106 protein-coding genes and 1 tRNA gene (2 of these 107 cut by a window edge) are annotated in these 115,343 nt (G+C 71.6%); 26 read left to right on the forward strand and 81 right to left on the reverse strand.

From position 1 onward, the window contains the following. Positions 1-132, forward strand: partial view of an exonuclease domain-containing protein gene (locus tag J3P36_RS02120; protein WP_374100699.1) — the 3' portion only. Its footprint begins 819 nt before the window's first position; the window shows 132 of its 951 coding nt (coding positions 820-951); its start codon lies off the left edge, out of view; its stop codon occupies positions 130-132. A gap of 208 nt (positions 133-340) precedes the next feature. Here J3P36_RS02120 and J3P36_RS02125 read toward each other — a convergent pair whose 3' ends face one another. From J3P36_RS02125 to glgA, 3 genes are all read right to left on the reverse strand, one after another. Beyond that, positions 341-592, reverse strand: coding sequence for a type B 50S ribosomal protein L31 (locus J3P36_RS02125; RefSeq protein ID WP_210505613.1), 252 nt, complete (start codon positions 590-592; stop codon positions 341-343). 79 nt (positions 593-671) lie between these two features. Beyond that, positions 672-1,454 carry an ABC transporter ATP-binding protein gene (locus J3P36_RS02130; RefSeq protein ID WP_210505614.1) on the reverse strand — a complete coding sequence of 261 codons (783 nt, stop codon included), beginning with the start codon at positions 1,452-1,454 and terminating at the stop codon, positions 672-674. Between the two features lie 41 nt (positions 1,455-1,495). Further along, entirely contained in the window at positions 1,496-2,686 is a 1,191-nt protein-coding gene (gene glgA / locus J3P36_RS02135; RefSeq protein WP_210505615.1) for a glycogen synthase, read from the reverse strand. Positions 2,687-2,785: 99 nt separating this feature from the next. Here glgA and glgC point away from each other — a divergent pair, with 99 nt between their 5' ends. Both glgC and serB read left to right on the forward strand, forming a co-directional pair. Continuing rightward, entirely contained in the window at positions 2,786-4,027 is a 1,242-nt protein-coding gene (gene glgC, locus J3P36_RS02140; protein WP_210505616.1) for a glucose-1-phosphate adenylyltransferase, read from the forward strand. A gap of 23 nt (positions 4,028-4,050) precedes the next feature. After that, the gene (serB, locus tag J3P36_RS02145; protein ID WP_210505617.1) at positions 4,051-4,674 is read left to right on the forward strand and encodes a phosphoserine phosphatase SerB; all 624 of its coding nucleotides are present in this window, start codon (positions 4,051-4,053) and stop codon (positions 4,672-4,674) included. A gap of 14 nt (positions 4,675-4,688) precedes the next feature. Here the strand turns inward: serB and fabG are convergent, their stop codons facing one another. Further along, complete coding sequence (fabG, locus tag J3P36_RS02150) at positions 4,689-5,396, reverse strand: 3-oxoacyl-ACP reductase FabG (RefSeq protein WP_210505618.1); 708 nt, start codon at positions 5,394-5,396, stop codon at positions 4,689-4,691. A gap of 77 nt (positions 5,397-5,473) precedes the next feature. On the opposite strand from fabG, the gene J3P36_RS02155 reads away from it, so the two are divergent. Genes J3P36_RS02155 through J3P36_RS02165 form a run of 3 tightly spaced genes read left to right on the forward strand, consistent with a single transcriptional unit; the run spans position 5,474 to position 6,824 of the window. Beyond that, complete coding sequence (locus tag J3P36_RS02155) at positions 5,474-5,785, forward strand: DUF3099 domain-containing protein (protein WP_210505619.1); 312 nt, start codon at positions 5,474-5,476, stop codon at positions 5,783-5,785. Continuing rightward, a complete protein-coding gene (locus J3P36_RS02160; protein WP_210505620.1) occupies positions 5,782-5,988 on the forward strand; it encodes a hypothetical protein in 207 nt (68 codons plus the stop codon). The genes J3P36_RS02155 and J3P36_RS02160 overlap by 4 nt, the downstream gene beginning before the upstream one ends. Next, the gene (locus J3P36_RS02165) at positions 5,985-6,824 is read left to right on the forward strand and encodes an SURF1 family protein (RefSeq protein WP_210505621.1); all 840 of its coding nucleotides are present in this window, start codon (positions 5,985-5,987) and stop codon (positions 6,822-6,824) included. The genes J3P36_RS02160 and J3P36_RS02165 overlap by 4 nt, the downstream gene beginning before the upstream one ends. Positions 6,825-6,836: 12 nt before the next feature. Here J3P36_RS02165 and J3P36_RS02170 read toward each other — a convergent pair whose 3' ends face one another. After that, positions 6,837-8,435 (reverse strand): ABC-F family ATP-binding cassette domain-containing protein, encoded by a 1,599-nt coding sequence (locus J3P36_RS02170; protein WP_210505622.1) that lies wholly within the window; start codon positions 8,433-8,435, stop codon positions 6,837-6,839. Between the two features lie 109 nt (positions 8,436-8,544). Between J3P36_RS02170 and J3P36_RS02175 the strand changes: the two genes are divergently transcribed. Then, positions 8,545-9,132: a biotin transporter BioY gene (locus J3P36_RS02175; RefSeq protein WP_210505623.1), complete on the forward strand. Its 588-nt coding sequence runs from the start codon at positions 8,545-8,547 to the stop codon at positions 9,130-9,132. Between the two features lie 79 nt (positions 9,133-9,211). On the opposite strand, the gene J3P36_RS02180 is transcribed toward J3P36_RS02175, so the two are convergent. From J3P36_RS02180 to sufB, 6 genes are all read right to left on the reverse strand, one after another. Further along, positions 9,212-9,652, reverse strand: coding sequence for a DUF1761 domain-containing protein (locus J3P36_RS02180; protein ID WP_210505624.1), 441 nt, complete (start codon positions 9,650-9,652; stop codon positions 9,212-9,214). A gap of 118 nt (positions 9,653-9,770) precedes the next feature. Beyond that, the gene (locus J3P36_RS02185) at positions 9,771-10,103 is read right to left on the reverse strand and encodes a metal-sulfur cluster assembly factor (RefSeq protein WP_210505625.1); all 333 of its coding nucleotides are present in this window, start codon (positions 10,101-10,103) and stop codon (positions 9,771-9,773) included. Next, entirely contained in the window at positions 10,103-10,867 is a 765-nt protein-coding gene (gene sufC / locus J3P36_RS02190) for a Fe-S cluster assembly ATPase SufC (RefSeq protein ID WP_210505626.1), read from the reverse strand. Before sufC ends, J3P36_RS02185 begins: the two co-directional genes overlap by 1 nt. A 24-nt stretch (positions 10,868-10,891) precedes the next feature. Then, positions 10,892-11,221, reverse strand: a complete 330-nt coding sequence (locus J3P36_RS02195) for a non-heme iron oxygenase ferredoxin subunit (RefSeq protein WP_210505627.1) — start codon at positions 11,219-11,221, stop codon at positions 10,892-10,894. Further along, positions 11,218-12,360: a Fe-S cluster assembly protein SufD gene (gene sufD, locus J3P36_RS02200; RefSeq protein ID WP_210506552.1), complete on the reverse strand. Its 1,143-nt coding sequence runs from the start codon at positions 12,358-12,360 to the stop codon at positions 11,218-11,220. The genes J3P36_RS02195 and sufD overlap by 4 nt, the downstream gene beginning before the upstream one ends. Before the next feature lie 105 nt (positions 12,361-12,465). Next, on the reverse strand, positions 12,466-13,884 hold the full coding sequence (gene sufB / locus J3P36_RS02205) for a Fe-S cluster assembly protein SufB (protein WP_210505628.1): 1,419 nt from the start codon (positions 13,882-13,884) through the stop codon (positions 12,466-12,468). A gap of 291 nt (positions 13,885-14,175) precedes the next feature. Between sufB and J3P36_RS02210 the strand changes: the two genes are divergently transcribed. The 3 genes from J3P36_RS02210 to J3P36_RS02220 all read left to right on the forward strand — a co-directional run bounded on the left by J3P36_RS02210 (position 14,176) and on the right by J3P36_RS02220 (position 17,095). Continuing rightward, complete coding sequence (locus J3P36_RS02210; protein WP_210505629.1) at positions 14,176-15,087, forward strand: heme A synthase; 912 nt, start codon at positions 14,176-14,178, stop codon at positions 15,085-15,087. Between the two features lie 125 nt (positions 15,088-15,212). Continuing rightward, positions 15,213-16,205: an ATP-binding cassette domain-containing protein gene (locus J3P36_RS02215; RefSeq protein ID WP_210505630.1), complete on the forward strand. Its 993-nt coding sequence runs from the start codon at positions 15,213-15,215 to the stop codon at positions 16,203-16,205. Further along, the gene (locus J3P36_RS02220; RefSeq protein WP_307806918.1) at positions 16,202-17,095 is read left to right on the forward strand and encodes an ABC transporter permease; all 894 of its coding nucleotides are present in this window, start codon (positions 16,202-16,204) and stop codon (positions 17,093-17,095) included. Before J3P36_RS02215 ends, J3P36_RS02220 begins: the two co-directional genes overlap by 4 nt. 67 nt (positions 17,096-17,162) lie before the next feature. Here the strand turns inward: J3P36_RS02220 and J3P36_RS02225 are convergent, their stop codons facing one another. Further along, the gene (locus J3P36_RS02225) at positions 17,163-18,044 is read right to left on the reverse strand and encodes a heme o synthase (protein ID WP_210506554.1); all 882 of its coding nucleotides are present in this window, start codon (positions 18,042-18,044) and stop codon (positions 17,163-17,165) included. Between the two features lie 195 nt (positions 18,045-18,239). Here J3P36_RS02225 and tkt point away from each other — a divergent pair, with 195 nt between their 5' ends. The 6 genes from tkt to pgl are packed head-to-tail and all read left to right on the forward strand — an operon-like array spanning position 18,240 to position 26,445. After that, a complete protein-coding gene (gene tkt, locus J3P36_RS02230) occupies positions 18,240-20,333 on the forward strand; it encodes a transketolase (RefSeq protein WP_210505631.1) in 2,094 nt (697 codons plus the stop codon). A 35-nt stretch (positions 20,334-20,368) separates the two neighbouring features. Further along, positions 20,369-21,496, forward strand: a complete 1,128-nt coding sequence (gene tal / locus J3P36_RS02235) for a transaldolase (protein ID WP_210505632.1) — start codon at positions 20,369-20,371, stop codon at positions 21,494-21,496. After that, positions 21,493-23,106, forward strand: coding sequence for a glucose-6-phosphate isomerase (locus tag J3P36_RS02240; protein ID WP_210505633.1), 1,614 nt, complete (start codon positions 21,493-21,495; stop codon positions 23,104-23,106). Before tal ends, J3P36_RS02240 begins: the two co-directional genes overlap by 4 nt. A gap of 35 nt (positions 23,107-23,141) precedes the next feature. Further along, a complete protein-coding gene (gene zwf, locus J3P36_RS02245) occupies positions 23,142-24,680 on the forward strand; it encodes a glucose-6-phosphate dehydrogenase (protein ID WP_210505634.1) in 1,539 nt (512 codons plus the stop codon). Beyond that, positions 24,677-25,684: a glucose-6-phosphate dehydrogenase assembly protein OpcA gene (locus J3P36_RS02250; protein ID WP_210505635.1), complete on the forward strand. Its 1,008-nt coding sequence runs from the start codon at positions 24,677-24,679 to the stop codon at positions 25,682-25,684. Before zwf ends, J3P36_RS02250 begins: the two co-directional genes overlap by 4 nt. After that, a complete protein-coding gene (pgl, locus tag J3P36_RS02255; protein ID WP_210505636.1) occupies positions 25,681-26,445 on the forward strand; it encodes a 6-phosphogluconolactonase in 765 nt (254 codons plus the stop codon). The genes J3P36_RS02250 and pgl overlap by 4 nt, the downstream gene beginning before the upstream one ends. A gap of 167 nt (positions 26,446-26,612) precedes the next feature. Here pgl and J3P36_RS02260 read toward each other — a convergent pair whose 3' ends face one another. The 12 genes from J3P36_RS02260 to uvrA all read right to left on the reverse strand — a co-directional run bounded on the left by J3P36_RS02260 (position 26,613) and on the right by uvrA (position 41,902). Next, positions 26,613-27,662, reverse strand: a complete 1,050-nt coding sequence (locus J3P36_RS02260) for an IS110 family transposase (RefSeq protein ID WP_210505637.1) — start codon at positions 27,660-27,662, stop codon at positions 26,613-26,615. A 319-nt stretch (positions 27,663-27,981) separates the two neighbouring features. Next, entirely contained in the window at positions 27,982-28,350 is a 369-nt protein-coding gene (locus tag J3P36_RS02265; protein ID WP_210505638.1) for an RNA polymerase-binding protein RbpA, read from the reverse strand. Between the two features lie 29 nt (positions 28,351-28,379). Continuing rightward, positions 28,380-28,631: a preprotein translocase subunit SecG gene (secG, locus tag J3P36_RS02270; RefSeq protein WP_210505639.1), complete on the reverse strand. Its 252-nt coding sequence runs from the start codon at positions 28,629-28,631 to the stop codon at positions 28,380-28,382. Positions 28,632-28,757: 126 nt separating this feature from the next. Beyond that, on the reverse strand, positions 28,758-30,665 hold the full coding sequence (locus J3P36_RS16505; RefSeq protein ID WP_210505640.1) for a serine/threonine-protein kinase: 1,908 nt from the start codon (positions 30,663-30,665) through the stop codon (positions 28,758-28,760). A 270-nt stretch (positions 30,666-30,935) separates the two neighbouring features. Beyond that, complete coding sequence (gene tpiA, locus J3P36_RS02280; protein WP_210505641.1) at positions 30,936-31,730, reverse strand: triose-phosphate isomerase; 795 nt, start codon at positions 31,728-31,730, stop codon at positions 30,936-30,938. Beyond that, positions 31,718-32,923, reverse strand: coding sequence for a phosphoglycerate kinase (gene pgk / locus J3P36_RS02285; RefSeq protein ID WP_210505642.1), 1,206 nt, complete (start codon positions 32,921-32,923; stop codon positions 31,718-31,720). Before pgk ends, tpiA begins: the two co-directional genes overlap by 13 nt. Positions 32,924-32,934: 11 nt before the next feature. Continuing rightward, complete coding sequence (gap, locus tag J3P36_RS02290; RefSeq protein ID WP_210505643.1) at positions 32,935-33,936, reverse strand: type I glyceraldehyde-3-phosphate dehydrogenase; 1,002 nt, start codon at positions 33,934-33,936, stop codon at positions 32,935-32,937. 173 nt (positions 33,937-34,109) lie between these two features. Further along, complete coding sequence (locus tag J3P36_RS02295; protein ID WP_210505644.1) at positions 34,110-34,736, reverse strand: superoxide dismutase; 627 nt, start codon at positions 34,734-34,736, stop codon at positions 34,110-34,112. Between the two features lie 302 nt (positions 34,737-35,038). Further along, entirely contained in the window at positions 35,039-36,016 is a 978-nt protein-coding gene (whiA, locus tag J3P36_RS02300; RefSeq protein WP_210505645.1) for a DNA-binding protein WhiA, read from the reverse strand. A gap of 61 nt (positions 36,017-36,077) precedes the next feature. Then, positions 36,078-36,995 carry an RNase adapter RapZ gene (gene rapZ / locus J3P36_RS02305; protein WP_210505646.1) on the reverse strand — a complete coding sequence of 306 codons (918 nt, stop codon included), beginning with the start codon at positions 36,993-36,995 and terminating at the stop codon, positions 36,078-36,080. Between the two features lie 90 nt (positions 36,996-37,085). Continuing rightward, positions 37,086-39,008 carry an excinuclease ABC subunit UvrC gene (gene uvrC / locus J3P36_RS02310; protein WP_210505647.1) on the reverse strand — a complete coding sequence of 641 codons (1,923 nt, stop codon included), beginning with the start codon at positions 39,006-39,008 and terminating at the stop codon, positions 37,086-37,088. Between the two features lie 8 nt (positions 39,009-39,016). Beyond that, the gene (gene uvrA / locus J3P36_RS02315) at positions 39,017-41,902 is read right to left on the reverse strand and encodes an excinuclease ABC subunit UvrA (protein WP_210505648.1); all 2,886 of its coding nucleotides are present in this window, start codon (positions 41,900-41,902) and stop codon (positions 39,017-39,019) included. A gap of 182 nt (positions 41,903-42,084) precedes the next feature. Between uvrA and J3P36_RS02320 the strand changes: the two genes are divergently transcribed. From J3P36_RS02320 to J3P36_RS02335, 4 genes are all read left to right on the forward strand, one after another. After that, entirely contained in the window at positions 42,085-43,200 is a 1,116-nt protein-coding gene (locus tag J3P36_RS02320) for a hypothetical protein (RefSeq protein ID WP_210505649.1), read from the forward strand. A gap of 101 nt (positions 43,201-43,301) precedes the next feature. After that, positions 43,302-43,661 carry a GntR family transcriptional regulator gene (locus tag J3P36_RS02325; RefSeq protein WP_210505650.1) on the forward strand — a complete coding sequence of 120 codons (360 nt, stop codon included), beginning with the start codon at positions 43,302-43,304 and terminating at the stop codon, positions 43,659-43,661. Beyond that, on the forward strand, positions 43,658-44,560 hold the full coding sequence (locus J3P36_RS02330) for an ABC transporter ATP-binding protein (RefSeq protein ID WP_210505651.1): 903 nt from the start codon (positions 43,658-43,660) through the stop codon (positions 44,558-44,560). The genes J3P36_RS02325 and J3P36_RS02330 overlap by 4 nt, the downstream gene beginning before the upstream one ends. Further along, positions 44,557-45,285 (forward strand): hypothetical protein, encoded by a 729-nt coding sequence (locus J3P36_RS02335; protein WP_246854117.1) that lies wholly within the window; start codon positions 44,557-44,559, stop codon positions 45,283-45,285. The genes J3P36_RS02330 and J3P36_RS02335 overlap by 4 nt, the downstream gene beginning before the upstream one ends. A 93-nt stretch (positions 45,286-45,378) precedes the next feature. Here the strand turns inward: J3P36_RS02335 and uvrB are convergent, their stop codons facing one another. From uvrB to polA, 6 genes are all read right to left on the reverse strand, one after another. After that, positions 45,379-47,445, reverse strand: a complete 2,067-nt coding sequence (gene uvrB / locus J3P36_RS02340; protein WP_210505652.1) for an excinuclease ABC subunit UvrB — start codon at positions 47,443-47,445, stop codon at positions 45,379-45,381. Positions 47,446-47,572: 127 nt separating this feature from the next. Continuing rightward, positions 47,573-48,169 (reverse strand): dephospho-CoA kinase, encoded by a 597-nt coding sequence (gene coaE, locus J3P36_RS02345; protein WP_210505653.1) that lies wholly within the window; start codon positions 48,167-48,169, stop codon positions 47,573-47,575. A 114-nt stretch (positions 48,170-48,283) separates the two neighbouring features. Beyond that, complete coding sequence (gene rpsA / locus J3P36_RS02350) at positions 48,284-49,771, reverse strand: 30S ribosomal protein S1 (RefSeq protein ID WP_210505654.1); 1,488 nt, start codon at positions 49,769-49,771, stop codon at positions 48,284-48,286. Between the two features lie 252 nt (positions 49,772-50,023). Then, on the reverse strand, positions 50,024-51,688 hold the full coding sequence (locus J3P36_RS02355) for a DUF885 domain-containing protein (RefSeq protein WP_210505655.1): 1,665 nt from the start codon (positions 51,686-51,688) through the stop codon (positions 50,024-50,026). An 11-nt stretch (positions 51,689-51,699) separates the two neighbouring features. Next, on the reverse strand, positions 51,700-52,152 hold the full coding sequence (locus J3P36_RS02360; RefSeq protein ID WP_210505656.1) for a PTS sugar transporter subunit IIA: 453 nt from the start codon (positions 52,150-52,152) through the stop codon (positions 51,700-51,702). Positions 52,153-52,181: 29 nt separating this feature from the next. Next, positions 52,182-54,866, reverse strand: a complete 2,685-nt coding sequence (polA, locus tag J3P36_RS02365) for a DNA polymerase I (RefSeq protein ID WP_210505657.1) — start codon at positions 54,864-54,866, stop codon at positions 52,182-52,184. 52 nt (positions 54,867-54,918) lie between these two features. Between polA and J3P36_RS02370 the strand changes: the two genes are divergently transcribed. Further along, positions 54,919-55,350 (forward strand): hotdog fold thioesterase, encoded by a 432-nt coding sequence (locus J3P36_RS02370; RefSeq protein ID WP_210505658.1) that lies wholly within the window; start codon positions 54,919-54,921, stop codon positions 55,348-55,350. Between the two features lie 399 nt (positions 55,351-55,749). Here J3P36_RS02370 and J3P36_RS02375 read toward each other — a convergent pair whose 3' ends face one another. Continuing rightward, complete coding sequence (locus tag J3P36_RS02375; protein ID WP_210505659.1) at positions 55,750-56,355, reverse strand: ANTAR domain-containing response regulator; 606 nt, start codon at positions 56,353-56,355, stop codon at positions 55,750-55,752. 51 nt (positions 56,356-56,406) lie between these two features. On the opposite strand from J3P36_RS02375, the gene J3P36_RS02380 reads away from it, so the two are divergent. Further along, a tRNA-Leu gene (locus tag J3P36_RS02380) sits at positions 56,407-56,489 on the forward strand. A gap of 317 nt (positions 56,490-56,806) precedes the next feature. On the opposite strand, the gene J3P36_RS02385 is transcribed toward J3P36_RS02380, so the two are convergent. From J3P36_RS02385 to pyrR, 30 genes are all read right to left on the reverse strand, one after another. Beyond that, positions 56,807-57,556 (reverse strand): alpha/beta fold hydrolase, encoded by a 750-nt coding sequence (locus J3P36_RS02385; RefSeq protein WP_210505660.1) that lies wholly within the window; start codon positions 57,554-57,556, stop codon positions 56,807-56,809. 10 nt (positions 57,557-57,566) lie between these two features. Then, positions 57,567-59,009, reverse strand: a complete 1,443-nt coding sequence (gene pyk / locus J3P36_RS02390; protein ID WP_210505661.1) for a pyruvate kinase — start codon at positions 59,007-59,009, stop codon at positions 57,567-57,569. 31 nt (positions 59,010-59,040) lie between these two features. Continuing rightward, positions 59,041-60,498 (reverse strand): glutamate synthase subunit beta, encoded by a 1,458-nt coding sequence (locus tag J3P36_RS02395; RefSeq protein WP_210505662.1) that lies wholly within the window; start codon positions 60,496-60,498, stop codon positions 59,041-59,043. A gap of 50 nt (positions 60,499-60,548) precedes the next feature. Then, on the reverse strand, positions 60,549-65,135 hold the full coding sequence (gltB, locus tag J3P36_RS02400; protein ID WP_210505663.1) for a glutamate synthase large subunit: 4,587 nt from the start codon (positions 65,133-65,135) through the stop codon (positions 60,549-60,551). A 188-nt stretch (positions 65,136-65,323) separates the two neighbouring features. Beyond that, positions 65,324-66,316 carry a prolipoprotein diacylglyceryl transferase gene (gene lgt / locus J3P36_RS02405; protein WP_210506556.1) on the reverse strand — a complete coding sequence of 331 codons (993 nt, stop codon included), beginning with the start codon at positions 66,314-66,316 and terminating at the stop codon, positions 65,324-65,326. 11 nt (positions 66,317-66,327) lie between these two features. Beyond that, on the reverse strand, positions 66,328-67,161 hold the full coding sequence (trpA, locus tag J3P36_RS02410) for a tryptophan synthase subunit alpha (protein ID WP_210505664.1): 834 nt from the start codon (positions 67,159-67,161) through the stop codon (positions 66,328-66,330). Beyond that, entirely contained in the window at positions 67,158-68,396 is a 1,239-nt protein-coding gene (gene trpB, locus J3P36_RS02415) for a tryptophan synthase subunit beta (protein ID WP_210505665.1), read from the reverse strand. Before trpB ends, trpA begins: the two co-directional genes overlap by 4 nt. Next, positions 68,393-69,163 (reverse strand): indole-3-glycerol phosphate synthase TrpC, encoded by a 771-nt coding sequence (trpC, locus tag J3P36_RS02420; RefSeq protein WP_210506557.1) that lies wholly within the window; start codon positions 69,161-69,163, stop codon positions 68,393-68,395. Before trpC ends, trpB begins: the two co-directional genes overlap by 4 nt. A 12-nt stretch (positions 69,164-69,175) precedes the next feature. Further along, the gene (locus J3P36_RS02425; protein ID WP_210505666.1) at positions 69,176-69,427 is read right to left on the reverse strand and encodes an HGxxPAAW family protein; all 252 of its coding nucleotides are present in this window, start codon (positions 69,425-69,427) and stop codon (positions 69,176-69,178) included. Positions 69,428-69,432: 5 nt separating this feature from the next. Beyond that, on the reverse strand, positions 69,433-70,050 hold the full coding sequence (locus J3P36_RS02430; RefSeq protein ID WP_210505667.1) for a Trp biosynthesis-associated membrane protein: 618 nt from the start codon (positions 70,048-70,050) through the stop codon (positions 69,433-69,435). 41 nt (positions 70,051-70,091) lie between these two features. Then, entirely contained in the window at positions 70,092-71,624 is a 1,533-nt protein-coding gene (locus J3P36_RS02435) for an anthranilate synthase component I (protein ID WP_210505668.1), read from the reverse strand. Then, positions 71,621-71,998 (reverse strand): phosphoribosyl-AMP cyclohydrolase, encoded by a 378-nt coding sequence (hisI, locus tag J3P36_RS02440; RefSeq protein WP_210505669.1) that lies wholly within the window; start codon positions 71,996-71,998, stop codon positions 71,621-71,623. The genes J3P36_RS02435 and hisI overlap by 4 nt, the downstream gene beginning before the upstream one ends. Then, the gene (gene hisF, locus J3P36_RS02445) at positions 71,995-72,759 is read right to left on the reverse strand and encodes an imidazole glycerol phosphate synthase subunit HisF (protein WP_210505670.1); all 765 of its coding nucleotides are present in this window, start codon (positions 72,757-72,759) and stop codon (positions 71,995-71,997) included. Before hisF ends, hisI begins: the two co-directional genes overlap by 4 nt. Beyond that, the gene (gene hisG / locus J3P36_RS02450; protein ID WP_210505671.1) at positions 72,759-73,598 is read right to left on the reverse strand and encodes an ATP phosphoribosyltransferase; all 840 of its coding nucleotides are present in this window, start codon (positions 73,596-73,598) and stop codon (positions 72,759-72,761) included. Before hisG ends, hisF begins: the two co-directional genes overlap by 1 nt. A 47-nt stretch (positions 73,599-73,645) precedes the next feature. After that, positions 73,646-73,909, reverse strand: a complete 264-nt coding sequence (locus J3P36_RS02455; RefSeq protein ID WP_210505672.1) for a phosphoribosyl-ATP diphosphatase — start codon at positions 73,907-73,909, stop codon at positions 73,646-73,648. Positions 73,910-74,141: 232 nt separating this feature from the next. Continuing rightward, complete coding sequence (rpe, locus tag J3P36_RS02460) at positions 74,142-74,795, reverse strand: ribulose-phosphate 3-epimerase (protein ID WP_246854264.1); 654 nt, start codon at positions 74,793-74,795, stop codon at positions 74,142-74,144. 16 nt (positions 74,796-74,811) lie between these two features. Further along, positions 74,812-76,227, reverse strand: coding sequence for an RsmB/NOP family class I SAM-dependent RNA methyltransferase (locus J3P36_RS02465; protein WP_210505674.1), 1,416 nt, complete (start codon positions 76,225-76,227; stop codon positions 74,812-74,814). Continuing rightward, on the reverse strand, positions 76,224-77,156 hold the full coding sequence (fmt, locus tag J3P36_RS02470) for a methionyl-tRNA formyltransferase (protein ID WP_210505675.1): 933 nt from the start codon (positions 77,154-77,156) through the stop codon (positions 76,224-76,226). The genes J3P36_RS02465 and fmt overlap by 4 nt, the downstream gene beginning before the upstream one ends. Positions 77,157-77,229: 73 nt before the next feature. Continuing rightward, positions 77,230-79,041 carry a primosomal protein N' gene (locus J3P36_RS02475; protein WP_210505676.1) on the reverse strand — a complete coding sequence of 604 codons (1,812 nt, stop codon included), beginning with the start codon at positions 79,039-79,041 and terminating at the stop codon, positions 77,230-77,232. Between the two features lie 7 nt (positions 79,042-79,048). Further along, the gene (metK, locus tag J3P36_RS02480; RefSeq protein WP_210505677.1) at positions 79,049-80,254 is read right to left on the reverse strand and encodes a methionine adenosyltransferase; all 1,206 of its coding nucleotides are present in this window, start codon (positions 80,252-80,254) and stop codon (positions 79,049-79,051) included. Between the two features lie 87 nt (positions 80,255-80,341). Beyond that, positions 80,342-81,559 (reverse strand): bifunctional phosphopantothenoylcysteine decarboxylase/phosphopantothenate--cysteine ligase CoaBC, encoded by a 1,218-nt coding sequence (coaBC, locus tag J3P36_RS02485; protein ID WP_210505678.1) that lies wholly within the window; start codon positions 81,557-81,559, stop codon positions 80,342-80,344. 16 nt (positions 81,560-81,575) lie between these two features. Beyond that, complete coding sequence (gene rpoZ / locus J3P36_RS02490; protein WP_210481372.1) at positions 81,576-81,830, reverse strand: DNA-directed RNA polymerase subunit omega; 255 nt, start codon at positions 81,828-81,830, stop codon at positions 81,576-81,578. Positions 81,831-81,854: 24 nt separating this feature from the next. Then, positions 81,855-82,742, reverse strand: a complete 888-nt coding sequence (gene gmk / locus J3P36_RS02495; protein WP_307806919.1) for a guanylate kinase — start codon at positions 82,740-82,742, stop codon at positions 81,855-81,857. Then, on the reverse strand, positions 82,739-83,617 hold the full coding sequence (pyrF, locus tag J3P36_RS02500; RefSeq protein ID WP_210505679.1) for an orotidine-5'-phosphate decarboxylase: 879 nt from the start codon (positions 83,615-83,617) through the stop codon (positions 82,739-82,741). Before pyrF ends, gmk begins: the two co-directional genes overlap by 4 nt. Continuing rightward, a complete protein-coding gene (carB, locus tag J3P36_RS02505) occupies positions 83,614-86,943 on the reverse strand; it encodes a carbamoyl-phosphate synthase large subunit (protein ID WP_210505680.1) in 3,330 nt (1,109 codons plus the stop codon). Before carB ends, pyrF begins: the two co-directional genes overlap by 4 nt. Next, complete coding sequence (gene carA, locus J3P36_RS02510; protein ID WP_210506559.1) at positions 86,943-88,211, reverse strand: glutamine-hydrolyzing carbamoyl-phosphate synthase small subunit; 1,269 nt, start codon at positions 88,209-88,211, stop codon at positions 86,943-86,945. The genes carB and carA overlap by 1 nt, the downstream gene beginning before the upstream one ends. A 3-nt stretch (positions 88,212-88,214) precedes the next feature. Beyond that, positions 88,215-88,745, reverse strand: a complete 531-nt coding sequence (locus tag J3P36_RS02515; protein WP_210505681.1) for a hypothetical protein — start codon at positions 88,743-88,745, stop codon at positions 88,215-88,217. Then, a complete protein-coding gene (locus tag J3P36_RS02520) occupies positions 88,738-90,045 on the reverse strand; it encodes a dihydroorotase (protein ID WP_210505682.1) in 1,308 nt (435 codons plus the stop codon). The genes J3P36_RS02515 and J3P36_RS02520 overlap by 8 nt, the downstream gene beginning before the upstream one ends. Next, entirely contained in the window at positions 90,042-90,989 is a 948-nt protein-coding gene (locus J3P36_RS02525) for an aspartate carbamoyltransferase catalytic subunit (protein WP_210505683.1), read from the reverse strand. Before J3P36_RS02525 ends, J3P36_RS02520 begins: the two co-directional genes overlap by 4 nt. Further along, complete coding sequence (gene pyrR / locus J3P36_RS02530; RefSeq protein ID WP_210505684.1) at positions 90,986-91,546, reverse strand: bifunctional pyr operon transcriptional regulator/uracil phosphoribosyltransferase PyrR; 561 nt, start codon at positions 91,544-91,546, stop codon at positions 90,986-90,988. Before pyrR ends, J3P36_RS02525 begins: the two co-directional genes overlap by 4 nt. Positions 91,547-91,869: 323 nt before the next feature. Between pyrR and J3P36_RS02535 the strand changes: the two genes are divergently transcribed. After that, positions 91,870-92,403 carry a DUF417 family protein gene (locus tag J3P36_RS02535; protein ID WP_210505685.1) on the forward strand — a complete coding sequence of 178 codons (534 nt, stop codon included), beginning with the start codon at positions 91,870-91,872 and terminating at the stop codon, positions 92,401-92,403. Between the two features lie 71 nt (positions 92,404-92,474). Here J3P36_RS02535 and nusB read toward each other — a convergent pair whose 3' ends face one another. The 15 genes from nusB to J3P36_RS02610 form a co-directional block, all read right to left on the reverse strand. Further along, positions 92,475-92,900 carry a transcription antitermination factor NusB gene (gene nusB / locus J3P36_RS02540; RefSeq protein WP_210505686.1) on the reverse strand — a complete coding sequence of 142 codons (426 nt, stop codon included), beginning with the start codon at positions 92,898-92,900 and terminating at the stop codon, positions 92,475-92,477. A 1-nt stretch (position 92,901) separates the two neighbouring features. Next, on the reverse strand, positions 92,902-93,465 hold the full coding sequence (gene efp, locus J3P36_RS02545) for an elongation factor P (protein WP_210505687.1): 564 nt from the start codon (positions 93,463-93,465) through the stop codon (positions 92,902-92,904). A 95-nt stretch (positions 93,466-93,560) separates the two neighbouring features. Beyond that, complete coding sequence (locus J3P36_RS02550; RefSeq protein ID WP_210505688.1) at positions 93,561-94,367, reverse strand: class I SAM-dependent methyltransferase; 807 nt, start codon at positions 94,365-94,367, stop codon at positions 93,561-93,563. Between the two features lie 15 nt (positions 94,368-94,382). Further along, positions 94,383-94,832, reverse strand: a complete 450-nt coding sequence (gene aroQ, locus J3P36_RS02555) for a type II 3-dehydroquinate dehydratase (protein ID WP_210505689.1) — start codon at positions 94,830-94,832, stop codon at positions 94,383-94,385. Positions 94,833-94,912: 80 nt separating this feature from the next. Beyond that, complete coding sequence (aroB, locus tag J3P36_RS02560) at positions 94,913-95,989, reverse strand: 3-dehydroquinate synthase (RefSeq protein ID WP_210505690.1); 1,077 nt, start codon at positions 95,987-95,989, stop codon at positions 94,913-94,915. Further along, on the reverse strand, positions 95,986-96,504 hold the full coding sequence (locus J3P36_RS02565; RefSeq protein WP_210505691.1) for a shikimate kinase: 519 nt from the start codon (positions 96,502-96,504) through the stop codon (positions 95,986-95,988). The genes aroB and J3P36_RS02565 overlap by 4 nt, the downstream gene beginning before the upstream one ends. After that, a complete protein-coding gene (gene aroC / locus J3P36_RS02570; protein ID WP_210505692.1) occupies positions 96,494-97,705 on the reverse strand; it encodes a chorismate synthase in 1,212 nt (403 codons plus the stop codon). The genes J3P36_RS02565 and aroC overlap by 11 nt, the downstream gene beginning before the upstream one ends. A gap of 2 nt (positions 97,706-97,707) precedes the next feature. Continuing rightward, positions 97,708-98,520, reverse strand: coding sequence for a shikimate dehydrogenase (locus J3P36_RS02575; RefSeq protein ID WP_210505693.1), 813 nt, complete (start codon positions 98,518-98,520; stop codon positions 97,708-97,710). Continuing rightward, positions 98,513-99,832 carry an endolytic transglycosylase MltG gene (mltG, locus tag J3P36_RS02580; RefSeq protein ID WP_210505694.1) on the reverse strand — a complete coding sequence of 440 codons (1,320 nt, stop codon included), beginning with the start codon at positions 99,830-99,832 and terminating at the stop codon, positions 98,513-98,515. The genes J3P36_RS02575 and mltG overlap by 8 nt, the downstream gene beginning before the upstream one ends. A 10-nt stretch (positions 99,833-99,842) precedes the next feature. Continuing rightward, complete coding sequence (ruvX, locus tag J3P36_RS02585) at positions 99,843-100,304, reverse strand: Holliday junction resolvase RuvX (protein WP_210505695.1); 462 nt, start codon at positions 100,302-100,304, stop codon at positions 99,843-99,845. After that, positions 100,301-102,958 carry an alanine--tRNA ligase gene (alaS, locus tag J3P36_RS02590; protein WP_210505696.1) on the reverse strand — a complete coding sequence of 886 codons (2,658 nt, stop codon included), beginning with the start codon at positions 102,956-102,958 and terminating at the stop codon, positions 100,301-100,303. Before alaS ends, ruvX begins: the two co-directional genes overlap by 4 nt. A 52-nt stretch (positions 102,959-103,010) precedes the next feature. Next, the gene (locus J3P36_RS02595) at positions 103,011-103,229 is read right to left on the reverse strand and encodes a hypothetical protein (RefSeq protein WP_210505697.1); all 219 of its coding nucleotides are present in this window, start codon (positions 103,227-103,229) and stop codon (positions 103,011-103,013) included. Between the two features lie 38 nt (positions 103,230-103,267). Further along, positions 103,268-103,675: a DUF948 domain-containing protein gene (locus tag J3P36_RS02600; RefSeq protein WP_210505698.1), complete on the reverse strand. Its 408-nt coding sequence runs from the start codon at positions 103,673-103,675 to the stop codon at positions 103,268-103,270. A gap of 108 nt (positions 103,676-103,783) precedes the next feature. After that, complete coding sequence (rpsD, locus tag J3P36_RS02605; protein ID WP_210505699.1) at positions 103,784-104,413, reverse strand: 30S ribosomal protein S4; 630 nt, start codon at positions 104,411-104,413, stop codon at positions 103,784-103,786. A gap of 234 nt (positions 104,414-104,647) precedes the next feature. Further along, positions 104,648-106,111, reverse strand: coding sequence for a replication-associated recombination protein A (locus J3P36_RS02610; RefSeq protein WP_374100700.1), 1,464 nt, complete (start codon positions 106,109-106,111; stop codon positions 104,648-104,650). An 86-nt stretch (positions 106,112-106,197) separates the two neighbouring features. Between J3P36_RS02610 and J3P36_RS02615 the strand changes: the two genes are divergently transcribed. The 3 genes from J3P36_RS02615 to J3P36_RS02625 all read left to right on the forward strand — a co-directional run bounded on the left by J3P36_RS02615 (position 106,198) and on the right by J3P36_RS02625 (position 108,976). Continuing rightward, entirely contained in the window at positions 106,198-106,983 is a 786-nt protein-coding gene (locus J3P36_RS02615; RefSeq protein WP_307806920.1) for a peptidylprolyl isomerase, read from the forward strand. A gap of 144 nt (positions 106,984-107,127) precedes the next feature. Further along, positions 107,128-108,360, forward strand: coding sequence for a DUF349 domain-containing protein (locus J3P36_RS02620; RefSeq protein ID WP_210505701.1), 1,233 nt, complete (start codon positions 107,128-107,130; stop codon positions 108,358-108,360). Between the two features lie 85 nt (positions 108,361-108,445). Then, the gene (locus tag J3P36_RS02625; RefSeq protein WP_210505702.1) at positions 108,446-108,976 is read left to right on the forward strand and encodes a hypothetical protein; all 531 of its coding nucleotides are present in this window, start codon (positions 108,446-108,448) and stop codon (positions 108,974-108,976) included. 661 nt (positions 108,977-109,637) lie between these two features. Here the strand turns inward: J3P36_RS02625 and J3P36_RS02630 are convergent. From J3P36_RS02630 to yajC, 5 genes are all read right to left on the reverse strand, one after another. After that, positions 109,638-110,009, reverse strand: coding sequence for a hypothetical protein (locus J3P36_RS02630; RefSeq protein ID WP_210505703.1), 372 nt, complete (start codon positions 110,007-110,009; stop codon positions 109,638-109,640). A gap of 142 nt (positions 110,010-110,151) precedes the next feature. Then, complete coding sequence (locus J3P36_RS02635; protein ID WP_210505704.1) at positions 110,152-112,413, reverse strand: bifunctional (p)ppGpp synthetase/guanosine-3',5'-bis(diphosphate) 3'-pyrophosphohydrolase; 2,262 nt, start codon at positions 112,411-112,413, stop codon at positions 110,152-110,154. 79 nt (positions 112,414-112,492) lie between these two features. After that, positions 112,493-113,479: a protein translocase subunit SecF gene (gene secF / locus J3P36_RS02640; protein WP_210505705.1), complete on the reverse strand. Its 987-nt coding sequence runs from the start codon at positions 113,477-113,479 to the stop codon at positions 112,493-112,495. Beyond that, complete coding sequence (gene secD, locus J3P36_RS02645; RefSeq protein WP_210505706.1) at positions 113,479-115,263, reverse strand: protein translocase subunit SecD; 1,785 nt, start codon at positions 115,261-115,263, stop codon at positions 113,479-113,481. The genes secF and secD overlap by 1 nt, the downstream gene beginning before the upstream one ends. Before the next feature lie 73 nt (positions 115,264-115,336). Then, on the reverse strand, positions 115,337-115,343 hold the 3' end of the coding sequence (gene yajC / locus J3P36_RS02650; RefSeq protein ID WP_210505707.1) for a preprotein translocase subunit YajC. It continues 404 nt past the right edge of the window; only the last 7 of its 411 coding nucleotides appear in the window; the start codon falls outside the window, past its right edge — the gene reads right to left on this strand; its stop codon occupies positions 115,337-115,339.

Consider the following 115,343-nt stretch of genomic DNA (forward strand, 5'->3'; position numbering starts at 1 on the left):
GGCGTCGAGCCGGCCCGCCTGCACGCGATGCAGGCGGACTGGTGCCGCGAGCAGGCCGAGCGCTTCCAGGACTACATGCGCCGCACGAAGGACCCCGAGTTCACGGCGGACCCCAGCTGGCCCTGCCGCTAGGTCTCACGCACCTCGGCGATTGAGGAGCGCCCCGCAGGGGCGCGTCTCGAAATCCCGCGACGCGTCTCAGGACTCTGCCACAGCGGGAGCAGTCCCAGCGCACGTCGCGTGATTTCGAGACGGCCGCTGCGCGGCCTCCTCAATCACCGGAGTGGCCGGTTAACGACGAAGGGCGCCCCCGCAGGGGCGCCCTTCGGATCGGCAGGTGTTACTTGCCGAAGTTCTTGTAGCGCGAGTTGAACTTCTCGACGCGGCCGGCCGAGTCCATGATGCGCTGCTTGCCCGTGTAGAACGGGTGCGAGGCGGAGGAGATCTCGACGTCGATCACCGGGTAGGTGTTGCCGTCCTCCCACTCGATCGTCTTCGAGCTCGAGACGGTGGAGCGCGTGAGGAAGCTCTCGCCCGAGGCGAGGTCGCGGAACACGACGGTGGCGTAGTCGGGGTGGATGCCGGACTTCATGGCGAACGATCCTCTGGTCTGGATGGAGGGGAAAGGGAAAAGTCTGTGGCCGAAGGGCCGACAGACAAGGATAGCAGGCTCAGCCGGCCCGCGCGGCGAAACGGCCGTCCGTCTCGCTGACCTCGAGCGGGAGGCCGAAGGTCTCCGACAGCCGGTCCGACGTGAGCACCTCGCCGATCGGGCCGGCGGCGACCGCGCGCCCCTGCGACAGCAGGAGGGCGTGCGTGAAGCCGCGCGGGATCTCCTCGACGTGGTGCGTGACCATGACGATGCCGGGCGCGAACGGCGAGCTCGCGTAGCCGCCGAGCAGCTGCACGAGCTCCTCGCGCGCCCCGAGGTCGAGGCTCGCGGCCGGCTCATCGAGGAGCAGCAGCTCCGGGTCCGTCATCACGGCGCGCGCGATCTGGACGCGCTTCTGCTCGCCGTCGCTGAGCTCGCCGAAGCGGCGCCCCTCGAGGTGGCCGAGCTTCCACTCCCCCAGCACGCGCTGCGCGCGGCGGATGTCGAGGTCCTCGTACTGCTCGTTCCAGCGGCCGGTGACCGAGTATGCGGCGGTGAGCACCACGTCGAGCACCGTCTCCGACGCCGGGATGCGGCGCGCCATCGCCGTGGAGGCGAAGCCGATGCGGGGCCGCAGCTCGAACAGGTCCGTGCCGCCGATGCGCTGGTCGAGGACCGTCGCCGTGCCGCGGCTCGGGTGCATGAACGCGGCCGCGATCTGCAGGATTGTGGTCTTGCCCGCACCGTTCGGTCCGAGGACCACCCAGCGCTCGGCGCTGTCGACGGTCCAGTCCACGGAGTCCAGGATCGTGGTGCCCTCACGGGTCACCGACACGTCGGACAGCTGGAGCACCGTGGTCATAGGGAAACCCTATCCGCTCGCCCCGCCCCATCCCGGGAGCGTCAGGACCCGCGGATCACCCTCTCGTAGAGGGCCCGCGTGTCGGCCGCGATGCGGGCCCAGCTGAACTCCTCCTCGGCGCGTCGCCGCCCCGCCTCGCCGTACCGCCGCGCCGTCTCCGGGTCGCTCACGACCTCGGTGAGCGCGGCGGCCAGGTCGTCGACGAAGCGGTCCGGGTCGACCGGCGTGCCGGTGCCGTCCTGCACCTGCTCGATGGGCACGAGCCGTCCCGTGACGCCGTCCTGCACCACCTCGGGGATGCCGCCCGTGGCGGTGCCGACGACGGCCGCCCCGCATGCCATGGCCTCGAGGTTGACGATCCCGAGGGGCTCGTAGACGGAGGGGCACACGAACGTGGTGGCCGCGCCGAGGATGGTCGACAGCTCCCGCCGCGGCAGGAGCCGGTCGATCCAGACGACGCCCGTGCGCTCCTGCTGGAGCACCCGCACGGCGTCGCTCACCTCGGCCATGATCTCGGGCGTGTCGGGCGCGCCCGCGCACAGCACCAGCTGGACCTCGGGCGGCAGCTTCCGCGCCGCCCGCAGGAGGTACGGCAGGCCCTTCTGCCGGGTGATGCGGCCGACGAACACGACGGACGGACGGTCCGGGTCGACGCCGAGGGAGCGGAGCAGCTCGTCGTCCTCCACGGCGTTCCAGTCGGTCAGGTCGATGCCGTTGTAGATGACGGAGACGCGGCTGTCGTCGAGGGACGGGTACGAGCGGAGGATGTCCCGCTTCATGCCCTCGCTGACCGCGATCACGGCGTCGGCGGTCTCGAACGCCTCCCGCTCGATCCAGCTGGAGATGCGGTAGCCGCCGCCCAGCTGCTCGGCCTTCCACGGCCGCAGCGGCTCGAGGCTGTGCGCGGTGACGACGTGCGGGATGCCGTGCAGCATCGAGGCCAGCCGGCCGGCCGCGTTCGCGTACCAGGTGTGCGAGTGCACGAGGTCGGCGCCGCCGGCGTCCTGCGCGATCTGCAGGTCGACGCCGAGCGTCGCGAGGCTGGGGTTCGCGTTCGCGAGCTGCTGAGGCACCAGGTACGCGTGCGTGTCCGGCTCGTCGCGCGGCTTGCCGAAGCAGCGGACCACCACGTCGAGGTCGCCGCGCATCGCCCGGACGAGCTCCGCGACGTGGACTCCGGCGCCCCCGTAGATCTCCGGCGGATACTCCCTGGTCAGCAGATCGACGCGCATCCCCACACGCTAGTAGTGGTTGCGCCCTCCCCCGCAAGGGGTCGCTGATGAGGCGTCACATCCGTTCCCGGCCGGGGTCACCGCCGTTATGGTGAGTCCATGGCAGGCAAGAAGATCTTCGGCATCGTGCTGGCGGGCGGTGAGGGGAAGCGGCTGATGCCGCTGACCGCTGACCGCGCCAAGCCGGCGGTGCCCTTCGGAGGCACGTACCGGCTCATCGACTTCGCTCTGTCGAACCTGATCAATTCGGGGCTCACCCAGATCGTGGTGCTGACCCAGTACAAGTCGCACAGTCTCGACCGGCACGTGGCCGAGACCTGGCGCCTGTCGAGCCTGCTGAACTCCTACATCGCGTCCGTCCCCGCGCAGCAGCGGCTGGGCAAGCGCTGGTACACGGGCTCGGCGGACGCGATCCTGCAGAGCCTCAACCTCATCAACGACGAGAAGCCCGACATCGTCGTCGTGGTCGGCGCCGACCACGTCTACCGCATGGACTTCGAGCAGATGATCGACGCGCACATCGAGTCGGGCTGCGGCGTGACCGTGGCCGCGATCCGCCAGCCGTTGTCGCTCGCCGACCAGTTCGGCGTCATCCAGACGAACCAGCGCCGCCCCACCCGCATCACCAAGTTCCTCGAGAAGCCGAAGAACGCGCGCGGCCTCGCCGACTCCCCCGACGAGGTCCTCGCCTCGATGGGCAACTACATCTTCAACACCGACGCCCTCATCGAGGCGGTGCACGCGGACGCCGAGCTCGAGGGTTCGAACCACGACATGGGCGGCGACATCATCCCCGCCTTCGTGAAGCGGGGCGACGCCGCCGTCTACGACCTGAACCGCAACGTGGTGCCCGGGGCGACGGACCGCGACCGCTTCTACTGGCGCGACGTGGGGACCATCGAGTCCTTCTTCGAGGCGCACCAGGACCTGGTGGCGCCGGTGCCGGTCTTCAACCTCTACAACGAGGAGTGGCCGATCTACACGCAGCAGGTCAACTCCCCGCCCGCCAAGCTCGTCCGCGACGCGCACGGCAACTACGGCACGATGATCGACTCGATCGTCTCGCTCGGCTCCGTCATCTCCGGCGCCCGCGTCGAGCGCAGCGTGATCGGACCCTGGTCGACGATCGGCTCCGGCGCCGTGGTGACGGATGCGGTGCTCTTCGACCGGGCGCATGTGCACGCCAACGCGGTGGTCTCGCGGGCGATCCTCGACAAGAACGTCGTCGTCGAGGAGGGCGCCCGAGTGGGCGTCGACCCCGAGCGCGACCGTGCTCGCGGGTTCACCGTCACCGACACGGGCATCACCGTGGTGGGCAAGGGAGAGCGGGTATCGGCGTAGCAGAGGGGGCGGCGCGGCATCTCGTGGTGCTCGACGTCGACTCCACCCTCATCGAGGACGAGGTCATCGAGCTGCTCGCGGACGCCGCGGGCAGCCGGGATCTCGTCGCCGCCATCACCGAGCGCGCGATGCACGGCGAGCTCGACTTCGAGCAGAGCCTGCGGGAGCGCGTCGCGACCCTCGAGGGCCTGCCCGCCGACGTGGTCGAGGAGGTGCGCGCGCGGATCACCGTCACCCGCGGCGTGCCGGAGCTCATCGCCGCGGTGCACGAGGCGGGCGGCCGGATCGCCACGGTGTCGGGCGGGTTCCACGAGGTGCTGGACCCCCTCGCCGAGCAGCTCGGCCTCGACTACTGGCGCGCGAACCGGCTCGAGGTCGCCGACGGCAGGCTCACCGGCCGGGTCCACGGCGGCGTCATCGACGCGGCCGCGAAGGCGTCGACGCTCATCGAGTGGGCCGACGACTGCGGCGTCCCGCTCGAGCGCACCGTCGCCGTCGGCGACGGTGCCAACGACCTGCCGATGATGGCGGTGTGCGGCCTCTCGGTCGGCTTCGACGCGAAGCCGCCGGTGCGGGACGTGGCCGACATCCTCATCGACGTGCGCGACCTCAGCCAGCTGCTCCCGGTCCTCGGCCTCCGCAGCTGACTTCGCGGACGGGGCTAGTGCCCCATACCGAGGCCGCCGTCGACCGGCAGCACCGCGCCCGAGATGTAGGCGGCGTCGTCGGAGGAGACCCACGCGACCACCTTGGCGACCTCGTCGGCGGTCGCGAAGCGGCCCGCCGGGATCGCCTTCCTGTACTCGGCCTGCTGGGCCTCCGGCAGCGCCGCGGTCATCTCGGTCTCGATGAAGCCGGGAGCCACCACGTTGGCGGTGATGCCGCGGGCGCCGAGCTCCCGAGTCAGTGAGCGTGCCATGCCGACGAGGGCCGCCTTCGACGAGGAGTAGTTGACCTGTCCCGCGCCGCCGTAGAGGCCGACGACGCTCGAGATGAGCACGATCCGGCCGAAGCGCGCCTTGAGCATGCCCTTCGATGCGCGCTTGACCACGCGGAACGCCCCCGTGAGGTTCGTGTCGAGGACCTCGGTGAAGTCGTCCTCGGTCATCCGCAGCACGAGGGTGTCGCGGGTGATGCCGGCGTTCGCGACGACGACCTCGACCGGGCCGAGCTGCGCCTCCACCTCGGTGAAGGCGGCGTCGACGCTGGCCGAGTCGGTCACGTCCGCGGCGACCGTCAGCGCGCCCTCGGGCCCGCCGCTGCCGGAGCGGGAGGTCACGGCGACCCGGTCGCCCCGCCGTACGAACTCCTCGGCGATCGCGAACCCGATGCCGCGGTTCCCGCCCGTGATCAGAACCGTTCTCGCCACGCAAGCTCCTCGTTGTCTGGGACCATCCCAGCCTAGGCCTCGGGGTGCCTGCGACCGGCGTAGTCTGGCTGGAGCCGATGAGCAAGCGATCCGAAGCCCAGTCGATCACGACGCTGCCCCTGTCCCCTCAGGAGGAGCGCAAGTCGCGCATGGTCAAGTACTCGATCGCCATGGGCATCCGCACCCTCTGCGTCGTGTCGCTGCTGTTCGTGCAGGGCTGGTGGATCCTCGTCATGGTGGCCGCCGCGCTGGTGCTGCCGTATCTCGCGGTCGTGATCGCGAACACCCAGTCGCGCGGCGCCGTCCAGGCGATGGCCGAGCGGCCGTACGCCGCGCTCCCGCCCGCGCCCCGGCCCGGACCTCCGTCAGAACCCCCGCACATCTCGTGACCGCGCCGCTCGTGTGCTCGCGTGCGGGCTGCGACAGCGCCGCGACCTGCTCGGTGGAGTGGCGCAATCCGCGCATCCACGACGAGAGCCGGCGCAAGGTGTGGCTCGCCTGCGATGAGCACCGCGACTACCTCCGCGACTACCTGGCCGCGCGGGACTTCCCCGTCGAGGTCGTCGACTCGCTTCCCGAGGGCCGCTCGTGAGCCGCTGGCGCTTCGTGCTCTCGGCACGCTGGGCCCGCTATCTGGTGCTCGTGCTCCTGTTCGCCGCCGGCTGCGCGGGCCTCGCCTCGTGGCAGGTGGCCCGGCGCGACGCGAAGGTGGCGGAGATCACCCGCATCGAGCAGAACTACGATGCCGCCCCCATCCCTCTCGAGGAGGCGCTGCCGGAGCCCGGGTCGTTCACCGCGGACCGGGAATGGCAACGGGTGGAGCTCACCGGCGAGTACCGGACCGAGGACCAGCTGGTGGTCCGCAACCGGCCGCGCGGCGGCACGCCCGGCTTCGAGGTGCTGGTTCCCTTCGAGACCGACAGCGGCCGGGTCTTCCTCGTCGACCGCGGCTGGGTTCCGATCTCGGACGGCGGCGCTCCCGCGTCGATCCCCGACGCTCCGGAGGGGCCGGTGACCGTCATCGCACGCCTGAAGCCCGGCGAGGGGACGGTCGCGGGTGCGACTACGACCTCGTCGGGCGTGCTGGCGTCCATCCATCTCCCCGAGGTCGAGCGGGTGCTCGGCACTCCGGTCGAGCAGAGCGCCTATGGCCTGCTCGCCGGCGAGGACCCCGCCCCGGCCGAGCGGCCGGCGCCTGCCGCGCGTCCGGAGATCGACGAGGGACCGCACCTGTCCTATGCGGTGCAGTGGGTCGTGTTCGCCCTGCTCGGCTTCGGCGGCCTGGTCTTCGCCGGACGCCAGGAGTACCGCTACCGGAACGCCGACGACCCCGAGGAGCAGCGCAGGGCGGCGGACCGCGCCGCCAAGAGGGCGGTCCGGCGCACCGACGCCGATGAGGAGGACGCCCTCCTCGACTCGGTGCGCTGAGCCCGGCCGGCGCTACGCCAGCGTGATCAGGTCGGCGTAGTCCTTCGTCCAGAGGTCCTCGGTGCCGTCCGGCATGATGAGCACCCGCTCGGGGTTCAGCGCCTCGACCGCGCCCTCGTCGTGGCTCACGAGCACCACGGCGCCCTTGTAGCCCGCGAGAGCGCCGAGGATCTCCTCGCGGCTCGCCGGGTCGAGGTTGTTGGTGGGCTCGTCGAGCAGCAGCACGTTCGCTGAGGAGACCACGAGCATCGCGAGGGCGAGCCGGGTCTTCTCGCCGCCGGAGAGCACTCCTGCGGGCTTGCTGGTGTCGTCGCCGGTGAACAGGAACGAGCCGAGCACGCGACGTGCCTCGGTCTCGGTGATGTCCGGAGACGCCGCCGTCATGTTCTGCAGCACGCTGCGGTTCACGTCGAGCGTCTCGTGCTCCTGCGCGTAGTAGCCGATGCGGAGGCCGTGGCCGGCCTCGATGACGCCGGTGTCCGGCTGGTCGACCCCGGCGAGGATGCGCAGCAGGGTCGTCTTGCCCGCGCCGTTGAGGCCGAGCACGACGACCTTCGAGCCGCGGTCGATGGCGAGGTCGACGGCGGTGAAGATCTCCAGCGAGCCGTAGTTCTTCGACAGATCGTTCGCCATGAGCGGCGTGCGTCCGCAGGGCGCGGGGTCGGGGAAGCGCAGCTTCGCGACGCGGTCCTGGGCGCGCACCTCCTCGAGTCCGGAGAGCATCTTCTCGGCCCGCCGCACCATCTGGTGGGCGGCGGCGGCCTTCGACGCCTTCGCCCCGAACTTCGCGGCCTGCAGCTGGAGGACGCTCGCCTTCTTCTCGGCGTTGGCGCGCTCCTTCTTGCGCCGCTCCTGGTCCGCCTCCCGCTGGCGCAGGTACTGCTTCCAGCCCATGTTGTAGATGTCGATGACGGCCCGGTTGGCGTCGAGGTAGAAGACCCGGTTGACGGTCTCGCCGACGAGCTCGATGTCGTGGCTGATCACGATGACGCCGCCCGCGTACGACTTGAGGAAGTCGCGCAGCCAGACGACGGAGTCGGCGTCGAGGTGGTTGGTGGGCTCGTCGAGGATCATCGTGTCGGCGCCCGAGAAGAGGATGCGCGCGAGCTCGATTCGGCGGCGCTGACCGCCGGAGAGCGTCTTCAGCGGCTGGTCGAGGATGCGGTCGGGCAGGCTGAGGTTGCCGGCGATCGACGCCGCCTCCGCCTCGGCCGCGTAGCCGCCGAGCGCGAGGAACCGGTCGCTGAGGTTGCCGTACCGCTTCATGGCGGCCGCGGCGACCTTCTCGTCGGTGCTCGCCATCTCGAGGGTGGCCTTCTCCATGCCGAGCACGAGGGAGCCGAGCCCGCGGGCGTTGAGGATGCGCGTGCGGGCGAGCTCCTCCGGGTCCCCGGAGCGCGGGTCCTGCGGCAGGTAGCCGATCTCGCCGGTCCGCTCGATCCTGCCGCCGGTCGGCAGGGTCTCCCCCGCGAGCGTCTTCGTCAGGGTCGTCTTGCCGGCGCCGTTGCGGCCGACGAGCCCGATCTTGTCCCCGGCCCCCACCCGGAAGTCGACGTGCTCCATGAGCAGGCGTGCGCCGACCCTGATCTCGAGGTCATGCACGGCGAGCACAGCAAACGTCCTTTTCTTCGAGAGGGAGGGGGTAACAGAGCCGAAACACCGGCCCCCTAGTATAAATTCCGCCGACGGCCGACCGGCCGGGCAGACCTCCAGGAGAAACGTGTCCTCGATCTCGCTCGTCCGCCGCCCAGTCCTCGTCGATCGTGTCGTGCCGCGCAGCCTCGTGTCCGACGCCGCCGTCATCGCCGCGGGTGCCGCGCTGACCGCCGGCCTCGCGCAGGTCGCCGTTCCGCTGTGGCCGGTGCCGATCACCGGTCAGACTCTCGCGGTGCTCCTCGTCGGCGGCAGCCTCGGCGCCCTTCGTGGCACCCTCTCGATGGTGCTCTATGCCGCGGTCGGCATGCTCGGCCTGCCGGTGTTCAGCGACGGCGAGAGCGGCCTCGCGACGGTCCTCGGACCGACCGGCGGCTACATCCTCGGCTTCGTGCTCGCCGCCGCTCTCACGGGCTGGCTGGCCGAGCGCCGCTGGGATCGGAAGTTCCTCGGCGGCATGGTGAGCTACCTCGCCGGCTCCGCAGTCGTCTTCGCGGTCGGCCTCCCCTGGCTCGCCGCCTCCCTCGGCCTCGACCTGCAGCAGACCCTCACGGCCGGCCTGTACCCGTTCATCCTCGGCGGCGTGATCAAGGCCGCGATCGCGGCGGGCGTCATCCGCCTCGGCTGGTTCGCCGCCGACCGCAAGGCCCGCTGAGCGGTCTCCCCGCTCACCCTGACCTGCCCACTTCTGTCGCGACTCACAAGCGAGTTGCCGCAGAAGTGGGCAGTTCGCGTCAAGCGGGAACGCCCTGGGTGACGCCGAAGGCGCCGATGATGAGCGCCATCACGACGAGCGTGACGAGCTCGTAGCCCAGGTTGAGCAGGGTGAGCGCCCACGGCCGACGGTCGAACGCGTCGTGCGTGATGAAGCGCGCAGCGGTGAAGCCCGCGAACAGGATCAGCGCGGTGATCAGCGCGTTTACCAGGGAGCTGCCGCCGTAGTAGGCCTGGGAGAGCGACGCCGCGCCGGCGAGCACGAGTGCCGTGACGAAGCTCGCCACGATCGTCGCGATGTAGGCGGGAACCGGCGACTTCGCGATCTGCTCATCCGTGATGCCGGAGAGGCGCATCCACCGATCGCCCATGACGGGCCGGGAGTACCAGACGAAGCCGACGACCATGCTCGACAGCGTTGCGAGCAGGACGGCCCAGAGATTGATGGCGGGAACGGTCATGCCCCGACCCTAGCGACCGGGTTCGTCGCTGCCGGGGCGCAACGACCCGCGCCGTGCCCGCTTCCGCGGAAACTGGAGCGCGAGTCGCCGCAGAACCGGACAGGTCAGCGCGAAGAGCTCAGATGGCGAAGCCGATGGCGCGCATCATCTCGCGGCCGTCGTCCGAGATGCGCTCGGGGCCCCACGGCGGCATCCACACCCAGTTGATGCGGAACCGCTCGCAGTGCCCGTCGAGGGCCTGCGCGGTCTCCTCCTCGATCACGTCCGTCAGGGGGCAGCCCGCCGAGGTGAGCGTCATCGAGATGAGCAGCGCGTCGTTCTCGTCGTCCCAGTTGAGGTCGTAGATGAGGCCGAGGTCGACGACGTTGACGCCGAGCTCGGGGTCGACGACGTCCTTCAGCGCCTCGGTGATCTCGTCGAAGCGCTCCGGGCTGAGCGAGACGGTGGCCATCAGAGCACCACCGTGCCGGGCAGGAAGCGGTCGTAGCCCTCTTCCTCCAGGCGCTCGGCGAGCTCGGGCCCACCCTCCTCGGCGACACGGCCGTTCACGAAGACGTGCACGAAGTCCGGCTTGATGTAGCGGAGGATGCGCGTGTAGTGCGTGATGAGGAGGATCCCGAGGCCGGTGGCCTCCTTGGCGCGGTTCACGCCCTCGGAGACGATCTTCAGCGCGTCGACGTCGAGGCCGGAGTCGGTCTCGTCGAGCACGGCGAAGCGCGGCTTCAGGAGCTCGAGCTGGAGGATCTCGTTGCGCTTCTTCTCGCCGCCCGAGAAGCCCTCGTTGACGTTGCGCTCGGCGAACGACGAGTCCATGCGCAGCTTCGTCATCGACTCGCGCACCTCCTTCACCCAGCCGCGGATGGCCGGCGCCTCGCCGTCGATCGCGGTCTTCGCGGTGCGGAGGAAGTTCGAGTTGGTGACGCCAGGGATCTCGACCGGGTACTGCATGGCGAGGAAGAGGCCGGCGCGGGCGCGCTCGTCGACGCTCATGGCGAGGACGTCCTCGCCGTCGAGCGTGATCGAGCCGCCGTCGACCGAGTACTTCGGGTGACCGGCGATCGCGTAGGCGAGCGTGGACTTGCCGGAGCCGTTCGGGCCCATGATGGCGTGGATCTCGCCCTCGTTGACCGTCAGGTCGACGCCGCGCAGGATCTGCTTGCTGCCCTGCTCGGTCTCGACGCTGACCTCGAGGCCGGAAATCTGGAGAGTGGACATGGTGCTACCTCGTTCTGGCGACGCTCAGGCGTCGATGCGCTTGGGGGCGGGGTCGACGTACACGTCGTCGTCGACGACGGTCACGGCGAATACGGGCACCGGCTCGTAGGCCGGGAGGGTGAGGGGACGACCGGTGTTCAGCTCGAAGCGCGAGCCGTGAGCCCAGCACTCGAGCGTGTCGTCCTCGACGAAGCCCTCGGCGAGCGAGATGTCGCCGTGGGTGCACTTGTCGCCGAGGGCGTGGATCTCGCCGGCGCTGTCGCGGACGACGGCCACCGCGACGTCGCCGACCATCACCCGGAGGGCCTGGTCGACGCGCACGTCGGAGACGGAGCAGACGCGGACACCGCTCATCGGCGGCCTCCGGCGAGCTCGACCTCGATGGCGGCCGTGAGCCGCTCCTCGAGGGGCGCGTAGCCGATCTTCTGGATGATGTCGGTGAGGAAGCCGCGCACGACGAGGCGCCGCGCCTCCTCCTCGGGGATGCCGCGGGCGCGCAGGTAGAACAGCTGCTCGTCGTCGAAGCGGCCCGTGGCGCTGGCGTGGCCCGCGCCCTGGATGTCGCCCGTCTCGATCTCGAGGTTCGGGATCGAGTCGGCGCGGGTGCCGTCGGTGAGGACGAGGTTGCGGTTCTGCTCGTAGCTGTCGGTCGCGACGGCGTCGGGGCCGATGAGGACGTCACCGATCCACACGGTGCGCGCGCCCTCGCCCTGCAGCGCGCCCTTGTAGTTGACGCGTCCGCGGGTGTTCGCCGCCTGGTGGAACAGGAACACCTGCTGCTCGAGGTGCTGGCCGCCGTCCGCGAAGTACACGCCGAGCAGCTCGCCGTCGGCGCCGGTGCCCGCGAGGGTGACGGCCGGGTTGACCCGGACGACCTCGCCGCCGAGCGAGACGACGACGTGCTTGAGGGTCGCGTCGCGGCCGACCTTCGCGAAGTGGGTTGCGACGTAGCGCGCGTCGTCGTCGAAGTCCTGGACGGTGACGACCGTCAGCGACGCGCCGTCGCCGACGAGGATCTCCACGTTCTCGCTGAGGAGTGCGGAGCCCGCGTTGTCGAGCACGACCACGGCGTTGCTGAACGGCTTGGCCTCGATGAGGGTGTGCGCGGCGCGGGCGCCGGAACCGAACTGCGACCGGGTGAGCACGAGCTCGCGGTGCTCCTCGCCGCCGACGGTGACGGCGAGGGCGCCCTCGAACATCGTCCACGCGTTGGCGGAGGCCCGGTCCTCGGGGATGCCGGCGAGCCCGATCCGCGGGTCGGAGCGGGGCACCCAGGCCACGTCGATGTCCTCGACGGCCGGCGCCTCGAACTCGTAGCGGCTGCCGTCGAGGTGCCCGCTGATCAGCTCGGCGATGCGGTCGACCGGCGTCAGCTTCCAGGTCGCCTCGCGACCAGTCACCTCCGGGAAGTCGTGCACGTCCGTCGAGGTGAACCGCTCGTTGCGCGTCTGCACCGGCACGCTGCCGTGTCGGTTCGTCGCGTCGGAGATGATCGCCGGCCGCGTGCCGGTGCCCGTGACCTCGACGGCGGTCTCGCCGTCGGGGGTCGCCAGTCCGCGGGTGGTGGTGTCGTTCTCAGTCAAAGTGTTCTCCGGCACCTAGCCGACGCTGCCTTCCATGCCCATCTCGATGAGCTTGTTGAGCTCGAGTGCGTACTCCATCGGCAGCTCGCGCGCGATCGGCTCGATGAAGCCGCGGACGATCATGGCCATCGCCTCGTCCTCGGGCATGCCGCGCGACATGAGGTAGAAGAGCTGCTCCTCGCTGACCTTCGAGACAGTCGCCTCGTGGCCGAGCTGGACGTCGTCGACCCGGATGTCGATGGCGGGGTACGTGTCGGATCGCGAGATCGTGTCGACGAGCAGGGCGTCGCAGCGGACCGTGTTCGCGGAGTGGTGCGCGTTCGCGTCCACCCGGACCTCTCCGCGGTAGCCGGCGCGGCCGCCGCCGCGGGCGATCGACTTGGAGACGATCGACGACTGCGTGTACGGCGCCATGTGGATCATCTTCGCGCCGGCGTCCTGGTGCTGGCCGGGGCCCGCGAAGGCGACGGACAGGGTCTCGCCCTTGGCGCGCTCGCCCGCGAGGTAGATGGACGGGTACTTCATCGTCACCTTGGAGCCGATGTTGCCGTCGATCCACTCCATCGTCGCGCCCTCGTGGGCGATGGCCCTCTTGGTGACGAGGTTGTAGACGTTGTTCGACCAGTTCTGGATGGTCGTGTACCGGACGCGCGCGTTCTTCTTGACGATGATCTCGACGACCGCGGAGTGCAGCGAGTCGGACTTGTAGATCGGCGCCGTGCAGCCCTCGATGTAGTGCACGTAGCTGTCCTCGTCGGCGATGATCAGCGTCCGCTCGAACTGGCCCATGTTCTCGGTGTTGATCCGGAAGTAGGCCTGCAGCGGGATCTCGACGTGCACGCCCTTCGGGACGTAGACGAAGGAGCCGCCCGACCAGACGGCCGTGTTGAGTGCGGCGAACTTGTTGTCGCCCGAGGGGATGACGGTGCCGAAGTACTCCTGGAAGATCTCCGGGTGCTCCCGCAGCGCGGTGTCGGTGTCGAGGAAGAGCACGCCCTGCGCCTCGAGGTCCTCGCGGATCTGGTGGTAGACGACCTCGGACTCGTACTGGGCGGCGACACCGGCGACGAGGCGCTGGCGCTCCGCCTCCGGGATGCCGAGCTTCTCGTACGTGTTGCGGATGTCCTCGGGCAGGTCCTCCCAGCTCTGGGCCTGCTTCTCGGTGGACCGCACGAAGTACTTGATATTGTCGAAGTCGATCTCGGAGAGGTCGGCGCCCCACATCGGCATCGGCTTGCGCTCGAAGATCTGCAGAGCCTTCAGCCGGTTGCGGCGCATCCACTCCGGCTCGTTCTTGAGCGTCGAGATGTTCTCCACGACGGCCGGCGAGAGCCCGCGCTGAGCGGTGGCACCGGCGGTGTCGGTGTCGGCCCAGCCGAACTCGTACTGCCCCAGGCTCGCGAGTTCCGGTCGGTCGATCAAGACGTCGGACATGTGTACCTCTCTTCCGTCGGGGCCAACCGGACGGTGGCCCCCGGCATTCCCTCGCACAGCTTTCGCTCAGGCCGAGGAGACTCGCCCGATCCGGGCTCCGGAGCTCTCGCGCCTAGACTGAACACCACCTCGGGAGGACTCCCGATATCGACGCTGACGTGCCCGAGACGGCATGGGCGGTGTTCGTGACCCCAGCAATGCTACAGGGACGTTTTCCCGCGCGAAAGGCAGTCGGTGGCCCTAGACACCCGGACGGAAGCCCCCTCCCCCGCACGCCTCCGGGCGCGACTCATGCCGACGGGGATCACCTCGTGGACCCGGCTGCTCGCGTGGACGAACCTCGTGCTCCAGGGCGTCATCGTCGGCACGGGCGGCGCCGTGCGCCTGACCGGCTCCGGGCTCGGCTGCCCGACGTGGCCGCGCTGCACGGCGGAGTCGTTCGTCGCGACGCCGGAGATGGGCATCCACGGCGCCATCGAGTTCGGCAACCGGCTCCTCACCTTCGTGCTCGTCGGGGTGGCGGTGCTGCTCTTCCTCGCGGTCGTGCGCACCGCTCCCACCGGCCGTCGCCTCGTCGTGCCCGCCCTGCTGATCGGTCTCGGCATCCCGGCCCAGGGCGTCGTGGGCGGCATCACCGTGCTGACCCAGCTCAACCCCTACGTCGTCGGCCTGCACTTCGTCGTGTCGATCGGTCTCGTCGCTCTCGCCACCGTGCTCGTCTGGCGGGTCTATTTCCCGGTGGCCGACCGCGCCAACGTGGTGCCCGCATCGACCCGTGCCGCCGGCTGGGGTGTCGCGGCGCTCACCCTGATCACGATCGTGGTCGGGATCATCACGACCGGCTCCGGCCCGCACGCCGGCGACAGCGGCGCCGCGCGCAACGGACTCGACTCGGAGCTCCTGCAGCATGTGCACAGCTGGCCCGCCTACGCCCTGTTCGCGCTGACGCTGGTCATGCTCGGGCTGACACGCACCGCGCCGCGGATGCGCCGCTACGTCGTCCTGCTGCTCGCGACGGAGGTGCTGCAGATCGCGGTCGGCATCACCCAGGCCCGCACCGGCCTGCCGGCCGGGCTCGTCGCCGCGCACATGCTCCTCGCCTGCGTCGCCACAGGCCTTGCGACCGCCGTCGTGCTCGCCGCACGCCAGCCGGTGCGTGCGGCTCAGCTCTCCCCCACGGACACCGCCGCCTCCCTCCGCTGACAACCTCCGCTCCCGGTGCCTGAGGGACCACCGGGGTCGAGCGACGCGACACGCCCGAGCGCGGGAGGCGCCGACCCCGGTTTGGGTCGCGCTCCCACGGCTTCCCGCGAGTACCATCGCGGCCCATGGCGTTCGTCGAAGCGGCCGATCTCCACGTCACGTACCACCCGCGCAAGGCGCCGGAGGTGCGGGCGCTCGACGGCCTGAGCCTCGACGTGCCGGCGGGCACGGTGTTCGGGCTGCTCGGCCCGAACGGCGCGGGCAAGTCGACGACGGTGAAGGTCCTCACGACCCTGATCCGCGCCGACTCCGGCACCGCCCGCATCGACGGCATCGACGTGCGGGAGCATCCGGACGAGATCCGCCGGCGCATCGGGGTCTCCGGCCAGTACGCGGCCGTCGACGAGAACCTCAGCGCCATCGAGAACCTCGACATGGTCGGCCGGCTCTACCACCTGACCCGCGGCGACTCCCGGCGGCGAGCGGACGAGCTCGTCGAGCTGTTCGACCTCGGCGAGGCGAAGAACCGGCCGGTGAAGGGGTTCTCCGGCGGCATGCGCCGGCGCATCGACCTCGCGTGCGCGCTCGTGATCGCGCCCGCCGTGCTCTTCCTCGACGAGCCGACCACCGGCCTCGACCCGCGCAGCCGCCTCGGCATGTGGGAGGTGATCGAGCGCCTCGCCTCCACCGGCACGACGGTGCTGCTGACGACGCAGTACCTCGAGGAGGCGGACCGCCTCGCGGACGACATCGCGGTCATCGATCGGGGCAAGGTGATCGCGCGCGGCACCGCCGACGCGCTCAAGGCGCGGATCGGCGGCCGCCGGGTGCAGCTGACCCTCGTCTCGCCCGACGACCTCCCGGTCGCGCGGGCTGCGCTCGAGCGGGTGGGCACGGGGACGCCGGAGGTGTCGGCGGAGGGACGCGGCCTCAGCGTCACCGTCGCCGAGGGGGCCGCCGAGCTGTCGCGGGTCCTCGGCGAACTGGAGTCGGCCGGGGTCGCCCTCTACGACGCTGGCATGCAGCGGCCGACGCTCGACGACGTCTTCCTGCGGCTCACCGGACACATGGCCGCGGACGAGGACGGCCAGGAGACAGAGGGACGGAGGGCGTCGTGAGCGCCGAAGACACGATGCGGAGGCCCGGCGCGGCGGCGGTCGCCCCCCACCCGGTGATCGGGGCGGCGCCGGTCCCCCGCGAGCCGTCCCCGCTCGCCGCCTGGTTCTCGGACGGCTGGATCACGACGCGGCGCAACCTGATCAAGATCAAGCGCGTGCCGGACGTCCTCGTCTTCACCACGCTGCAGCCGATCATGTTCGTGCTGCTGTTCAGCTACGTCTACGCCGGCTCGATCGAGATCCCGGGCTCCGACTACAAGGAGTTCATCATGGCCGGGATCTTCGCCCAGACGGTCGTGTTCGGCGCCACGTGGTCCGGCTACGCGACCGCGCAGGACATCCGCGACGGCATCATCGACCGCTTCCGGACGCTGCCGATGCGGCCCTCCGCCGTGCTCGTCGGCCGGACCAACGGCGACCTCCTCATCAACTGCATCTCGATGGTGGTGATGATCGCCACCGGGCTGGTCGTCGGCTGGCGCGTGCGGTCGAGCCTGCTCGAGGGCGTCGCAGGTGTGCTGCTGCTGCTCGTGTTCGCCTATGCGCTGTCGTGGGTGTTCGTGTTCATCGGGCTCACCGTGCGCAGCCCCGAGGTGATCAACAACGTCTCGTTCATCGTCCTCTTCCCGATCACGTTCATCTCGAACGCGTTCGTGCCGAGCGAGAACCTGCCCACCCCGCTCCGGGTGTTCGCCGAGTGGAATCCGGTGTCCGCGCTGGTGCTCGCGGCGCGGCAGCTGTTCGGCAACATCCCGCCGCAGATGCAGGTCGGCGACACCTGGCCGCTGCAGAACCCCGTGCTGGCGGTGCTGATCGGCATCGTGGTGCTGCTCGCCGTCTTCGTGCCGCTCTCGGTGTGGCGATTCGGGCGGATCGGCAGCCGCGCCTGACGCGGGTCGCGCGGACGACGAGCGGCTGCAGACCGTCGCGAGTTGTCCGCCAGACCCGCGCGATCCCCTAGAAGGGAAGCAGCGGGTCGATCGCGACCGCGAGGAAGAGGAGCGTCAGGTAGGTGATCGAGGCGTGGAAGACGCGCATCGGGCGCGGCTCCTCCTCGCGGATCGCGAGCGCGTACAGGCGGTGCGTCTCGTAGACGAACCAGATGCCGGACGCGACCGCGGCGACCGTGTAGGTGATCCCCATCCCGGCGACGGGGATGAGCAGCAGCGAGCACGCGACCGTCGCCCACGCGTAGAGGATCGTCTGCAGGCCGACGGCCGCACGGGTGCGCACCACCGCGAGCATCGGCACTCCCACCGACTCGTAGTCGTCGCGGTACTTCATGGACAGCGGCCAGTAGTGCGGCGGCGTCCAGAGGAACACGACCGCGAACAGGATGAGCGGCGCCCAGTCGACACGCCCGGTGACCGCGGCCCAGCCGATCAGCACCGGGAAGCAGCCGGCGATGCCGCCCCAGATGATGTTCTGCTCGGTGCGGCGCTTCAGCCAGAGCGTGTAGACGAGCACGTAGAAGAGGATCGCCGCCACCGACAGGGCGGCCGCGAGCGGTGTGGTGAAGACGTAGAGCCACACCGTTGAGACGACGCCGAGGATCCAGGCGAACACGAGCGCCTCGCGCGGCGTCACCTCTCCGGTGACGAGCGGGCGGCGCTTCGTGCGGTGCATCACCGCGTCGATGTCGCGGTCGAAGTAGCAGTTGAAGACACCCGCCGATCCGGCGCTCAGCGCGCCGCCGAAGAGGGTCGCGAGCATCAGCCACGGGCTGGGGATGCCGTCGGCGGCGAGGATCATGACCGGGGCGGTCGTCACGAGCAGCAGCTCGATGACCCGCGGCTTCGTGAGCGCGAGGTAGGCCTTCGCCTTGGTGCCGAAAGGAATGCGACCGGGCCTCGGGCCCGCGCTCCGACCTTGCTCTACTGCTGTGCTCACCGCATCCGATTCTACGGTGCCGCGGCCGCATGACCCCGGACAGGGGCGGCGCTGTCAAGGCCGACCCCCCGGTGGAGGCGGTACCTATACTTGAACGGGCCTGAGACCGGGCCGTACAACTTCATGAAGAAGGGTCTTCACCCAGTGGCAGATTTCCAATGGGACCCCATTGACGACAAGGCAGTGGACACGGCGCGCATCCTCGCGGCTGACGCGGTGGAAGAGGCGGGCAATGGGCACCCGGGGACGGCCATGAGCCTCGCACCCGTCGCGCACCTGCTCTTCCAGAAGGTCATGCGCCGCGACCCGAGCGACAACGAGTGGCTGGGCCGCGACCGGTTCATCCTGTCCGCCGGGCACGCGTCGCTGTTCCAGTACGTGCAGTTCTACCTCGCCGGCTACGGCCTCGAGCTCGAGGACCTGCAGCACCTGCGCAAGTGGGGTTCGAAGACGCCCGGGCACCCGGAGTACGGCCACACCGACGGCATCGAGATCACCACCGGCCCGCTCGGCCAGGGCCTCGCCTCGGCCGTCGGCTTCGCCTACGCGTCGCGCTTCGAGCGCGGCCTGTTCGACCCGGATGCCGCTCCCGGCACCAGCCCCTTCGACCACTACGTGTACGTCGTCGCGGGCGACGGCGACCTGCAGGAGGGCATCACGAGCGAGGCCTCCTCGCTCGCCGGCCACCAGCAGCTCGGCAACCTCGTCGTCATCTACGACAGCAACCAGATCTCGATCGAGGACGACACCAACATCGCCTTCACCGAGGACGTGGCGCAGCGCTACGCGTCCTACGGCTGGCACGTCCAGACCGTCGACTGGAAGAAGACGGGCGAGTACGTCGAGGACGCCGCCGAGCTCTACCGCGCGATCGAGGCCGCGAAGGCCGAGACGGACAAGCCGTCGATCATCATCCTCAAGACGATCATCGGCTGGCCGAGCCCGAAGAAGCAGAACACCGGCAAGATCCACGGCTCCGCTCTGGGCGGCGACGAGCTCCGCGCGGTGAAGGAGGTCCTCGGCTTCGACCCCGAGAAGACCTTCGTCGTCGACGACGAGGTGCTCGCCCACACCCGCAAGGCTGTGGAGCGCGGCCAGGCCGAGCACGCCGAGTGGCGGAAGCAGTTCGACGCGTGGGCCGAGGCGAACCCCGAGCGCAAGGCGCTCCTCGACCGCCTGCTCTCCGGCGAGCTGCCCGAGGGGATCGAGGAGGCGCTGCCCGTCTTCCCGACCGACAAGGCCCTCTCCACGCGCGCCGCGTCCGGCAAGGTCATCAACGCGATCGCGCCGCTCATGCCCGAGTTCTGGGGCGGATCCGCCGACCTCGCCGAGTCGAACCTCACCACGATCACGGAGGGCGACTCGTTCGTGCCCGCCGAGTGGTCGACCCACGAGTGGACCGGCAACCCGTACGGCCGCGTGCTGCACTTCGGCATCCGCGAGCACGCGATGGGCGCCATCCTCAACGGCATCGTGCTGCACGGCAACACGCGCCCGTTCGGCGGCACGTTCCTCATCTTCAGCGACTACATGCGCCCGGCCGTCCGCCTGGCCGCGCTGATGAAGGCCCCGGCCATCTACGTGTGGACGCACGACTCCTTCGCCCTCGGCGAGGACGGCCCCACGCACCAGCCGATCGAGCAGCTCACCGCCCTCCGCGCCATCCCGGGCCTCGACGTCGTCCGTCCCGCGGACGCCAACGAGGTCGCGTGGGCGTGGAAGACGGTGCTCGAGCGCCGCAACGGGCCCGCGGGCCTCGCGCTCAGCCGCCAGAACCTGCCCGTCTTCGAGCGCGGCGAGGGCGACGCCGAGGGCGAGACCCTCGCGTCGGCCCGCAACGTCGCGCGCGGCGCGTACGTCCTCGCGGAGGCGCCGAACGGCACCCCCGACGTGATCTTCATCGCCACCGGCTCGGAGGTGCAGATCGCCCTCGCGGCCCGCGAGCAGCTGAAGGGCGAGGGCGTGAACGCCCGCGTCGTGTCGGCGCCGTGCCTCGAGTGGTTCGAGGAGCAGGACGAGGCCTACCGCGAGCAGGTCCTTCCGGCCGCCGTCAAGGCGCGCGTCTCGATCGAGGCGGGCATCGCCCTCGGCTGGCGCCCCTGGATCGGCGACGCCGGCCGCAGCGTGTCCATCGAGCACTTCGGCGCATCCGCCGACTACCAGGTGCTCTACGAGAAGTTCGGGTTCACCGCGGAGGCCGCTGTGGCCGCCGCAAAGGACTCCCTGGCCGCCCTCTGAGCGACCGCAACGCACACACGAAAGAGGGAATCGAGATGACCGACACGGCATCCTCCACCACCACCCCGACCGCCGCTCTCTCCGCGGCCGGCGTCAGCATCTGGCTCGACGACCTGTCCCGCGAGCTGCTCGACTCGGGCCGCCTGCAGGAGCTGATCGACACGCGCAACGTCGTCGGCGTGACGACGAACCCGACGATCTTCGCGTCGGCCCTTGCCAAGGGCGAGGCGTACGACGAGCAGGTCCGCGAGCTCGCCGCCGCCGGCACGGACGTCACGAGCGCGATCTTCGAGATCACCACCGCCGACGTGCAGCGCGCCTGCGACGTGTTCCGGCCGATCTACGACGCGACCGAGGGCTACGACGGCCGGGTGTCCATCGAGGTCACCCCGGGCGCCGCGCGCAACACCGAGGAGACCATCACCGAGGCCAAGGCGCTCTGGGCCAAGGTCGACCGCCCCAACGTGATGATCAAGATCCCCGCCACGAAGGAGGGGCTCCCTGCCATCACGGAGGCGATCGCGTCCGGGATCAGCGTCAACGTGACGCTCATCTTCAGCCTGCAGCGCTACGCCGAGGTCATCGCGGCCTACCTGACCGGTCTGGAGCGCGCCGCCGAGGCGGGCATCGACCTGTCGACCATCCACTCGGTCGCGTCGTTCTTCGTCTCCCGCGTGGACACCGAGATCGACAAGCGGCTCGACGCCATCGGCACCGACGAGGCGAAGGCGCTGAAGAGCCAGGCGGGCATCGCGAACGCGCGCCTCGCGTTCCAGCTCTTCGTCGAGGAGTTCGCCACGGAGCGCGCCCTCTCGCTGCAGGAGAAGGGCGCCAACCGTCAGCGCCCGCTGTGGGCCTCGACCGGCGTGAAGTCGCCGGAGCTGCCCGACACCCTCTACGTCGTCGAGCTCACCACCCACGGTGTGGTCAACACCATGCCGGGCAAGACGCTCGAGGCCACCTTCGACCACGGCGAGATCCAGGGCGACAAGGTCACCGGCGCCTACGCCGAGGCGAAGGGGACGATCGACGCGATCGGCTCGCTCGGGATCTCGATCGACGAGGTCACGCAGCAGCTCGAGGACGAGGGCGTCGACAAGTTCGTCGTCTCCTGGAACGAGCTCACCGAGACGGTCACGAAGGCGCTCGAGGGCGCCAAGTGAGCGTCCGGATCCTCGCCGGCGGAGCCGCGCGCGAGGCCGTCGACCGCGTCGTGCCGCAGCTCGTCGCGGACAAGGTCGCCTCGGGCATCACGGGTCAGGACCCCGACCTGTGGGGCGAGGCGGCCCAGTCCGAGGCCGCCAAGCGGCTCGGCTGGACCGAGGCCGTCGCGATCTCGCGGCCCCTCGTCGCCGAGATCGTCGCGCTCCGCGAGGAGCTGCGCGCCCGCGACGTCGACCACATCGTGCTCGGCGGCATGGGCGGCTCGTCCCTCGCGCCCGAGGTCATCACCCGGACCGCGGGCGTCGAGCTCACCGTGCTCGACTCCACCGATCCGGGCCAGGTGCTCTCGGCGCTGCAGGACCGCCTCGAGCGCACGGCCCTCGTCGTGTCCTCGAAGTCGGGCTCCACGGTCGAGACCGACAGCCAGCGCCGCGCCTACGAGAAGGCGTTCAGCGACGCCGGCATCGACCCGCGCGAGCGAATCATCGTCGTCACCGACCCGGGCTCCCCGCTCGACCAGTCGGCGCGCGAGGCCGGCTACCGCGTGTTCAACGCCGACCCGAACGTGGGCGGCCGCTTCTCGGCGCTCACCGCGTTCGGCCTCGTCCCCTCGGGGCTGGCGGGCGCCGACATCGCCGAGCTGCTCGACGAGGCCGAGTCCGAGCTCGTCTACCTCGCGGTCGACCAGGAGGACAACCCGGGGCTGATCCTCGGTGCGGCGATCGCGGGAGCGACGCCGCTCAAGGACAAGACGGGGATCGTCGCCGACGGCACCCACATCGTCGGCTTCGCCGACTGGGCCGAGCAGCTGGTCGCCGAGTCGACCGGCAAGGAGGGCACCGGGCTGCTGCCGGTCGTGCTCGACACGGACGCGCCGGAGCTCACCGACCGTCCGGAGGACCTGCAGGTCGTCCGGCTCGTCGACGAGGCCACCGTCAGCCGCCACTCCGAGGAGCTCGCGGCCGGCGAGGTCGTGATGAGCGGCACGCTCGGCGAGCTGATCCTCGTCTGGGAGTACGCCATCGCGGTCGCGGGCCGCCTGCTCGGCATCAACCCGTTCGACCAGCCGGACGTCGAGTCCGCGAAGGTGGCCGCGCGCGGCCTCCTCGACGCGCGTCCCGAGCCGACCGCGCCCGCCTTCACCGAGGGCGGCGTGGAGGTCCGCGGCACGGACGAGGTGCTCGCCGGTGTCACCGACCTGCGGGGTGCCGTAGAGGCGCTCCTCGCGCAGGTTGGCCCGACCGGCTACGTCTCCATCCAGGCGTACGTGGACCGGCTGGCGCTCCCCCGCCTCGCCGAGACGCGCGACCTCCTCGCGGCGCAGGCGCACCGTCCCGTCACCTTCGGGTGGGGTCCGCGGTTCCTGCACTCCACAGGGCAGTACCACAAGGGCGGCCCCGCCGTCGGCGTGTTCCTGCAGATCACCGCGGACGCGGCGACCGACGTGGAGATCCCCGGACGGCCGTTCACCTTCGGTCAACTCATCCAGGCCCAGGCCACCGGAGACGCCACCGTGCTCGCCGAGCACGGACGCCCGGTCCTGCGCCTCAACCTCACGTCCGACGCGGCAACGACGGCGCTGTTCGACGCACTCAACCCTCGAGCCTGACGGGCACTCCGCCCGTCCACGTCAAGGAGTCGTGCATGCCGGTCGCCATCACACCGGACTACAACCCTCTTCGCCTACCGTCCGACCGCCGTCTCAACCGCATCGCGGGGCCGAGCGGCCTGATCATCTTCGGGGTCACGGGTGACCTGTCCCGCAAGAAGCTCATGCCCGCCGTCTACGACCTCGCGAACCGCGGGCTGCTCCCGCCGGGCTTCGCGCTCGTCGGGTTCGCCCGTCGCGACTGGGAGGACCAGGACTTCGAGAAGATCGTCTACGACGCGGTCAAGCAGTACTCGCGCACGCCCTTCGACGAGGACGTGTGGAAGCAGCTGTCGCAGGGCATCCGGTTCGTGTCCGGCACCTTCGACGACGACGCGGCCTTCGACGAGCTGAAGCGCACGATCCACCAGCTCGACGCGGACCGGGGAACGATGGGCAACCACGCGTTCTACCTGTCGATCCCGCCGAAGGCCTTCCCGCAGGTCACGGAGCAGCTCCGCCGCTCCGGGCTCGCGGAGCCGAAGGACGGCGAGTGGCGCCGTGTCGTCATCGAGAAGCCGTTCGGCAGCGACCTCACGACGGCGCGCGAGCTGAACACGGTCGTCGAGTCGGTCTTCCCGGCCGACTCGGTCTTCCGGATCGACCACTACCTCGGCAAGGAGACGGTCCAGAACATCCTGGCGCTCCGGTTCGCGAACCAGCTCTACGAGCCCATCTGGAACGCGAACTACGTCGACCACGTGCAGATCACGATGGCCGAGGACATCGGCGTCGGCGGCCGTGCCGGATACTACGACGGCATCGGCGCGGCGCGGGACGTCATCCAGAACCACCTGCTCCAGCTGCTCGCCCTCACAGCGATGGAGGAGCCCGTCTCGTTCGACGCGCGCGACCTGCGCACGGAGAAGGAGAAGGTGCTCTCCGCGGTGCGCCTGCCGAAGGACCTGTCCCTGTCCACGGCGCGGGGTCAGTACTCCGGCGGCTGGCAGGGCGGTGAGAAGGTCGTCGGCTTCCTCGACGAGGAGGGGATGAACCCCCAGTCGGTCACGGAGACCTACGCGGCGATGCGCCTCGACATCGACACGCGCCGCTGGTCGGGCGTGCCGTTCTACCTCCGTGCCGGCAAGCGCCTCGGCCGCCGCGTCACCGAGATCGCCGTCGTGTTCAAGCGCGCCCCGCAGTACCTCTTCGCCGAGGCGCAGACCACGATGCTCGGTCAGAACGCGCTCGTCATCCGGGTGCAGCCCGACGAGGGCGTGACGATCCGGTCCGGCTCGAAGGTGCCGGGTGCCGGCATGCAGGTCCGCGACGTCACCATGGACTTCGGCTACGGCCACGCGTTCACGGAGGCGTCCCCGGAGGCGTACGAGCGCCTGATCCTCGACGTGCTGCTCGGTGAGCCCCCGCTCTTCCCGCGGCACCAGGAGGTCGAGCTGTCCTGGAAGATCCTCGACCCGGTCGAGGAGTTCTGGTCCACGCAGGGCCAGCCCGAGCAGTACTACCCGGGCACCTGGGGCCCCGCTTCGGCGGACGCCCTGATGGCCCGTGACGGCAGAAGCTGGAGAAGGCCGTGATCGTCGACCTGCCCAACACCACCACCGCCGGCGTCTCGAAGGCGCTCGTGAAGATCCGCGAGGAGGGCGGCGCAGTCGCGCTCGGCCGCGTCCTCACCCTCGTGATCGCCGCCGAGTCGGGGCGCGAGGAGGAGGCGATCGAGGCGGCGAACGACGCCTCCCGAGAGCACCCGATGCGCGTCATCGTCATCTCGCACGACGAGGACAGCCGGTCGGACACCGCGCCCCGGGTCGACGGGCAGATCCGGGTCGGCGGCGACGCCGGCGCGAGCGAGGTCGTCGTGCTGCGCGCGTTCGGTGAGGCCGCGAGCCATGAGGAGACCCTCGTCACCGGTCTGCTCCTCCCCGACGCGCCGGTCGTCGCCTGGTGGCCCGGCGTCGCCCCCGACGTGGTCTCCCAGTCCCCCATCGGCCGGATCGCGACCCGGCGGATCACCGACGCGTCGACGCAGCCGAACCCGCTCGGGTTCCTGAACCACCTGTCGAGCACCTACGCACCCGGCGACACCGACTTCGCGTGGACGCGCCTCACCCTGTGGCGCGCTCAGCTGGCCGCGGTGCTCGACCAGCCGCCGTACGAGCCGGTGATCGGCGTCGAGGTGCACGGTGCGGAGGACTCCCCCTCGACCGCGCTGCTCGCCGCCTGGCTCGGCCTGCAGCTCGAGGTCCCGGTCAGCCACGAGGTGTCGATCCGCGCCACCGGCTCGAGCGGCATCCACGCCGTCCGCCTGGTGCGCCGCTCGGGCATCATCGAGCTCGACCGCCCGGAGGGCAACATCGCGACCCTCGAGCAGCCCGGGAAGCCGACGCACGACGTGTCGCTCCCCCGCCGCAGCCTCCGCGACTGCCTCGCCGAGGAGCTGCGCCGGCTGGGCCCGGACGACCTCTACGGCGACGTGATTCGCCGCGGCCTGCCGCGCCTCCGCGGGCCCGTGCACGTGGATGCTGAGCCGATCGGGGCCGGTGCTAGTGTGGCGACACCCTCGAAAGGTGGCCAGAGTTGACCAACGAACGCCGAGTCATCGTCCACCCGGACACGGAGTCCCTCGTCGGATCCGTGGCCGCACGGTGCATCACGAAGCTCGTCGATCTCCTCGATGAGAACGACGAGGCGCACGTGGTGCTGACCGGCGGCGGCATGGGCGGCGAGACTCAGCGGGCCATCCGCGACTCCGCCGCGCGCGACACGGTCGACTGGACGCGCGTGCACTTCTGGTGGGGCGACGAGCGGTTCCTGCCCGCCGGCGATCCGGAGCGCAACGACGTGCAGGCCCGCGCGGCCCTCCTCGACGCGCTGCCGACACCGGCCTCGAACATCCACGCGTTCCCGGCGAGCGACGAGATCCCCGACATCGACGAGGCGGCCGCAGCGTACGCCGACCAGCTGATGCTCGCGGCGCCGGAGGGCGAGAGCGTCCCCCGCTTCGACATCACGTTCCTCGGCGTGGGCCCGGACGGGCACGTCGCGTCGCTCTTCCCCGACCGGGAGCGCGTGATGGACCGCGTCGTCGCCGCGGTGCGCAACGCGCCGAAGCCGCCGCCGGACCGGCTGACCCTCACGCTCCCGACGATCAACACATCGGACCGCATCTGGATGGTCCTGGCCGGCTCGGACAAGGCGTCCGCCCTCGGCCTGGCACTCGCGGGCGCGACCGCGAACGAGGTGCCCGCCGCCGGCGTCCAGGGCCGCAAGCGCACGGTGTTCTTCGTGGACAAGAAGGCCGCGGCCGACGTCCCCGAGTCCCTCATCGCCAGCTCCTACTGAGCGCGCGAAGGGCCCCCGACCACGCGGTCGGGGGCCCTTCGTCGTTCCCCGGCCCCGGTGGTTGAGGAGGCCGCGCAGCGGCCGTTTCGAAACCGCGCGACCTGCGTCGAGAACCCAGCGACGCTCGTGGCTGAGTCCGGAGACAAGGTTGCCTGATTTCGAAGCTCCTATTGCGTCAAGGCCTGGAGCACGGGGTGGATTTCGCGGACCAGGTGTCGTTTGAGGAGGCGGATGGCGTCTCGTTTGGTCTTGCCGCGGGCCATGGTGCGGGCGATGTAATCGACGGTTCTGGGGTCGCGGCGTAGTCGGCCGAGGGCGATGCGGTGGATGGCGGCGTTGCCGTCGCGGTTGCCGCCCCGGTCGCAGCGGAACCTGGAGCTGTTGCCCGAGGACACCGGAACCGGGGCGATGCCGAAGAGATGCGCCAGGGCTGCCTCGGTGGGGATTCGGCGGGTGTTCTGCCCGGCGGCGACCAGCAGGGCGGCGGCGGTGTCCGGGCCGATCGCGGGGATCGCCAGCAGGGTGGGTGCGGCCTGCTCGAGCAGCGCCTGCAGCTGCTGTTGGAGCTGGCGGGCCTGGTTCCGGCAGTCCAGCCAGCGGGCGGCATGCAGGGCGAGGACGCTGCCCAGCGCCGCGCTGACCGGGTCAGTGGTCGCGGGCCGGGACGATGCAAGGGCTTGGGCCAGGCGCAGTGCGGTGGGCTGCCGGAACTGCTCCCGAAACTCGGCCGGCGAGGTGACCAGAAAGGTGCGGATCTGGTTCATGATCTGGGTCTGTTGGCGCACCACCAGGCGCCGGGTGTCGCGCAGCAGCCGGATCGCCTGGACCACCCCGGTGCTGTCTTTGGGGACTGCGGTCGCGCGGCCGCTGAGCGCGGCGCGGGCGGCGGTGAACGCGTCCGCGGTGTCGGTCTTTCCCCGCCGGCGCCGGTCGGACTTGTCCCCCGGACTGGTCTCGACCACCCGCCAACCCCGTTCCAGCAGGAACCTGGTCAGCGCCGCCCCATAGGAGCTGGTGCCCTCCACCGCCGCGACCTCGACCGGGCCGAACGCCTCGACCCAGTCCGCGAGCTGCCAATAGCCGGCCGGGGTGGCTGGGAAGGACCGGTCGGCCAGCTCCCGGCCGGTCCGGTCGAGGACCGCGGCGTGATGCCGGTCCCGGTGGGTGTCGACACCGACGAACACGCCCTGGGCTGGTGAAGCCTGGTTTGTCATCATTGACCTGCCTCTCGAGAAGGTGAAAGGCGCAGGCCGGGGCGAGCAGACAACTCAGTGAACAGGGCTTGTTGCCGCAGGCTCCTATCAAGTCATGAACGTCCCGGTCTGCGCTGCTTCAGCGCCCGGACGGGCCGACACTTCGAAATCGAGACAGCCCAACAGGCGTCAGAGACACACCACAGTCAGACCCGCCCGGAACGCCACCATCACATCACTGAGACGCCCGCTGCGCGGGCTCCTCAATCACCGGAGAACCGGAGTCCGGGCGCATGAAGAAGGCCCCCGACCGTCGTGGTCGGGGGCCTTCTTCGGGTCCGTCCTAGCTCTGGGCCGGGATCTTCCCGCGGCGGATGCGGAGCTGCGTGAGCGCCTCCTCGAGCAGCTGTGCCGCCTCCTCCTCGGTGCGACGCTCCTTCACGTACGCGAGGTGCGTCTTGTAGGGCTCCGTCTTCTGGACGGCGGGAGGGTTGTCCTTGTCGCGACCCGCGGGCAGACCGCTCGACGGCGAGTCGATCACGTCCGGGATCTCCTCCGCCGGGAGGTTCGCGGCGAAGTAGCGGACGGTCTCGTTGCCGAGCGCGTCCCAGTACGACACGGCCACACGCTCGGCGTGGAAGCCGTGGTCCTGCTCTCCCATGGGTCCTGCGCCGACGCGGGAACCGCGGATCGCGCTGCCTCCTGATGCCATTTACTCCCCCTGGGGTGTGCGACGGGGCGTCAGGCGCCGACGTCGAATCGGGTGATGAGGCCCAGCACAACGATGCAGGCCACCCAGACGAGTCCGAGCACCACGGTGATGCGGTTGAGGTTGCGCTCCGCAACGCCCGAGGCGCCGAGGTTCGAGGTGACGCCGCCGCCGAACATGTCGGAGAGGCCGCCACCGCGTCCGCGGTGCAGCAGGATCAGCATGGTCAGCAGCAGGCTGGTGATGCCGAGCACCACCTGGAGCACGACCGCGAGGATCTCCACGCATTGCCTTTCGTCTGGCGGCCCGGCAGCGCCGGACCGATGTTGAGTATAAGCACAGGTTTGTGTGCACCGCCGTTCGCCGCACCTGGTCGGGCGCGGAGTCGAGCGGCGGGGATACCCTCCAGGCTACCGGCTCGCGCTGCTGAGGACGTCCGTGGCCGCGATCTTCAGGGTTCCGCCCTCGTCGACGAAGCGGTAGGCGGTGAGCTCGTCGACCACGCTGCCGTTCGTGTAGGTGTACGTGACGACAGCCTGCGCGCCATCCGGCGGACTCGCGGTGACCTCGCTCACCGACACCGCGCTGACCCCGCTCCAGAACTCCTCGTACCCGCCGCGACCGCCGGCGTGGTTCTCCTGGTAGTCGACCGTCATCAGCGGCCACGCCGCGTCCCGGTTGCCCGGCATCAGCCCGTAGTACCCGGTGACCGCCTGCACCAGGCGCTCCTCCTGCGTCGGAGGCGGAGGCGTCGGTGTGGGTGCCGGCGCGGAGGGGGTCGGTTCGGCCGAGGGGGTGGCGGCGGGCTCCTCGCCCGGCTCCTCTGTCGGCTCCTCCGTCGGCTCCTCCGTCGCCTGCTCGCTCGGCGCGGCCGATGGGCTCTCGGAGGAGGGCGCGCCCGCTCCCCCGGCCTCGCCGTCTCCGCCGGTGGGGATCACCCGGGACAGCAGCAGACCGCCGACGACCAGCACGAGGACGGCGGCGACGGCGAGGATCGCGATGAGCGCGCCGCGACGCCGGCGGGGGTTCTCCTCCGCGGTGGCCGTTGCGGCGGTGGCCGTTGCGGCGGCGGTCGGGACGGCGGCCGCGGGGCGGGGTGCCGGCTCCTGCACCGGAAGCCGTGCGGTGGCGGGGGCGGCGGGCGTGCGGGTGGGCTCCGGCGGGACCGGAGGCAGCGGGCGCCTCGGCGCCGCGGTGGTCGGTGCAGGAGGCGCGGCGGAATCAGCGGGATCACTGTCCGGCTCGGGTTCGGAAACGGGCTCGGGCTCCGGCTCGGTGGCGGCTCGGCCGCTCAGCCCCAGGGCCGCGAGACCGTCGTGCTCCTCGCCCGACGCGTCATCCGTCACGGGTTCCCCGAGGCGCTGGTACGGCGCGTCGTCGGCGCTCTGTGCGGGCGGCGCCGGTGGCGGCTCGGCTGCGGCTTCCTCGCCGGCGTCGGGCGCGTCGTCCGCCGCCACGGCGTCGGGCAGGACCGCTGTGGCGGCGTGCTCGCGGCGGGCCTGCTCGGCGAGCTCGGCGAGGTGCGTAGCGGCGTCCTGCATGGTCGGCCGGTCGGCGGGCTCGGGAGAGAGCATGGCCGTGACGAGCGGGGCGAGCGGGCCGCTGCGGGTCGGCGGGTCGAAGCTGCCGGTGGCGACGCGGTGCAGCAGCGCGATCGAGTTGGTGTCCATGCCGAACGGCGGGGCGCCTTCGACGGCGGCGTAGAGGGTGGAGCCGAGGGAGAAGACGTCGGAGGCGAAGTCGGGCCGGCTGCCGCGGGCGACCTCCGGGGCCAGGTAGGCCGGGGTGCCGTGCACCAGTCCGGTCGAGGTGACGGTCGAGTCGCCGGTCGCGTGCGAGATGCCGAAGTCGCTGATCAGCGCGCTGCCCTGCTCGTCGAGCAGGATGTTGCCGGGCTTCACGTCGCGATGCACGATGCCGAGCCGGTGCGCGGCGGCGAGGGCCGACGCCACGTCGGCGCCGATCCGCGCCGCGTCGCCGGGGGTGAGCGGCCCGCGCTCCCGGATGACCGCCGACAGCGGGGTGGACGGGAGATACTGCATGATGAGGCAGGGCTGCCCCTCGTGCTCGACGGCGTCGAACACGGGCACCGCATGCGGGTGGTGCAGCCGGGCGGTGATGCGGGCCTCGCGCATCGCGCGCTTCCGGGCGGCCTTCGCCTCGGCCTCGGTGACGCCGAGCTCGGTGCGCAGCTGCTTCACCGCGACGGGCCGCTCGAGGACCTCGTCCCACCCTTCCCAGACCACGCCCATGCCGCCGGTCGCGATGAGCCGGACGAGCCGGTAGCGCCCGGCGAGGAGGGCCTGCGGGGCTGTCACCGAGCTCCCCTTTCCGCAGTCGAGGTGGAACGAGCCTACGACCGTCGGCGGCACCCCTCCGACGGCTCGACCCGCCTCACGTGGCGTGGTAGGCGGCAGCGGCGCGGGGTCCGCGTGCGTCCCTTCGGCAGGACCACGGATGCCTCGAGCTCCTGCCCGCGGGACCTGCTCCTTCAGCAGGCGCAGAGACACCTCAGCAGGAGCAACCTGGGCGGTTCCTCCTGCTGAGGATGCGGGGCGCCTGCCGAGGCGGCCCCCGAGTTCGGAGCGCTAGGCGCCGACGTGCTTGCGGAAGCGGACGATGCTCGAGAACTCCTTGAGGTCGAGGCTCGCCCCGCCGACGAGCGCGCCGTCGACGTTCGGCTCCCGCAGGAAGCCCGCGATGTTCGCGGCCTTGACCGAGCCGCCGTAGAGGATCCGGGTCGCGGCCGCGGTCTCGGGCGAGAGCACCTCGCCGAGGAGGCCGCGCAGCGCGGCGGCGACCTGCTCCGCCTGCTCGGGCGACGCCGCCTGGCCGGAGCCGATGGCCCAGACCGGCTCGTACGCCACCACGATCTCCGAGTCGGCGGGCACGCCGGCCAGCGCGTCGCGCAGCTGCTTGACCGGGACGGCGCTCGGGCCGAAGGCCTCCAGGTCCTCGGCGGTCTCGCCGACGCAGATGATCGGGACGAGCTTGTGCCGGAGGGCCGCCTGCACCTTCGCCGCCACGACCTCGTCGGTCTCGGCGTGGTAGGAGCGGCGCTCGGAGTGGCCGATCAGCACGTACTTCGACTCGAGGGCCGCGAGGAACGCGCCGGACACCTCCCCCGTGTACGCGCCCGAGTCGTGCTGCGACAGGTCCTGCCCGCCGAACTCGATCTCGTACTTGTCGGCCGAGATGAGCGTCTGCACGGAGCGCAGATCGGTGAAGGGCGGGAAGATCGCGACCTCGGTCTCCCGGTAGTCGTGCCCCGCGTCCTTCAGCGTCCACGCCAGCTTCTGCACGAACGCGATCGCCTGGAGGTGGTCGAGGTTCATCTTCCAGTTCCCCGCGATCAGGGGAACGCGACCGGTCACGCCTGCCATCCGAGGACCTCCAGTCCGGGAAGCGTCTTGCCCTCGAGGAACTCGAGGCTCGCCCCGCCGCCCGTCGAGATGTGGCCGAACTGGGCGTCCTCGAAGCCGAGGGCGCGGACGGCCGCGGCCGAGTCGCCGCCGCCGACGACGGAGAGCCCGTCGACCCGCGTGAGCGCCTCGGCGACCGTGCGGGTGCCCGCGGCGAACTCGGGGAACTCGAACACGCCCATGGGGCCGTTCCAGAACACCGTCTTCGAGGAGGCCACGATGTCGGCGAACTCCGCCGCCGTCTCGGGGCCGATGTCGAGGCCGATGCCGTCCGCGCCGAAGCCGGTCTGCTCGATGCGGTCGATGCGGACCGTCTCGTGCGCCGCGTCGGCGGCGAACCTCTCGGCGACCTCGACATCCGTGGGCAGCACCAGGTTCACCCCGAGCTCCTCCGCACGGCGGAGGTACTCGCGCACCGTGTCGAGCTGGTCCTGCTCGAGCAGGCTCTTGCCCACCGGGTGGCCCTGAGCCGCGAGGAAGGTGAAGAGCATGCCGCCGCCGATCAGCAGCGAGTCCACCCGCGGCAGCAGGTGGTCGATGACGCCCAGCTTGTCGCTGACCTTCGAGCCGCCGAGCACCACGGTGTAGGGCTTCGCGGGGCTCTCGGTGAGGCGGTCGAGCACCTCGAGCTCGGACGCGACGAGCGAGCCGGCGGCGCTCGGCAGCGCCTGGGCCAGCTCGTAGACGCTCGTGTGCTTGCGGTGCACGACGCCGAAGCCGTCGGAGACGAAGGCGGTGCCGAAGCGGGCGAGCTCGCGAGCGAACTCCTCGCGCTCCCCCGCGTCCTTGCTCGTCTCCCGCGGGTCGAACCGCAGGTTCTCGAGCAGGAGCACCTCGCCGTCGGCGAGGTCGGGGCTCGTGTCGGCGGGAGCGCCGTCGGCGAACCGGACGGGGCGGCCGAGCAGCTCGCTGAGCCGGTCGGCGACCGGCCGCAGGCTGTACTTCGCCTCCGGCTTGCCGTCCGGCCTGCCGAGGTGAGAGATGACGGTCACGCGGGCGCCCTGCTCCAGCAGGGCGTTCAGCGTGGTGAGGGACGCGCGGATGCGGCCGTCGTCCGTGATGACCCCGTCCTTCAGAGGGACGTTGAGGTCACACCGGACGACGACCGCAGTGCCGGCGAGCGACCCTAGCGATTCGAGGGTGCGGAGCGCCATGGAGGTGTCGATCAGAGCCGCTCGGCGACGTACTCGGTGAGGTCGACGAGGCGGTTGGAGTAGCCCCACTCGTTGTCGTACCAGGCCGACAGCTTGACCTGGTTGCCCAGGACGCGGAGCAGGCCGGAGTCGAAGATCGACGAGTGCGGGTCGGTGACGATGTCCGACGAGACGATTTCATCCTCGGTGTACTTGAGGATGCCCTTGAGGTAGCCGTTCGCGGCCTCCTGGTAGGCGGCCTTGATGTCGTCGACGCTCACGCTCTTCGACGCCTCGACCGTGAGGTCGGTGACCGAGCCGGTGGGCACCGGGACGCGGAGGGCGAAGCCGTCGAGCTTGCCCTTCAGCTCGGGGAGCACGAGGCCGATCGCCTTGGCGGCACCGGTCGAGGTGGGGACGATGTTGATCGCGGCGGCGCGGGCGCGGCGGAGGTCCTTGTGGGGTCCGTCCTGCAGGTTCTGGTCCGCGGTGTAGGCGTGGACGGTCGTCATGAGGCCGCGCTCGATGCCGAACTCGTCGTTGAACACCTTCGCGAGAGGCGCCAGGCAGTTCGTGGTGCAGGACGCGTTCGAGATGATGTTGTGCGTCGCCGGGTCGTACGTCTCGTGGTTGACGCCCATCACGAAGGTCGCGTCCTCGCCGGTCGCCGGCGCGGAGATGAGGACCTTCTTGGCGCCCGCCTCGATGTGCTTGCGCGCGTCCTCGGCCTTGGTGAAGCGGCCGGTGGACTCGATGACGATGTCGACGCCGAGGTCGCCCCAGCCGAGGGCGGCGGGGTCGCGCTGCTCGAGGACCTTGATCGGCTTGCCGCCGACGACGATCGAGTCGCCCTCGAGCGTCACGTCCGCGTCCAGACGGCCGGTGATCGAGTCGTACTTCAGCAGGTGGGCGAGCGCCGCGTTGTCGGTGAGGTCGTTCACCGCGACGATCTCGAGCTCGCTCCCCTTGGCGAGGGCGGCGCGGAAGTAATTGCGGCCGATGCGGCCGAAACCGTTGATGCCGACACGTACCAAGAAAATCTCCTGACGACGGGGCGCCACTGGGACGCCGTGTTGATGGGGCTGCGGCGGTGCGCCGCAGGCGTCTCGGGACGGGCCCCCGAAGCGGGAGCCCGTCCACCGAGCCTAGTCCCCGGACGGGAGCCGCGGACCGCGCGGCCCGTGCCCCCGAATCCCGGGAGCTGGTGCTACGACAGGGTGAGCAGTCCGCCCGCGCCTGCCCGAGCCGCCTCGAAGCGCTGCTGGACGTTCGCCCAGTTGACGACGTTCCACCACGCCTTCACGTAGTCGGGGCGGACGTTCTTGTAGTCGAGGTAGTAGGCGTGCTCCCACACGTCGAGCATGAGCAGCGGGATGCTGAAGGCGGGGATGTTGTCCTGCTGGTTGAACAGCTGCTCGATGACGATGTTGCCGCCGATGGTGTCGTAGGCGAGGAGCGCCCAGCCGGAGCCCTGCACGCCCACCGCGGCGGCCGTGAAGTGCGCCTGGAACTTGTCGAAGGAGCCGAAGCCGTCGTCGATCGCCGCGGCGAGCTCGCCGGTGGGCCGGTCGCCGCCGTCGGGCGACATGTTGGTCCAGAAGATGGAGTGGTTCACGTGACCGCCCAGGTTGAAGGACAGGTCCTTCTCGAGCTTGTTGATGTTCGCGAGGTTGCCGGAGTCCCGGGCCTCCGCCATCTGGGCGAGGGCGGTGTTCGCGCCGTTCACGTAGGTCTGGTGGTGCTTGCTGTGGTGCAGCTCCATGATCGTCGCGCTGATGTGCGGCTGCAGTGCCCCGTAGTCGTACGGAAGCTCGGGAAGCGTGTACTCGGCCATATCCAGTCGTCTCCTCTCGTCGCCCCGGAAGGGCTCTCTCGGAGAGTCCTCCGGGTCGTCCTCAGTCTATTGAGGCGCGAGGGGCCCTGTGAGCGAACGAGGAGCCCGCTCCCAGGAACGTGCGGATGACGTCCGGTGGTTGAGGTGCGAGCGCAGCGAGCCTCGAAACCACTCTGGGTGCGCCTTTGAACACGCGTGGCTGGGTTCGCAGGCACCTCGCGAGGTTTCGAGACGCCGGCCCAAGCATGGGCCGGCTCCTCAACCGACGGGCGCTGCCGACGCTGACGCGTCGGCTCGGGCCCTCAGTCGTCCAGGTCGGGCGGGAGGCTCGCCTCCGTGCCCGGGACCCCGAGCTCCACGGCCTTCTTGTCGGCCATGGCGAGGAGGCGGCGGATGCGGCCGGCGACGGCGTCCTTCGTCATCGGCGGGTCGGCGTGGTGGCCGAGCTCGTCGAGGCTCGCGTCGCGATGCGCGAGGCGCAGCTGGCCGGCGTAGCGCAGGTGCTCCGGGATGTCGTCCCCCAGCAGCTCCATCGCGCGCTCGACGCGGGCGCATGCGGCGACGGCGGCCTGCGCCGAGCGGCGCAGATTCGCGTCGTCGAAGTTCACGAGCCGGTTGGCGGTGGCGCGGACCTCGCGGCGCTGGCGGAGGTCCTCCCAGTTCTGGCGCGTCTCGGCGGCGCCCATCGCCTCGAGCATGTCGCCGATGGCCTCGCCGTCGCGGATGACGACGCGGTGCACGCCGCGCACCTCACGGGCCTTGGCGGGGACGCGGAGCCGGCCGGCCGCGCCGACGAGCGCCATCGCGGTCTCGTTGCCGGGACAGGTCACCTCGAGCGCGGCGGAGCGGCCCGGGTCGGTGAGGGTGCCGCGGGCGAGGAACGCGCCGCGCCAGATGGCGGACAGGTCCTCGGTGGAGCCGGTCGTGAGGCGGTTGGGCAGGCCGCGGATGGGGCGCCGGCGTGCGTCGAGGAGCCCGGTCTGTCGGGCGAGCGTCTCGCCGCCCTCGATGACGCGGACGACGTAGGTGTTGGTGCGCCGGACGCCGGACGCGGAGATCACGGCGACGTCGCCGCGGACCCCGTAGAGGTCCGCGAGGTCCTTGCGCACGCGGCGCGCGACCTGCGCGGAGTCCAGCTCGGACTCCACCGCGATGCGCCCGGAGATCATGTGCAGACCTCCGGCGAAACGCAGGATGGTCGCGAGCTCGGCGGCCCGCACCGTCGTCTTCCCCACCTCGACCTTGGCGAGTTCGTCCTTCACATCGGCCGTCAGCGCCACAGGCCCCGTCCTCTCCCCATGTCCCCCAGTCTCGCATCTTCCCCGCCGAGGGGGCTCCGGGTCATTCCCGACCGAGGTCGCGGTGCTTGACGCTGACGCTGACGCCGGGCTGCGAGCGGAGCCGCTTCGCGAGCTCCTCGACGATCGCCACGGAGCGGTGCCGGCCGCCGGTGCAGCCGACCGCGATGGTCGCGTGCCGCTTGTTCTCGCGGCGGTAGCCGGCGAGCACCGGGAAGAGCGCGGCGGAGTAGCCGTCGATGAACGCCTCGGCGCCCTCCTGGCTGAGCACGTAGCCGCTGACGTCGCCGTCGAGCCCCGATCCGGCGCGCAGCTCCGGCACCCAGTAGGGGTTCGGCAGGAACCGGGCGTCGGCGACGATGTCGGCGTCCGCGGGCAGCCCGTACTTGTAGCCGAAGCTCGTGAGCGTCACGCGCACGCCCGGCTCGTCGGCCTCGCTGAACAGCTCGCGGATGACGGTCGCCAGCTGGTGGATGTTGAGCTCGGAGGTGTCGACGACGATGTCGGCCTGCTCGCGCACGGCGGCGGTGCGGTCGCGCTCCTCGGTGATGCCGTCGAGGATCGTCCCGTCGCCCTGCAGGGGGTGCGGGCGCCGCACCTGCTCGAAGCGCCGCACGAGGACCGCGTCATTCGCCTCGAGGAACAGCACCTTCACCTGCGTGCCGGCCTTCAGCTGCTGGACGAGGTCGCGCAGCTCGGAGAAGAGGGCGCCGCCACGGACGTCGACGACGACCGCGATGCGGGGCAGGCTCTCCCCCGCGTGCTCGGCGACGTCGAGCAGCGGCACGAGCATCTGGGGCGGCAGGTTGTCGACGACGTACCAGCCGAGGTCCTCGAGCGCGTTGCCGACGGTGCTGCGGCCCGCGCCGGACATGCCCGTCACGATGAGGACCGACTGCCTGCCGCGCGCCGACTCCGAGGACGCGGTGGTCATGTCCGCCGCTGTGCTCTCCGCGCTCATCCGCTGCTTCCGCTCGGTGTTCGCTCCCAGGCTACCCGCCGAGCCGGGCTCGTGCGGCGCGGAGGAGGCGAAAGGGCGCGGAGGAGCCGGTCAGGCGCGGAGGCGCTCGTGGATGGTGGCCGCGAGCTGGGGGCCGATGCCGCGCACCTCCTGGATCTCCTCCGGCGTCGCCTGCTTCAGCCGTGCGACGGAGCCGAAGTGCTTGAGGAGCTCCTTCACGCGGGCGGCGCCGAGCCCGGGGATCTCGGTCAGCACGCTGGTGATGTCCTTCTTGCGCCGCGCCCGCTGATGCGTGATCGCGAATCGGTGCGCCTCGTCACGGATGCGCTGCACGAGGAAGAGCGCATCGCTGTTGCGGGGCAGGATGACCGGGTAGTCGCTGCCCGGGAGCCACACCTCCTCGAGCCGCTTCGCGATGCCGGCGAGGGCGATGCCCTCCACCCCGGAGTCGCGGAGCGCCCGGGCGGCGGCCTCGACCTGCGGCTGCCCGCCGTCGACGATCAGCAGGTTCGGGCGGTAGGAGAACTTGCCCGGGCGCTTGGTCGCGGGCGTCGGGTCCTCGCTGAGGTCCTCGTCGTCGTCCTCCGCGTCGCCGTCGGGCGCGGTGACGGCCGCCGGACCGGCCTCGGCGGCTGCCAGGTAGCCGAGCCGCCGGCTCAGCACCTGATAGAGCGACTCGGTGTCGTCGGTGGAGTCGGCGATGTTGAAGCGGCGGTACTGGTCCTTCCGGGGCAGCCCGTCCTCGAAGACCACCATCGACGCCACGATGTTGGTGCCCGAGAGGTGCGACACGTCGAAGCACTCCATCCGCAGTGGGGCCTCGTCGAGCTCGAGCGCCTCCTGGAGGTCGGTCAGCGCCCGGCTGCGCGTGACGTAGTCCGCGCTCCGCCGCGTCTTGTAGAGGTTGAGCGCCTGCTTCGCGTTGAGCGTGGCCGTCTGCAGCAGGGCCGCCTTCTCCCCGCGCTGCGCGGCGCGGAGCTTCACGCTCCCCCGCTCCTTCAGCTCGCTCAGCAGCTGCTCGAGCGCCTCCGCGTCCTCGGGCAGCTCCGGGACGATGATCTCTTTCGGCGGCGGCTCGCCGCCGTCGTACGCGCTCGTCAGGACGGAGTCGACGAGCTCGCCGAGGCTGACGTCGAGCTCCTTGTCGACCACCCAGGAGCGGACGCCGCGCACGCGGCCGCCGCGGACCCGGAACTGCTGCACGGCGGCCGCCAGCTCGTCGTGCTCGATGCCGAACACGTCCGCCTCGACCGTCTCGGGCAGCACGACCGCGCTCGACTCGAGCACGTTCTCGAGCGCGCTGATCCGGTCGCGCAGCTCGGCGGCCCGCTCGTAGTCGAAGTCGGCCGCCGCCTGCTTCATGTCGCGGGTCAGGCGGGAGATCATCTTCGGGTCCGGGTTCGCCATGAAGGCGACGAACTCGTCGACGATCGCCCGGTGCTGCGCGATCGTGACCTTCATCGAGCAGGGCCCGCCGCAGCGGCCGATCTGGCCCGGGAAGCAGGGGCGTCCGCTGTCCATCGCGCGCTTGTAGCTCGAGTCCGAGCAGGTGCGGATCGGGAACGCCCGGATCATCTGGTCGATGGTCTCGCGGACCGCCCAGATCTTCGGATACGGGCCGAAGTAGCGGGCGCCCGGGATCTTCCGGTTGCGCGTCACCATCACCCGGGGCGCCTCGTCGCCGAGGGTGACCGCCAGGTACGGGTACGTCTTGTCGTCGCGGAACTTGACGTTGAAGGGCGGGTTGAACTCCTTGATCCAGGTGTACTCGAGCTGGAGCGCCTGGAAGTCGCTCGCCACCGTCGTCCACTGCACGCCCGTCGCGGTGGTGACCATGCGGCGGGTGCGCTCGTGCAGCGTGTGCAGGGGCGCGAAGTAGTTGCTGAGCCGCGCGCGGAGGTTCTTCGCCTTGCCCACGTAGAGCACGCGACCGGACGCGTCGGAGAACCGGTACACGCCGGGGTCGGTCGGGATCTCACCGGCCTTCGGCCGGTAGCTGAGCGCCTGTGCCACGTCCGGCGTCAGGAGGCGCGCTCGAGCGCGCGCTGCGGGTGGAGGATCTCGGCGAGGAACTGGCCGGTGTGGCTCGCCTCGACCGTCGCGATCTTCTCCGGTGTCCCCGTGGCGAGGATGGTGCCGCCGCCGGCGCCGCCCTCGGGACCGAGGTCGATGATCCAGTCCGCCGACTTGATGACGTCGAGGTTGTGCTCGATCGTGATGACCGTGTTGCCCTTCTCCACCAGGGAGTTGAGCACGAGCAGCAGCTTGCGCACGTCCTCGAAGTGCAGACCCGTCGTCGGCTCGTCGAGCACGTAGACCGTGCGGCCGTTGGACCGGCGCTGCAGCTCGGTCGCGAGCTTCACGCGCTGCGCCTCGCCGCCGGAGAGGGTCGTCGCGCTCTGCCCGAGCCGGACGTAGCCGAGACCGACGTCGACGAGGGTCTTCAGGTAGCGGTGGATCGCGGAGATCGGCTCGAAGAAGTCGGCCGCCTCGGCGATCGGCATGTCGAGCACCTCGGCGATGTTCTTGCCCTTGTAGTGCACGGCGAGCGTGTCGCGGTTGTAGCGCGCGCCGTGGCACACCTCGCACACGACGTAGACGTCGGGCAGGAAGTTCATCTCGATCTTGATGGTGCCGTCGCCCTGGCAGTTCTCGCAGCGGCCGCCCTTGACGTTGAAGCTGAACCGCCCCGGCTGGTAGCCGCGCGACTTCGCCTCGACCGTCTCGCTGAAGAGGGTGCGGATGCGGTCGAACACGCCGGTGTAGGTGGCGGGGTTCGAGCGCGGGGTGCGGCCGATCGGCGCCTGGTCGACGTGCACGACCTTGTCGAGATTGTCGATGCCGGAGACGCGCGTGTGCTTGCCCGGCACCTTGCGGGCGCCGTTCAGCCGGTTGGCGAGCATCCGGTACAGGATGTCGTTCACCAGAGTGCTCTTGCCGGAGCCGCTGACGCCGGTCACGGCCACCATGACGCCGAGCGGGAAGTCGACCGTCACGTCCTTCAGGTTGTTCGCCTGGGCGCCGACGACCGTGATCTTGCGCTTCTTGTCGATCGGCCGGCGCTTCTTCGGCACCTCGATGGCCCGGCGGCCGGCGAGGTAGTCGCCCGTGACCGAGCCGCGGTCGGCGAGGAGCGAGTCGTAGTCGCCCGAGTGCACGACGAGTCCGCCGTTCACGCCCGCGCCGGGTCCGATGTCGACGATCCAGTCGGCGGTCCGGATGGTGTCCTCGTCGTGCTCGACGACGATGAGGGTGTTGCCGAGGTTCTTGAGCTTGACGAGGGTGTCGATGAGCCGTCGGTTGTCGCGCTGGTGCAGGCCGATGCTCGGCTCGTCGAGCACGTAGAGCACGCCGGTGAGACCGGACCCGATCTGGGTCGCGAGCCGGATGCGCTGCGCCTCGCCCCCGGAGAGGGAGCCGGCCGACCGGGACAGGGACAGGTAGCTGAGGCCGACCTGCAGCAGGAAGTCGAGGCGCATCCGGATCTCGCGGAGCACCTGCGCCGCGATCTTCACGTCGCGCTCGTTGAGGGTCAGCGCGTTCACGAACCGGCTCGCGTCCTCGAGGCTGAGGTTCGACACCTCGGCGATGCTGTGGCCGTCGACCTGCACCGCGAGCACCTCGGGCTTGAGGCGGGCGCCCTTGCAGACGGCGCACGGCACCTCGCGCAGGTACTCCGCCCAGCGGGCCCGGGCGTTGTCCGACTCGGCCTGCGCGTAGTTGCGCTCGAGGTACGGGATGACGCCCTCAAAGCCCTGGGTGTAGCTCATCTCGCGGCCGAAGCGGTTCTTCCACTTGACCCGCACCTCGAAGTTGTTGCCGAGCAGCACCGCGTTGCGGGCCTCCTCCGGCAGCTTCTTCCAGGGGGTGTCGAGCGAGAAGGACAGGTCCTTGGCGAGGCCGACGAGCAGCCGCTCGTAGTAGTTGTAGAGGCCCTTGCCCTGGCTCGTCCACGGGAGGATGACGCCCTCCCGGATGCTGAGGTCCGGGTCGCCGAGCAGCAGGTCGGCGTCGACCGACATCCGGGTGCCGAGGCCGGAGCACTCCGGGCAGGCGCCGAACGGCGCGTTGAACGAGAAGGTGCGCGGCTCGATCTCGGTCAGGGCGATCGGGTGGTTGTTGGGGCAGGACAGCTTCTCGGAGTAGGTCCGCCAGGCGTCGTCGCCCTCCTCGTCCACGAAGTTGATCTGGACGAGTCCGTCGGTGAGGCGCAACGCGGTCTCGAGCGAGTCGGTCAGGCGCGTGAGCAGGTCGGGCGAGGCGACGAGGCGGTCGACGACGACGGCGATGTCGTGCTTGATCTGCTTCTTGAGGGTCGGCGGAGCGGAGAGCTGCACCATGGAGCCGTCCACCATCGCGCGGGAGAAGCCCTTCGCGGCGAGCTCCTTGAAGAGGTCGACGAACTCGCCCTTGCGCTGCTGCACGACGGGGGCCGTCACCTGGTAGCGGGTGCCCTCCGGCAACTCCATCAGCTGGTCCGCGATCTGCTGCACACTCTGCCGGGAGATCGGCTCGCCGCAGATCGGGCAGTGCGGCACGCCGATGCGCGCCCAGAGGAGGCGCATGTAGTCGTAGATCTCGGTGATCGTGCCGACCGTCGACCGCGGGTTGCGGTTCGTGGACTTCTGGTCGATCGAGACGGCCGGGCTCAGCCCCTCGATGAAGTCGACGTCCGGCCGGTCGACCTGGCCGAGGAACTGCCGGGCGTAGGCCGACAGGGACTCCACGTAGCGGCGCTGACCCTCGGCGAAGATGGTGTCGAACGCGAGGCTCGACTTGCCGGAACCCGACAGCCCCGTGAACACGACGAGCGAGTCGCGCGGGATCTCCAGGTCCACGTCCCGCAGGTTGTGGACGCGGGCTCCGCGTACGCTCAGCTTGGGTCCGGGGACGGCAGAAATCGGCACCAAAGAAGTGTAGGTCGGACCCTCCGACACTCGGTCCCGTTTCGCTGTGGGCGGTTCTCCGGCGCGGCCGGGAATGCGGCGACGGGTTCGGGCGCCGGAACCCGTTCCGGAGGCTCGCCGCGATCGGCATTGGGACTTCCGGCCGTGCCGGGCGGACGGTCCGCCCCCGTACCGTGCGCGGCATGCCGGGGAACGCATCGGGGTCGGAGGAGAAGCGCCGGACGCGACCCGCTCCTCTCCGTCGCCGCCTCCGTCGGGCGGTCGCCGCCCTCCTCCTCCCGCTCACCCTCGGCGCCTGCACCGACTCCGGCCCCGGGCCCTCGGTGCCGACCGGAACCACCACCCTCCGGATGGCGCACGTCGACCCGGATCCGGGCACCGATGTGCCGGCGCGATGGTTCCTGCGCACAGTGGACGGCCTGTCCGAGGGCACCCTGCAGGTGGAGTTCGAGGGCTCGTGCTGCGGGGAGGGTGCGGACGCCGAGCGCCGACTGATCGAGCGCGTCGCCGACGGGGACTACGACCTCGGCTGGGTGGGCACCCACGCCTTCGCGGGCGCGGCGACGGAGGCGCTGGCGCCGCTCTCCGCACCGTTCCTGATCGACAGCTACACCCTCCAGCAGGCGGCGCTGCAGAGCCCGATCGCGGGCAGGATGGCCGCGGCGGTCGCCGATGCCGGAGTGATCGGCATCGCGCTCCAGCCCGGGATGCTGCTCCGGCCCATCGCCTCCGACGCCCCACTGCGCACGCCCGCCGACTGGCGCGGGATGCGCGTGCAGATGCCGCCGTCCGAGCACCACGCCCTCGCGGCAGAGTCGCTCGGTGCGGAGGCCGTCCGGCTCGGTCCGGCCGACCTGGAGCGGGCTCTCGCAGATCGCGACGTCCGCGCCGTGGTGGACTCCCTCCCCGCTCAGGCCGGTGCTGCCGCGGTTCCGGAGTCGCGGATCGTCCTGGAGCACGTGATCGGCGCCCGGATGTCGGTTCTCATCGCCGCCCCCGACGCGGTCTCCCCCGTTCACGGCGAGGTGCTCCGCCGCGCCGCCGCCTTCATCGTGTCCCGCACCCGCCAGCTCGCCTCGGTCGAGGCCGACGCAGTCGCGCGGATCTGCGCCGCCGGCGGGCGCTTCGCCGAGGCGGAGGCGGCGGATCTCGAGGCTCTGCGGTTCGCGACCCGCTCGGTGTCGGAGGCCATCGGGAGGGCCGAGCCGGCGCCCGCACAGCTGGGCGCTCTCCAGGAGCTGAAGACCGTCACGGCTCCCGAGGACCCTCCCCCGGTCCCGGACGGCTGCCGCGACTGACCCCGGTTCGGGCGTGCCCTCGGCGCCCGCCCCTTGCGGGGCGAACCTCCGCGTTGCTAGGTTCACTACTCAAGTAATGAACCCATGAAGAAGGGCGGGGCATGTTCGACGACGGACGACCTCTCTTCCAGCAGATCGCCGACCTGCTGGCGGACGGCATCGTCGCGGGTCGCTACGCCGAGGACGCCCAGGTGCCCTCGACCAACGAGCTGGCCGGCTTCTACCGGATCAATCCCGCCACGGTCGGCAAGGGCGTCAACGTGCTCGTCGAGCAGGGCGTGCTGCACAAGCGCCGGGGGCTGGGCATGTTCGTCTCACCCGGTGCCCGCGATCGACTGCTGAGCGAGCGCACCGAACGCTTCCGCGACGACTACGTCATCCCGCTGCTGCGCGAAGCCCGCCAGCTCGGCCTCACCGCTTCCGACATCCACCGACTCATCGATCAGGAGGACCACTCATGACCGCTCCCGCCGCCATCGAGGTGATCGGGGCGACCCGGCGCTTCGGCAGACGGAACGCCGTGGAAGACGTCAGCTTCACCGTGCCCGAGAATTCGGTGACGGGGCTGCTCGGCCGCAACGGCGCGGGCAAGACGACCATCATGTCGCTCGTCTCCGGTCAGGACCGGCCCACCTCCGGTGAGGTGCGGGTGTTCGGCGAGCAGCCGTTCGAGAACGGCCGGATCCTCTCCTCGATGAGCTTCGTGCGGGACAACCAGCGCTACCCCGAGGACTACTACCTGCGGCACGTGCTCGATGTCGCGCCGCGGTTCCACGAGCGATGGGACGCCGAGCTCGCCGCCCGGCTCGTCGACGGGTTCCGCCTGCCCGCGAAGCCGGTGGTGAAGAAGTACTCGCGCGGTCAGCTCTCCGCGCTCGGCATCGTGCTGGGGCTTGCCTCCCGAGCGCCCATCACGATCTTCGACGAGCCCTACCTGGGGCTCGATGCGACCGCACGGGCGATGTTCTACGACGCCCTGCTGCAGGACTACGCCGAGCACCCGCGGGCCGTCCTGCTGTCCACCCACCTCATCGACGAGATGGAGTCGCTCCTCGAGCGCGTCGTCATCGTCGACAAGGGCCGGCTGATCCGGGAGGACTCGACCGAGGACCTCGCGGGCGCGGCCTTCACCATCAGCGGGATCGCCGCGGCCGTCACGGGCTTCGTCGACGGCCGGCGGGTGCTCCGCGAGCACCGCGTCGGCGGGCTGCTCTCACTCACCGTCGAGGGCGCCCTCTCCCCCGCCGAGAAGGCGGAGGCGCGGGACGCGGGACTCGACCTCGCCCCCGCCCGACTGCAGGAGCTGGTCGCCGCCTACGGCGCCGACCTCGCCAACGAGAACGAAGGAGCCCGCGCATGAGCGCCGTCGCCCGCATCCCCTCTCCCGTCGACGTCGTCCGGATGCACGTCGTCAAGCGCCGCGCGGTGTTCGTCACCCCGCTCCTGATCGTGGCCGCCGTCTTCGTCGTAACGACGATCATCTCGCTCGCCCTGCAGCGGCTCGGCACGCCGATGGAGGACGCGGCGGCCGCGGACGGCGCCCGCAACAACCCGGCGGTCGCCTGGGCGCTCAGCGGCTTCGTGGTCTCGCTCGGCGTCATGGCGGTCTCGACCGCGTTTCCGTTCAGCCTCGCGCTCGGCACCACCCGCCGGAGCTTCACGGTGGGCACCCTCCTGTCGAACGCGGTGATCGCCGCCTACTTCACCGCGATCTTCGTGGCACTGCTCGGCCTCGAGCTGCTCACCGGGCACTGGTTCGCCGGCATCCACCTCGTCGACGTGTACGCGCTCGGCGCGGGCGACGTCCGCTACCTGGTGCCGATCGTGTTCCTGGGCACCCTCGCGCTGATGTCGATCGGCTCGGTGTTCGGGGCGGCGTGGATCCGCTTCGCGGCTCCGGGCGCGGCCACCCTCGGCGTCGCGCTCGGCGTGGGGCTCGCTCTGGCGCTGCTGCTCGCCGCCCCGGTGCTCCCGGACATCGCGGCCGCGTTCCGGGTGTGGTGGCTGGCCGTCGCCGCCGTAGCCGTCATCGCGCTGGCCTCGGCGGGGACGCTGCTCTTCCTCCGGGGTGCGTCGGTCCGGTGAGCACGAGTGCCCGTTCCGGCGCGAGGTGCCCTCTCTGCGAGGCACTCCGCACCGGAACGGGCACTTCTGCGTCGGCGGCCGGTCGGGTCGAGGTCAGACCAGGTGGCCGGCCTTCTCCATCTGGCGCAGCTCGCCCTTCAGCTCCGTCAGCTCGTCGCGCAGACGGGCCGCCAGCTCGAACTTGAGCTCGGCCGCGGCCTGCAGCATCTGGTCGTTGAGGTCGGCGATGATCTGCTCCAGCTGACCGGCGCCTTCCGCGGCGATGCCGCCCCGGCGCAGGTTCGGCGTGGGCGAGCGCTTGCCGGAGCCGCGGCCGGCGAGCAGCTCCTTGGTGTCGGCGCCCTCGCGGATCAGCACGTCCGTGATGTCGGCGATGCGCTTGCGCAGCGGCTGCGGGTCGATGCCGTGCTCGGCGTTGTAGGCGATCTGCCGCTCGCGGCGGCGGGTCGTCTCCTCGATCGCGTTCGCCATCGACTCGGTCATGTTGTCGGCGTACATGTGCACCTCGCCCGAGACGTTGCGGGCGGCGCGGCCGATGGTCTGGATGAGCGACGTCGACGAGCGGAGGAAGCCCTCCTTGTCGGCGTCGAGGATCGCGACGAGCGACACCTCCGGCAGGTCGAGGCCCTCACGGAGGAGGTTGATGCCGACCAGCACGTCGTAGACGCCGGCGCGCAGCTCGGTGAGCAGCTCGACTCGGCGGAGCGTGTCGACGTCGGAGTGCAGGTACCGCACCTTGACGCCGTGCTCGCCGAGGAAGTCGGTGAGCTCCTCGGCCATCTTCTTGGTGAGCGTCGTCACGAGCACGCGCTCGTCACGCTCCACCCGGACGCGGATCTCCTCGAGCAGGTCGTCGATCTGCCCCTTCGACGGCTTCACCACGATCTGCGGATCGACGAGGCCCGTCGGGCGGATGATCTGCTCCACCACGCCGTCGGACATGCCGAGCTCGTAGCGGCCGGGCGTGGCGGAGAGGTACACGGTCTGGCCGACGCGCGCCTTGAACTCCTCCCACTTCAGCGGGCGGTTGTCCATGGCGCTCGGCAGGCGGAAGCCGTGCTCGACGAGGGTGCGCTTGCGGGACGCGTCGCCCTCGTACATCGCCCCGATCTGCGGGACGGTGACATGCGACTCGTCGATGACGACGAGGAAGTCCTCCGGGAAGTAGTCGAGGAGGCAGTTCGGGGCGGCGCCGGGCGCGCGGCCGTCGATGTGCCGCGAGTAGTTCTCGATGCCCGAGCAGAACCCGATCTGCTCCATCATCTCGAGGTCGAAGGTGGTGCGCATGCGCAGGCGCTGCGCCTCGAGGAGCTTGCCCTGCGACTCCAGCTCCTTCAGCCGCTCGGCGAGCTCGACCCGGATTGTCTCGATCGCCCGCTTCATGGTGTCGGGGCTCGCCGCGTAGTGCGTGGCCGGGAACACCGAGATGGCGTCCACCTGCTTCAGCACCTCACCGGTGAGCGGGTGGAGGACGTAGAGCGCCTCGATCTCGTCGCCGAACATCTCGATGCGGATGGCGTGCTCCTCGTAGACCGGGATGATCTCGATGGTGTCGCCGCGCACGCGGAAGCGGCCGCGCGAGAAGTCGTAGTCGTTGCGCTCGTACTGCATGTTGATGAACCGGCGGACGAGCCGGTCGCGCGTGATGCGCTCGCCCACCTGCAGCGCCACCATCGCCTCGAGGTACTCCTCGGCGGCGCCGAGGCCGTAGATGCACGACACCGTCGACACGACGACCACGTCGCGCCGGCTGAGCAGCGAGTTCGTGGTGGAGTGGCGGAGGCGCTCGACCTCCGAGTTGATGGACGAGTCCTTCTCGATGAAGGTGTCCGTCTGCGGGACGTACGCCTCGGGCTGGTAGTAGTCGTAGTACGAGACGAAGTACTCGACCGCGTTGTTCGGCATCAGCTCGCGGAACTCGTTCGCGAGCTGGGCCGCGAGCGTCTTGTTGTGCGCGAGCACGAGCGTGGGCCGCTGCACCGCCTCGACGAGCCAGGCCGTGGTCGCGGACTTGCCGGTGCCGGTCGCGCCGAGCAGCACGACGTCGGTCTCGCCCGCGTTGATGCGGCCCGCGAGCTCGGCGATCGCCGTCGGCTGGTCGCCGCTCGGCTGGTACTCGCTGACGACCTCGAACGGGCGCACGGCACGGGTGGGCTGCATGACTTCGAGTGTAGGTTCGCCCTCCGACACGGTGTCTCCGTTCGCGGACGGCGCACGCTCCAGCAGCCCCTACGGGGGGATCACGACGGTCGGCGGGGCGCGGACGTCCGCAGCACCCGCGCCGCGGTCAGAGGGTGAGGCGTCGCCAGAGGCCGTCGACCTGCTCGCGGGTCTGCTCGAGGGTGCCGCTCGCGTCGATGACCTCGTCGGCGATGGCGAGCCGCGCCTCGTCGCTCGCCTGCGCCTCCACCCGGCGTCGGGCCTCGGCCTCGTCCATCCCGCGCAGCTCGACCATCCGGCGGACGCGCTCGTCCGCCGGCGCGTGCACGACGACGACGCGGTCGAACTCGTCGGCGACCCGGGCCTCCGCGAGGAGCGGCACGTCGTAGACGACGACCGCGTGCGGGTCGGCGGCGAACGCCTCCCCGAAGCGCTCCCGGGAGAGCCGGCCGACCTCCGGGTGCACGATCGCGTTGAGCCGCGCGAGAGCGTTCGGGTCCTGGAAGACGATCCGGCCGAGCTTGGGCCGGTCGAGCGTCCCGTCGGCGGCGAGCACCTGGTCGCCGAACTCGCGGACGATCGCCGCGAGTCCCGGGGAACCCGGCTGCACCGCCTCGCGGGCGAGGAGGTCGGCGTCGACGACGACGGCGCCGTGCTCGGCGAGCCGGGCGGCGACGGTGGACTTGCCGGACGCGATGCCTCCGGTGAGGCCGAGGAGGGTCACCCCTTCACGGTACCCGTCCCCTCCCGGAGCGGACTGGGTGTTGACGAGGGGCGGGAACGACGGAAGGCCGGACGCTTCCGCGTCCGGCCTTCCGGTGATCAGGCGATCGATGCCTCAGCTGTTGCTGGAGAGCCGCTCGCGCAGCGCCGCGAGGGACGCGTCGTCGGCGAGGGTGCCCGCCGAGCCCGAGTCGCTCGAGAACGACGACGAGGAGGACGAGGACGAGGACGAGGAGCTGCTCGACGACGTGATGCCGGCGGCCTCATCCGCGATGCTCTTGACGATCTGCTCCTTGTGCTGCTCCCAGCGGGCCTGAGCGTCGGCGTACTCCTGCTCCCACTTGGCGCGCTGCTCCTCGAAGCCTTCCTTCCACTCGTTGGTCTCCGGGTCGAAGCCTTCGGGGAACTTGTAGTTGCCCTGCTCGTCGTACTCGGTGACCATGCCGTAGAGGGCGGCGAGGCCGGAGTCGAACTCCTGGTTGCTCGGGTCGATGCCCTCGTTGGCCTGCTTGAGGCTCAGCGAGATGCGGCGACGCTCGAGGTCGATGTCGATGATCTTCACGAAGACCTCGTCACCGACGGAGACGACCTGCTCGGCCAGCTCGACGTGCTTGCTGGAGAGCTCGGAGATGTGCACGAGGCCCTCGATGCCGTCCGCGACGCGGACGAACGCACCGAACGGCACGAGCTTCGTGACCTTGCCCGGGGCGATCTGGCCGATCGCGTGGGTCCGGGCGAAGACCTGCCACGGGTCCTCCTGCGTCGCCTTGAGCGACAGGGAGACGCGCTCGCGGTCGAGCTCGACGGAGAGCACCTCGACGGTGACCTCCTGGCCGACCTCGACGACCTCGCTGGCGTGCTCGATGTGCTTCCAGGAGAGCTCGGAGACGTGGACGAGACCGTCGACGCCGCCGAGGTCGACGAACGCACCGAAGTTGACGATCGACGAGATGACACCCTTGCGGACCTGGCCCGGGTGCAGGTTCGCGAGGAACGTGCTGCGGCTCTCGGACTGGGTCTGCTCGAGCAGGGCGCGGCGGGACAGGACCACGTTGTTGCGGTTCTTGTCGAGCTCGAGGATCTTCGCCTCGAGCTCCTGGCCCAGGTAGGGGGTGAGGTCGCGGACGCGGCGCAGCTCGATGAGCGAGGCCGGGAGGAAGCCGCGGAGTCCGATGTCGACGATCAGGCCGCCCTTGACGACCTCGATGACCGTGCCGGTGACGACACCGTCGGCCTCCTTGATCTTCTCGACGTCGCCCCAGGCGCGCTCGTACTGGGCGCGCTTCTTCGACAGGATCAGGCGGCCTTCCTTGTCCTCCTTCTGGAGAACGAGGGCCTCGACACTGTCGCCGACGTTGACGACCTCGTTGGGGTCGACGTCGTGCTTGATGGAGAGCTCGCGGGAGGGGATGACACCCTCGGTCTTGTAGCCGACGTCGAGGAGGACCTCGTCGCGGTCGATCTTGACGACAGTGCCCTCGATCAGGTCTCCATCGTTGAAGAACTTGAGGGTCTTCTCGACCGCGGCCAGGAAGTCTTCAGCAGATCCGATGTCGTTGATCGCGACCTGCTTGGTGGCCGGGGCGGTCGTAGTGGTTGACATGTAGTAGTTGCTCCAGAATTGGACATGGTTCAGGCCACGGGCGAGAGGGTTGTCGATTTCGTCGCTCGTGGCGAGCGGACAGGTTGGTGCCGAGGCGATCCGTGCCCATGCGGGCGCGGTGCTGTTCAGACAACGTGGCAGTCTAACCCGGATGGGAGTCCGACTCCACCGCGGGTTGCGCCTGCGCGGCGTCTGTGACAAGAACGCGCGAGGGCTCCCCTGCATTCCGGGGCGCCCCTCCGACGCGCCGGCTCAGCCGAGGACGGCGGAGCGGAGCGTGTCGAGGCCTATGCCGCCGAGGTCGAGCGCGCGGCGGTGGAAGCGCTTGATGTCGAACTCCGCACCCTCTCGCCGCGCCACCTCGTCGCGCAGCTGCTCCCAGATCCGCTGCCCCACCTTGTAGGCGGGCGCCTGGCCGGGCCAGCCGAGGTAGCGGTTCACCTCGAACCGGATGGTGGCGTCGTCCGCGTTGTAGTTGGCGCGCATGAAGGCGAGCGCCTTCTCGGCGTCCCACGTGCCGCCATCCGGGTGCGGCTTCTCGAGGTGCACCCCGAGGTCGAGGACGACGCGCGCCGCGCGCATCCGCTGGCCGTCGAGCATCCCCATCCGGTCGGCCGGGTCGTCGAGGTAGCCGAGCTCGTCCATCAGCCGCTCCGCGTAGAGGGCCCAGCCCTCGGCGTGGCCGGAGGTGCCGGCGATGCGGCGCCACGAGTTCAGCTGCGCCTTGTTGTAGGTCGCGAGGGCGATCTGCAGGTGATGCCCCGGCACGCCCTCGTGGTACACGGTGGTCGTCTCGAGCCAGGTGTCGAACTCCGTGACTCCCTCCGGCACCGACCACCACATGCGGCCGGGGCGCGCGAAGTCGTCGGACGGGCCCGTGTAGTAGATGCCGCCCGTCTGGGTGGGCGCGATGCGGCACTCGAGCGCACGCACCTCGGCGGGGATGTCGAAGTGGGTGCGGCCGAGCTCCTCGACGGCCCGGTCGCTGAGGTCCTGCATCCAGCGCTGCAGCGCGTCGGTGCCGTGCAGCTTGCGGCTCGGGTCCTGCTTGAGGTGGGCCACCGCCTCGGCGACCGTGGCGCCGGGGAGGATCTGCTCGGCGATCTGCTCCTGCTCGCGCACCATGCGGGCGAGCTCCTCGAGCCCCCACTCGTACGTCTCGTCGAGGTCGATGGTGGCGCCGAGGAAGTCGCGGGAGGCGAGCGCGTACAGCTCGCGGCCCACCGCGTCCCGCTCCGGCGCGCGCGGGGCGAGCTCGGTCTCGAGGAAGTCGGCGAGCTCGCCGTACGCGGCGGCGGCGGCGGTCGCGCCGGCCTCCAGGTCGCGCCGCAGCGCGTCCGCGACGGGCACGCCGCCCGCCTCCGCTCCCCCGGTCAGGGTGAAGAAGAATCCGTCCGAGGCCGCGTGCCCTCGCGCCTCGCCGATGACCTCGCGCACCTGGCGGAGCGCCGGGACGACGCCCTCGTCGATGCCGCGGCGCAGCGACGCGGTATAGCCGCGGATCGCCTCGGGCACGTTGCCGAGGCGCTTGGCGATGTGCTCCCACGAGGCATCGGTGCCGGTCGGCATGAGGTCGAAGACCTCGCGGATCTCCTGGGCCGGCGACGCGATCACGTTGAGGTCGCGGAGGAACAGGCGCGCCTCGTGCTTCTCCGCGGCGAGGTCGAGCTCGCGGAGCAGGTCGGTGCGCGTCACCTCGTCGACGGCGTCCGCGGGGACCGCGGCGCGCAGCCGGTCGGCGACCTGCCGGCCGGCGGCGACGACGCGGTCGCGGCCCTCCGGTGAGTAGTCGCTGTAGCCGCCCTCGTTGCCGGGCCGGCCGAGCCAGACGGCCCACTCCGGGCACAGCTCGACGAGGGTGTCCACCCAGCCGTCGGCGATGCGGTCGATCTCGGTGCTCGTGCGCTCGTCGGTCACGAGGATCGAGCCTATTCCCCGCCGAACAGGACCCGGATCTCGGCGGGCTGCCGGGCGGCGCGCAGCCGGGCCGCCTGCTCGGGGTCGAGCAGGATCTCCGCGAGGCGGGCGACGAGGGCGACGTGCCCGCCCGCGGGGGCGGCGATCCCGATGCAGACATCGACCCGGGAGCCGTCCCAGTCGACACCGTCCGGGAAGCCGAGCACGACCATCGCGCTGCGGTGCACCGCGTCCTTGCCCGCGAGCGTGCCGTGCGGGATGGCGACGCCCTCGCCGATGAACGTCGAGACGGTGTGCTCGCGCTCGAGCATCGAGTCGACGTACGCCTCCGTCACCGCGCCGGAGGCGACGAGCGCGGCGCCGCACTGGCGCACCGCGTCGAACCGGTCCTCCGCCGTGCAGTCGAGCCGGACCGCCGACTCGCCCAGCAGCTCCGCGAGAGGCTGCCGCGTCGCGCCCGCCATCGGGTCCTCCTTCTCGATGCGCCGCCCCGTCAGTGGGCGGCGGCGTCCCAGTTGTCGCCGCGGCCGACCTGCACGTCGAGCGGCACGCGGAGCTCGGCGGCGTGCGCCATCCGCTCGGTCACGATGCCCTCGAGGTCGTCCCACTCCCCCGCCGCGACCTCGAACACGAGCTCGTCGTGCACCTGCAGCAGCATCCGGGAGCGGAGGTCGCGAGAGCGCAGGTCGGCGTCGATGGAGATCATCGCGAGCTTCATGATGTCGGCCGCCGAGCCCTGGATGGGCGCGTTGAGCGCCTGCCGCTCCGCGTTGCCGCGCAGCACCCGGTTGGGGCTGTTGAGGTCGGGGAACGGGCGGCGTCGGCCGTAGATGGTCTCGGTGTACCCGTCGGCGCGCGCCTCCTCGACCACGTTGCGGAGGTAGTCGCGCACGGCGCCGAACCGGTCGAAGTAGTCGGTCATCAGCTGGCGCGCCTCGCTCTGATCGATGCGCAGCTGCTTCGACAGGCCGAACGCGCTGAGGCCGTAGGCGAGGCCGTAGGACATCGCCTTCACCTTGGTGCGCATGACCGGCGTGACGTCGGACGGCTCGACCCGGAACACCCGGGCGCCGACGAAGCGGTGCAGGTCCTCCCCCGCGTTGAACGCCTCGATGAGGCCGGCGTCCTGCGAGAGGTGCGCCATGATCCGCATCTCGATCTGCGAGTAGTCGGCGGTGAGCAGCGTCTCGTAGCCTTCGCCGCGCACGAAGGCGGCGCGCATCCGGCGGCCCTCGGCGGCGCGGATCGGGATGTTCTGCAGGTTCGGATCGTTGGAGGAGATCCGGCCGGTGGTGGTGCCCGTCTGCTGGTAGGTGGTGTGGATGCGCCCGTCGGAGCGGATGCCGGCCTCGAGGGTGTCGATGATCTGCCGCAGCTTGCTCGCGTCGCGGTGCTGCAGGAGCAGGTCCACGAACGGGTGCGGGTTCGTGTCCATGAGGTCGGCGAGCGAGTCGGCGTCCGTCGAGTAGCCGGTCTTGGTCGACCGGGTCTTCGGCATCCCGAGCTCCTCGAAGAGCACCTGCTGCAGCTGCTTCGGCGAGCCGAGGTTGAGCTCGTGGCCGAGGACACCGAACGCCTCCTGGGCGAGCCCGTCGATCCGCTCGCCCAGCTCGCGGGACAGGGAGGACAGCAGCGGCGCGTCGACGGCGACGCCGTTCGTCTCCATCCGCGAGAGGACACGGAGAGTGGGCAGCTCGATCTCGGTGAGCACGCGGTTGTCGCGCTCGTCCATCACCCGGCGGAGGGCCTCGACGGCCCGGAACGTGTACCAGGCCTCGGTCGCGATGCCGGCGCCGTCGTCCTCCGGCACCAGCTGGTTCGGGTCCGACTGCGGCACCTCCTCGGCGAGGTAGCGCCGCACCACGTCGGTGAGCGTCTTGTCGATGCCGCTCGGCCGCAGCAGCCACCCGGCGATCTGGGTGTCGAATGCGAGGCCGCCGAGCTGCAGACCCGCCGCGGTGATCGCCTTGAGCGGCGGCTTCGCCTCGTGCACGAGCTTGTGGTCGGGGCCGGCGAGCCACTGCTCGAAGGCCGCGAACTCGGGCGCGCCCGGGTTCCACGCGACCGTCACCGACTCGGTGTCGCTCGCGACGCCGGCACCGAGGATCCGGTCGCCGGACAGCTCGATGCGGAGGCCGAGGCCGCCGGGGTGCGCGGCGGACTGCGCGCGCAGCCACTCGCCCAGCTCGTCGCCGGACAGCGTGCGCGGCGTGGGGGCGGGCGGCGCGACGCTCGGCTCCTCCGCGATCGGCGCCTCCGGGTTGCCCTCCGAGGACAGGGTGCCGCGCTCCCCCTCGAGCTTGAGGATGCGGTCGAGGATGTTGCGCATCTGCAGCCCGCCGAGCAGGTCGCGGACGGCCTTCACGTCGATCGGCTTCCGCTCGAGGTCGCCGGGGGCGATGTCGAGCTCGAGGTCGTCGATCAGCCGGTTGAGGCGCCGGTTGCGCTCGGCCCGGTCGCGCTGCTCGCGGAGGTTGTTGCCGACGACGCCCTTGATCTCGTCGGCGTGAGCGAGGATCTCGTCGAGGCTGCCGAACTGCTTCAGCCACTTGACGGCGGTCTTCTCCCCGACCTTGTCGATGCCGGGCAGGTTGTCGCTCGTCTCGCCGACGAGGGCGGCGATGTCCGGGTACTGCCATGGCTCGATGTCGTAGCGGGTGCGCACCTTCTCGACGTCGTAGCGCGTGAGGTCGGTGACACCCTGCCGCGACGGGTAGAGCAGGGTCACGTTCTCGTTGACGAGCTGGATGGTGTCCCGGTCGCCGGAGACGACGAGCACCCTGTACCCCTGCTCGGTGCCGCGCTTCGCGAGGGTGGCGAGGATGTCGTCGGCCTCGAAGTCCTCCTTCGACATGGTGACGACGTTCATCGCCTTGAGGGTGTCCTGCAGCAGGGGCACCTGCCCCTTGAACTCGGACGGCGTCTCGTTGCGGGTGCCCTTGTACTCCGGGTAGTCGCGGGTGCGGAACGACGAGCGGGAGAGGTCGAAGGCGACGCCCATGTGCGTCGGCTTCTCCTTCTGCAGCAGCACGAGCAGCATCGACAGGAACCCGTGGATGGCGTTCGTGTGCTGCCCGTTGGAGGCCTGGAAGCTGTCGACGGGGAGCGCATAGAACGCCCGGTAGGCGAGCGAATGGCCGTCGACCAGCAGGAGGGTAGGCTGATCGCTCTCTGACACCCTGCAAGCCTAGCCGCGGGGACCGACACGCCCCTGGCGCCCCGGAGGACCGATGACGACCTTCCCCGACGACATGGATCCCGAGCTGATCGACCGGCTCGTGAACACCGGGGGCGGGCTGCTGGCACGCAAGATGGGCATCGAGTTCGTCGAGATCTCCGCGTCGCACTCGGTCGCGCGGATGCCCGTCGAGGGGAACACGCAGGTGATCGGCCTGCTGCACGGCGGCGCGCACGTGGTGCTCGGCGAGTCGCTCGGCTCGGTCTCCTCCGCGGTGCACGCGGGCCCCGGCCGCTACGCCGTCGGCATCGAGATCAACGCGACCCACTCCCGCTCGGTCACCAAGGGCTGGGTGACCGCGACGTGCGAGGCGCTCGTCCTCGGCCGCACCCTGGCGACGCACCAGACGGTCGTCCGCGACGAGGAGGGCCGCCGCCTCTCCACGATCCGGATGACCAACATGCTCCGCGACAAGGAGCGGTGAGGGCTCGTCCTCTTCTGTCGCTGAGTCTGCGGGTGCCGGTGACCTGCAGTCGAGCGCCCTCACCTGCACTCAGCAGGACTTTCTGCAGTGAGCAGGAGATCCGGGCTCGGAAAGTCCTGCTGACGGCGGAAAGTCCTGCTGACCGCAGATTGTCCTGCTGGGGGCGAGTCGGCTGAGCGCTGGGGACGGTGACGCTGTCCCTCAACAGGCAGAAATTCCGTCAACAGGCAGAAAGTGGCTCATTCCGCCTGTTGGAGGGAGGAATGCCTGTTGAGGGACGGGGCGGATCGCCGAACGCCGGCGACTCCGCCTCTGGATGCAGTGATCGAGGTTTCGAGACCGGCGCAAGCGTGCGCCGCCCTCAACCTGACCGCTCGGGACGCTGCGCGTCCAGGGCGGTCACTTCTTGGCGGAGAGCTGCTCGATGATCGCCTGGGCGACGTCGCGCATGGTGAGGCGGCGGTCCATCGACGCCTTCTGGATCCAGCGGAACGCGTCCGGCTCCGAGAGGCCCATCTTCTCGTTGAGAAGGCCCTTCGCCCGGTCGACGAGCTTCCGGGTCTCGAAGCGCTCGACCATGTCGGCGACCTCGGCCTCGAGGGTCACGATCTGCTGGTAGCGGCTGAGGGCGATCTCGATCGCCGGCAGCAGGTCGTTCGGCGTGAACGGCTTCACTACGTAGGCGAGGGCGCCCGCCTCGCTGGCGCGCTCGACGAGCTCCTTCTGGCTGAACGCGGTCAGCAGCACGACGGGCGCGATGTGGTTCTTGGAGAGCCGCTCGGCGGCGGAGATGCCGTCCAGCTGCGGCATCTTCACGTCCATGACCACGAGGTCCGGACGCAGCTCGGTGGCGAGGGCGACCGCCGTCTCACCGTCGCCGGCCTCGCCGACGACCTCGAATCCGTTGTCCCGAAGCGTCTCGACGATGTCGAGCCGGATCAGCGATTCGTCCTCTGCGACGACGACGCGTCGCGGAGCCGTCGGGGTCTCAGCCTGCTCTGCCACAGAGGAGAGCCTACTGTAGGGTGAACCGCGCCGACCCCCGGGGCCGGCTCAGCCGGTGTGGCGGAATGGCAGACGCAGGGCACTCAAAATGCTCCGCCCGCGAGGGCGTGTGGGTTCGAGTCCCACCACCGGTACGACGCGGCGCGCCGCCATCGGCGGTGCGACGTGGCGTGTGTGTGGTGGGCGAGAGCCACACCGGGGCCCCGCCGGAGGCCCGTGAGCGCCGCATCGCGGCGCGAAGGCCGGAGGTGGGGACGGGGTTCGAGTCCCACCACCGGTACCGAGGCGGCGGGCCGCCGCCGGCCCTTTCCGCCGTGCACAGCCCTTCGCCGTTGGGCAGGACCATCCGCTCAGCAGGACTTTCTGCGTTCAGCAGGACTTTCGGGCCCTGTTTCTCCTGCCGAGTGCAGAAAGTCCTGCTGAGCGCGGGCGGGCGACCTCGGCCCCGCCTTCAGCCCAGGAGGGCAGCGGCGACGGCGTCGGGCGCCTCGATGGCCGCCTGGTGGCGCACGCCCCGGATGAGGCGCTCGGTCACGCCGGGGGCCGCGAGCAGCGGCCGCATCGCGTCGAGGGTGGCGACCGGGTCGTGCTCGCCGCGGACGGCGACGACGGGGACGTCGAGCGTGAGGATGCGGTCGGTCGCGTCCCAGGCGCCGAGCGCCTCGCAGCAGAGGGCGTAGCTCTCGTCGTCGGTGGCCGCGACGCCCGCCAGGACGCGGCCCACGACGACGGGATGCGCCTTGGCGAAGCCGGGCGAGAACCAGCGCTCCGCGAGGGCGCCGACGAGGGACCCGGTCCCCCGCCGGCGGACGGCCGCGGCGCGCTCCGCCCAGGAAGCCTGGTCCCCCATCCTCGGCGCGGAGCAGACGACGCCCGTGAACACGAGGCCCTCCGGACGGGCGAGCGCCAGCTCCTGGACGACCGCGCCGCCGAGGGAGGTGCCGACGAGGCCGAAGTCGTCGACGTCGAGCTCGTCCACCACGTCGAGCACCGCCTGGGCGAGGTCGATCATCGTGAACGGCTCGGTCGTCACCGGAGAGGAGCCGTGGCCGGGCAGGTCGACGCCGAGCACGCGGTACCGCTCCCCGAGCCGCTGCGCCGCCGGCCGCCAGTCCTCGTGGCTGCCGCCGAGGGACGGCAGCACGAAGAGCGGGAGGGCGTCGTCCGCCCCGGCCAGCGGCGTCGCGGTCAGCGCCGGCACGATCGGCGCGCTACTCGGCCCAGGCCGGCGCCGCGCCGTGCGTCGCGTCGCCGATCCGGTGCACGCGCACGTCGTTCGTCGAGCCGGGGATGCCGGGAGGGGATCCCGAGATCACGACCACCTTGTCGCCGACGGTGGCGAGGCCCTCGCGCATGAGGACCTCCTCCACCTGGTGGAACATCTGGTCGGTGTGCTTGACGCGCGGCACGAGGAAGGACTCAATGCCCCAGGTGAGCGCCATCCGGTCCCGGATGCTCGGCTCCGGGGTGAACGCCTTCATGGGGATCGACGACCGGAGGCGCGACATGCGGCGCGCGGAGTCGCCGGACTCGGTGAACACGCAGAGGTATTTGGCGCCGACGAACTCGGCGACCTCCGCCGCGGCGAGCGTCATGGCGCCGCCCTGGGTGCGCGGCTTGGTGCCGAGCGGCGGGATGCGGTCGAGGCCGTGGTCCTCGGTCGACGCGACGATGCGCGCCATCGTCTGGACGGTGACGACCGGGTACTCGCCGACGCTCGTCTCGCCGGAGAGCATGACCGCGTCGGCGCCGTCGAGAACGGCGTTCGCGACGTCGGAGGTCTCCGCGCGGGTCGGGACGGGGCTGTGGATCATCGACTCGAGCATCTGCGTCGCCACGATGACCGGCTTCGCCATGCGGCGGGCGAGCTCGACGGCGTGCTTCTGCACGATCGGGACCGCCTCGAGGGGCAGCTCGACGCCGAGGTCGCCGCGGGCGACCATGATCGCGTCGAACGCGTCGACGATGCCCTCGAGGGCGTCGACGGCCTGCGGCTTCTCGATCTTGGCGATGACGGGGATGCGGCGCCCCTCCTCGGCCATGATCTCGTGCACGCGGGTCACGTCGTCGGCGTTGCGCACGAACGAGAGGGCGATGAAGTCGGCGCCGATGCGCAGGCCCCAGCGGAGGTCCGCCTCGTCCTTCTCGGAGAGGGCGGGCACGTTCACCGCGACACCCGGCAGGTTGATGCCCTTGTTGTTGGACACCGCGCCGGCGACGACGACCTGGGTGGTGACCGTGGTGTCGTCGCTCGAGGTGACGCGGACGCGCACCTTGCCGTCGTCGATGAGGAGCGAGTCGCCCGGCTTCACGTCGCCCGGCAGGCCCTTGAACGTCGTGCCGACGATGTCCTTGTTGCCGAGGATGTCGTCGGTCGTGATCTTGAACGTGTCGCCCTCGGCGAGGTCGTACGGGCCGTTCTCGAACCGGCCGAGCCGGATCTTCGGTCCCTGCAGGTCGACGAGCACGCCGACCGCGCGGCCGCTGTCGGCGGCGGCCTTCCGCACATTGGCGTAGACCGCCTCGTGCACCGAGTAGTCGCCGTGGCTCAGGTTCAGGCGGGCGACGTCGACGCCGGCATCGACGATCGCTCGGATCTGCTCATAGCTGGATGTAGCGGGACCGAGCGTCGCGACGATCTTGGCTCGTCTCATGCGTGGATTGTTCCTCCGTCAGCGGGAAAGGTCAGACCGCGAGTGCGCGGTCGGTGGGTCGAACGGGGAACGGCAGCTGCGTCTCCCCCTCGAGGTAGGCGTCGACCGCGGAGGCGGCGGCGCGGCCCTCAGCGATGGCCCACACGATCAGGGACTGGCCGCGGCCGGCATCCCCGGCCACGAAGACGCCGGGCAGGCTGGTCTGGTAGTCCCCACCGCGGTCCACGTTACCGCGACCGTCGAAGGGCAGCGCGAGCTGGTCGGTCAGCTCGGTGCTCTCCGGGCCGGTGAAGCCGAGGGCGAGCAGCACGAGGTCCGCGGGGATCTCGTGCTCGGTGCCGGCCTTCGGCACGCGGCGGCCGTCGAGGTACTCGGTCTCGGCCACGCGGAGCGCGCGGACGTTGCCCTCGCCGTCGTCGAGGAACTCGACGGTGGAGGCGAGGTACATCCGCTCACCGCCCTCCTCGTGGGCGGACTGCATCTCGAAGAGCGTCGGGTACATGGGCCACGGCTGGTTCGCCTGGCGCTCCGAGGGCGGCTGCTTGCCGATCGCGAGCGTCGTCACGGACGCGGCGCCCTGGCGGTGCGCGGTGCCGAGGCAGTCGGCACCGGTGTCGCCGCCGCCGAGGACGACGACGTGCTTGCCCTCCGCGCTGATCTGGTTCGGCACCTGGTCGCCGGCGACGGCGCGGTTCGCCTGGACGAGGTACTCCATCGCGAAATGGATGCCGTCGAGGTCGCGGCCGGGGATGGCGAGGTCGCGGGGCACGGTGGCGCCGGTCGCGATGATGACCGCGTCGTAGCGGGCGCGCAGGTCGCCCCACGAGATGTCGCGGCCGATCTCGACGCCCGCCCGGAAGCGGGTGCCCTCCGCCTGCATCTGGCCGAGGCGGGTCTCGAGGATCCGCTTCTCCATCTTGAACTCGGGGATGCCGTAGCGGAGCAGGCCGCCGATGCGGTCGTCCCGCTCGTACACGGCGACCGTGTGGCCGGCGCGCGTCAGCTGCTGGGCGGCGGCGAGGCCGGCGGGGCCGGAGCCGACCACGGCGACCGTCTTGCCGGTGAGGCGCTGCGGCGGGTGCGGCTCGAGCCAGCCGTTCGCGAACGCGTCCTCCGCGATCGCGGCCTCGACCTGCTTGATGGTCACCGGCGGCTGGTTGATGCCGAGCACGCAGGACGCCTCGCACGGCGCCGGGCACAGCTTCCCGGTGAACTCGGGGAAGTTGTTCGTGGCGTGCAGGCGCTCGACGGCGGCGTGGTTCTCGCCGCGCCACATGAGGTCGTTCCACTCGGGGATGAGGTTGCCGAGCGGGCAGCCCTGATGGCAGAACGGGATGCCGCAGTCCATGCAGCGCCCGGCCTGCCGGCGCACGACCCCGGGGTCGTGCTGCTCGTAGACCTCTTTCCAGTCCATGATGCGGACCGGGACGGGCCGCCGCGGCGCGAGCTCGCGCTGGCGGGTCTTCAGGAAGCCGCGGGGGTCAGCCACGGGTCACCTCCAAGCGGTTGATGGGCGCCACCGGGACCGCACCACGAAGGTCAGCCACGGGTCACCTCCAGAATCCTGTTCCACACCACGTCGCCGTCGGGGTCGAGCCCCTCTTCGACGGCGCTCTGACGCGTGGCGATGACGGCGGCGTAGTCGCGCGGCAGCACCTTGGTGAAGCGGTCGGCGGTCGCCTCGAAGTCCTCGAGGAGCCGTGCGGCGAGGGCGGAGTCGGTCTCGGCGACGTGCCGCTCGAGGAGGTCGCGGACGATCTCCTGGTCGGCGCTGCCGAGGGGCTCGAGCTGCAGCTCGCCGGAGGCGAGAGCGGCCGTGTTGACGCTCTCGGGCTGCAGGTCGTACACGTACGCCGTGCCGCCGGACATGCCGGCGCCGAGGTTGCGGCCGACGGAGCCGAGGATGACCGCGAGTCCGCCGGTCATGTACTCGAGCGCGTGGTCGCCGACGCCCTCCACGACCGAGGTCGCGCCGGAGTTGCGGACGAGGAACCGCTCCCCCACGATGCCGCGGAGGAAGAGGGTGCCCTGGGTGGCGCCGTAGCCGATCACGTTGCCGGCGATCACGTTCTCCTCGGCCACGTAGCCCGCCTCGGCCGGCGGGCGGAGGACGATGGAGCCGCCGGAGAGGCCCTTGCCGACGTAGTCGTTGCTGTCGCCGATGAGCCGCAGGGTGATGCCGCTCGGCACGAACGCGCCGAGCGACTGGCCCGCCGAGCCGCGGAGGGTGATGTCGATCGACCCCTCGGGCAGCCCGTTCTCGCCGTACCTCTTGGTCACCTCGTGGCCGAGCATCGTGCCGACCGCGCGCTCCGTGTTGCGGATCGGGAGGTCGACGGACACCCTGCCGCCGTGGTCGAGCACGTCGGCGGCGAGGCGGATCAGCTGGTTGTCGAAGTGCTCCTCGAGCTCGTGGTCCTGCTGGACGCGGCCCAGCCGGGCCTCCTCCTCGCGGAACTGCGGGCCGGCGAGGATCGGCGCGAGGTCGAGGCCGTCCGCCTTCCAGTGCGCGATGGCGCGGTCGACGTCGAGCAGCTCGTTGTGGCCGATCAGCTCGTCGAGGCTGCGGAAGCCGAGCTTCGCGAGCCACTCCCGCACCTCCTGCGCGAGGAACTCGAAGAAGTTGACGACGAACTCGGGCTTGCCGGAGAACCGGGCGCGCAGCTCGGGGTTCTGGGTGGCGACGCCGACCGGGCAGGTGTCGAGGTGGCACACCCGCATGAGGATGCAGCCCTCGACGACGAGCGGAGCGGTCGCGAAGCCGTACTCCTCGGCGCCGAGCAGCGCGGCGATGATGACGTCGCGGCCGGTCTTCATCTGCCCGTCGACCTGCACGACGACGCGCTCGCGCAGGCCGTTGAGCATGAGCGTCTGCTGCGTCTCGGCGAGGCCGAGCTCCCAGGGGGTGCCGGCGTGCTTCAGCGAGTTGAGCGGGCTGGCGCCCGTGCCGCCGTCGTGGCCGGAGACGAGGACGACGTCGGCCTTCGCCTTCGCGACGCCCGCCGCGACCGCGCCGATGCCGTTCTGGCTGACGAGCTTGACGTGGATGCGCGCATCCCGGTTCGCCCGCTTCAGGTCGAAGATGAGCTGCTTGAGGTCCTCGATCGAGTAGATGTCGTGATGCGGGGGCGGCGAGATGAGGCCGACGCCCGCGGTCGCATGCCGGGTTCGCGCCACCCACGGGTACACCTTCGTCGGCGGCAGCTGGCCGCCCTCGCCGGGCTTGGCGCCCTGGGCGAGCTTGATCTGGATGTCCGTCGCGTGGGTGAGGTACATGCTCGTCACGCCGAATCGGCCGGAGGCGACCTGCTTGATCGCGCTGCGGCGCTCCGGGTCGAGCAGGCGCTCGACGTCCTCGCCGCCCTCGCCCGTGTTGCTGCGGCCGCCGAGGCGGTTCATCGCGATCGCGAGGGTCTCGTGCGCCTCCTTGCTGATCGAGCCGTAGCTCATCGCGCCGGTGTTGAACCGGCGGACGATCGACTCGATCGGCTCGACCTCGTCGAGCGGCAGCTCGGGGCGCTGGCCCGTCTTCAGCCGGAACAGGCCGCGCAGCGTGCGAAGCTCCTCCGCCTGCTCGTCGACGAGCCGGGTGTAGTCGCGGAAGATGTCGTATCGGCGGTTGCGGGTGGAGTGCTGCAGCCGGAACACGGTGTCCGGGTTGAAGAGGTGCGGCGGTCCCCCGCGGCGCCAGGCGTACTCGCCGCCGACCCAGAGCCGCTCATGGGCGGCCGACGACGCGTCGTCGGGGTACGCGGCGGAGTGCCGGGCGGCGTTCTCCGCGGCGAGCACGTCGATGCCGACGCCGCCGAGCTTCGTGGTGGTGCCGGTGAAGTACTGCCGGACGAGCTCCTCGGACAGGCCGACCGCCTCGAACGCCTGCGCGCCGGAGTAGGACGCGACGGTCGAGATGCCCATCTTCGACATGATCTTCAGCACGCCCTTGCCGAGCGCCTTGATCACGTTGTGCACCGCCTGCTCCGGGGAGAGGCCGGTGATCCGCCCGGTGCGCACGAGCTGCTCGGACGTCTCCATCGCGAGGTACGGGTTCACCGCGGCCGCGCCGTAGCCGATGAGCAGCGCGACGTGGTGCACCTCGCGCACGTCACCGGCCTCGACGATCAGGCCGACCTTCATGCGGTTCTCGCGCCGGATGAGGTGGTGGTGCACGGCCGAGGTCATGAGCAGCGACGGGACGGGCGCGAGGTCGGCGTTCGAGTCGCGGTCGGAGAGGACGATGAACTCGGCCCCGTTCTCGATCGCCTCGTCCACCTCGTCGCACATGGCGGCGAGCCGGCGCTCGAGCGCCTGCGGGCCGTCGTCGACACGGTAGAGACCTCGGATGACGGTGGTCGTGGCGCTGCCCGCCGCCGGGTCGATGTGGTGGATCTTCGCGAGCTCGTCGTTGTCGATCACCGGGAACGAGAGGACGACGCGGCGCGCGTGCTCGGGCACCGTGGTGAGCAGGTTGCCCTCCGGGCCGAGGCCCGTGCCGAGGGAGGTGACGACCTCCTCGCGGATCGAGTCGAGCGGCGGGTTGGTGACCTGCGCGAACTGCTGGGTGAAGTAGTCGAAGAGCAGCCGGGGCCGGTCGGAGAGCACCGCGATCGGGGTGTCGGAGCCCATCGCGCCGAGGGGCTCGGCACCCGTGCGGGCCATCGGCTCGACGAGGATGTGCACCTCCTCCTCGGTGTAGCCGAAGGTGCGCTGCCGCCGGGTGACGGAGGCGGGGGTGTGCACGATGTGCTCGCGCTCGGGCAGGTCCTCGAGGTGGATGCGGCCGGACTCGACCCACTCGCCGTAGGGGTGCGCGGCGGCGAGGTCGGCCTTCAGCTCGTCGTCCTCGATGATCCGGCCGGCGACCGTGTCGACGACGAACATGCGGCCGGGACGGAGTCGTCCCTTCCGCACGATGCGGGCGGGGTCGATGTCGAGGACGCCGATCTCGCTGGCGGCGACCACGAGCCCGTCGTCGGTGACGACGTAGCGGCCCGGGCGCAGGCCGTTGCGGTCGAGGGTCGCGCCGACGACCGAGCCGTCGGTGAAGGTGATCGCGGCCGGGCCGTCCCACGGCTCCATGATGAAGGAGTGGTACTCGTAGAACGCGCGGCGGGCGGCGTCCATGGCGGGGTTGTTCTCCCACGCCTCGGGCACCATCATCATCACCGCGTGCGGCAGCGAGCGGCCGGTCAGTGAGAGCAGCTCGACGACCTCGTCGAAGGACGCGGAGTCGCTCGCGCCGGGCGTGACGATCGGCAGCAGCGGCCGGATGTCGCCGACGAGCTCGCTCGAGAGCTGCGACTGGCGCGCGCGCATCCAGTTGCGGTTGCCCTGGATGGTGTTGATCTCGCCGTTGTGCGCGATCATCCGGAACGGCTGAGCGAGCGGCCAGGACGGGAACGTGTTCGTGGAGTAGCGGGAGTGCACCAGCGCGAGGGTCGACGCGAAGCGCTCGTCCGAGAGGTCCGGGTAGAACGGCTCGAGCTGCAGCGTCGTGACCATGCCCTTGTAGACGAGGGTGCGGCTCGACAGGGAGCAGAAGAACGCGCCGTGCTCGCGCTCCGCGCGCTTGCGGAGCCGGAAGGCCTGGCGGTCGAGCAGGATGCCCGAGAACGGCGTGCCGTCCGCCTCGTGGCGGCGGCTCGCGACGAACAGCTGCTCGAAGACCGGCATCGCGGTGCGCGCCAGGTTGCCGACCTGGTCGGGGCGGTGCGGCACGGGGCGCCAGCCGAGGACGACGAGGTTCTCCTCCTCGGCGATGCGGGCGACGGCCTCCTTGAGGGTGGCGCGCTCGTCGTCGTCGGTGGGCAGGAAGCCGAGGCCGACCGCGTACTGCCCGGCCTCGGGCAGGTCGAAGCCGGCGACCGCGCGGAGGAACGCATCGGGAACCTGCGTGAGGATGCCTGCGCCGTCGCCGGTGCCCGCGTCGGACCCGACCGCACCGCGGTGCTCGAGGTTGCGCAGGGCGCCGAGGGCGGCGGCGATGATGTCGTGCCCGGGCACGCCGCGCATGGTGGCGACCATGGCGAGACCGCACGAGTCCTTCTCCTCGGCCGGGTCGTACATGCCCTGCTGTGCGGGCACGGTCGAGAACCGGCGGTAGGGGGACTCCGGCGCTGTGAACGTCATCACGGTCTCCTCACGGGGGAACGTTGCTCATGCGGGACGACGATGGCCCAGAAGGGGGAAGGGAGGGTGCTGCGGCTGCCGCTCACCCGGGGGTGCTCAGCATTCCATTGTGCAGCAGGCGAGGCTGGAGCTCGCTGGGCGCGTGACCGCTCTGTGGCGGGATCTCGACGGGATTCGGCCGGATCGGTTCAGCGCTTGGAGGAGCCCGCGTTCCGGGATGCCGCGCTTGTGGCCGGCAGCCGGTCGGTCTCCGTCTCGGCGGCGTCGCCGTCCTCGAAGTCCTCCGCGGTGTAGACCGACTCTACCTTGTCCTCGCGGCCCCACTCGCGGCCCGCCACGTACGGGCTGGGCTCGACGCCGGGGTGACGGCGGCGCTGCACGAGGAAGAGGATGACGCCGAGGACGACGGCGAGGATGGCGCCCCACACGTTCGAGCGCAGGCCGAGGAAGATCAGGCTGGGGTCGACGCGGATCGACTCGAACCAGATGCGGCCGATGCCGTACCAGATGAGGTAGAGGGCGAAGAGCTTGCCCCACTGCAGGCGCCACTCGCGCTCGATCAGGAGCAGGAGGACGACGCCGAAGAGGTTCCACAGCATCTCGTAGAGGAACGTCGGGTGGAAGAGCGTGCCGGCAGGCAGTCCGGCGGGGAACGCCGGGTTGCTCGACTCGATCTCGAGCCCCCAGGGGAGGTCGGTCGGCTGACCGAAGAGCTCGTGGTTGAACCAGTTGCCGAGGCGGCCGATCGCCTGGGCGAGCAGCAGCCCGGGTGCGAGCGCGTCGGCGAACGTCCAGAACCGCAGGCCGGTGATCCGGCAGCCGATCCAGACGCCGATCGCGCCGCCGATGAGGGAGCCGAAGATCGCGTTGCCGCCCTCCCAGATCGCGATGATGCCCCCGAGCGTCTCGAGGAGGGAGCGGCCGCCGCCGAAGTAGTCGGCGGGGTGGGTGAACACGTGCCAGAGCCGCGCGCCGACGATGCCGAGCGGCACCGCCCACAGGGCGACGTCGACCACGACCCCCGGCTCCGCGCCGCGCTTCGTGAGGCGGCGGGAGGTCAGCAGGATCGCGGCCACGATGCCCACGAGGATGCAGATCGCGTACGTGTGGATCGTGAAGATCCCCACGGAGAACGACTGCCACTCGGGCGAGGGACTCGGGATGCTGCGCGGCGTCACGATCGGTCAGCCTACTAGAGGGCGGAGGCCGATCCCGGGCGCGTGCCCTCGGCCAGGCGCGCCGCGGTGGCGCCGGCCGCGCTGACGCCGCCCTCGGCGAGGGCCGCAACCAGTGCGGAGCCGACGATGGCGCCGTCGGCGTACTCGAGGACCTCGCGGACCTGCTCGGCGGTCGAGATCCCGAGGCCCACGCACGCGTTCTCGGCTCCGGCGGCGCGCAGCCGGTCGACGAGTCCGCGGGCGGCCCGGTCGACGTCGGAGCGGGCGCCGGTGATGCCCATGGTCGAGACGGCGTAGACGAAGCCGCGGCTCACCTCGACGGCCCGGGCGAGGCGGGCGTCGCTCGAGGAGGGCGCGGCGAGGAACACGCGGTCGAGCCCGGTCCGCTCGGAGGCGGCCAGCCAGTCCCCCGCCTCGTCGGGGATCAGGTCGGGCGTGATGACGCCCGCACCGCCCGCGTCGCGCAGGTCGTCGGCGAAGCGCTCGACGCCGTACTGCACGACCGGGTTCCAGTAGGTCATCAGCAGGACCGGGGCGTCGACACGCTCGCGGACCCCGCGGACCGCCTCGAAGGCGTGCCGCAGCCGGAAGCCGTTCGCGAGCGCCTGCTGCGTCGCGGCCTGGATGACCGGGCCGTCCATCACCGGGTCGGAGTACGGCAGCCCGAGCTCCAGGACGTCGACGCCGTTCTCGACGAGCGCGACGGCCGCGTCGATGCTCGTGGCGAGGTCGGGGAACCCGACCGGCAGGTAGCCGACGAGGGCGCCCGTGCCGGCGTCCCGGCGCTCGGCGAGGACCGCGGCGACGCTCGTCGCGCCCGTCGAGGGCGCGCTTCCCTGGGCGCTCACACCTGCTCCGCGCCGCGGTCGAGGAGGTCGAAGTAGTGGCCGGCCGTCGTCATGTCCTTGTCGCCGCGTCCGCTGAGGTTGACGAGGATCACGGCTTCCGGGCCGAGCTCACGGCCGAGCTCGAGCGCACCCGCGAGGGCGTGCGAGGACTCGATGGCGGGGATGATGCCCTCCGTGCGGCTCAGCAGGCGGAGGGCGCTCATCGCGGCGGCGTCGGTGACCGGCCGGTAGGTCGCCCTCCCGATGTCGGCGAGCCACGCGTGCTCGGGGCCGACGCCGGGATAGTCGAGGCCGGCGGAGATCGAGTGCGACTCGAGGGTCTGCCCGTCCTCGTCCTGCAGCAGGTAGCTGCGGGCGCCGTGCAGCACCCCGGGGCGACCCTTCGTGATCGTGGCGGCGTGCCGGGGCGTGTCGACGCCCTCCCCCGCCGCCTCGAACCCGAAGAGCCGAACCTCGGGATCGTCGAGGAACGCGGTGAAGATGCCCATCGCGTTGCTGCCGCCGCCGACGCACGCGGCGACCGCGTCCGGGAGGCGGCCGACGAGCTCGAGGACCTGATCGCGTGCCTCGTCGCCGATGATCCGCTGCAGGTCCCGGACCATGGCCGGGAACGGGTGCGGCCCGGCGACCGTGCCGAAGACGTAGTTGGTGGTGCCGACGTTCGTCACCCAGTCGCGCATCGCCTCGTTGATCGCGTCCTTGAGCGTGCGCGATCCGGCGGTCACCGGGACGACCTCGGCGCCGAGCAGGCGCATGCGGGCGACGTTGAGCGCCTGGCGCTCGGTGTCGACCTCGCCCATGTAGATGACGCAGTCGAGGCCGAAGAGGGCGGCGGCGGTCGCGGTGGCCACGCCGTGCTGGCCCGCTCCCGTCTCCGCGATGACGCGCGACTTGCCGATCCGCTTCGTGAGCAGCGCCTGGCCGAGCACGTTGTTGATCTTGTGCGACCCGGTGTGGTTGAGGTCCTCGCGCTTGAGGAGGATCCTGGCGCCGCCCGCGTGCTCGGCGAAGCGCTTCACCTCCGTGATGATCGACGGGCGTCCGGTGTAGCTGCGGTGGAGGTCGTCGAGCTCGAGGCGGAACGCGGGGTCGCGCTTCGCCTCCTCCCACGCGGCGGTGAGCTCGTCGAGGGCGGCGACGAGCGGCTCGGGCGAGAATCGCCCGCCGTACTCGCCGAAGTAGGGCCCGGGGAGCGGCTCGAGATGCGCGAGGCGCTCGGAGATGTTGTCGGTCATGCGGAGAGGAACTCCTGGAGAGTGGCCACGGGGTCGCCCGTGACCAGGGCTTCGCCGACGAGCACGACGTCGGCGCCGGAACGGCGGTAGTGGGCGACGTCGGCCGCGGTCTTGACGGCCGACTCTGCGACGCGGATCACGGAGCCGGGGATGCGGTCGGCGAGCCGGCCGAAGAGGTCCTGGTCCAGCTCGAAGGTCGAGAGGTCCCGGGCGTTGACGCCGACGAGGCCGGCGCCGACGTCGAGCGCGCGCTCGACCTCGTCGGCGTCGTGGGTCTCGACGAGCGCGGTCATGCCGAGCGACGTCGTGAAGTCGAAGAGGCGCGCGAGCGTGGGCTGGTCGAGGGCCGCCACGATGAGGAGGACCAGGTCGGCGCCCGCGGCGCGGGCCTCGAGCACCTGGTACTCGTCGACGAGGAAGTCCTTGCGGAGCACGGGCAGCGACACGGCCGCGCGCACGTCCCGGAGGTCGTCGAGCGACCCGCCGAAGCGGCGCTGCTCGGTGAGCACGCTGATCGCGCTCGCGCCGCCGGTCTCGTACGAGGCGGCGAGGGCGGCGGGGTCGGGGATGTCGGCGAGGCGGCCGCGGGACGGGCTCGCGCGCTTCACCTCGGCGATGATCTTCACCCGGTCCGTCGGCCGGAGCGCCTCGAGGGCGTCGATCGCGGGCGGCGCGGCAGCGGCGAGGGCCTCGACCTCGGCGAGCGAGGTGGTCGCCCTGCGGGTCTCAGCGTCCGCCCGAGCCCCGTCGACGAGGTCGGTGAGCAGGGACACCGGCGCCTACGAGTGCGACTTGAGGGTCTTCGGGCCGTCCACGCCGTAGCCGAGCTTCTTGAGGATGAAGCCGAGGACGAATCCGACGACGAAGATGATCGCGCCGACCCAGATGAGCCAGGTCCACTCGGCGTCGTAGGTGTACTCGAGGAAGAAGGCGACGGTGGCGATCGAGAGGCCGATCAGGCTGACCACGACGGCGGTCCAGGCTGCGGGCGAATCGCCGTGTCCGGGCTCGGAGTGCTGCTCGGTGCTCATGGCTCCTACTCTAGCGGCGGGCGACTTCCCGGCCCGTCGGACGCGTCCGGCGCGGACTCCGGATGGGCGGGCGGCGGGGGTGCGCTCGTCGGGTCCGCACCCCGGCTGAGCGCGTCCCAGGTGTCGGAGGGCGCGGCAGCGGCGGGAACCGCCGCCGCGGCGGTGCCTGTTCCGGTCCCGTAGCTCCGCGCCGCGCCGGGCCAGCGTCCCGCCGTGACGGCGATGCCGAGCGCGAAGAGGAGCACCATGGCGCCCCCGGCGACGGCGATGGCGGGCCACGCGGTGGGCGTGATGGCGGCGACGAGAGCTTCCACGGACTCGCGACCGGCGACGCCGCTCACCGCGGAGACGCTGCGCTCGGCCGCGCCGAGTGGGTCGGCGAGAGCGGCGGATGCCGCGTAGCCGGCGCCGATGCCGAGCAGGGCGAGGACCGCCGCGGTGATCCACCGGAGCACCTTGGGCGCCAGGCTGAGCGCGCCGACGCACGCCACGACCGCGAGGGCGATCCCGTTGAGGGCGGGAGCGGCGGCGGCGCCGCCCACCTCGATCGGGTCGCCTCCCGGCCGGAGCGTGACCGTGAACCACGGCGTGTTGGCGGCGGCGAGCAGGACCGCCGCCGCCACCAGCGCGCCGAGCAGCAGGAGGGACTTCGCCCGGCGCGAGGTCAGTGGACCCTCCTCAGGGCGTTCGCGACGGCCACGGCGCGGAGCGGAGCCGCCGCCTTGTTCTGCGACTCCTGGTACTCGGCGGCGGGGTCGGAGTCGGCGACGATGCCGCCGCCCGCCTGCACGCGCGCCACTCCGTCGGCGAGCACCGCGGTCCGGATCGCGATGGCGAGGTCCGCGTCGCCGGCGAAGTCGAAGTAGCCCACCACTCCCCCGTAGACGCCGCGCTGCGCGGGCTCGAGCTCGTCGATGATCTCCAGCGCGCGCGGCTTCGGCGCCCCGGACAGGGTGCCCGCGGGGAAGGTCGCCCGGAACACGTCGACCGCGTCCGCGTCGGCCCGCAGCTCGCCCTCGACCGAGGAGACGAGGTGCATGATGTGGCTGAACCGCTCGATGCGCATGAACTCCGTCACCTCGACCGTGCCGGCGACGCACACCTTCGAGATGTCGTTGCGGGCGAGGTCCACGAGCATCAGGTGCTCGGCGCGCTCCTTCGGATCGGCGGCGAGCGTCTCGGCGAGCTCGACGTCCTCCTCCGGCGTCACGCCGCGCGGCTTCGAGCCGGCGATCGGGTGCGTGTAGACGCGGCCGTCACTCACCTTGACGAGCGCCTCGGGCGACGAGCCGACCACCGAGTAGGCGCCGCCGTCCGGCCGCTCGAGCGCGAGCAGGTACATGTAGGGACTCGGATTGAGGGCGCGCAGCACGCGGTAGACGTCGACCGGCGACGCCGCGGCGTCGAGCTCGAAGCGCTGCGAGATCACCACCTGGAAGATGTCGCCGTCGCGGATGTACTCCTTGGCCTTGTCGACGGCGGCGAGGAAGTCCGGTCGCTCCGTGCGCAGGCGCGGCGTCGGCACGAGCCCGAGATCGGCCTCGGCGAGGTCGGCGGGCAGCGGGGTCGCCAGGCGGGTCTGCAGGGAGTCGAGCCTCGACTGGGCGCTCGCCCACAGCTCGTCGGCCGGCTGCTCTCCGTCCGCGAGCACGGTGGCGACGAGCAGGACCGATCCGTTGCGGTGGTCGACCACCACGAGCTCCGACACGAAGCTCAGGGCCTGGCCGGGCACGTCGAACTCGGCGGGCGGCGCGTCGGGGAGCCGCTCGATCTGGCGGATGGCCTCCCACCCGATGAAGCCCACGAGGCCGCCGGGCAGCGGCGGCAGGCCCGGGATGCGCGGCGTCCGCCAGCGCTCGACGAGCCGGGCGACGGCGTCGAGCGGCCCGCTCACGGGCTCCGGGCCGAGGGCGCGCTGCGCGTCGAGACCCGTGCCGAGCCAGACGGCGTCGTCGCCGCGCTGGGTGAGCACGCCGAACGAGGAGACGCCGACGAACGACCAGCGGGACCAGATGCCGCCCTGCTCCGCGGACTCGAGCAGGAAGGTGCCGGGGCGCGGCTGGCCGCCGGCACGGGTCGCGAGCTTGCGGTAGATGCCGACCGGCGTCTCCTCGCCCGCGAAGAGCTCGCGGACGACCGGCACCACACGATGGCCGGGCAGGAGCGCGTCGAAGTCGTCGCGCGTGGTCGTCGTCATCGGTCGCCCCCGTGCGGCTCGCCGAGCACCGGGGTGAGCGGGTCGACGTCGAAGCAGGCGTGGGCGCCGGTGTGGCATGCCGGTCCGACCTGGTGCACGGTCACGAGGAGCGCGTCGTCGTCACAGTCGAGGGCGGCGCCGCGGACGTACTGCACGTTGCCGGACGTGTCGCCCTTCCGCCAGTACTCCTTGCGGCTGCGCGACCAGAAGGTGACCCGGCCCTCGGTGAGCGTGCGGCGGAGAGCCTCGGCATCCATCCAGCCGAGCATCAGCACGTCGCGGCTGCCCTCCTCCTGGATGATCGCGGGCAGCAGGCCCGCTCCGTCGAACCGGGCGCGCGCGAGCACGCCCTCCACGTCCTGGGTCCCGCTCACGCGCGCACCTCGATCCCCTCGCCGGCCAGCTCATGCTTGATCTCGCCCACCGTCAGCTGGCCCGAGTGGAACACGGACGCGGCGAGCACGGCGTCCGCGCCGGCGTGCACGGCGGGCGCGAAGTCCTGCAGCGCGCCCGCCCCGCCGGAGGCGATGACGGGCACCGAGCTGACCGCGCGCATCGCGGTGAGCAGTTCGAGGTCGTAGCCCGCCTTGGTGCCGTCGGCGTCGATGGAGTTGACGAGCAGCTCCCCCGCACCGAGCCGGACCGCCTCGGCGGCCCACTCGAGCGCGTCGAGGTCGGTGAGCCGGCGGCCGCCGTGCGTCGTCACGACGAAGCCGGAGGGAGCGCCGGGCGCCCGGGTGACGTCGAGCGAGAGCACGACGACCTGCGCGCCGAAGCGGTCGGCGATCTCCGCGATCAGCGGCGGGCGGGCGATGGCGGCGCTGTTGACGCCGATCTTGTCCGCGCCGCTCGCGAGGAGGCGAGCCACGTCGTCGACGGAGCGGACGCCGCCGCCGACGGTGAGCGGAATGAACACCTGCTCTGCGGTGCGGGTGACCACGTCGTACATCGTGGCCCGCTCCTCGGTCGTCGCGGTGACGTCGAGGAAGGTGATCTCGTCGGCGCCCTGCTCGTAGTACTTGCGCGACAGCTCGACGGGGTCGCCCTGATCGCGGAGGTCCTTGAAGTTGACGCCCTTCACCACGCGGCCCGCGGCCACGTCGAGGCAGGGGATGACGCGGACGGCGAGCGACATCAGATCCGCGCCGCGTGGATCGGGCTGACGAGGATGGCCCGCGCCCCGATCTCGTACAGCGCGTCCATCACCTGGTTGGTGTCCGAGCGCGGAACCATGACCCGGACGGCCACCCAGCCGCTGTCGCGCAGCGGCGACACGGTGGGCGACTCGAGCCCCGGCGTGACGGCGGAGGCCTGGTCGATCAGCTCGGCGGGGAGGTCGTAGTCCATCAGCACGTACTGGTGGGCGACGAGCACGCCCTGCAGCCGGCGCACGAGGGTGTCGATGCCGGGCCGGGTCGGGTCGGCGGTGACGAGCACCGCGCTCGACTCGAGGATGACCGGGCCGAAGATCTCGAGGCCCTGCTTGCGCAGCGTGCTGCCGGTCTCCACCACGTCGGCGACGGCGTCCGCGACGCCGAGGCGGACGGCGGACTCCACGGCGCCGTCGAGGCGGATGAGGTCCACGTCGATGCCCTCCCGGCGGAGGAAGTCGCCGACGAGGCCGGTGTAGCTCGTCGCGACCCGAGCGCCCTGGAGGTCGGCGAGGTCGCTGAACCGGCCGATGGGCCCGGCGAAGCGGAACGTCGAGCCGCCGAAGTCGAGCTCCTGCACCTCGCGCGCCGCCGAGCCGGAGTCGAGCAGCAGGTCGCGGCCGGTGATGCCGATGTCGAGGGCGCCGGAGCCGACGTAGGTGGCGATGTCGCGGGGCCGGAGGTAGAAGAACTCGGCGTCGTTGCGGGGGTCCGCGACGATGAGCTCCTTGGGGTCGCGGCGCACCGCGTAGCCCGCTTCGCGGAGCATGTCGGCCGCGGTCTCACTGAGCGTGCCCTTGTTGGGCACTGCGATCTTCAGCATCGGGGTCTTTCAGGCGAGAGGAGTGGGCGGAGGGGCCGAGCAGCCGGTCACAGATGTCGGTAGACGTCCTCCGGGCCGAGGCCGCGCGCGAGGAGCATCACCTGCAGGTGGTACAGGAGCTGCGAGATCTCCTCGGCCAGGCGCTCGTCCGACTCGTGCTCGGCCGCCATCCAGACCTCGGCGGCCTCCTCGACGATCTTCTTGCCGATCGCGTGCACGCCGGCGTCGAGCTCCGCGACGGTGCCGGATCCGGCGGGCCGGTCCTGCGCCTTGGTCGCGAGCTCGGCGAACAGGTCGTCGAAGGACTTCACCGCCCCAGGCTACCGGTCCCGGGGGGAGTGCCCGTTCCGGGCCGCCTCTCCCCCGGTGATCGAGGAGCGTCCCGCAGGGGCGCGTCTCGAGATCACGCGGGTCCGTCCGTGGACTCAGCCATCTCTGGTCGCGTTCCTGAGGCACCTCACCGGGTTTCGAGACGCCGGCCCAAGCATGGGCCGGCTCCTCAACCGACGGGCGCTGCCGACGCTGCCGCGTCGGCTCGGGCCCTCAGTGTCCGTGGGCGGCGGCCTTGCGGAGGGCGCGGATGGCGCGGGCCGGGTCGTCGGACCGGAAGACGCTGGAGCCCGCGACGAAGGTGTTGGCGCCGTGCGCGGCGGCGGTGCCGATCGTCGTGGTGGAGATGCCGCCGTCGACCTGGATGCGGAGGTCGCGGCCGTGTGCGGCGGCGGCGTCCGCCACCTGGCGCAGCTTGGGCATGACCTCGGGCATGAACTGCTGACCGCCGAAGCCGGGCTCGACCGTCATCACGAGGATCAGGTCGAACTCGTCGAGGCGCTCGAGCCACGGCTCGGCCGGCGTGCCGGGCTTGAGGGCGAGGCCGGCGCGCGCGCCGCGGGCGCGGATGGCGCGGGCGGTCGCGACCGGGTCCTTCGCCGCCTCGACGTGGAAGGTGACGGACGAGGCGCCCGCCGCCGCGTAATCGGGAGCCCAGCGGTCCGGGTCCTCGATCATCAGGTGCGCGTCGAGCGGGATGGGGCTCACCTCGGCGAGGCGCTGCACCACGGGGAGGCCGAGCGTGAGGTTCGGCACGAAGTGGGCGTCCATGACGTCGACGTGCACGAGGTCGGCGGCGGCGATCCGGTGGAGCTCCCGCTCGAGGTTCGCGAAGTCGGCGGCCAGGATGCTCGGGTGGATCGTCAAGGACACCCGATCGAGTCTACTGACGGGTCTGCGGCGCCTTCGGGAGCCCGCCGCTCTTGGTGAGGAGGGCGATGAACATGCCGTCCGTGCCGTGCCGGTGCGGCCACAGCTGGACGGCGTCGCCGACCGCGGCGTCGCGCAGCGCTCCCCCGGTGACCTCGCCGAGCACGGGGCCGGTCGGCACGGGGACGAGCTCGGGGAACGCGTCGAGGGCCGCGGCGACGACCGCGCGCGTCTCGGAGAGATGCGGCGAGCAGGTCACGTAGGCGAGGAGCCCGCCGGGCTTGAGCGCGCCGACGGCGGAGGCGAGCAGCTCCCGCTGCAGCGGCGCGAGCGCGACGACGTCGTCGGGGAACTTGCGCCAGCGCGCCTCCGGGCGGCGGCGCAGCGCGCCGAGGCCGCTGCAGGGGGCGTCGAGCATGATCCGGTCGAAGAGGCCCTCCTCGCCCGTGCCGAAGCGGCGACCGTCGCCGACGACGACGTCGTGCACGCCGGGGACCGCGTCGAGCGCGCCCTGCACCAGGTCGGCGCGGCCGGGCACGACCTCGTTCGCGAGCAGCGACGCGCCGCCCTCGGCCGCCTCGGCCGCGAGGACCGCCGCCTTGCCGCCGGGGCCGGCGCACATGTCGAGCCAGCGCTCCCCCAACGCCACCGGCCGGGCGCGGGTGAGCGCGAGGGCGGCGAGCTGCGAGCCCTCGTCCTGCACGCGCACGATGCCCGCGCGCACCGCGGGGAGGGTCAGCGGGTCGCCGCCGCCGAGGATCATGCCGAGCGGCGAGAACTCCGTGGCGGGCAGGCCGATGTCGCGGCGGTCGCCGAGACCCGGCAGCGCGACGAGCCCGACCTTGGGCGGGGCGTTGTCGGCCTCGAGCAGGTAGGTGAGCTCCGACTCGCGGCCGTCGGCCTCGAGCACCGCGGCGAACGACCGCACGACCCACGCCGGGTGCGAGTGCAGCACGGAGAGGCGCTCGTCCTCACTCTTCGTGCCCTCGAGCACGCGGTGCATCCACTCCTCGCGGTCGACGCGGGCGATGGCGCGGAGGACGCCGTTGACGAAGCCCGAGCCGGAGCGGGCGCCGGAGCTCTTCGCCTGCACCACGGCCTCGTTGACGGCGGCGTGCGGGGCGACCCGCATGGACAGCAGCTGATGGGTGCCGAGCCGGAGGATGTCCCGGAGGGGCGCGTCGATCCTCGCGACGGGACGCCCCGCCGCGAGCTCGATGACGCGGTCGTAGTAGCCGGAGCGGCGCAGCGTGCCGTAGGTGAGCTCCGTGGCGAGGGCGGCGTCGGCGGTGCTCAGCCCGGCGCGGTGCACGCGGGCTGGCAGCAGCAGGTTCGCGTACGCGTCCTCGGCGGAGACCGCCCGGATGACCTCGAGCGCCACCCGGCGGGCCGGCTGGACGGCGGGCGGGCGGGTGCGGGTGGTGCTCACGCGGGCACCGCCAGTCCGGCGACCGGGGCGTCCTGGCCGCGGCCTCGCCACCAGGCGGCGGCGTCCATCGCCCGGCCGCCCGGCGGCTGGACGCGGACCAGCTCGATCGGCTCGTCGGCGGTGCCGAGGAGGACGCGCCCGCCGGCGAGCTCGAGCCGGCCTGGCTCGATCCGCTCCGCACCGGACGCGCGCCCGGCCTCGTGCACCTTGAGGCGCGCGTCGCCGAGGACGAGGAAGGCACCGGGCTCCGGGGTCGCGCCACGGATGCGGTCGAGCACCCGCTCGGCGGGCAGGCGCCAGTCGACGGCGCCGTCGAGGAGGGTGAGCTTCGGCGCGAGGGTCGCCTCGCCGGTCTGCGGCTCGGCCACGGCGGTCCCGTCGGCGAGCGAGTCGACGACGCCCGCGAGCAGTCCCGCGCCGCTCCGCGCGAGATCGGCGAGCAGGTCGCCCGCGGTCTCACCCGGCGCGATGGGACGGCGCAGCGTGCCGAACACGGGTCCCGTGTCCATGCCGCGCTCGAGCTGGAACACGCTCGCCCCGGTCTCGCGGTCGCCCGCGAGGAGCGCGTGCTGGACGGGGGCGGCGCCCCGCCAGCGCGGCAGCAGGGAGAAGTGCAGGTTGATCCAGCCGAGGCGGGGCAGCGACAGGATCGGCTCGCGCAGGAGCGCGCCGTAGGCGACGACCACCCCGAGGTCGGGCGCCAGGCCCTCGAGCCGGGCCGCGTAGTCGGCGTCGAGGGCGGACGGCCGGTCGACGGGCAGGCCCAGCTCGCCGGCCCGAGCGGCGACCGGCGACGGGGTGAGCACGCGCTTCCGACCCACCGGCGCATCGGGCCGGGTGAGCACGGCGGCGATCTCGTGCCGCCCCTGCGCGAGGATGTCGAGACTCGGCACCGCGGCCGCGGGCGTACCCGCGAAGACCAGCCTCATCCCCCGCCTCCCCGAACCGGTGCCGTGACCCAGCGCAGTCCCCCGCCTCCCCGAGCCGGAGAGGCCGGCGCCCTCAGAGGGCATCCGGGTCATCCATCCGGACTCTGAGTGTAGGTGCCGGGCGGCGGTCCCGCCCGTCGCCCGAGGAGGCGCGGGGGCGGCGTCCGCTCGCCGCGCGGAGGATCCCGGTGCGGAGGACACCCGCGACTGCACCGCCGTGTGCGTAGTCGAAGCGGAGGACCGTGCGCACGCCCTCCTCGACGTGCTCGGTGCCGACCACGGTGGCGCCGGCCCCCTCCGCCTCCGCGAGGAGCGGCTCGACGAGGCGCAGCGGCCCCGTCACGGTGGCGACCCGGACGGCTGGCGGGAACCGCAGCTGCCGCCGGTCGGCCAGCTCTCGGGAGAGGAAGTCGCTCTGCCGCCACGTCGCGAGGGCGAGCGCGATCGGCCCCGTCACGCCGACGAGATGGACGGGCGCTCCAGCCGCGGCGAGTGAGGCGGCGGACGACCACCACCGCAGGCAGTCCTCGGCGACGCGCGCGCTCTCCCGCAGCAGCATCCGCTGGCCGTCGAGCAGCAGCACGGCGCGGTAGCCGCCGTCAGCGATCGGCTCCGCCCCGCGGGTGGCGATGACGAGGCCGGGCTCACGGTCCACCCGCTCGAGGGGTCGCTCGCCGTCCGAGATCCGGACCCGCACGCCGGGAAACGCGCGGGCGAGGTCATGCGCGGTGCGGCCGGCGTCGGCGGCCATCGGCGTGCCCGCCCGCATCGCGTCGAGCGCCGCGCTGCCGGGACGGGCGACCTGCAGCAGCACCGGACCCTCGGTCAGCGCCTGGGAGGCGGCCCGCCATGCGGCCTGCGGGATGCGCGGCGACCCGGGGTCGTCGGGCGTGAGGATGACGTTCGGGGCACGCAGCGGGCGGGGCGCGACGGCGCGCAGCCAGCCGAGCTCGGCCAGCCTCTGCACGGCGGTCGACCGCGACAGCGCCGACAGGACGAGCCGGCAGCCGGTCTGCTGGTGGCGGACGAGGGCCGCGTCCCGGGCGTGCACGTACGGGGCGAGCGGCTCGGCGAGCAGCGGGTCGCCGTCGTTCCAGATCGCGATCAGCCCGAGCGCATGCACGGGCGCGTAGACCGCCGAGCGGTTGCCGAGCACGATGCAGGGGCGCGCCTCGAGCGCGGACAGGAACGCCGAGTACCGCTCGGGGTTGCTCTGCCGGGCGTCGAAGCGCAGCACGACGGCGGCCGTCGCAATCGAGTCGAGGGCGAGCTGCACCTGGTCCTGGTCGCGGTAGTCGGGCACGACGAGTACCGCGCTGCGGCCCTCCGCCACCTCGCGGACAGCGAGCTCGGCGAGGGTGAGCGCCCACGCGCCGATCCACTGGCCGCCGACCTCGGCGAGGCCGGGCAGCGCGTCGAGGGCGACGCGGTCGGCGGTCCCGTGCACGACGCCGTCCGGGTACCCGGTAACCTCCGGTGCGGCGGGCGGACCCGGCGGCTCGGGTGGGCGGCGGCCGTCACGCCACGCCTTCTCCACCCGCACCTGCCGCTTCGGGATCGCCAGCCGCAGCACGTCGCTCGCACTGCCGGCCGCGCGGTCCGCGACGGCGCGGGCGAGCGCGTACACCTCGGGAGTCAGCACCGGCTGCTCGGAGACGAGCGCCTCGATCGGGCTGAGCTCCCCCGGCACCTCGCTGGTCGCCGCGGTCTCGACGACGTACGCGTCGGCGATCCGCCCCGCCATGCGCAGCGGCACGCGCACGCGCACGCCGGGGACGACCGCGCGCCTCAGCTCCTCCGGGATCCGGTAGTCGAAGAGGTGGTCGAGCTGGGGCAGCGGGGTGTCGAGCAGCACCCGCGCCACGGCGGGGGCGTCGGCGGACATCTGCCGGTCAGAGCCCGGCCGCGCTGCGCAGGTCGTCGACGCGGTCGAGGCGCTCCCAGGTGAACCCGGGCAGCTCCCGGCCGAAGTGCCCGTAGGTCGCCGTTCGGGCGTAGATCGGTCGGAGCAGGTCGAGGTCGCGGATGATCGCCGCGGGACGCAGGTCGAACACCTCGCGGATGGCGGCGATGATCGTCTCGTCCGGGACGGCCCCCGTGCCGAACGTCTCGACGTAGAGGCCCACCGGTGCGGCGCGGCCGATCGCGTAGGCGATCTGCACCTCGAGGCGGTCGGCGAGACCCGCGGCGACCGCGTTCTTCGCCACCCAGCGCATCGCGTACGCCGCCGACCGGTCGACCTTCGACGGGTCCTTGCCGCTGAACGCGCCGCCGCCGTGCCGGGACGCGCCGCCGTAGGTGTCGACGATGATCTTGCGGCCGGTGAGCCCGGCGTCGCCCTTCGGGCCGCCGATCTCGAACCGGCCCGTCGGGTTGATGAAGAGGCGCACATCGCCGGCGGAGAGCGGCGCATGCTCGAGGACGGGCCGGATGACCGTCTCCTCGACCTCGGCCTGCAGCTGCGCGGTCGACACCGAGGGGGCGTGCTGCGTGGAGAGCACGACCGCCTCGACGCTGCGCGGGGTGTGCCCCTCGTAGCCGACGGTGACCTGCGTCTTGCCGTCCGGGCGGAGGTAGTCGAGCACGCCCTGCCGGCGGACCTCGGCCAGCCGCTCGGCCAGCCGGTGCGCGAGCCAGATCGGGACGGGCATCAGCTGCGGGGTCTCCCGCGTCGCGAAGCCGAACATGATGCCCTGGTCGCCCGCGCCGAGCAGGTCGAACTCGTCGCTCGAGCGCCCGGCGGCCGCCGCCTCGCGGACCTCGGCGGCGCGGTCGACCCCCTGGGCGATGTCGGGCGACTGCGAGCCGATCGACACCGAGACGCCGCAGCTGTCGGCGTCGAAGCTCTTCTCGGAGGAGTCGTAGCCGATCTCGCGGATGCGGCGCCGGACGATGCCCGGGATGTCCGCGTAGCCCTCGGTCGTCACCTCGCCGGCGACGTGCACGAGCCCGGTCGTGACCAGCGTCTCGACCGCGACCCGGCTGCCCGGGTCCTGCTCGAGCAGGGCGTCGAGGATCGAGTCCGAGATCTGGTCGCAGATCTTGTCAGGGTGCCCCTCGGTCACGGACTCCGAGGTGAACAGGCGCAGTGCAGCCAAATGTCGCTCCAGAAACGGTCGGCGGGAGGGCCCGCACGCGAGCTCGGACGAGCGGCGCCCGGGCTCCGGAACGAGCCGTGCCCGGGTTCAGACGAGCACGTCGAGTATGCGGTGGGCCACCGACAGCTTGTCGCCCGCGGCCTCGCCAACTATAGAGCCGTGCCCGTCGAGCACCGTGACGGCGTTCTCCGCGGTGGCGAAACCCTCCGCCCAGCCCACCCTGTTGAGGACGAGGAAGTCGACGCCCTTGCGGGCGGCCTTCTCGCGGGCCACGGCGAGGATCCGCTCGGGGTCCTGCTCGGTCTCGGCGGCGAAGCCGATCACGACCTGCCCGGCGGGACGCGAGGGCGCCAGCTCGCCGGAGGTGAGCGCGCGGAGGATGTCCGGGTTCCGGATCAGGCGGAGCTCGTGCTCCTCCCCCAGCGCCTCCTTCTTGAGCTTCGCGTCGGCGACGACGGCGGGACGGTAGTCGGCGACCGCGGCGGCCATGATGACGGCGTCCGCCTCGGCGGCGAAGCCGGCGACGGCGACGGCGAGCTCCTCGGCGGTGCCGACCTGGTGCAGCGCCACGCCGTGCGGCGGCGGGACCTCGAGGTGCGCGGCGACGAGGGTGACGGCGGCCCCGCGGTCGCGGGCGGCCTCGGCGAGGGCGACTCCCTGACGCCCGCTCGAGCGGTTGCCGAGGAACCGGACGGGGTCGAGGGGCTCGCGTGTGCCGCCGGCCGTGATGAGGATGCGCCGCCCGGCGAGGTCCTGCGGCCGGACGGCGGCGAGCGTGGCGGCGAGGATCTCCTCGGGCTCGGCCATCCGGCCGGCGCCCACGTCCTTGCCGGTCAGCGCGCCGGTGCCGGGACCCACGACGCGGACGCCGCGCTCGCGCAGCAGAGCGAGGTTGGCGACGGTGGCGGGGTTCTCCCACATCTCGGTGTGCATCGCGGGGGCGACGACGAGCGGGGCGGAGCTCGCGAGCACCGTGGTGCCGAGCAGGTCGTCCGAGAGGCCGTGAGCGAGCTTCGCGAGCGAGTTCGCGGTGGCCGGGGCGATGACGATCACGTCGGCGGCCTGACCGAGCGCGACGTGGCGCACCTCGGCGACGCCCTCGTACAGGTCGGTGCCGACCTCGTTGCGGCTGATCGCCTCGAGGGTCGGCTTTCCGACGAACCTCAGCGCGGAGGGGGTGGCCACGACGGAGACGTCATGGCCGGCGAGGACGAGCAGGCGCACGAGGGCGACCGCCTTGTACGCCGCGATGCCGCCGGTGATCCCGACGACGACGCGAAGGCGGCCGCCCTCGCCCGATGCCATCCCTGGAAGGGGTGGCTCAGAGAGCCTTGACGACGAGCTTGTCCTCGTTGATCTCGCGGAGCGCGACCGAGAGGGGCTTGTCGTCGATCGACGAGTCCACGAGCGGCCCGACGTTGTCGAACAGGCTGCCCTCGTGGAGGTCGGCGTAGTAGTCGTTGATCTGGCGGGCACGCTTGGACGCGAACAGGACGAGCGCGTACTTGGAGTCCACCTTGCTGAGCAGGTCGTCGATGGGCGGGTCGATGATGCCCGCGGACTTGGTGCTGGTCATGGGTTCCTCCTGATCTGCCGCGGATCAGTATCCGGGCGAAGTCGGCATCAAGTCTACGACCTCGCGGGCCGCGGTCGGCACGTCGACGTTGACGACCCTGTAGTCGAACTCGTCCTGGACCGCCAGCTCGTCGTGGGCGGTGCGCAGCCGCCGCTCCTGCTCCTCGGCGTCCTCGGTGCCGCGGCCGGTGAGCCGGCGCACCAGCTCCTCCCAGCTGGGCGGCAGCAGGAACACGAGTCGCGCCTCCGGGAAGACCTGCCGGACCTGGCGGGCGCCCTGGATGTCGATCTCGAGGAGGACGCTCTTGCCCTCGGCGAGGGCGCGGGTGATCGGCGGCCGGGGCGTGCCGTAGCGGTACGCGTTGTGCACGGTGGCCCACTCGAGGAACTCGCCGGCCTCGATCATCCGGTCGAACTCGGCGTCGTCCACGAAGTAGTAGTTGACGCCCTCGACCTCGCCGGGCCGCGGCGGACGCGTCGTCGCGCTCACCGAGAGTAGCACCTCCGGGTGGTTGTCCCGGATGTAGGTGGAGACCGTGCCCTTGCCGACGGCGGTCGGGCCGGCGAGCACGACGAGCGCGCCCGGCTCGATCTTGCGCTTCTGCCGCTCGACGAGGAACTCGCGGAGGCGCTTGCGCTGGTGCACGCCGAGGCCGCCCACGCGCTTGGAGGGCGAGATGCCGAGCTCGGACATGATCCGCGCGGTGCGGGTCGGGCCGAGCCACGGGATGCTGCCGATCAGCTCGCTGACCCGGAGGCTGGCCTCGGCGGGATGCTCGGCGTCGGCCGCGTCGAGGACGTCGCTCGCGGTGCGCTCACCGCTCGCGACCTGCCGCTTCACCTCCGCGCGGGCGCGCCGTGCGGCGACGGCCGCGCGGGACCCGGCGATGCGGTCGACCTCGGGCGGCTTCACGCGTACGCCTCCGCCACCTGGCGCACCTGCGCGTCGATCGCGGCGCCGATCCCCTCCATACCGGCGGAGAGGATGCTGCGGGACGCGGTGACGATCACCTGGTCCGCGGCGACCCCGAAGATCTTCCGCACGTCGCGGAACTCGGCGCCCTGGAAGCCGAAGCCGGGTGCGAGGATCGGCGCGGCGGGCGGGGCGGCGAGCTCGTCGAGGTCGATGCCGACGTCGGCGAAGTCGATGGTCGCGCCGAGCACGACGCCGATCGACCCGAGGCGGTCGCCCATCCGGTGCTCGGCGTTCCAGCCAGCGACGCGCGAGGCGATGCCGCCGGCGACCGTCTTCCCGGCCTGGGTCTCGCGCTGGATGATCGACGTCTGCACCGCCTCCGCCTCCGGATTGGAGGTGGCGGAGAGGACCAGCAGGCCCTTGCCGGCGTTCTCGGCGAACTCGAGCGGCGCCTTGAGAGCGCCGAAGCCCTGGTACGCGCTGATCGTCATCGCGTCGACCTCGAGCGGCGAGCCGGGGCTCAGCCAGGCCTGGGCGTACGCCTCGAGCGTCGACCCGAGGTCGCCGCGCTTGACGTCGCCGATGACGACGAGCCCTGCCTTGCGGGCCTCGACGAGCACGTCCTCCAGCACCCGGAAGCCGATCGACCCGAACCGCTCGTAGAACGCGACCTGCGGCTTCACGATGCCGACGCGTCCCGCGCAGGCCTCGATCACCCGCAGCCCGAACTCATGGGCGCCGACCGCGCTGAGCGGCAGGCCCCACTCCTTGAGCAGGTACTCGTGCGGATCGATTCCGATGCACAGGTGGCCGTGGGCGTCGAAAGCCGCCGCAAGCCGATCCCCGAAGGGCGTCGGGATACCAGCGGTCATCCGAGCGCACTCCTTCCCGGTTTGGTGTCCCCCGTCACCCCAGCGGAGGTGGCGCGCTGATCAGCGTATTCCTGCAGCGACGTGACTTCGAATCCGGCCTTGATCGCCTCGACCGACGCGACCGCCGCGGACAGCTCCGCAATGGTCGTGAACAGCGGCTTGTCGCCGGCCACGGCCGCGGCGCGGATCTCGTAGCCGTCGGCGCGGGAGGCTCCCCCGGACGGCGTGTTGATCACGACGTCGACCGCGTCCTGCTCGATGACGTCGACGATGGTCGGCGCGCCGGGCACCCCGCGCTCGCTGTGCTTGCGGACGACGTCGGCGGAGATGCCGTTGCGGCGGAGCACCTCGGCGGTGCCCTCGGTGGCGAGCAGGGAGTAGCCGAGCTCCTGCAGCCGGAGCACCGGCAGCACGATGGAGCGCTTGTCGCGGTCGGCGACCGAGACGAACACCGTGCCCGACAGCGGCATCCCGCCGTACGCCGCCTGCTGGCTCTTCGCGAACGCGCGTGGGAAGTCGCGGTCGATGCCCATGACCTCGCCGGTGGAGCGCATCTCCGGCCCGAGCAGGCTGTCGACGATCCGGCCCTCGGCGGTGCGGAACCGCTTGAACGGCAGCACGGCCTCCTTGACGGCGACCGGGGAGCCGGCCGGGACGAGCGAGCCGTCCTGCGCGGGCAGCAGGCCCGAGTCGATCATCGAGTCGATGCTCTGCCCCACCATGAGCAGGGAGGCCGCCTTGGCGAGCGGGATGCCGAGCGCCTTCGACACGAACGGCACGGTCCGCGACGCGCGCGGGTTCGCCTCGAGCACGTAGAGCACGCCCGCGCCGATCGCGTACTGCACGTTGAGCAGACCCCGGACGCCGATGCCCTGGGCGATCGCGAGGGTCGCCTCGCGGACGGCCGCGATCTGGCTCTGGCCGAGCGTGACCGGCGGCAGCGTGCAGCTCGAGTCGCCGGAGTGGATGCCGGCCTCCTCGATGTGCTCCATGATCCCGCCGATGTAGAGCCGCTCGCCGTCGTAGAGCGCGTCGACGTCGATCTCGATCGCGTCGTCGAGGAAGCGGTCGACGAGCAGCGGATGCGTCGGCCCGACGATCCCCTGGCCCTCGATGCGCGAGAAGTAGTCCTCGAGCTGGGCCCGGTCGTAGACGATCTCCATGCCGCGTCCGCCGAGCACGTAGGACGGCCGCACGAGCACCGGATAGCCGATCGACTCGGCGACGTCGAGGGCGCCCGCGACGTCGGTCGCGGTGCCGTTCTTCGGCGCGACGAGGCCCGCGTCACGGAGGATGCCGGCGAAGAGCCCGCGCTCCTCGGCGAGGTCGATCGCGGAGGGCGAGGTGCCGAGGATCGGCACGCCGGCCGCCTCGAGGCCCTTCGCGAGCCCGAGCGCGGTCTGCCCGCCGAGCTGGACGACGACGCCGACGACCCGGCCGGAGGCGGCCTCCGCGTCGATGACCTCGAGCACGTCCTCCAGGGTGAGCGGCTCGAAGTAGAGCCGGTCGGACGTGTCGTAGTCGGTCGACACCGTCTCCGGGTTGCAGTTGATCATGATCGTCTCGTACCCGGCGTCCGACAGCGCGAAGGCCGCGTGCACGCACGAGTAGTCGAACTCGACGCCCTGGCCGATCCGGTTGGGGCCCGAGCCGAGGATGATCACCTTGTCCCGGTCGCTCGACCGCACCTCGCTCTCCTCGTCGTACGAGGAGTAGTGGTAGGGCGTGAGCGCTGGGAACTCGCCGGCGCACGTGTCGACCGTCTTGTAGACGGGACGGACCCGCATGGCGTGACGGACCGCGCGCACCTCGCCCTCCGCGAGCCGGCGCAGCTCGCCGATCTGCGCGTCGGAGAAGCCGTGCTCCTTCGCGAGCCGCAGCACGTCGGCGTCGAGCTGGTCGGCGGCCGCGATGTCGGCGGCCACCTCGTTGATCAGCGCGATCTGGTCGAGGAACCACGGATCGATGCCCGTGGCGGCATACAGGTCCTCGACGCTCGCGCCGGCGAACAGGGCGCGCTGGACGGTGATGATTCGGCCGTCGGTCGGCATCTCGGCCCGCTCCACCAGGGCCGCGGCCGGCTCGGTCGACGGCGCCCAGCTGAAGGAGGAGCCGCGCTTCTCGAGCGAGCGCAGCGCCTTCTGCAGCGCCGTCGAGAAGTTGCGGCCGATCGCCATCGCCTCGCCGACGCTCTTCATGGTCGTCGTGAGCCGGGCGTCCGCGGCGGGGAACTTCTCGAACGCGAACCGGGGCACCTTGACCACGACGTAGTCGAGCGTCGGCTCGAAGCTCGCCGGGGTGACCCGCGTGATGTCGTTAGGGATCTCGTCGAGCCGGTAGCCGATCGCGAGCTTCGCGGCGATCTTCGCGATCGGGAAGCCCGTCGCCTTGCTCGCGAGCGCGCTCGAGCGGGACACGCGCGGGTTCATCTCGATGACGATGACGCGGCCGTTCGCGGGGTCGATCGCGAACTGGATGTTGCAGCCGCCGGTGTCGACGCCGACCAGCCGGATGATGTCGATGCCGATGTCGCGGAGCCGCTGGTACTCGCGGTCGGTCAGCGTGAGCGCCGGCGCCACGGTGATCGAGTCGCCGGTGTGCACGCCGACCGGGTCCACGTTCTCGATCGAGCAGACGACGACCGTGTTGTCGGCAGTGTCGCGCATGAGCTCGAGCTCGTACTCCTTCCAGCCGAGGATGCTCTCCTCGAGCAGGACCTCGGTGGTCGGGCTCGAGTGCAGGCCGTCGCCGACGATGCGGACGAGCTCCTCCGGCGTGTAGGCGAAGCCGGAGCCGAGGCCGCCCATCGTGAACGAGGGCCGGACGACGAGCGGGTAGCCGAGGTCCTCGGCGAACTCGAGCGCCTCCTCGACGGTGTGCGCGATGTGCGACCGCGCCACGTCGGCGCCCGCCTCGATCACGAGGTCCTTGAACAGCTGCCGGTCCTCGCCCTTGCGGATCGCCTCGACCTTGGCGCCGATCAGCTCGACGCCGTGCTTCGCGAGGATTCCGGCCTCCTCGAGCGCGATGGCGGCGTTCAGCGCCGTCTGACCGCCGAGGGTCGGGAGGACCGCGTCCGGCCTCTCCTTGACGATGATCGCCTCGAGGGACTGGCTGGTGATCGGCTCGATGTAGGTGGCGTCGGCGAAGCCCGGGTCGGTCATGATCGTCGCCGGGTTCGGGTTCACGAGGATGACGCGCACGCCCTCCTCGCGCAGCACGCGGCAGGCCTGCGTGCCCGAGTAGTCGAACTCGGCGGCCTGGCCGATGACGATCGGCCCGGAGCCGATGACGAGGACGCTGTTGATGTCGTCGCGCTTGGGCATCAGTCGTTGCTGCTTTCCGTGTCGTTCGCGGCCGCGCCGGCGGCGGTATTCAGGCCCGCGGCATCAGCGCCGGCGGTCGGCGAGACGTCCCTCGGGGTGACCTGCGGCTCGGCCTCGACGGCGATCGCCTCCTCCGGTGAGCGCCGGGAGGCGAGCACCATGTCGCGGAACCGGTCGAAGAGGTACTGGGAGTCGTGCGGGCCGGCCGCCGCCTCCGGGTGGTACTGGACGCTGAACGCCGGGATGTCGAGACACGCGATGCCCTCCACCACGTCGTCGTTGAGGTCGACGTGGGTCACCTCGGCGCGGCCGAAGCCCGCCGGGGTCTCGACGGGCCCGCCGCGGGGCACCTCGACGGCGAATCCGTGGTTGTGCGCGGTGATCTCCACGCGCCCGGTGCGCTTGTCGAGCACGGGCTGGTTGATTCCGCGGTGACCGAACGGCAGCTTGTAGGTGCCGAAGCCGAGCGCGCGGCCGAGCAGCTGGTTGCCGAAGCAGATGCCGAAGAACGGCGTCCCCCGGCGCAGGACGGCTCGGAGCAGCTCGACGTGGTCGTCCGAGGCGCCCGGGTCGCCGGGGCCGTTCGAGTAGAAGACAGCGCTCGGGTCGAGCTCGAAGAGCTCCTCGACCGTCGTCGACTCGGGCACGACGTGCACGTCGAAGCCGCGCTCGGCGAGGGCGCGGATCGTCGCCGCCTTGATGCCCAGGTCGAGGATGGCGACGGAGCCGATCCGCTCGCCCTCGGCCGGCACGGTGTAGCGCGATTCGGTCGACACCGCGCTCGAGAGGTGGGAGCCGGTCATCTCGGGGCTCTCGCGCACCAGCTCGAGCTGCTGATCCTCGGGAAGGCTCGCGTCGGCTCCCGAGAAGATGCCCGCGCGCATGGCGCCCTTGTCGCGCAGGTGCAGGGTGACGGCGCGGGTGTCGATGCCGCTGATGCCGACGACCTCCTGGGCGACCAGGTCGTCGTCCAGGCTGCGGACGGCGCGGTGGTTGGACACGACGCGGGAGGGGTCGCGCACGACGTAGCCGGCGACCCAGATGCGGCGGGACTCGGGGTCCTCGTCGTTGACGCCGGTGTTGCCGATGTGCGGCGCCGTCTGGAGCACGATCTGACCCGCGTACGACGGGTCGGTGATCGTCTCCTGGTAGCCGGTCATGCCGGTGGCGAAGACGGCTTCGCCGAACGTGCGGCCACGGGCGCCGTAGGCACGGCCGCGGAAGCGGCGGCCGTCCTCGAGGACCAGGACTGCTGGCTCGCGGGAGATCACTCAGAATCCTCTTTCGCTGGTGTCGGGACTCGACGCTACCGAACCGCGCACGATGCGCTGAATCGCGTCGAGGAGGGCGGAGGCGTCCGCCGCGGAGGGCGGGCGCAGGTAGGTGTCGACCGGGTTGCCGCCGAGATCCCAGGAGATCCGGAGGAGCCCGCCGGGCTCCACGCCGCGGTCGATGGCGTAGGTCGACCGGCCGACGCCGTCGAGGTCCGCGGCGGGGATCCAGGCGGCGTCCCGTCCCGCGAGGGCGAGCGACAGCCCGCCGGGGAACACCTGGGCGGTGGCGCGGGCACGGTGCCCGAGGCCCGCGACGGCGACCCGCTCGAGCGGCTGGTCGCGGAGCGTGGTGGCGACGTAGAGCACCTCGGCGGTGACGCGCGGCGTGCCCGGGTCGGCCGGCAGCGCCGCCACCGGACCGAGACCGCTCTGCCGGCGGACCCGGCGGCGCCAGCCGAGCGCCATGCCCGCGAAGGCCAGGACGACGACGGCGCCGATCACCAGGGTCGGGACGAGCTGCTCAGGCACGCAGCGCCTCCTGCGGGGTCACGGCGCCATCGAGGACGGTCGGCCGCCCCTCGTGGAACACCGCGACCACCCGGCCCGGAAGGCGGCGCCCGAGGTAGGGCGAGTTGCGGCTGCGGCCGGCGAGGTGCTCGGCCGCGAAGTCGCTGCGGGCGGACGGGTCGTACAGCACGATCTCCGGCGACGAGCCGGCCGCGATCGCCTCGCCGTGCCCGGAGATGCCGCCGATGCGGGCGGGCGCTGCGGACATCACGCGCTCGACGCCCGCCCAGTCGAGCAGCCCGGTCTCGACCATCGCCTCGTGGACGACGGACAGCGCCGACTCGAGCCCGACCATGCCGTTCGCGGCCTCGCTCCACTCGGCGGTCTTGCTGTCGGCGGGGTGCGGCGCATGGTCGGTCGCGACGACGTCGATCGTGCCGTCGGCGAGGCCGGCGCGGACCGCCTCCACGTCGGCGTCGGAGCGCAGCGGCGGGTTCACCTTGTAGCGGGCGTCGTAGCCCTCAGCGAGCCGGTCGGTGAGCAGCAGGTGGTGCGGGGTGACCTCCGCGGTGACCGCGATGCCGCGGCTCTTCGCCCAGCGGACGAGCTCCACGGAGCCGGCCGTCGAGAGATGGCAGACGTGCAGGCGGGCGCCGGTGTGCTGGGCGAGGAGCACGTCGCGGGCGATGATCGCCTCCTCGGCGACGGCGGGCCAGCCGGCAAGGCCGAGCTCCGCGCTCGTCGGCCCCTCGTTGAGCTGCGCACCGATCGTCAGGCGCGGCTCCTGCGCGTGCTGGGCGAGCACTCCGCCGAAGCCGCGGATGTACTCGAGTGCGCGGCGCATGAGCAGCGGGTCGGCGACGCAGAACCCGTCGTCGCTGAACATCCGCACCCTGGCCCGGGAGCGGGCCATGGCGCCGATGTCGGCGAGCTGCTCACCGCCGAGTCCCTTGGTGACCGCGCCGATGGGACGGACCGTCACGTAGCCGGCCGCCTCACCGAGGGCCTGCACCTGCTCGACGACGCTCGCGGTGTCGGCCACCGGGCTGGTGTTCGCCATGGCGCTGACCGCCGTGTAGCCGCCGGCGGCCGCGGCGCGCGAGCCCGTGAGGACCGTCTCCGAGCCCTCGCCGCCGGGCTCGCGGAGGTGGGTGTGCAGATCGACGAGACCCGGCAGCGCGAGCAGCCCGTCCGCGTCGATCCGGGTGGCGCCGGCACGGCTGAGGCCGGTCCCGACCTCGGCGACGATGCCGCCGTCGAGCACCAGGTCGACGGTGCGGCCGTCCGCGAGGGCGGCGCCGGTGATCAGGTACGCGGTCATTCCGCTCCTCCCGCGAGGGTCAGGTAGAGCGCCGCCATGCGGACGGAGACGCCGTTGGCGACCTGTTCGAGCACCGTCGAGCGGGGCGAGTCGGCCGCCGCCGAGGAGATCTCGAAGCCCCGGTTCATCGGACCGGGATGCATGACGACCGTCCGCTCGGGCAGCGCGGCGAAGCGCGCGACGGTGAGGCCCCATCCCGCCGAGTACTCCCGGGCGCTCGGGAAGAAGGCCTCGTTCATCCGCTCCCGCTGGACGCGGAGCATCATCACCGCGTCCGGGTCCGTGTCCGCGATGGCGGCGTCGAGGTCGTGGAGGGCGGTGACCGGCCAGTCCGCGATGCCGTGCGGCAGCAGGGTGGGCGGCCCCACGAGTGTGACGCGGGCGCCGAGCGTGGTGAGCAGCCACACGTTGGAGCGCGCCACCCGCGAGTGCAGGATGTCGCCGACGATGAGGACCGAGACGCCGTCGAGGTCCCTCCCCCGGCTCGCCTCGCCGTGCAGGCGGCGCCGGAGGGTGAACGCGTCGAGGAGCGCCTGTGTCGGGTGCTCGTGGGTGCCGTCGCCGGCGTTGACGACGCTCGAGGCGATCCAGCCGCTGCGGGCGAGCACGGCCGGGCCGCCGGAGGCCCAGTGCCGCAGCACGATCCCGTCGGCGCCGATCGCCTCGAGGGTCTGGGCCGTGTCCTGCAGGGACTCACCCTTGGAGACGCTCGAGCCCTTCGCGGCGAAGTTGATGACGTCCGCGGAGAGCCGCTTCGCGGCCGCCTCGAACGAGATGCGGGTGCGGGTCGAGTCCTCGAGGAAGAGGTTGACGACCGTCTTGCCGCGGAGGGTCGGGAGCTTCTTGACCTCGCGCTGCTGCGTGGCGGCCATGTCCTCCGCGGTGTCGAGGATCCGGACCGCCGTGTCGCGGTCGAGGTCCCGGGTGGAGAGCAGGTGCTTCACGCGGCGGATCCGCCGTCCTCGATGGTGACGGCCTCGATGCCGTCGGTGCCGGTCAGGCGCACGTTGACCCGCTCGCTGGCGGCCGAGGGCAGGTTCTTGCCGACGTAGTCGGGCCGGATCGGCAGCTCCCGGTGCCCGCGGTCGACGAGCACCGCGAGCCGCACGGCGGCGGGGCGGCCGTGGTCGGCGAGGGCGTCCAGCGCGGCGCGGATGGTGCGGCCGGAGTAGAGCACGTCGTCGACCAGCACGACGGTCTTCCCGTCGATGCCCTCGGCGGGAAGGCGCGTGGGAGCGGTGCTGCGCACGGGGTTCCGGCCGAGGTCGTCGCGGTACATGGTCACGTCGAGGGATCCGACCGGACAGGTCCAGCCGGGGTTCTCGGCCGCCGCGAACGAGGTGAGCAGCCCGGCGATCCGCTCGGCGAGCTCGACGCCCCGGGTGGGGATGCCAAGGAGGACGAGACCGTCGATGCCCCGGTTCTGCTCGAGGATCTCGTGGGCGATGCGGGTCAATGCCCGCGTGATGTCAGCCTGCTGCAGCACGGCACGCGCAGTCACCTGACCTCCTTCCCCGCCTCACCGGACGGCCTTAAAGGATGTCGAACCCCTCCACCCTACCCGCCCGCGGGAGGGGCGCCGCTCGGCCGCCGGACTTGTTCATCGAGTGCGCCCTGGAGCACCGAGTGCACCCCGTGCCCAGGGTGCAGTCGGCGTTTCGAGGCGCATTCGGCGACGGACGGGCGGGACACCGCCGTCCCGGGCGGACGGGACATCCGGTCCCGGAGGGTCGTGACCGGCCTCCCTGGGGCCCGGGACGGCGGTCTCCATAGCGTCGGAGACACGCAGGAACCTGCACCGACCTCCATCCGAAAGGCCCGAAGATGTCCACGCTCCTCACCCCCACGGCCCCCGTCGCCGCGACCTCCTCCTCCCTCGAGACCGCCGGCCGGACCGCCCCCACCGCCGCCGGCCCGCTCGGCTGGATCCTCCGCACCGAGGAGGCCGTGCTGCGGATCCTCCGCGTCGTCTCCGCTCCCGCCCTGCGGGTCGCCCTGGCCGTCGTCTTCATCTGGTTCGGCGCGCTCAAGGTGATCGGCGCGAGCCCCATCGCCGACCTCGTCGCGAGCATGCTGCCGTTCCTGCCCGGCCAGACCGTGGTCGTGGGCCTCGGCGTCTTCGAGGTGATCGCCGGCGTCGCCCTGCTCGCGAACATCCTCGTGCCGTGGGTCTGCGCCGCGATCGTCGTGCACCTGACCTCGACGTTCCTCGTCGCGTTCGTGCACCCCGCCGAGGTGTTCGAGGGCGGCAACCCGTTCCTCGCCACCATGACCGGCGAGTTCATCGCGAAGAACCTGGTCCTCATCGCCGCGGCCCTCGCGGTCGCCGCCTTCAGCCGGGCGCGCCGCACCCGGTAGCAGCCACCGAAACGACGAACGCCGCCCCGGGCACCCGGGGCGGCGTTCTCGTCGTTCTGTCGTGCTGCGGTTCAGCCGGCGGCGGAGGTTCCGGCGCGGCCGACCGCGGCCAGGACGCCGTGCACGAAGCCGGACGACTCGTCGGTGCTGAGCTCCTTGGCGAGCTCCACCGCCTCGTCGATCGCGACCGCGGCGGGGATCTCCTCGTTGAAGAGCAGCTCCCAGACGCCGATCCGGAGGATGGCGCGGTCCACCGCGGGCATCCGCGCGAGCGTCCAGCCCTGCGCGTGCGTCGTGATCAGGTCGTCGATCTCGCCGCGGTGGTCCTGCACCCCGTCGACGATGTCACGGGCGTACAGCCAGCTCGCCTGCCGCTGCGGCTCGCCGGCGGCGCGCTTCGCCTCCGCCTCGAGCAGGTCCCCGACGGGCGCCTGCCGCACGTCGGCGGCGTAGAGGATGTCCAGTGCCCGCTTGCGGGCCTTCGTGCGTGCCGACACGTCAGTCGTTCACGCGGCCGAGGTAGTCGCCCGTCCGCGTGTCGACCTTCACCTTGGTGCCCTGGCCGACGAACAGCGGCACCTGGATCTGGTAGCCGGTCTCGATCGTCGCCGGCTTGGTGCCCGCGTTGCTGCGGTCGCCCTGCAGGCCGGGCTCGGTGTAGGTGATCTCCATCACGACGGACGCGGGGAGCTCGACGTACAGCGGGTTGCCGTTGTTGAGCGCGATGGTCGCGGTCTGGTTCTCGAGCAGGAAGTTCGCCGCGTCGCCGACGACGCTCGCCGGGACGGTGATCTGCTCGTAGTCGGTCGTGTCCATGAAGACGAAGTCGTCGCCGTCGCGGTAGAGGTACTGGTAGTCGCGGCGGTCGACGTTCTCGATGTCGACCTTGGCGCCCGCGTTGTAGGTCTTGTCGACGACCTTGCCGGTCACGACGTTCTTCAGCTTGGTGCGGACGAAGGCGCCGCCCTTGCCCGGCTTGACGTGCTGGAATTCGACGACGTTCCAGAGCTGGCCGTCGATGTTGAGCACGACGCCGTTGCGGATGTCAGCGGTAGAGGCCATGGGGGTCCTATTCGTGAAGCGGATCGGCGCCGGGAACCGTCCGGAACGCCCCCAGAAGTGTAATGCCCCGGGGCGGGGCGGGCCTGCGGAGGGGGTCAGCGGGTGGCGGAGACCACGAGCGCCTGCATCCGCCCGACGATCGGACCCGACCCGAACCGCTCCGCGACGGCGGCGGCAGCCGACGCGGTCACCGCCTCGAGGTCGGCACCGCGCGCCTCGAGCTGCAGGCGCAGCGGCGTGCCCTGGCAGATGCCCTCCGCCGCCTGCCGCGCGTCCCGGACCCGGCACGGCAGCGCGACCGTCTCCACCTCGACCCCGGTGAAGCCGGCCGCCTCCACCTGGCTGCGGATGAGGTCGCCGTCCGCGTAGCCGAAGGGCGTGCGGCGGATGAAGTCGGGCGGATCGTCCGGGAATGCCCGCTCGACGTCCTCCTGCACGACGCGGGTGAAGTCGTTGTGGTCGAGGGAGTCCCACACGGTGAGGAGGATGCGCCCGCCGTGCCGGAGGACCCGTGCCGCCTCGGCGTAGCCCTTGTCCCGGTCCGGGAAGAACATCACGCCGAAGCTGCAGACGAGGACGTCGAACTCGGCGTCGCCGAAGGGCAGGGCGAGCGCGTCGGCGGGCTGCCAGACCACTCGCTCCATGCCGGGCTTCGCTGTGGCGACGGCGAGCATCGCGGGGTTGAGGTCCGTCGCGGTGATCGCCACCTCGGGCGGAAGCGTCCGGGCGAGGGCGGCGGTCACGATGCCGGTGCCGGCCGCCGTCTCGAGCAGTGCTCCGTCGCGGAGGCCGTCGACCCGCTCAGCGAGCGCCTGCGCATACGGCTCGAACAGCATCGGGCCGAGCTCGCGCTCGTAGACGGCGGGGATGGAGCCCGCGAAAGCAGAATCGGAGGACGCCATCGTCCCCTCCTTCCGTCAGGATGCGGCAGGAATGCGGCGCAGGACCGCGGAGAGTGCGAGCCGGTACGAGTCGAAGCCTAGACCCGCGATCACGCCGGTGGCCACGCCCGTCACGACACTCGTGTGCCGGAACTCCTCCCGCGCGTGCGGGTTGGAGAGGTGCACCTCGATGAGCGGCAGTCCCGCCTCGGTCACAATCGAGACGGCGTCGCGCAGCGCGTACGAGTAGTGGGTGAACGCCGCCGGATTGAGGATGACGGGCATGCCCTCATCGACGGCCTCGTGCAGCCAGCCGATCAGCGTGCCCTCGTCGTCGGTCTGCCGCAGCTCGATCCCGACGCCCTCGGGCGCGTCCTCCTCCAGCCTCGCCCGCAGGTCGTCGAGGGTGGCGCTGCCGTAGACGTCCGGTTCGCGGGTCCCCAGCCGTCCGAGGTTCGGTCCGTTGAGCACCAGCACGCGAGTCACGGGCCAACAATACCCACCCGCCGAGTGCCCGCTGCGGCGCGAAAAGCGGCGCAGCGGTCGCTCGGCGCCGGAACGGGCACCTAGGAGGCGATCTCCTGGTAGGCGGCGAAGAGCAGCTGGTCCTCAGGGCCCTGCAGGACGGTGGGCTTGCCGATGTCGTCCAGGACGATGAAGCGCAGCAGCGCGCCGCGGGCCTTCTTGTCACGGCGCATCGTCGCGAGGAGGCTCTGCCACCGGCCGGCCGGGTACTCCATCGGCAGGCCGAGCGAGCCGAGGACGCTGCGGTGCCGGTCGACCGCGGCGTCGCTGAGCCGGCCGGCGAGGCGCGCGAGCTCGGCGGCGTAGACCATGCCGACGGCGACCGCCGCGCCGTGCCGCCACTGGTACCGCTCGGCGTGCTCGATGGCGTGCCCGAGCGTGTGGCCGTAGTTGAGGATCTCGCGCCGGCCCGCCTCGGTGAAGTCCTCGGAGACCACGTCGGCCTTCAGGCCGATCGCGAGCTCGATGACGCGGCGGAACTGGGGCGTCGTGGGGTCGGTGGCCTGGGCCGGGTCGGCCTCGAGGATGTCGAGGATCTCGGGCACCGCGATGAACCCGGCCTTCGCGACCTCGGCGAAGCCGGCGAGGATCTCGTTGCGCGGGAGCGTGTCCAGGTGGTCGAGGTCCGCGACCACGGCACGCGGCGCGTAGAAGGAGCCGACGAGGTTCTTGCCCTCGGCCGTGTTGATCCCGGTCTTTCCGCCGACCGCCGCGTCGACCATGCCGAGGACGGTGGTCGGCACCTGGATCAGGGCGACCCCGCGGAGCCAGGTGGCGGCGACGAACCCGGCGAGGTCGGTGACGGCGCCGCCGCCGAAGCCGAGGACCGCGTCGGACCGGGTGAAGTCGGCCTGGCCGAGGATGCCCCAGCAGAACGCGGCGACCTCCACGCGCTTCGCCGACTCGCCGTCGGGCACCTCGGCGAGCAGCACCTCGACGCGGCCGGAGAGGGCCTCGCGCAGGGCGTCCGCGCGGGCGCCGAGCGAGGGCTGATGGATGACGAGGAGCTTGCGCACGCCGGAGCCGAGCGCGTCGGCGATGGCCGAGGTCAGCCCGCGGCCGACGAGCACGTCGTAGCCGTCGGTGCCGCGGACGGGGATGCGCGTCGTCTCGGTCACAGGCCCTCCTCACGCAGCCAGGCGACGACGTCGTCGGCCACCGCGTCCATCGGGCGCGAGGACGAGTCGAAGCTGCGCCGGGCGAGCGCCTCGTACAGCGGGCGGCGCTGCTCGACGAGCGCCTTCCAGGCGGCGACGCCGCCCGAGGCGAGCAGCGGGCGCTTCTCGCCCTGCAGCCGCTCGCCGACCGCCTCGGCGGACACGGTGATGAGCGCGACACGGCGCTCGTGCAGGTCGGCCTGGGTGCGCGGGTCGAGGACCGCTCCCCCGCCGAGCGACACGACGCCCTCGCCGGCGAGGGCGCGCTCGACGTGCTCGCGCTCGATCGCCCGGAAGCGGGGCTCGCCGTGCTCGGCGAAGATGTCGGCGATCGGTCCGTGCTCCGCGACGATCGTCTTGTCCGTGTCGGCGAAGGGCACCCCGAGCCGGCGGGCCACCCGCTTGCCGACCTTCGTCTTGCCGGCGCCCGGCGGCCCGATGATCACGAGCAGCGGGCCGGCGGCGTCAGTGGCCACGGGCGTCGACCGTCGCGCTCGTGCGCAGCGTCTCGGGGATGGCGGCGAGGTACGCCTTCAGATTGCGGCGGGTCTCGCCGACCGAGTCCCCGCCGAACTTCTCGACGACCGCGTTCGCGAGGACGAGCGCGACCATGGCCTCGGCCACCACACCGGCGGCCGGCACAGCGCAGACGTCGGAGCGCTGGTGGTGCGCGGAGGCGACCTCGCCGGTGGCGACGTCGATGGTGCGCAGCGCCCGCGGAACGGTCGAGATGGGCTTCATGGCGGCGCTGACCCGCAGGACGGTGCCGGTCGTCATGCCGCCCTCTGTGCCGCCCGCGCGATCGGTGACGCGCTCGATGCCATCCGGGCCCGGGACCAGCTCGTCGTGGGCGGCGGAGCCGCGGCGGGCCGCGGTCGCGAAGCCGTCGCCGACCTCCACTCCCTTGATCGCCTGGATGCCCATCAGCGCGGCGGCGAGCTGGGCGTCGAGGCGGCGGTCCCAGTGCACGTATGAGCCGAGTCCCGGCGGCAGGCCGTAGGCGAGCACCTCGACGACGCCTCCGAGCGTGTCACCGTCGCGCTTGGCCGCATCGACCTCGGCGACCATGAGCGCGGAGGTGGCGGGGTCGAAGCACCGCAGCGGATCCTCGTCCACGGTCGCGAGGTCGCCCGGCGTGGGGAGGGCGGCGCCGTCGGGCACGCGGACCGGGCCGATCGAGAGCGTGTGGCTGATCAGGCGGACGCCGAGCTGCTCGAGGAACGAGCGCGCCACCGCGCCGAGCGCGACGCGGGCCGCGGTCTCCCGGGCGCTCGCCCGCTCGAGCACCGGGCGCGCCTCGTCGAAGCCGTACTTCTGCATGCCGGTCAGGTCGGCGTGGCCCGGGCGGGGCCGGGTCAGGGCGGCGCCGCGGCCGCGGGAGCGCTCGGTGAGCTCGGTCGGCTCGGGGCTCATGACCTCGGCCCACTTGGGCCACTCGGTGTTGCCGATGCGGAGCGCGACGGGGCTGCCGATGCTGCGGCCCTGCACGACGCCGCCGGAGAGGCTCAGCTCGTCCTGCTCGAACTTCTGCCGCGATCCGCGTCCATAGCCGAGCTTGCGGCGAGCGAGATCGGCACGGATGCCGTCGAGTGAGACGGGCACCCCGGCGGGGAGTCCCTCGAGGATCGCGACGAGCTCGGGCCCGTGCGATTCCCCGGCGGTGAGCCAACGAAGCATGCTCAGAATCCTCCCACAGCGGCGCGCATGGCCTTGAGCACGGCCTCCTCGCCCGGCAGCTCCGCGGCCGGGTCGCCCTGGACGAAGACGCGCACCTGGAGCAGCGCCTGGTGCAGGAGCATGTCGAGTCCGTTGACGATGGGGCCCTCCCATCCGTCGGCCAGCCGGCTCGGCCAGGGCTCGTAGGCGACGTCGAGCAGGGCCGCCGTGCGCGGGAAGCCGGCGAGGTCGGGCAGCGGCGCCTCGCCCGGCAGGGTGCTGACGAGCAGGTCGGCGGCGGGCAGCGGGTCGCCGAGCCGGGCGACGGCGACCGCCATGCCGAGCCGCTCGGCGAGCTCCGCGAGCGGCAGCGCCCGCTCCGGGGTGCGCAGCGCCACGGTGACGGCGGCGACGCCGGCTCGGGCGAGGGCCACGAGCACGGAGCCGGCGGTCGCCCCTCCGCCGAGGACGACCGCGGTGCCGAGGCTCGGCAGCCCCCGCTCGGCGAAGGCGCGCGAGATGCCCTCGACGTCCGTGTTGAAGCCGTGCAGCCCTTCGGACAGGAGGACGGTGTTCGCGGCGCCGGTGAGCGTCGAGGTCGCATCCACAGTGTCGAGGAGCGGCAGCACCTCGCGCTTCAGCGGCATCGTCAGGGACAGGCCCCGCCAGGACGCGTCGAGACCGCCGAGGAAGCCGGCGAGGTCTCCCGAGCGCACCTCGGCGCGCTCGTACTCCCAGTCGAGCCCGAGCTCGCGGTAGGCGGCGCCGTGCAGCTGGGGCGAACGCGAGTGCGCGATCGGCGAACCGAGCACCGCCAGCCGGCGGCGCTCAGCCACAGTAGGCGGCGTTGGCGTCGCTCGCCGCGCACCACTCCTGCAGGCGGCGCACGGCCGCGTCGTGCTCGTCGATCGTCGTGGAGAAGACCGTCTCGCCCGTCTGCAGGTTCACCGTCGCGAAGAAGAGCCAGGAGCCGTCCGCCGGGTGCATGGCGGCGTTCAGAGCGTCGGCGCCCGGATTGCCGATCGGTCCCGCGGGAAGCCCCGGGTTCGCGTAGGTGTTGTAGGGGTTCGACGCGTCGGCGCGCTCCTCGTTGGTCGTGAACACCGAGTCGTGCCGGCCGGTGCCGTAGCTCACGCTCGCATCCGACTGGAGGTGCATGCCCTGGTCGAGCCGGTTCTGGAACACCCGCGCGATCTTCGCCATGTCCGGGATGTTCGGGCCGGACTCGCGCTGGATCAGCGACGCGAAGGTGACGATCCGGTGGCGGTCCTCCACGGGCACGCCGAGGTTGTCGAGCTCCTGGAGCCCGCGGTCGACCATCATCTGCAGCGCCTGGTGGGCGTTCATGCCCGGGTCGAACGTGTAGGTCGCGGGGTAGAGGTAGCCCTCGAGGCTCTGCGCGCCGGGCGGCAGGCCGAACGAGCCCCAGTCGGCCGCGGCGGCCTGCAGCTCCTCGATCGGGATCTCGGTGCTCGCCGCTATTGTCGCGAGCGCGCTGGCGATAATCTCGCCCTCGCGGACGAGCACTTGATTCTGCAGCTTGCTCGCCGGATCGAGGAGCGCGTCGAGCGCGGCGCGGGCGCTCATCTCCTCCTTGAGCCGGTAGGTGCCGGGCTGGAAGGAGGGGTCGCCCTCGGCAATCAGCAGGCTGTAGAAGGCGTCGAACGTCTTGGTCACGCCGGCCTGCTCGAGGGTGACGGCGATGTCCGAGCCGATGTCGCCCTCCTGGACCACGATGTCGACCTGGCCGTGGCCGCCGCCGGAATAGTCGAGCGACTCCGGGCCGTCCAGGTAGGAGGCGATGCGGGTGGGCCAGTCGGGCATGATCAGGAACGCCGCGGCCGCTCCCCCGCCGCCGATGACGAGCAGCAGGACGAGCGGGGCCACGACCCACGGCACCCAGCGGCGCTTGCGCCGTGGCGGCTCGGTGTCCGGGAAGCCGAAGCTCGCGGAGGGCTCCGTGCGCTCCCGTGTCCGGACCCGGCCGGCCGCGTGGGCGGCCTCGCGGTCGCGCAGCTCACGGCGGGTCAGCTGCTCGTCGGCCACCCTCCGCTCCCGGGCCTCGTCGGGTCCGAGGAGCTCGTCCCAGGACGGGGTCGAGGTGCCGCGAGAGCCGGCTGCGCCGCCGGGAGGTGGAGTCTGGGACACGACACGTCTTTCAGTTCGGCTCGACGACCACGCCCGGCGGCCGTCCGCCGGAGCGCTCCGAGTCGAGAGCATGCTGGAGGATGATAACCGCGGCGACCTGGTCCACGACGGAGCGGGACGAGCGTGTGGTGCGACCGGCCGAGTGCAGCGCGGACTGGGCGCTCCTCGTGCTGAGGCGCTCGTCCACGAGGCGAACGGGCACGGTCGAGGCCGCCGCCAGGGCGGCGGCGACGTCCCGCGCGTCCGCGGTCGACGGCGTGTCCCCGCCCGAGAGCGACACCGGGAGCCCGACGACGATCTCGAGCGCGTTCCGCTCGGCCGCCTCGGAGGCGATGCGGCCGACGATGTCGCTGCTGCGGGGCAGCGTCTCGACGGGGAACGCGAGGGAGCCCGCCGGATCGCTCGCGGCGAGGCCGACCCGGGCGCGGCCGACGTCGACCGCCAGCCGCACCCCGGGACGCACGCCGCTCACCGTGGCAGCTGCTCCGCGATCGCCTCGAGCGCGGCGGGGATCGCGGACGCGTCCGCGCCGCCGCCCTGCGCGATGTCGTCCTTGCCGCCTCCACCGCCGCCCAGCACGCTCGCCGCGGTGCGGGCGAGCACGCCGGCCTTGACGCCGGCCTCGCGGGCGGAGGGCGTGGTGGCGACGAGCACGGCGGGCTTGCCGCCGACCTCCGCCGCGAGGGCGACGACCGCAGCCTGCGCCGACAGCCGCTCCCGCACGCTCGTGGCGAGAGAGCGCAGCTCGTCGCTCGAACGGAGTGAGCCGACCGACTCGAGCACCGCGGTGACCCGGCCCACCGGGCGCGCGGCGCCGGCGAGGGCCGGAACGCGGCCGGCGAGGGCCTGCTGCTCGAACTCGGCGATGCGCCGCTCGGCGGCCTTGAGACTCGCCATCAGGTCGCCGACCCGCTGCGCCAGCTGGTCCTTCGGCGCCTTGAGCTCGGTCGTCAGCTGGCTGACGATGGCGCGCTCGGTCGCGAACTCGCGGAACGCCTCCGGGCCCACGAGGGACTCGATGCGACGGTTCGTCGAACCGACGGACGACTCGCTGACGAGGTTGATGAGTCCGACCTCGGCGCTCGAGGCCACGTGGGTGCCGGCGCACAGCTCGCGCGACCACGGGCCGCCGATGTCGACCATCCGCACGGTGTCGCCGTACTTCTCGCCGAACAGGGCCATCGCGCCGAGCGCCTTCGCCTCGTCGATCGGCAGGATCCGGGTGACCACCTCGTAGTCCTGCTGGATGGCGCGGTTCGCGACGTCCTCGATCTCGCTGCGCGTGGCCGGCGAGAGCGCCTTGTTCCAGCTGAAGTCGAGGCGCAGGTAGCCGGCCTTGTTGTACGAGCCGGACTGGTGGGCGTCCGGCCCGAGCACCTGGCGGAGTGCCGCGTGCACGAGGTGCGTCGCGGAGTGCGCCTGGGTCGCGCCCTTGCGGCACACCGAGTCGACCAGGGTGGTCGCGGCGTCGTCGACCGCCACCTCACCGGAGCTCACGAGCACCCGGTGGGAGATGAGCCCCTTCACCGGGCGCTGCACATCGAGGACCTCGAGCTCGAAGCCCGCGCCGACGATGGTGCCCGCGTCCGCCTCCTGGCCGCCCGACTCCGGGTAGAGGGAGGTCTCGCGGAGGATGACCTCCACGGTCTCCCCCGCCTTCGCGGACCGGACCGAGCGGCCCTCGGCGAGGATGCCGAGCACGGTGGTCTCGGTCTGCAGGTACTCGTACCCGGTGAACCGCGTCTCCCCCGCCGCGCGGAACTCGCTGTAGGCGGAGAGGTCGGCGATCGCCTTCTTCTTCGCCTTGGCGTCGGCCTTCGCGCGGGCGCGCTGCTCGGACATCAGGGTGTCGAACGCGGCGCGGTCGACGGAGAGGCCCGCCTCGCTCGCCATCTCGAGCGTGAGGTCGATCGGGAAGCCGTACGTGTCGTGCAGCAGGAACGCCGTGTCGCCGGGCAGCTGCGACGCGCCCGACTTGCGGGTGTTCGAGACGGCGACGTCAAGGATGGTGGTGCCGCCGGCGAGGGTGCGGAGGAACGTCTCCTCCTCGCCGTAGGCGAGCCGGCCGATCCGGTCGTAGTCGTGCTGCACCTCGGGGTACGAGTCGCGCATCGCGTCTCGGGACGCGGGGAACAGCTCGGGGAAGGTCGGGTCCTCGACGCCGAGCAGGCGCATCGCCCGCACGGTGCGGCGCATCAGACGGCGGAGGATGTAGCCGCGGCCCTCGTTCGCCGGGGCGACGCCGTCCGCCATGAGCATGAGCGCGCTGCGGACGTGGTCCGCCACGACCCGCATGCGCACGTCGTCCTCGTGGTCGGCCCCGTAGCGGCGACCCGACAGCTCCGCCGCCCGGTCGAGGACCGGCCGCACCTGGTCGATCTCGTACAGGTTGTCGACGCCCTGCTTGAGGAACGCCACCCGCTCGAGCCCCATGCCCGTGTCGATGTTGCGCCGCGGGAGGTCGCCCGCGATGTCGAAGTCCGTCTTCCCGCGCACGTCGCTGAGGAGGTACTGCATGAAGACGAGGTTCCAGATCTCGATGAACCGGTTCTCGTCGGCCTCCGGACCGCCGTCGGCGCCGTACGCCGGGCCGCGGTCGAAGTAGATCTCGGAGCAGGGGCCGCCCGGGCCGGGCTGCCCGGTGTGCCAGAAGTTGTCGGCCTTGCCGCGGCGCTGGATGCGGCTCTCCGGGATCCCCGCGGTCTTGCGCCAGATGCCCGCGGCCTCGTCGTCGTCGTGGTAGACGGTGACCCAGAGGTCCTTTTCGTCGAAGCCGAGCCCGCCGGCCGACTCGGGCGAGGTCAGGAGCTCCCAGGCGAACCCGATCGCCCCCTCCTTGAAGTAGTCGCCGAAGGAGAAGTTGCCGTTCATCTGGAAGAACGTGCCGTGCCGCGTCGTCTTGCCGACCTCGTCGATGTCGAGGGTGCGGATGCACTTCTGCACGCTCGTCGCGCGCGGATACGGCGCAGGCACGAGCCCGGTGAGGTACGGGATGAACGGCACCATGCCGGCGACCGTGAAGAGGAGGGTGGGGTCGTCGCTCACGAGCGAGGCGGACGGCACCACGGCGTGCCCGCGCTCGCCGAAGAACTCGAGCCAGCGCCGGCGGATATCGGCAGTCTGCATGGAACCTTTGTCGGTGTCGGAGTCGCGGCCGGGCGGAACCCCGCCGGCGCGGCTACTTGATGAGGTCGGAGTCGCTGGTCTCGGCGGTGCCGATCGCGGCGCGCAGCTCGGCCTGGCGGGCCCGATACGCGTCGGCGACGGTCTTGCCGAACTCCCGTGCCCGTGCCTCGAGGCCGCCGAGCGACTCCTGCCCCGAGGAGGAGCGGCGGACGCCCTGCGCCAGGAGGTACCCGAGCGCCACGCCCAGCACGAGCCACAGTGCCTTCTTCATGACGATCCCTTCGGATGCGGAACCGGGAGCGGTCCAGTCTACTTCGTGCGGGGCTTCCGCTTGGTGCGGGCGCCGTCCGGCGCCGCGGCCTTCTCGGCGCCGCGGAGGCCGGCGATCCCGGCTCGGACGGCGGCGCTGAAGCCCGCGATCTTGATCAGGGGTCCGCCGACGGACGCCGCGAACAGGGCGACGAGGGCGGACACGTTGCCGGAGACGTCGGCGACGCTCCCGGTGATCGTGTCGACGCGGGCGAGCTGCTTGTTCGCCTCGCGGATGGTCGTCGTGGTCTCGGACAGGATCGGCGTGATGCCGTCGGTCGCCTCCCGGATCGAGGCCGTCGTCTGGTCGAGGACCCTGCCCAGCTTGACGAGCGGGATCGCGAGCAGCGCGACGAGGATCGCGAACACGGCCGCGGCGATCAGACCGGCGATGTCGCCACCGTCCATGGATCCATTCCTTCCCGAGAATGCGAGGAGCGGACCACCCGAAGGTGATCCGCTCCCACAGTAGTGGTGCTCGCGACTAGCGCGCGGCGCTGAGCCCACGCACGCCGCTCATCGCGCGGCGTAGTACTCGACGACCAGCTGGACCTCGGCCGTGACGGGGACCTCGGCACGCTTCGGGCGGCGGATGAGGCGCGCCTGCAGCTTGTCGAGCTCGACGTCGAGGTAGGCCGGGACCTTCGGCAGCACCGAGGCGTGGCCGCCGGCGGCGGCGACCTGGAAGGGCTCGGTGCCCTCGCTGCGCGGCTTGACGTGGATGAGCTGGCCCGGCTTCACGCGGAAGGAGGGGCGGTCCACGATCTGGCCGTCGACGAGGATGTGGCGGTGCACGACCATCTGGCGGGCCTGCGCGGTGGTGCGGGCGAAGCCGGCACGGAGCACGAGGGCGTCGAGGCGGAGCTCGAGCAGCTCGACCAGGTTCTCACCGGTCAGGCCGGCAGTGCGACGGGCCTCGTTGAAGACGATGCGCAGCTGCGCCTCGCGGATGCCGTACTGGGCGCGCAGACGCTGCTTCTCGCGGAGACGGACGGCGTAGTCGGAGTCGGTCTTGCGCTTGGTGCGGCCGTGCTCGCCCGGGGCGTAGGGGCGCTTCTCCAGGTAGCGGGCGGCCTTCGGGGTGAGGGCGACGCCGAGCGCGCGGGAGAGGCGGGTCTTGCTGCGGGTGCGTGACTTGGTGGACACGGAAGCCTTTCGAAAAGGGAGTCTGACGACGTGAGGCGCTCGAGCGCGCGTGCCGCGCGTCGGGCGAGAGACGGAGTTGTCCCGCCGAGCACTCGTGCTCGGTCGAGTTGTCGCCGCGGGACCGGCCGGCTACAGGCATCGGTCCCTTCACCGGTTCGTCGCGCAGCCGCTCGCTTCGAACCCGTTTCAGGCCGCCGACTACTCTAGCACCCGCTCGGGCGTGCCGCGATGCCGCTACTGGCCGCGGACGATGCGCCGCAGCCGCTCCAGCCGAGCCGCCACGTCGCGCTCGTACCCGTTCCCGGTCGGCTGGTAGTACTCGGTGCCGTCCAGCTCGTCGGGCAGGTACTGCTGCGGGGCGACGCCGTGCTCGTAGTCGTGCGCGTACTTGTAGCCCTTGCCGTGTCCGAGCCGCTTCGCGCCCGGGTAATGCGCGTCGCGCAGATGCTTGGGGACACGGCCTATACGGCCGGCGCGGACGTCCGCGATCGCGCGGTCGAGCGCGAGATAGGAGGCGTTCGACTTGGGGGCGGTCGCGAGGTAGGCCACGGCCTCCGCGAGCGGGATGCGGCCCTCCGGCATGCCGAGGAACTGCACGGCGTCGGCCGCCGCGGTCGCGATGATGAGCGCCTGCGGGTCGGCCATGCCGATGTCCTCGGAGGCGGACACGATGATGCGGCGCGCGATGAAGCGCGGGTCCTCCCCCGCCTCGATCATCCGAGCGAGGTAGTGGATGGCGGCGTCGACGTCGGAGCCGCGCACCGACTTGATGAAGGCGGAGATCACGTCGTAGTGCTCGTCGCCCTGCCGGTCGTAGCGGAGCAGGGCCCGGTCGACGGCGCGGGCGACGATGTCCGCGGTGATGACCGGCTTGGACTGGGCTGCCCCGTCCTCGCCGTCGGCGTCCTCCGCGTCGTCGGCGTCCTCGGAGGCGAGATCGTCCAGCAGGCCGTTGTCCGCCTCGTCCTCGTCCTCGTCCTCGTCCTCGTCGAGGGAGTCACCCTCGCGGTCGGCGGCCTGAGCGGCGACGGCCGAGACCGCGGAGGCCTCGAGTGCCGTCAGGGCGCGGCGGGCGTCGCCGGAGGCGAGTCGGATGATCGCGGCGCGGGCGTCGGGCTCGAGCGTCACCCGGTCGGCGAGGCCGCGGTCGTCGACGAGAGCGCGATCCACGAGGACGCCGAGGTCGTCGTCCGACAGTGTCTCGAGCGTGAGCAGGAGGGACCGGGACAGCAGGGGCGCGATGACCGAGAACGAGGGGTTCTCGGTGGTGGCGGCGATGAGGATGACCCAGCCGTTCTCCACGCCGGGCAGCAGCGCATCCTGCTGGGCCTTCGTGAAGCGGTGGATCTCGTCGAGGAACAGCACGGTGGAGGTGCCGTAGAGGTCCCGCGTGGAGAGCGCCTCCTCCATCACCTGGCGCACATCCTTGACCCCGGCGGTCACCGCGGAGAGCTCGACGAAGCGGCGGCCCGAGCTGTGCGCGATCGCCTGCGCCAGCGTGGTCTTGCCGGTGCCGGGCGGGCCCCACAGGATCACCGAGGTGCCGCCGCGCTCGCCGGTGCGGTCGCTCGCGAGCGCGACGAGCGGCGATCCGCGGCGCAGCAGGTGCTTCTGGCCCGCGACCTCGTCGAGGCTGCGAGGACGCATGCGCGCGGCGAGCGGGGTCGAGCCGGTGCGCAGACCGGGCTGGCTGTTCACGGGTTCATGCTAGGCGGCGGGGCCGACAGGGCCCGTCCGAGGCCGCCCATATGCTGGATCGGCACGATCGGCGGGAGGGGATCCGGGTGGCACAACGCGGCACGCGTGAGGAGAGGGAGGCGCGGCAGCGGCTGCGCGACTACCAGGCGCGGCAGACGGTGCACCGGGAGAAGATCTCGCGCCGTCGCCGGGACAACCTCATCGCCGGGATCGCGGCACTCGCCGTGGTCGCCCTCGCCGTCGGTGCGCAGCTCCTCTACTTCACGGCAGGACCGGGCGTCGTGGCGCCCACGCCGACGTCCAGCCCGAGCGCCTCCGCCGCCGCGACCGGCGAGAACACCGGCGACGTCCCGGACCCCGCACTCGCCGAGGGCCGCACCTGGACCGGCACGCTCACCCTCAACGAGGTGCCGCTCGGCATCAGCATCGACGGCGCTGCTGCGCCGCAGGGCGCGTCGGCGTTCCTCAGCCTCACGCAGAACGGATTCTTCCCCGGCAAGGCGTGCCACCGGCTGACGAACGGCGGCTTCTTCGTGCTGCAGTGCGGCTCGGTCAACGGCGACGGCACCGGCGACCCCGGCTTCTCGTTCGGCCCGATCGAGAACGCGCCCGCCGACGACGTGTATCCCGCCGGTACCATCGCCCTCGCCCGCCAGTCCGGCAACGCCTACAGCAACAGCAGCCAGTTCTTCATCGTCTACGAGGACACGACGATCCCGGCGGACGCGGCCGGCGGCTACACCGTGATCGGGCAGGTGACGAGCGGCCTCGACCAGCTGGCCGCGGCCGTCACCGACGCCGGCGAGTCGACCGGCACCGGCGACGGCCCGCCGGTCGTGCCGACCACCATCACCGACGTCACCCTGCAGTGAGCGTCGCGGTCCGAACCGTCGCCCGCACGGGCCTGGCCGCGACCATCACAGTCCGATAAAGCGGATTCCGGCCTCGCCGGGGTGCAATAGGCTGACCGGGCGCCGGAGCGACCTTCGGTGTGCAGCGACTTCGAGGGAACTCCCGTGACCAGCACCGATCCCGCCCCCTGGGGGCGCGTCGACGACGAGGGCAACGTCTACGTCCGGCAGGGCGACGAGGAGCGCCTCGTCGGCCAGTACCCCGGCGCGACGCCGGAGGAGGCTCTCGCCTACTACGGTCGCAAGTACGCCGACCTCGCCGGCCAGGTGGGCCTGCTCGAGCAGCGCTCGCGCCGCGGCGCCCCGGCCGCCGACATCGCCAAGGCCGTGCGCAAGCTCGAGGCCTCGGTGCGCACCGCGAACGCCGTCGGCGACCTCCAGAACCTGCTCGACCGGCTTGGCGCCCTCAGCGGCAACGTCGCCGAGCTGACCGAGAAGCAGTCGGCGGAGGCGAAGGCCGAGCTCGACTCCGCTGTCGCCGAGCGCGAATCGATCGTGGCGGAGGCCGAGTCCATCGCGGCGAGCGACCCGGCGACGACGCAGTGGAAGCAGGCGACGGCGCGTCTCGACGACCTGTTCGCCCGCTGGCAGCGCCAGCAGCAGGAGGGTCCGCGACTCCCCAAGGACGTCGCCGACGAGCTCTGGAAGCGCTTCCGCGCCGCCCGCAGCACGGTCGAGCACCACCGCCGCGCGTTCTTCGCCGAGCTGGACGCCGCCCAGCGCGACGTGCGCCGGCACAAGCAGGAGCTCGTGGATCGGGCCGAGGCGCTCGCGCCGCAGGGCGTCCAGGGCATCCCCGCCTACCGCGATCTGCTCGACGAGTGGAAGCGTGCCGGCCGCGCCGGCAAGAAGCAGGACGACGCCCTCTGGGCCCGGTTCAAGGCGGCCGGCGACGTGCTCTACTCCGCGAAGGCGGAGGTCGACGCGCGCGAGAACGAGGAGTTCAGCGTCAACCTGGAGCAGAAGCTCGCCCTCCTCGACGAGGCCGAGCCGCTCCTCAAGGAGACCGACCCCCGCGCCGCCCGCGCCCGCCTCTCGGACATCCAGCGCCGCTGGGATGCGATCGGCAAGGTGCCCCGCGACAACGTCCGTCCGCTGAGCGACCGGCTCCGCCGCATCGAGACCGCCGTGAAGGCGCTCGAGGACGAGCACTGGCGGAAGTCGAACCCCGAGACGAAGGCCCGATCTGAGGGTCTCGCCGCGCAGCTCAACTCCGCGATCGAGAAGCTCGAGTCGGAGCTCGCCGAGGCGCGCGCCGCGGGCGACGCGAAGAAGATCAAGGACGCCGAGGACGCCCTCGCCGCCCGCCGGATCTGGCTGGACGCGCTGGGCAGCTGACCCTGCACGAGCGGCCGTCGGGACGGTTGTCCCCAGGTCACCTCGACGCCGGACGGCGCCGGATCGCCTCGGGCACCCTCGACGGGTGCGTCTCCCCGACCTGCTGACCGCCGACCACCTGCCCGCCGCCGAGCTCGAGGCGCTCCGCCTCGACGGCGTCCTCTATCCGCTGGCCGGATCCTGGCGTCCCGTCGACCTACCGGAGACCGGTGAGGCCCGTGCCGCGGCGGTGGCGCTCGTCCTGCGGGATCGCCTGGTCGCCGACCGCCTCACGGCGGCCTGGGTGCTCGGCGCCGCGGACTGCGCTCCGGTCCCCCTGCAGGCGTGCGCACCGGCGGACGACCGCGGCGCGGCGGGTGCTGCCGACCTCGACGTGCGCGAGCTGCACCTGCTCGACGGCGACGTCGTCCGGGTCGGGTCGCTGCGGCTCACGACGTCGCTTCGCACAGCGGCCGACCTGCTGCGCGGCTCCGAGTGGGGGCGGCGGGAGGCGGACGCGGTGCGCCGGCTGCTGACGCTGTGCGGACGCGAGGCGCTGGCGGCGGCGCTGGACGAGACCCGCTTCGGTGCGCACCGCAAGCGTGCAGTCGCCCGCCTCGCGGCGATCGGGCGCTGACGTCGCCTGGTGTCGGATGCTTCAGCAGGCACGGACGACGCTCAGCAGGCACAGCGGGCCCGTTTTGCCTGCTGGACGCCGCCGGTGCCTGCTGAAGGGCGCGCGGCATCCGGTTCAGCAGGCACGGACGGTGCTCAGCAGGAACGGCAGGCTCAGTTCTGCCTGCTGGACGTCTCCGGGGCCTGCTGATTAGCGCCCGGCATCCGGTTCAGCAGGCACGGACAGTGCTCAGCAGGAACGGCAGGCCCCGTTCTGCCTGCTGAACCCCCCAGTGCCTGAAGAGCACCCGACATCCGGTTCGGCAGGCACGGACGGTACTCAGCAGGAACGGCAGGCCCCGTTCTGCCTGCTGAACCCCTCCAGTGCCTGCTGAAGGGCGGCCCGTATCCGGTTCAGCAGGCACAGACGGTACTCAGCAGGAACGGCAGGCCCTGTTCTGCCTGCTGAACCCCTCCAGTGGCTGCTGAAGAGCACCCGGCATCCGGTTCAGCAGGCACGGACAGTGCTCAGCAGGAACGGCAGGCCCTGTTCTGCCTGCTGGACGCCTCCGGTGCCTGCTGACGCGCGCCCGGCATCCGGTTCAGCAGGCACGCACGACGCTCAGCAGGAACGGCAGCCCCTGTTCTGCCTGCTGAACCCCTTCGGCGCCTGCTGAACCGCGTCACCCCGCGGGCGACGCCATGGGGGTGAGGACGGCGATCCGGTACTCCCCCGCCTCGTCGACGAGCTGGTAGACGAACCGCTCCTTCGGGCCGCCGCCGTAGGACCAGACGACGTCCGCCCATACGCTGTGCGGCGCGTCCGCGAGCACGGTGACATCCGGCTCCGCCTCGTCGACCCCCTCGTACTGCCCCCAGGAGGACGCGAAGAACGCCTCGGTCTGGCCCCGGTCCGTCACCGGGAGGGACTGCCCCGGGAACAGGATGAGCGCCGGCACCGCGTACAGCCGCGACAGCGCCGCCGCGTCCCTGGCCAGCAGCGCCGCCGCATACCGATCGAAGAACTCCTGCACCCGGTCCTCGACGTCCGTCATCCGGCCAGGCTAGGCACCGACCGCCCCTCCCTCAACAGGCAGAAAGGCGTCCAACAGGCAGAAGCGGCCCTCTCCTGCTTGTAGGAGCCGATCCTGCGTGTTGAGGGACAGGGAGATGCCTGCTCAGGGAGAGAGGGGCGGCTCAGCCGGCGGAGACGCGGTAGACGTCGTAGACGGCGTCGATGCGGCGCACCGCGTTGAGGACCCGGTCGAGGTGCGTGGTGTCGCCCATCTCGAAGACGAAGCGGCTGATGGCCAGCCGGTCGCTGGAGGTGGAGACGGTCGCCGAGAGGATGTTGACGTGGTGCTCGGAGAGCACGCGCGTCACGTCGGAGAGCAGCCCGGACCGGTCGAGCGCCTCGACCTGGATCTGCACCAGGAAGACGCTCTTCGACGACGGGGCCCACTCCACGTCGACCATCCGCTCCGGCTGCCGCTCGAGCGACGTGACGTTGTTGCAGTCGGTGCGGTGCACGGAGACGCCGCTGCCGCGGGTGATGAAGCCGACGATCGGGTCGCCCGGCACCGGGGTGCAGCACTTCGCGAGCTTGACGAGGATGTCGGGGGCACCGCGCACGAGGACTCCGGAGTCGCTCCCCCGCAGCCGGTTGGGGCGGCGGGAGGGGGTGAAGGTGAGCTCCTCCTCCTCTTCCGTCTCCTGTGCACCCTGGACGTGGGCGAGCACCTTCTCGATGACGGACTGCGTGGAGACGTGGCCCTCGCCGAGCGCGGCGTAGAGCGCCGACACGTCGTCGTAGCGCATCTGGGAGGCCACCTCGACGAGGACGTCCTGGTTCATCAGGCGCTGCAGGGGCAGGTTCTGCTTGCGCATGGCCCGCGTGATCGCGTCCTTGCCCTGCTCGATCGCCTCGTCGCGGCGCTCCTTCGTGAACCACTGGCGGATCTTGTTCCGCGCGCGGGGGCTCTTGACGAAGCCGAGCCAGTCCTGGCTGGGCCCGGAGTCGGGGTTCTTCGACGTGAACACCTCGACCACGTCGCCGCTCGTGAGCTCGCTGTCGAGGGGCACGAGGCGGCCGTTGACCTTCGCGCCCATCGTGCGGTGGCCGACGTCGGTGTGCACCGCGTAGGCGAAGTCGACGGGGGTCGCGCCGGCGGGCAGGCCGATGACCTTGCCCTTCGGCGTGAAGACGTAGACCTCCTTGGCGCCGATCTCGAAGCGCAGGGAGTCGAGGAATTCGGTGGGGTCGGCGGTCTCCGCCTGCCAGTCCGAGAGGTGGGCGAGCCACGCCATGTCGGTGTCGGCCGCGGAGGTCCGGTCGGGCTCGCGCCCGCCGTTCATCCGCTCCTTGTACTTCCAGTGCGCCGCGACACCGAACTCGGCGCGCTGGTGCATCTCGTGGGTGCGGATCTGGATCTCGATCGGGCGGCCGTTCGGACCCAGCACCGTCGTGTGCAGCGACTGGTACAGGTTGAACTTCGGCGTCGCGATGTAGTCCTTGAACCGCCCCGGCACCGGAGTCCAGCGCGCGTGGATGGCGCCGAGCACCGCGTAGCAGTCGCGCAGCGAGTCGACGAGCACGCGGATCCCGACGAGGTCGTAGATCTCGTCGAACTCGCGGCCGCGCACGACCATCTTCTGGTAGATCGAGTAGTACTGCTTCGGCCGGCCGACCACCCTGCCCTTGATGCGGGCGGCGCGGAGGTCCTCCTGGACGGTGTCCATGACCTCCTGGACGAAGCCCTCGCGCTGGGGCGTCCGCTGCCGGACGAGGCTCTCGATCTCGGCGTACAGCTTCGGATACAGGACCGCGAACGAGAGGTCCTCGAGCTCGAGCTTGATCGCCTGGATGCCGAGGCGGTGCGCGAGGGGCGCGTAGATCTCGAGCGTCTCCTTCGCCTTGCGCTGTGCGCGCTCGGCGGAGACGAAGCCCCAGGTGCGGGCGTTGTGCAGGCGGTCGGCGAGCTTGATGACGAGGACGCGGATGTCCTTCGACATGGCGACGACCATCTTTCGGACGGTCTCCGCCTGTGCGCTGTCGCCGTACTTCAGCTTGTCGAGCTTGGTGACGCCGTCGACGAGCATCGCGACCTCGTCGCCGAAGTCGTGGTGCAGCTTGTCGAGCGTGTAGCCGGTGTCCTCGACGGTGTCGTGCAGCAGGGCGGCGACGATCGTTTTCGGCCCCATGCCGAGGTCGGCGAGGATCTGCGCGACCGCGACCGGATGGGTGATGTACGGCTCGCCGCTGTCGCGCTTCTGCCCGGCGTGCGCCTTCTCGGCGGCGGCGTAGGCGCGCTCGATGACCGAGAGGTCGGCGCGCGGGTGCTGCATCCGCACGGTGCGGAGGAGCGTGTCCACGGCGCCGGACGGCTGCGCGCGCGAGAAGATGCGCGGCACCAGCCGCCGCAGCGAGGTGGTGCTCGCCGAGGTCGACGTCTCCGTCATGCGATCACCTCCGGATGGAGAAACGCTAGCACCGGCCCGAATGCTTCCCGGACCGTTCGGCCGCGGGCGAACCCCCGGCTCAGACGGCGCCCTTGGTCTGCAGCTCCAGGGCGCGCTTCGACTGCTTCTGGATCTCCGGCTCCCGCTCCCGCATCAGCGAGTAGAGGGGGGCCGCGACGAAGATCGTCGAGTAGGTGCCGACCAGGATGCCGATGAACAGCGCCAGCGCGATGTCCCGCAGCGTCCCCGCTCCGAGGAGGAACGCGCCGATGAAGAGGATCGCGGCCACCGGCAGGATCGCGACGATCGACGTGTTGATCGACCGCACAAGGGTCTGGTTGACCGCGAGGTTCACGGCCTGCGCGAACGAGCGCCCTGCGCTCGCCTCGCCGCCCAGGGTGTTCTCGCGGATCTTGTCGAAGACCACCACGGTGTCGTAGAGCGAGTAGCCGAGGATCGTGAGGAAGCCGATCACCGCAGCGGGAGTCACCTCGAAGCCGACGATGCCGTACACGCCGGCGGTGAGGATCAGGTCGTGCAGCAGGGCGACCATCGCGGCGACCGCCATCTTCCACGTGCGGAAGTAGAACGCCATGAAGACGCCCACCGCGACGAGGAAGATCAGGAGGCCGCGGAGGGCCTGTCCGGTGATGTCGGCGCCCCAGGACGGGCCGATGAACGACTCGGTGACCTCCTCGAGCGGCACCGAGTAGGCGTCGGCCAGGGCCTGCCGCACCTCGCTGCTCTCCTCATCGGCCAGCTGGTCGGTCTGCACTCGGATCGCGTCCGTGCCGACCGCGGAGACGCGCGGCGCGATCTCCGGCACGACGCTCGTGACGGCGTCGGTGGCGAGGCTCTGATCGGTGGTCTCGACGCCGGAGATCCGGAACTCGGACCCGCCGGTGAACTCGATGCCGAACGTGTACCCGCCGCGGAGGAACGGGACGGCCAGGGCGAGCAGCAGGGCGATCGCGGAGACGAGGAACCAGATCTTCCGGCGACCGATGAAGTCGATCGACTTCGCGCCGGTGTACAGGTCGTTGCCGAACTGCGAGAAGCTCGCCATCAGGACCGCCTTCCCTTGCTCGTGCGCTGCGTGTCGGCGGGAACGGCCCCGGCGCGGCCGGACTCCGTCTGCTCGGGCCCATCGACCGGCGGGTTCTCCGGACCCTCGAGGGTGAGCGTGCCTGCGGCCTTGCGCTCGGCGATCGTCTGCCGGCGCGCTGCCTCGCCGCGGCTCGCGGCGGCGCGTCCGCGCACCTCGACGGGGGCGCGGAACTGCGCCCGGCCCCGGTAGACGGCGCCAAGGGCGCGCGGGTCGAGGCCGGAGAGCTTGTGGCCGTCGTTGAAGAACCGCAGGCGACCGAGCAGCTGCAGCAGCGGGTGCGTGAACAGCGCCACGACGATGATGTCGACGATCGTCGTGAGGCCGAGCGTGAGGGCGAAGCCGCGGACGTTGCCGACGGCGGCCACGAACAGGATGATCGCCGCCGCGAAGTTGACCGCGTCGGAGGCGAGCACGGTCCGCCACGCGCGCTTCCAGCCGGCCTCGACGGCTCCGTTCAGGCCGCGCCCGTCGCGCAGCTCGTCGCGGATGCGCTCGAAGTAGACGATGAAGGAGTCGGCCGTGATGCCGATCGCGACGATGAGGCCCGCGATGCCGGCGAGCGACAGGCGGTAGCCCTCGCGCCAGGACAGCAGCGTGACGATGAGGTAGGTGAGGAGCGCCGCAACGAGGAGCGACGCGACCGTGACCAGGCCGAGCGCCCGGTACTGGACGAGCGAGTAGGCCACGACGAGCAGCAGGCCGATGATGCCGGCGATGAGGCCGCTGCGGAGCTGCTCCGAGCCGAGGGTCGCGGAGATGACGTCCGAGCTCTGCACCTGGAAGCTGATCGGCAGGGCGCCGTACTTCAGCTGGTCGGCGAGGCTCTTCGCCGTCTCCTGGGTGAACGAGCCGGTGATCTGAGCGTTGCCGTCGGTGATGACCGCCTGCGCGACCGGCGCCGAGATGACCCGCTTGTCGAGCACGATGCCGAACTGGTCCTGCGGCGAGGTGAGTCCCGTGAGGCGGGTGGTCACCTCGCCGAACGCCTCGGCGCCGCGGTCGTTGAAGTCGAGGTTGACGGCCCAGACGCCGCTGCTGGTGCCGTTCGAATTGGTGACGACGCCGCTCGTCGCGTTCGCGACGTCCTCGCCGCTCACCTCGACCGGGCCGAGCAGATATTTGACCGTGCCGTCCGGGTCGCAGGTGATGAGCGGCTCGTCGGCGGGCGCGGCGGCGCTCGGGTCGATCGTCGAGCAGTCGAAGGAGTCGTAGGCGCTCTGCAGCTCGGGCGTGATCTGCGCGAGGTCGCTCGCGTTCGTCGGCGAGGGTGCCGGCGTCGGCTCCGCGGCCGGGGTGGGCGTCGGCGTCGCGGCGTCGCCCTCCTCGCCGATGCTGTCGGTCGAGGGCACACCGGCGAGCAGCACGGGGCGGAACTCGAGCTTCGCCGACGCCTCGATGCGCTGCAGGGTCTCCTCGTCCGGCTGACCCGGGATGGAGACGACGACGTTGCGGCCGCCCTGCGTGTTGATCTCCGACTCGGAGACGCCCGCGGCGTCGATGCGCTGCCGGATGATCGACACGGCCTGGTCGATCTGCTCCTGCGAGACGTCCTCGCCGCCCTCGACGATCGGCTCCAGGATGATCTGAGTGCCGCCCTCGAGGTCGAGTGCCAGCTTCGGCGTCCAGTTGGTGCCGGCGGTGATGGCGCCGATGAGGTTCAGGCCGACGAGGACCGCGATGATCGCGCCCAGCCAGGCAAGGGAGCGCCAGGCCTTGCGGACCGGGCTCGGGGACTTCGCCAAGGGCAGGACTCAGCTTTCTCGCGGGACAGGGGGAATCGAGGCCGCGGAGGCGCGGCCGGAACGACGGTTCAGATTACTCG

This window comes from Naasia sp. SYSU D00057, assembly GCF_017916505.1.
Lineage (GTDB): Bacteria > Actinomycetota > Actinomycetes > Actinomycetales > Microbacteriaceae > Naasia.

Excerpts from the sequence above, each read along its gene's own strand:
- J3P36_RS02125 (WP_210505613.1), bottom strand. The coding sequence starts at position 592 with ATGAAGTCCGGCATCCACCCCGACTACGCCACCGTCGTGTTCCGCGAC.
- J3P36_RS02130 (WP_210505614.1), bottom strand. The coding sequence starts at position 1,454 with ATGACCACGGTGCTCCAGCTGTCCGACGTGTCGGTGACCCGTGAGGGC.
- glgA (WP_210505615.1), bottom strand. The coding sequence starts at position 2,686 with ATGCGCGTCGATCTGCTGACCAGGGAGTATCCGCCGGAGATCTACGGG.
- glgC (WP_210505616.1), top strand. The coding sequence starts at position 2,786 with ATGGCAGGCAAGAAGATCTTCGGCATCGTGCTGGCGGGCGGTGAGGGG.
- J3P36_RS02155 (WP_210505619.1), top strand. The coding sequence starts at position 5,474 with ATGAGCAAGCGATCCGAAGCCCAGTCGATCACGACGCTGCCCCTGTCC.
- J3P36_RS02180 (WP_210505624.1), bottom strand. The coding sequence starts at position 9,652 with ATGACCGTTCCCGCCATCAATCTCTGGGCCGTCCTGCTCGCAACGCTG.
- J3P36_RS02185 (WP_210505625.1), bottom strand. The coding sequence starts at position 10,103 with ATGGCCACCGTCTCGCTCAGCCCGGAGCGCTTCGACGAGATCACCGAG.
- sufC (WP_210505626.1), bottom strand. The coding sequence starts at position 10,867 with ATGTCCACTCTCCAGATTTCCGGCCTCGAGGTCAGCGTCGAGACCGAG.
- J3P36_RS02195 (WP_210505627.1), bottom strand. The coding sequence starts at position 11,221 with ATGAGCGGTGTCCGCGTCTGCTCCGTCTCCGACGTGCGCGTCGACCAG.
- sufB (WP_210505628.1), bottom strand. The coding sequence starts at position 13,884 with ATGTCCGACGTCTTGATCGACCGACCGGAACTCGCGAGCCTGGGGCAG.
- J3P36_RS02210 (WP_210505629.1), top strand. The coding sequence starts at position 14,176 with ATGCCGACGGGGATCACCTCGTGGACCCGGCTGCTCGCGTGGACGAAC.
- J3P36_RS02215 (WP_210505630.1), top strand. The coding sequence starts at position 15,213 with ATGGCGTTCGTCGAAGCGGCCGATCTCCACGTCACGTACCACCCGCGC.
- tal (WP_210505632.1), top strand. The coding sequence starts at position 20,369 with ATGACCGACACGGCATCCTCCACCACCACCCCGACCGCCGCTCTCTCC.
- zwf (WP_210505634.1), top strand. The coding sequence starts at position 23,142 with ATGCCGGTCGCCATCACACCGGACTACAACCCTCTTCGCCTACCGTCC.
- J3P36_RS02260 (WP_210505637.1), bottom strand. The coding sequence starts at position 27,662 with ATGATGACAAACCAGGCTTCACCAGCCCAGGGCGTGTTCGTCGGTGTC.
- J3P36_RS02265 (WP_210505638.1), bottom strand. The coding sequence starts at position 28,350 with ATGGCATCAGGAGGCAGCGCGATCCGCGGTTCCCGCGTCGGCGCAGGA.
- tpiA (WP_210505641.1), bottom strand. The coding sequence starts at position 31,730 with ATGGCAGGCGTGACCGGTCGCGTTCCCCTGATCGCGGGGAACTGGAAG.
- pgk (WP_210505642.1), bottom strand. The coding sequence starts at position 32,923 with ATGGCGCTCCGCACCCTCGAATCGCTAGGGTCGCTCGCCGGCACTGCG.
- J3P36_RS02295 (WP_210505644.1), bottom strand. The coding sequence starts at position 34,736 with ATGGCCGAGTACACGCTTCCCGAGCTTCCGTACGACTACGGGGCACTG.
- rapZ (WP_210505646.1), bottom strand. The coding sequence starts at position 36,995 with ATGAGCGCGGAGAGCACAGCGGCGGACATGACCACCGCGTCCTCGGAG.
- J3P36_RS02320 (WP_210505649.1), top strand. The coding sequence starts at position 42,085 with ATGCCGGGGAACGCATCGGGGTCGGAGGAGAAGCGCCGGACGCGACCC.
- J3P36_RS02325 (WP_210505650.1), top strand. The coding sequence starts at position 43,302 with ATGTTCGACGACGGACGACCTCTCTTCCAGCAGATCGCCGACCTGCTG.
- J3P36_RS02330 (WP_210505651.1), top strand. The coding sequence starts at position 43,658 with ATGACCGCTCCCGCCGCCATCGAGGTGATCGGGGCGACCCGGCGCTTC.
- J3P36_RS02335 (WP_246854117.1), top strand. The coding sequence starts at position 44,557 with ATGAGCGCCGTCGCCCGCATCCCCTCTCCCGTCGACGTCGTCCGGATG.
- uvrB (WP_210505652.1), bottom strand. The coding sequence starts at position 47,445 with ATGCAGCCCACCCGTGCCGTGCGCCCGTTCGAGGTCGTCAGCGAGTAC.
- rpsA (WP_210505654.1), bottom strand. The coding sequence starts at position 49,771 with ATGTCAACCACTACGACCGCCCCGGCCACCAAGCAGGTCGCGATCAAC.
- J3P36_RS02360 (WP_210505656.1), bottom strand. The coding sequence starts at position 52,152 with ATGGCGGGCGCGACGCGGCAGCCTCTCGCGGAGCTGCTGGGCGAGTCG.
- J3P36_RS02370 (WP_210505658.1), top strand. The coding sequence starts at position 54,919 with ATGACGACCTTCCCCGACGACATGGATCCCGAGCTGATCGACCGGCTC.
- pyk (WP_210505661.1), bottom strand. The coding sequence starts at position 59,009 with ATGAGACGAGCCAAGATCGTCGCGACGCTCGGTCCCGCTACATCCAGC.
- gltB (WP_210505663.1), bottom strand. The coding sequence starts at position 65,135 with ATGACGTTCACAGCGCCGGAGTCCCCCTACCGCCGGTTCTCGACCGTG.
- trpB (WP_210505665.1), bottom strand. The coding sequence starts at position 68,396 with ATGACCGACAACATCTCCGAGCGCCTCGCGCATCTCGAGCCGCTCCCC.
- J3P36_RS02425 (WP_210505666.1), bottom strand. The coding sequence starts at position 69,427 with ATGAGCACCGAGCAGCACTCCGAGCCCGGACACGGCGATTCGCCCGCA.
- J3P36_RS02435 (WP_210505668.1), bottom strand. The coding sequence starts at position 71,624 with ATGACGACGACCACGCGCGACGACTTCGACGCGCTCCTGCCCGGCCAT.
- hisF (WP_210505670.1), bottom strand. The coding sequence starts at position 72,759 with ATGTCGCTCGCCGTCCGCGTCATCCCCTGCCTCGACGTGGCCGCGGGC.
- hisG (WP_210505671.1), bottom strand. The coding sequence starts at position 73,598 with ATGCTGAAGATCGCAGTGCCCAACAAGGGCACGCTCAGTGAGACCGCG.
- fmt (WP_210505675.1), bottom strand. The coding sequence starts at position 77,156 with ATGAGGCTGGTCTTCGCGGGTACGCCCGCGGCCGCGGTGCCGAGTCTC.
- J3P36_RS02475 (WP_210505676.1), bottom strand. The coding sequence starts at position 79,041 with ATGTCCGCCGACGCCCCCGCCGTGGCGCGGGTGCTGCTCGACACCCCG.
- coaBC (WP_210505678.1), bottom strand. The coding sequence starts at position 81,559 with ATGGCATCGGGCGAGGGCGGCCGCCTTCGCGTCGTCGTCGGGATCACC.
- rpoZ (WP_210481372.1), bottom strand. The coding sequence starts at position 81,830 with ATGACCAGCACCAAGTCCGCGGGCATCATCGACCCGCCCATCGACGAC.
- pyrF (WP_210505679.1), bottom strand. The coding sequence starts at position 83,617 with ATGACCGCTGGTATCCCGACGCCCTTCGGGGATCGGCTTGCGGCGGCT.
- carB (WP_210505680.1), bottom strand. The coding sequence starts at position 86,943 with ATGCCCAAGCGCGACGACATCAACAGCGTCCTCGTCATCGGCTCCGGG.
- J3P36_RS02520 (WP_210505682.1), bottom strand. The coding sequence starts at position 90,045 with ATGACCGCGTACCTGATCACCGGCGCCGCCCTCGCGGACGGCCGCACC.
- J3P36_RS02535 (WP_210505685.1), top strand. The coding sequence starts at position 91,870 with ATGTCCACGCTCCTCACCCCCACGGCCCCCGTCGCCGCGACCTCCTCC.
- efp (WP_210505687.1), bottom strand. The coding sequence starts at position 93,465 with ATGGCCTCTACCGCTGACATCCGCAACGGCGTCGTGCTCAACATCGAC.
- J3P36_RS02550 (WP_210505688.1), bottom strand. The coding sequence starts at position 94,367 with ATGGCGTCCTCCGATTCTGCTTTCGCGGGCTCCATCCCCGCCGTCTAC.
- aroC (WP_210505692.1), bottom strand. The coding sequence starts at position 97,705 with ATGCTTCGTTGGCTCACCGCCGGGGAATCGCACGGGCCCGAGCTCGTC.
- alaS (WP_210505696.1), bottom strand. The coding sequence starts at position 102,958 with ATGCAGACTGCCGATATCCGCCGGCGCTGGCTCGAGTTCTTCGGCGAG.
- J3P36_RS02595 (WP_210505697.1), bottom strand. The coding sequence starts at position 103,229 with ATGAAGAAGGCACTGTGGCTCGTGCTGGGCGTGGCGCTCGGGTACCTC.
- J3P36_RS02600 (WP_210505698.1), bottom strand. The coding sequence starts at position 103,675 with ATGGACGGTGGCGACATCGCCGGTCTGATCGCCGCGGCCGTGTTCGCG.
- J3P36_RS02630 (WP_210505703.1), bottom strand. The coding sequence starts at position 110,009 with ATGACGGACGTCGAGGACCGGGTGCAGGAGTTCTTCGATCGGTATGCG.
- J3P36_RS02635 (WP_210505704.1), bottom strand. The coding sequence starts at position 112,413 with ATGACGGAGACGTCGACCTCGGCGAGCACCACCTCGCTGCGGCGGCTG.
- secF (WP_210505705.1), bottom strand. The coding sequence starts at position 113,479 with ATGGCGAGCTTCTCGCAGTTCGGCAACGACCTGTACACCGGCGCGAAG.